Annotated in this window: 97 protein-coding genes, 2 pseudogenes and 1 riboswitch (1 of these 100 cut by a window edge); of the genes and pseudogenes, 72 read left to right on the top strand and 27 right to left on the bottom strand. The window is 71.8% G+C overall.

The features are described 5' to 3' along the window. Positions 1 to 53: 53 nt before the first annotated feature. Positions 54 to 557 carry a transcriptional regulator BldD gene (bldD, locus tag ACFWXC_RS33790; RefSeq protein WP_020938842.1) on the bottom strand — a complete coding sequence of 168 codons (504 nt, stop codon included), beginning with the start codon at positions 555 to 557 and terminating at the stop codon, positions 54 to 56. A gap of 252 nt (positions 558 to 809) precedes the next feature. Between bldD and pyrR the strand changes: the two genes are divergently transcribed. The 14 genes from pyrR (at position 810) to ACFWXC_RS33860 (ending at position 17,761) form a co-directional block, all read left to right on the top strand. Continuing rightward, the gene (gene pyrR / locus ACFWXC_RS33795; RefSeq protein WP_351707155.1) at positions 810 to 1,385 is read left to right on the top strand and encodes a bifunctional pyr operon transcriptional regulator/uracil phosphoribosyltransferase PyrR; all 576 of its coding nucleotides are present in this window, start codon (positions 810 to 812) and stop codon (positions 1,383 to 1,385) included. 85 nt (positions 1,386 to 1,470) lie between these two features. After that, positions 1,471 to 2,451: an aspartate carbamoyltransferase catalytic subunit gene (locus tag ACFWXC_RS33800; RefSeq protein WP_384484602.1), complete on the top strand. Its 981-nt coding sequence runs from the start codon at positions 1,471 to 1,473 to the stop codon at positions 2,449 to 2,451. A gap of 5 nt (positions 2,452 to 2,456) precedes the next feature. Beyond that, positions 2,457 to 3,743: a dihydroorotase gene (locus tag ACFWXC_RS33805; protein WP_384484604.1), complete on the top strand. Its 1,287-nt coding sequence runs from the start codon at positions 2,457 to 2,459 to the stop codon at positions 3,741 to 3,743. Beyond that, positions 3,740 to 4,309 carry a hypothetical protein gene (locus tag ACFWXC_RS33810; RefSeq protein ID WP_384484606.1) on the top strand — a complete coding sequence of 190 codons (570 nt, stop codon included), beginning with the start codon at positions 3,740 to 3,742 and terminating at the stop codon, positions 4,307 to 4,309. The genes ACFWXC_RS33805 and ACFWXC_RS33810 overlap by 4 nt, the downstream gene beginning before the upstream one ends. Then, positions 4,306 to 5,463, top strand: a complete 1,158-nt coding sequence (gene carA / locus ACFWXC_RS33815) for a glutamine-hydrolyzing carbamoyl-phosphate synthase small subunit (protein ID WP_384484608.1) — start codon at positions 4,306 to 4,308, stop codon at positions 5,461 to 5,463. The genes ACFWXC_RS33810 and carA overlap by 4 nt, the downstream gene beginning before the upstream one ends. Next, positions 5,456 to 8,764 carry a carbamoyl-phosphate synthase large subunit gene (gene carB, locus ACFWXC_RS33820; RefSeq protein WP_384484610.1) on the top strand — a complete coding sequence of 1,103 codons (3,309 nt, stop codon included), beginning with the start codon at positions 5,456 to 5,458 and terminating at the stop codon, positions 8,762 to 8,764. The genes carA and carB overlap by 8 nt, the downstream gene beginning before the upstream one ends. Before the next feature lie 119 nt (positions 8,765 to 8,883). Further along, positions 8,884 to 9,990: a quinone-dependent dihydroorotate dehydrogenase gene (locus ACFWXC_RS33825; protein ID WP_384484612.1), complete on the top strand. Its 1,107-nt coding sequence runs from the start codon at positions 8,884 to 8,886 to the stop codon at positions 9,988 to 9,990. Further along, complete coding sequence (pyrF, locus tag ACFWXC_RS33830) at positions 9,987 to 10,832, top strand: orotidine-5'-phosphate decarboxylase (protein WP_384484614.1); 846 nt, start codon at positions 9,987 to 9,989, stop codon at positions 10,830 to 10,832. The genes ACFWXC_RS33825 and pyrF overlap by 4 nt, the downstream gene beginning before the upstream one ends. Positions 10,833 to 11,110: 278 nt before the next feature. Further along, entirely contained in the window at positions 11,111 to 11,434 is a 324-nt protein-coding gene (locus ACFWXC_RS33835) for an integration host factor (protein WP_003977346.1), read from the top strand. Between the two features lie 60 nt (positions 11,435 to 11,494). Next, positions 11,495 to 12,088, top strand: a complete 594-nt coding sequence (gene gmk / locus ACFWXC_RS33840; RefSeq protein ID WP_384484616.1) for a guanylate kinase — start codon at positions 11,495 to 11,497, stop codon at positions 12,086 to 12,088. 51 nt (positions 12,089 to 12,139) lie between these two features. Continuing rightward, a complete protein-coding gene (gene rpoZ / locus ACFWXC_RS33845) occupies positions 12,140 to 12,412 on the top strand; it encodes a DNA-directed RNA polymerase subunit omega (protein ID WP_003982715.1) in 273 nt (90 codons plus the stop codon). A gap of 139 nt (positions 12,413 to 12,551) precedes the next feature. After that, positions 12,552 to 13,757, top strand: coding sequence for a bifunctional phosphopantothenoylcysteine decarboxylase/phosphopantothenate--cysteine ligase CoaBC (gene coaBC, locus ACFWXC_RS33850; RefSeq protein WP_384484618.1), 1,206 nt, complete (start codon positions 12,552 to 12,554; stop codon positions 13,755 to 13,757). A gap of 239 nt (positions 13,758 to 13,996) precedes the next feature. Continuing rightward, on the top strand, positions 13,997 to 15,205 hold the full coding sequence (gene metK, locus ACFWXC_RS33855) for a methionine adenosyltransferase (RefSeq protein WP_384484620.1): 1,209 nt from the start codon (positions 13,997 to 13,999) through the stop codon (positions 15,203 to 15,205). A 408-nt stretch (positions 15,206 to 15,613) separates the two neighbouring features. Continuing rightward, entirely contained in the window at positions 15,614 to 17,761 is a 2,148-nt protein-coding gene (locus ACFWXC_RS33860) for a primosomal protein N' (protein ID WP_384484622.1), read from the top strand. A gap of 150 nt (positions 17,762 to 17,911) precedes the next feature. Here the strand turns inward: ACFWXC_RS33860 and ACFWXC_RS33865 are convergent, their stop codons facing one another. Continuing rightward, entirely contained in the window at positions 17,912 to 18,460 is a 549-nt protein-coding gene (locus tag ACFWXC_RS33865; protein ID WP_384484624.1) for a hypothetical protein, read from the bottom strand. 473 nt (positions 18,461 to 18,933) lie between these two features. On the opposite strand from ACFWXC_RS33865, the gene fmt reads away from it, so the two are divergent. The 4 genes from fmt to ACFWXC_RS33885 all read left to right on the top strand — a co-directional run bounded on the left by fmt (position 18,934) and on the right by ACFWXC_RS33885 (position 23,294). After that, on the top strand, positions 18,934 to 19,866 hold the full coding sequence (gene fmt, locus ACFWXC_RS33870) for a methionyl-tRNA formyltransferase (RefSeq protein ID WP_384484626.1): 933 nt from the start codon (positions 18,934 to 18,936) through the stop codon (positions 19,864 to 19,866). An 84-nt stretch (positions 19,867 to 19,950) separates the two neighbouring features. Next, on the top strand, positions 19,951 to 21,369 hold the full coding sequence (locus ACFWXC_RS33875; RefSeq protein ID WP_384484628.1) for an RsmB/NOP family class I SAM-dependent RNA methyltransferase: 1,419 nt from the start codon (positions 19,951 to 19,953) through the stop codon (positions 21,367 to 21,369). 116 nt (positions 21,370 to 21,485) lie between these two features. Further along, complete coding sequence (gene rpe, locus ACFWXC_RS33880; RefSeq protein WP_384484630.1) at positions 21,486 to 22,172, top strand: ribulose-phosphate 3-epimerase; 687 nt, start codon at positions 21,486 to 21,488, stop codon at positions 22,170 to 22,172. A 78-nt stretch (positions 22,173 to 22,250) separates the two neighbouring features. Further along, positions 22,251 to 23,294 carry a sugar-binding transcriptional regulator gene (locus tag ACFWXC_RS33885; protein ID WP_384484632.1) on the top strand — a complete coding sequence of 348 codons (1,044 nt, stop codon included), beginning with the start codon at positions 22,251 to 22,253 and terminating at the stop codon, positions 23,292 to 23,294. Between the two features lie 111 nt (positions 23,295 to 23,405). On the opposite strand, the pseudogene ACFWXC_RS33890 reads toward ACFWXC_RS33885, so the two are convergent. The 3 genes and pseudogenes from ACFWXC_RS33890 to ACFWXC_RS33900 form a co-directional block, all read right to left on the bottom strand. Beyond that, positions 23,406 to 24,184: pseudogene (locus tag ACFWXC_RS33890) on the bottom strand (zinc-binding dehydrogenase); the annotation flags it as partial. 18 nt (positions 24,185 to 24,202) lie between these two features. Then, on the bottom strand, positions 24,203 to 24,805 hold the full coding sequence (locus tag ACFWXC_RS33895; protein WP_384484634.1) for a TetR/AcrR family transcriptional regulator: 603 nt from the start codon (positions 24,803 to 24,805) through the stop codon (positions 24,203 to 24,205). Between the two features lie 62 nt (positions 24,806 to 24,867). Further along, on the bottom strand, positions 24,868 to 26,163 hold the full coding sequence (locus tag ACFWXC_RS33900) for an MFS transporter (protein WP_384484636.1): 1,296 nt from the start codon (positions 26,161 to 26,163) through the stop codon (positions 24,868 to 24,870). A 386-nt stretch (positions 26,164 to 26,549) separates the two neighbouring features. Here ACFWXC_RS33900 and ACFWXC_RS33905 point away from each other — a divergent pair, with 386 nt between their 5' ends. The 5 genes and pseudogenes from ACFWXC_RS33905 to ACFWXC_RS33925 all read left to right on the top strand — a co-directional run bounded on the left by ACFWXC_RS33905 (position 26,550) and on the right by ACFWXC_RS33925 (position 30,766). Next, complete coding sequence (locus ACFWXC_RS33905; protein ID WP_384484638.1) at positions 26,550 to 27,503, top strand: Dyp-type peroxidase; 954 nt, start codon at positions 26,550 to 26,552, stop codon at positions 27,501 to 27,503. A gap of 82 nt (positions 27,504 to 27,585) precedes the next feature. Beyond that, a complete protein-coding gene (locus tag ACFWXC_RS33910; RefSeq protein WP_384484640.1) occupies positions 27,586 to 27,897 on the top strand; it encodes a barstar family protein in 312 nt (103 codons plus the stop codon). A gap of 171 nt (positions 27,898 to 28,068) precedes the next feature. After that, entirely contained in the window at positions 28,069 to 29,511 is a 1,443-nt protein-coding gene (locus ACFWXC_RS33915; protein ID WP_384484642.1) for a GuaB1 family IMP dehydrogenase-related protein, read from the top strand. Positions 29,512 to 30,005: 494 nt separating this feature from the next. After that, positions 30,006 to 30,305: pseudogene (locus ACFWXC_RS33920) on the top strand (amino acid permease C-terminal domain-containing protein); the annotation flags it as partial. Positions 30,306 to 30,313: 8 nt separating this feature from the next. Beyond that, positions 30,314 to 30,766, top strand: a complete 453-nt coding sequence (locus tag ACFWXC_RS33925; RefSeq protein WP_046726552.1) for an Lrp/AsnC family transcriptional regulator — start codon at positions 30,314 to 30,316, stop codon at positions 30,764 to 30,766. Positions 30,767 to 30,944: 178 nt separating this feature from the next. Here the strand turns inward: ACFWXC_RS33925 and ACFWXC_RS33930 are convergent, their stop codons facing one another. Continuing rightward, positions 30,945 to 31,685: a GntR family transcriptional regulator gene (locus ACFWXC_RS33930; protein ID WP_384484644.1), complete on the bottom strand. Its 741-nt coding sequence runs from the start codon at positions 31,683 to 31,685 to the stop codon at positions 30,945 to 30,947. Positions 31,686 to 31,910: 225 nt separating this feature from the next. Here ACFWXC_RS33930 and ACFWXC_RS33935 point away from each other — a divergent pair, with 225 nt between their 5' ends. From ACFWXC_RS33935 to ACFWXC_RS33980, 10 genes are all read left to right on the top strand, one after another. Then, complete coding sequence (locus ACFWXC_RS33935) at positions 31,911 to 33,071, top strand: ABC transporter substrate-binding protein (protein WP_384484646.1); 1,161 nt, start codon at positions 31,911 to 31,913, stop codon at positions 33,069 to 33,071. After that, complete coding sequence (locus tag ACFWXC_RS33940) at positions 33,068 to 33,967, top strand: ABC transporter permease (protein WP_384484648.1); 900 nt, start codon at positions 33,068 to 33,070, stop codon at positions 33,965 to 33,967. Before ACFWXC_RS33935 ends, ACFWXC_RS33940 begins: the two co-directional genes overlap by 4 nt. Further along, entirely contained in the window at positions 33,952 to 34,770 is an 819-nt protein-coding gene (locus tag ACFWXC_RS33945) for an ABC transporter permease (RefSeq protein WP_384484650.1), read from the top strand. Before ACFWXC_RS33940 ends, ACFWXC_RS33945 begins: the two co-directional genes overlap by 16 nt. 3 nt (positions 34,771 to 34,773) lie before the next feature. After that, on the top strand, positions 34,774 to 35,850 hold the full coding sequence (locus tag ACFWXC_RS33950; RefSeq protein WP_384484652.1) for an ABC transporter ATP-binding protein: 1,077 nt from the start codon (positions 34,774 to 34,776) through the stop codon (positions 35,848 to 35,850). A 55-nt stretch (positions 35,851 to 35,905) separates the two neighbouring features. Next, positions 35,906 to 37,357, top strand: coding sequence for an HAD-IA family hydrolase (locus tag ACFWXC_RS33955; protein WP_384484654.1), 1,452 nt, complete (start codon positions 35,906 to 35,908; stop codon positions 37,355 to 37,357). 178 nt (positions 37,358 to 37,535) lie between these two features. Next, positions 37,536 to 40,043, top strand: coding sequence for a nitrate- and nitrite sensing domain-containing protein (locus tag ACFWXC_RS33960; RefSeq protein ID WP_384484656.1), 2,508 nt, complete (start codon positions 37,536 to 37,538; stop codon positions 40,041 to 40,043). Continuing rightward, positions 40,033 to 40,500 (top strand): roadblock/LC7 domain-containing protein, encoded by a 468-nt coding sequence (locus tag ACFWXC_RS33965; protein WP_384484658.1) that lies wholly within the window; start codon positions 40,033 to 40,035, stop codon positions 40,498 to 40,500. The genes ACFWXC_RS33960 and ACFWXC_RS33965 overlap by 11 nt, the downstream gene beginning before the upstream one ends. Positions 40,501 to 40,507: 7 nt before the next feature. Next, positions 40,508 to 40,888, top strand: a complete 381-nt coding sequence (locus tag ACFWXC_RS33970) for a DUF742 domain-containing protein (RefSeq protein ID WP_384484660.1) — start codon at positions 40,508 to 40,510, stop codon at positions 40,886 to 40,888. Between the two features lie 151 nt (positions 40,889 to 41,039). Beyond that, the gene (locus ACFWXC_RS33975) at positions 41,040 to 41,828 is read left to right on the top strand and encodes a carbon-nitrogen hydrolase family protein (protein WP_384484662.1); all 789 of its coding nucleotides are present in this window, start codon (positions 41,040 to 41,042) and stop codon (positions 41,826 to 41,828) included. A 60-nt stretch (positions 41,829 to 41,888) separates the two neighbouring features. Beyond that, positions 41,889 to 43,601 (top strand): flavin monoamine oxidase family protein, encoded by a 1,713-nt coding sequence (locus ACFWXC_RS33980; protein ID WP_384484664.1) that lies wholly within the window; start codon positions 41,889 to 41,891, stop codon positions 43,599 to 43,601. Here the strand turns inward: ACFWXC_RS33980 and ACFWXC_RS33985 are convergent. Next, the gene (locus ACFWXC_RS33985; RefSeq protein ID WP_384484666.1) at positions 43,598 to 44,527 is read right to left on the bottom strand and encodes an LLM class F420-dependent oxidoreductase; all 930 of its coding nucleotides are present in this window, start codon (positions 44,525 to 44,527) and stop codon (positions 43,598 to 43,600) included. The two genes, ACFWXC_RS33980 and ACFWXC_RS33985, sit on opposite strands and share 4 nt — an antisense overlap. Before the next feature lie 95 nt (positions 44,528 to 44,622). Further along, positions 44,623 to 45,309, bottom strand: coding sequence for a DUF5995 family protein (locus ACFWXC_RS33990; protein ID WP_382544703.1), 687 nt, complete (start codon positions 45,307 to 45,309; stop codon positions 44,623 to 44,625). Between the two features lie 147 nt (positions 45,310 to 45,456). On the opposite strand from ACFWXC_RS33990, the gene ACFWXC_RS33995 reads away from it, so the two are divergent. Continuing rightward, positions 45,457 to 46,602 (top strand): glycoside hydrolase family 6 protein, encoded by a 1,146-nt coding sequence (locus tag ACFWXC_RS33995; protein WP_384484793.1) that lies wholly within the window; start codon positions 45,457 to 45,459, stop codon positions 46,600 to 46,602. Here the strand turns inward: ACFWXC_RS33995 and ACFWXC_RS34000 are convergent. Beyond that, complete coding sequence (locus tag ACFWXC_RS34000; protein WP_384484668.1) at positions 46,581 to 47,960, bottom strand: uracil-xanthine permease family protein; 1,380 nt, start codon at positions 47,958 to 47,960, stop codon at positions 46,581 to 46,583. The two genes, ACFWXC_RS33995 and ACFWXC_RS34000, sit on opposite strands and share 22 nt — an antisense overlap. A gap of 166 nt (positions 47,961 to 48,126) precedes the next feature. On the opposite strand from ACFWXC_RS34000, the gene ACFWXC_RS34005 reads away from it, so the two are divergent. Together ACFWXC_RS34005 and ACFWXC_RS34010 are read left to right on the top strand one after the other, a co-directional pair. Then, the gene (locus tag ACFWXC_RS34005) at positions 48,127 to 49,395 is read left to right on the top strand and encodes an alginate lyase family protein (protein WP_384484670.1); all 1,269 of its coding nucleotides are present in this window, start codon (positions 48,127 to 48,129) and stop codon (positions 49,393 to 49,395) included. 87 nt (positions 49,396 to 49,482) lie between these two features. Next, the gene (locus ACFWXC_RS34010) at positions 49,483 to 49,941 is read left to right on the top strand and encodes an acyl-CoA thioesterase (protein ID WP_384484672.1); all 459 of its coding nucleotides are present in this window, start codon (positions 49,483 to 49,485) and stop codon (positions 49,939 to 49,941) included. Here ACFWXC_RS34010 and ACFWXC_RS34015 read toward each other — a convergent pair. Then, positions 49,901 to 51,115 (bottom strand): MFS transporter, encoded by a 1,215-nt coding sequence (locus ACFWXC_RS34015; RefSeq protein ID WP_384484795.1) that lies wholly within the window; start codon positions 51,113 to 51,115, stop codon positions 49,901 to 49,903. The genes ACFWXC_RS34010 and ACFWXC_RS34015 overlap by 41 nt on opposite strands. Before the next feature lie 133 nt (positions 51,116 to 51,248). Here ACFWXC_RS34015 and ACFWXC_RS34020 point away from each other — a divergent pair, with 133 nt between their 5' ends. The 10 genes from ACFWXC_RS34020 to ACFWXC_RS34065 all read left to right on the top strand — a co-directional run bounded on the left by ACFWXC_RS34020 (position 51,249) and on the right by ACFWXC_RS34065 (position 60,550). Further along, positions 51,249 to 52,613, top strand: coding sequence for an ROK family transcriptional regulator (locus ACFWXC_RS34020; protein WP_384484674.1), 1,365 nt, complete (start codon positions 51,249 to 51,251; stop codon positions 52,611 to 52,613). Positions 52,614 to 52,876: 263 nt separating this feature from the next. Continuing rightward, positions 52,877 to 53,007, top strand: a riboswitch (FMN riboswitch). Positions 53,008 to 53,163: 156 nt separating this feature from the next. Beyond that, positions 53,164 to 53,769 (top strand): riboflavin synthase, encoded by a 606-nt coding sequence (locus ACFWXC_RS34025; protein WP_384484676.1) that lies wholly within the window; start codon positions 53,164 to 53,166, stop codon positions 53,767 to 53,769. Continuing rightward, positions 53,766 to 54,416, top strand: coding sequence for a nicotinamide riboside transporter PnuC (gene pnuC / locus ACFWXC_RS34030; RefSeq protein WP_384484678.1), 651 nt, complete (start codon positions 53,766 to 53,768; stop codon positions 54,414 to 54,416). Before ACFWXC_RS34025 ends, pnuC begins: the two co-directional genes overlap by 4 nt. Next, positions 54,413 to 55,702 carry a bifunctional 3,4-dihydroxy-2-butanone-4-phosphate synthase/GTP cyclohydrolase II gene (locus tag ACFWXC_RS34035; RefSeq protein ID WP_384484680.1) on the top strand — a complete coding sequence of 430 codons (1,290 nt, stop codon included), beginning with the start codon at positions 54,413 to 54,415 and terminating at the stop codon, positions 55,700 to 55,702. The genes pnuC and ACFWXC_RS34035 overlap by 4 nt, the downstream gene beginning before the upstream one ends. Before the next feature lie 22 nt (positions 55,703 to 55,724). Further along, entirely contained in the window at positions 55,725 to 56,210 is a 486-nt protein-coding gene (ribH, locus tag ACFWXC_RS34040; RefSeq protein ID WP_384484682.1) for a 6,7-dimethyl-8-ribityllumazine synthase, read from the top strand. A gap of 34 nt (positions 56,211 to 56,244) precedes the next feature. After that, the gene (locus tag ACFWXC_RS34045) at positions 56,245 to 56,517 is read left to right on the top strand and encodes a phosphoribosyl-ATP diphosphatase (protein ID WP_030946750.1); all 273 of its coding nucleotides are present in this window, start codon (positions 56,245 to 56,247) and stop codon (positions 56,515 to 56,517) included. A 47-nt stretch (positions 56,518 to 56,564) separates the two neighbouring features. Continuing rightward, positions 56,565 to 57,413, top strand: coding sequence for an ATP phosphoribosyltransferase (gene hisG / locus ACFWXC_RS34050; protein WP_384484684.1), 849 nt, complete (start codon positions 56,565 to 56,567; stop codon positions 57,411 to 57,413). 14 nt (positions 57,414 to 57,427) lie between these two features. Further along, positions 57,428 to 57,883: a PH domain-containing protein gene (locus ACFWXC_RS34055; protein ID WP_384484686.1), complete on the top strand. Its 456-nt coding sequence runs from the start codon at positions 57,428 to 57,430 to the stop codon at positions 57,881 to 57,883. Between the two features lie 256 nt (positions 57,884 to 58,139). Beyond that, complete coding sequence (locus ACFWXC_RS34060) at positions 58,140 to 59,468, top strand: hemolysin family protein (RefSeq protein ID WP_384484688.1); 1,329 nt, start codon at positions 58,140 to 58,142, stop codon at positions 59,466 to 59,468. Beyond that, entirely contained in the window at positions 59,465 to 60,550 is a 1,086-nt protein-coding gene (locus ACFWXC_RS34065; RefSeq protein ID WP_384484690.1) for a hemolysin family protein, read from the top strand. The genes ACFWXC_RS34060 and ACFWXC_RS34065 overlap by 4 nt, the downstream gene beginning before the upstream one ends. Before the next feature lie 248 nt (positions 60,551 to 60,798). On the opposite strand, the gene ACFWXC_RS34070 is transcribed toward ACFWXC_RS34065, so the two are convergent. The 3 genes from ACFWXC_RS34070 to ACFWXC_RS34080 form a co-directional block, all read right to left on the bottom strand. Next, complete coding sequence (locus ACFWXC_RS34070) at positions 60,799 to 61,368, bottom strand: hypothetical protein (RefSeq protein WP_384484692.1); 570 nt, start codon at positions 61,366 to 61,368, stop codon at positions 60,799 to 60,801. Between the two features lie 290 nt (positions 61,369 to 61,658). Then, on the bottom strand, positions 61,659 to 63,518 hold the full coding sequence (locus tag ACFWXC_RS34075; protein WP_384484695.1) for an AAA family ATPase: 1,860 nt from the start codon (positions 63,516 to 63,518) through the stop codon (positions 61,659 to 61,661). Between the two features lie 430 nt (positions 63,519 to 63,948). After that, positions 63,949 to 64,569: a uridine kinase gene (locus ACFWXC_RS34080; protein ID WP_384484797.1), complete on the bottom strand. Its 621-nt coding sequence runs from the start codon at positions 64,567 to 64,569 to the stop codon at positions 63,949 to 63,951. 271 nt (positions 64,570 to 64,840) lie between these two features. On the opposite strand from ACFWXC_RS34080, the gene ACFWXC_RS34085 reads away from it, so the two are divergent. The 5 genes from ACFWXC_RS34085 to ACFWXC_RS34105 all read left to right on the top strand — a co-directional run bounded on the left by ACFWXC_RS34085 (position 64,841) and on the right by ACFWXC_RS34105 (position 69,854). After that, a complete protein-coding gene (locus tag ACFWXC_RS34085; RefSeq protein ID WP_384484697.1) occupies positions 64,841 to 65,791 on the top strand; it encodes a hypothetical protein in 951 nt (316 codons plus the stop codon). Between the two features lie 90 nt (positions 65,792 to 65,881). Then, the gene (locus ACFWXC_RS34090) at positions 65,882 to 67,336 is read left to right on the top strand and encodes an amino acid permease (protein ID WP_384484799.1); all 1,455 of its coding nucleotides are present in this window, start codon (positions 65,882 to 65,884) and stop codon (positions 67,334 to 67,336) included. Between the two features lie 175 nt (positions 67,337 to 67,511). Beyond that, positions 67,512 to 68,891: a peptidase C39 family protein gene (locus tag ACFWXC_RS34095; RefSeq protein WP_384484699.1), complete on the top strand. Its 1,380-nt coding sequence runs from the start codon at positions 67,512 to 67,514 to the stop codon at positions 68,889 to 68,891. A 97-nt stretch (positions 68,892 to 68,988) separates the two neighbouring features. Further along, complete coding sequence (locus ACFWXC_RS34100; protein WP_384484701.1) at positions 68,989 to 69,129, top strand: SCO1431 family membrane protein; 141 nt, start codon at positions 68,989 to 68,991, stop codon at positions 69,127 to 69,129. Between the two features lie 65 nt (positions 69,130 to 69,194). Continuing rightward, the gene (locus ACFWXC_RS34105; RefSeq protein ID WP_384484703.1) at positions 69,195 to 69,854 is read left to right on the top strand and encodes a TetR/AcrR family transcriptional regulator; all 660 of its coding nucleotides are present in this window, start codon (positions 69,195 to 69,197) and stop codon (positions 69,852 to 69,854) included. A 58-nt stretch (positions 69,855 to 69,912) separates the two neighbouring features. On the opposite strand, the gene ACFWXC_RS34110 is transcribed toward ACFWXC_RS34105, so the two are convergent. Then, the gene (locus ACFWXC_RS34110; RefSeq protein WP_384484705.1) at positions 69,913 to 71,154 is read right to left on the bottom strand and encodes a glycoside hydrolase family 18 protein; all 1,242 of its coding nucleotides are present in this window, start codon (positions 71,152 to 71,154) and stop codon (positions 69,913 to 69,915) included. A 330-nt stretch (positions 71,155 to 71,484) separates the two neighbouring features. Here ACFWXC_RS34110 and ACFWXC_RS34115 point away from each other — a divergent pair, with 330 nt between their 5' ends. From ACFWXC_RS34115 to ACFWXC_RS34125, 3 genes are all read left to right on the top strand, one after another. After that, positions 71,485 to 72,657 carry an acyl-CoA dehydrogenase family protein gene (locus tag ACFWXC_RS34115; protein ID WP_384484707.1) on the top strand — a complete coding sequence of 391 codons (1,173 nt, stop codon included), beginning with the start codon at positions 71,485 to 71,487 and terminating at the stop codon, positions 72,655 to 72,657. Positions 72,658 to 73,008: 351 nt separating this feature from the next. Beyond that, the gene (locus ACFWXC_RS34120) at positions 73,009 to 74,109 is read left to right on the top strand and encodes a hypothetical protein (protein WP_384484709.1); all 1,101 of its coding nucleotides are present in this window, start codon (positions 73,009 to 73,011) and stop codon (positions 74,107 to 74,109) included. A gap of 14 nt (positions 74,110 to 74,123) precedes the next feature. Then, complete coding sequence (locus tag ACFWXC_RS34125) at positions 74,124 to 75,227, top strand: phosphotransferase family protein (protein WP_384484711.1); 1,104 nt, start codon at positions 74,124 to 74,126, stop codon at positions 75,225 to 75,227. Position 75,228: 1 nt separating this feature from the next. Here ACFWXC_RS34125 and ACFWXC_RS34130 read toward each other — a convergent pair whose 3' ends face one another. Beyond that, positions 75,229 to 75,690, bottom strand: a complete 462-nt coding sequence (locus ACFWXC_RS34130) for a hypothetical protein (RefSeq protein WP_384484713.1) — start codon at positions 75,688 to 75,690, stop codon at positions 75,229 to 75,231. A 267-nt stretch (positions 75,691 to 75,957) separates the two neighbouring features. Between ACFWXC_RS34130 and ACFWXC_RS34135 the strand changes: the two genes are divergently transcribed. From ACFWXC_RS34135 to fxsA, 4 genes are all read left to right on the top strand, one after another. Next, positions 75,958 to 76,398 (top strand): Lrp/AsnC family transcriptional regulator, encoded by a 441-nt coding sequence (locus tag ACFWXC_RS34135; RefSeq protein ID WP_053759891.1) that lies wholly within the window; start codon positions 75,958 to 75,960, stop codon positions 76,396 to 76,398. A 149-nt stretch (positions 76,399 to 76,547) separates the two neighbouring features. Further along, complete coding sequence (locus ACFWXC_RS34140) at positions 76,548 to 78,164, top strand: amidohydrolase (protein ID WP_384484716.1); 1,617 nt, start codon at positions 76,548 to 76,550, stop codon at positions 78,162 to 78,164. 588 nt (positions 78,165 to 78,752) lie between these two features. Continuing rightward, positions 78,753 to 79,547: a polyprenol monophosphomannose synthase gene (locus tag ACFWXC_RS34145; RefSeq protein ID WP_384484718.1), complete on the top strand. Its 795-nt coding sequence runs from the start codon at positions 78,753 to 78,755 to the stop codon at positions 79,545 to 79,547. 105 nt (positions 79,548 to 79,652) lie between these two features. Further along, on the top strand, positions 79,653 to 80,219 hold the full coding sequence (gene fxsA, locus ACFWXC_RS34150; RefSeq protein WP_384484719.1) for an FxsA family membrane protein: 567 nt from the start codon (positions 79,653 to 79,655) through the stop codon (positions 80,217 to 80,219). 108 nt (positions 80,220 to 80,327) lie between these two features. Here the strand turns inward: fxsA and ACFWXC_RS34155 are convergent, their stop codons facing one another. The 4 genes from ACFWXC_RS34155 to ACFWXC_RS34170 all read right to left on the bottom strand — a co-directional run bounded on the left by ACFWXC_RS34155 (position 80,328) and on the right by ACFWXC_RS34170 (position 83,787). After that, complete coding sequence (locus ACFWXC_RS34155; protein ID WP_010046329.1) at positions 80,328 to 80,702, bottom strand: RNA polymerase-binding protein RbpA; 375 nt, start codon at positions 80,700 to 80,702, stop codon at positions 80,328 to 80,330. 280 nt (positions 80,703 to 80,982) lie between these two features. Next, positions 80,983 to 82,329, bottom strand: a complete 1,347-nt coding sequence (locus tag ACFWXC_RS34160; RefSeq protein WP_384484720.1) for an MFS transporter — start codon at positions 82,327 to 82,329, stop codon at positions 80,983 to 80,985. Between the two features lie 40 nt (positions 82,330 to 82,369). Then, positions 82,370 to 83,137 carry a glycerophosphodiester phosphodiesterase gene (locus tag ACFWXC_RS34165; protein WP_384484722.1) on the bottom strand — a complete coding sequence of 256 codons (768 nt, stop codon included), beginning with the start codon at positions 83,135 to 83,137 and terminating at the stop codon, positions 82,370 to 82,372. Beyond that, entirely contained in the window at positions 83,134 to 83,787 is a 654-nt protein-coding gene (locus ACFWXC_RS34170; protein WP_384484724.1) for a YitT family protein, read from the bottom strand. Before ACFWXC_RS34170 ends, ACFWXC_RS34165 begins: the two co-directional genes overlap by 4 nt. Positions 83,788 to 83,887: 100 nt before the next feature. Here ACFWXC_RS34170 and ACFWXC_RS34175 point away from each other — a divergent pair, with 100 nt between their 5' ends. Continuing rightward, positions 83,888 to 85,387, top strand: coding sequence for a PLP-dependent aminotransferase family protein (locus tag ACFWXC_RS34175; RefSeq protein ID WP_384484726.1), 1,500 nt, complete (start codon positions 83,888 to 83,890; stop codon positions 85,385 to 85,387). Positions 85,388 to 85,515: 128 nt separating this feature from the next. On the opposite strand, the gene ACFWXC_RS34180 is transcribed toward ACFWXC_RS34175, so the two are convergent. Both ACFWXC_RS34180 and ACFWXC_RS34185 read right to left on the bottom strand, forming a co-directional pair. Continuing rightward, positions 85,516 to 87,072, bottom strand: coding sequence for an ATP-binding protein (locus ACFWXC_RS34180; RefSeq protein WP_384484728.1), 1,557 nt, complete (start codon positions 87,070 to 87,072; stop codon positions 85,516 to 85,518). Positions 87,073 to 87,109: 37 nt separating this feature from the next. Continuing rightward, the gene (locus ACFWXC_RS34185) at positions 87,110 to 87,304 is read right to left on the bottom strand and encodes a hypothetical protein (RefSeq protein ID WP_046731976.1); all 195 of its coding nucleotides are present in this window, start codon (positions 87,302 to 87,304) and stop codon (positions 87,110 to 87,112) included. Positions 87,305 to 87,646: 342 nt separating this feature from the next. Between ACFWXC_RS34185 and ACFWXC_RS34190 the strand changes: the two genes are divergently transcribed. From ACFWXC_RS34190 to ACFWXC_RS34210, 5 genes are all read left to right on the top strand, one after another. Next, positions 87,647 to 88,039 (top strand): ankyrin repeat domain-containing protein, encoded by a 393-nt coding sequence (locus tag ACFWXC_RS34190; RefSeq protein ID WP_384484731.1) that lies wholly within the window; start codon positions 87,647 to 87,649, stop codon positions 88,037 to 88,039. 300 nt (positions 88,040 to 88,339) lie between these two features. Next, the gene (locus tag ACFWXC_RS34195) at positions 88,340 to 89,758 is read left to right on the top strand and encodes a HEAT repeat domain-containing protein (RefSeq protein WP_384484733.1); all 1,419 of its coding nucleotides are present in this window, start codon (positions 88,340 to 88,342) and stop codon (positions 89,756 to 89,758) included. Positions 89,759 to 89,986: 228 nt separating this feature from the next. Continuing rightward, positions 89,987 to 91,117: a glycosyltransferase family 4 protein gene (locus ACFWXC_RS34200; protein ID WP_384484735.1), complete on the top strand. Its 1,131-nt coding sequence runs from the start codon at positions 89,987 to 89,989 to the stop codon at positions 91,115 to 91,117. Next, positions 91,114 to 92,319, top strand: coding sequence for a glycosyltransferase (locus tag ACFWXC_RS34205; protein ID WP_384484737.1), 1,206 nt, complete (start codon positions 91,114 to 91,116; stop codon positions 92,317 to 92,319). Before ACFWXC_RS34200 ends, ACFWXC_RS34205 begins: the two co-directional genes overlap by 4 nt. Next, the gene (locus ACFWXC_RS34210) at positions 92,316 to 93,167 is read left to right on the top strand and encodes an SGNH/GDSL hydrolase family protein (RefSeq protein WP_384484739.1); all 852 of its coding nucleotides are present in this window, start codon (positions 92,316 to 92,318) and stop codon (positions 93,165 to 93,167) included. Before ACFWXC_RS34205 ends, ACFWXC_RS34210 begins: the two co-directional genes overlap by 4 nt. A 73-nt stretch (positions 93,168 to 93,240) precedes the next feature. On the opposite strand, the gene ACFWXC_RS34215 is transcribed toward ACFWXC_RS34210, so the two are convergent. The 5 genes from ACFWXC_RS34215 to ACFWXC_RS34235 form a co-directional block, all read right to left on the bottom strand. Next, entirely contained in the window at positions 93,241 to 94,110 is an 870-nt protein-coding gene (locus ACFWXC_RS34215) for a biotin-dependent carboxyltransferase family protein (protein WP_384484741.1), read from the bottom strand. Next, the gene (locus ACFWXC_RS34220; protein WP_384484801.1) at positions 94,107 to 94,724 is read right to left on the bottom strand and encodes an allophanate hydrolase subunit 1; all 618 of its coding nucleotides are present in this window, start codon (positions 94,722 to 94,724) and stop codon (positions 94,107 to 94,109) included. Before ACFWXC_RS34220 ends, ACFWXC_RS34215 begins: the two co-directional genes overlap by 4 nt. Positions 94,725 to 94,858: 134 nt before the next feature. Beyond that, positions 94,859 to 95,617 carry a LamB/YcsF family protein gene (locus ACFWXC_RS34225; RefSeq protein WP_384484743.1) on the bottom strand — a complete coding sequence of 253 codons (759 nt, stop codon included), beginning with the start codon at positions 95,615 to 95,617 and terminating at the stop codon, positions 94,859 to 94,861. A 19-nt stretch (positions 95,618 to 95,636) separates the two neighbouring features. After that, positions 95,637 to 96,458, bottom strand: a complete 822-nt coding sequence (locus tag ACFWXC_RS34230; protein ID WP_384484745.1) for a putative hydro-lyase — start codon at positions 96,456 to 96,458, stop codon at positions 95,637 to 95,639. After that, on the bottom strand, positions 96,455 to 97,774 hold the full coding sequence (locus tag ACFWXC_RS34235; protein ID WP_384484747.1) for an MFS transporter: 1,320 nt from the start codon (positions 97,772 to 97,774) through the stop codon (positions 96,455 to 96,457). The genes ACFWXC_RS34230 and ACFWXC_RS34235 overlap by 4 nt, the downstream gene beginning before the upstream one ends. Positions 97,775 to 97,937: 163 nt before the next feature. Here ACFWXC_RS34235 and ACFWXC_RS34240 point away from each other — a divergent pair, with 163 nt between their 5' ends. From ACFWXC_RS34240 to ACFWXC_RS34255, 4 genes are all read left to right on the top strand, one after another. Continuing rightward, positions 97,938 to 98,639 carry a GntR family transcriptional regulator gene (locus tag ACFWXC_RS34240; protein ID WP_384484749.1) on the top strand — a complete coding sequence of 234 codons (702 nt, stop codon included), beginning with the start codon at positions 97,938 to 97,940 and terminating at the stop codon, positions 98,637 to 98,639. 159 nt (positions 98,640 to 98,798) lie between these two features. Then, positions 98,799 to 100,328: a hypothetical protein gene (locus tag ACFWXC_RS34245; protein ID WP_384484751.1), complete on the top strand. Its 1,530-nt coding sequence runs from the start codon at positions 98,799 to 98,801 to the stop codon at positions 100,326 to 100,328. A 133-nt stretch (positions 100,329 to 100,461) separates the two neighbouring features. Beyond that, entirely contained in the window at positions 100,462 to 101,325 is an 864-nt protein-coding gene (locus ACFWXC_RS34250) for a hypothetical protein (RefSeq protein ID WP_384484753.1), read from the top strand. A 46-nt stretch (positions 101,326 to 101,371) separates the two neighbouring features. Next, positions 101,372 to 105,967, top strand: coding sequence for a hypothetical protein (locus ACFWXC_RS34255; protein ID WP_384484755.1), 4,596 nt, complete (start codon positions 101,372 to 101,374; stop codon positions 105,965 to 105,967). Between the two features lie 52 nt (positions 105,968 to 106,019). On the opposite strand, the gene ACFWXC_RS34260 is transcribed toward ACFWXC_RS34255, so the two are convergent. Next, on the bottom strand, positions 106,020 to 106,568 hold the full coding sequence (locus ACFWXC_RS34260; RefSeq protein ID WP_384484757.1) for a hypothetical protein: 549 nt from the start codon (positions 106,566 to 106,568) through the stop codon (positions 106,020 to 106,022). A 436-nt stretch (positions 106,569 to 107,004) separates the two neighbouring features. On the opposite strand from ACFWXC_RS34260, the gene ACFWXC_RS34265 reads away from it, so the two are divergent. The 4 genes in view from ACFWXC_RS34265 to ACFWXC_RS34280 are tightly spaced (at most 24 nt apart) and all read left to right on the top strand, a layout consistent with a single transcriptional unit that may run on beyond the window. Continuing rightward, the gene (locus ACFWXC_RS34265) at positions 107,005 to 109,839 is read left to right on the top strand and encodes a nitrate- and nitrite sensing domain-containing protein (protein ID WP_384484759.1); all 2,835 of its coding nucleotides are present in this window, start codon (positions 107,005 to 107,007) and stop codon (positions 109,837 to 109,839) included. After that, the gene (locus ACFWXC_RS34270; protein ID WP_384484761.1) at positions 109,836 to 110,270 is read left to right on the top strand and encodes a roadblock/LC7 domain-containing protein; all 435 of its coding nucleotides are present in this window, start codon (positions 109,836 to 109,838) and stop codon (positions 110,268 to 110,270) included. The genes ACFWXC_RS34265 and ACFWXC_RS34270 overlap by 4 nt, the downstream gene beginning before the upstream one ends. Positions 110,271 to 110,279: 9 nt before the next feature. Continuing rightward, complete coding sequence (locus ACFWXC_RS34275; protein WP_351706908.1) at positions 110,280 to 110,675, top strand: DUF742 domain-containing protein; 396 nt, start codon at positions 110,280 to 110,282, stop codon at positions 110,673 to 110,675. A gap of 24 nt (positions 110,676 to 110,699) precedes the next feature. After that, positions 110,700 to 113,926, top strand: the 5' portion of a protein-coding gene (locus tag ACFWXC_RS34280; protein ID WP_384484763.1) for a hydantoinase B/oxoprolinase family protein. Its footprint extends 442 nt past the window's final position; 3,227 of the gene's 3,669 nt are visible here — the first part of the coding sequence; it begins with the start codon at positions 110,700 to 110,702; its stop codon lies beyond the right edge, outside the window.

A 113,926-nucleotide genomic window follows, 5' to 3' on the forward strand; every position in this document is an offset into this window, starting at 1 on the left:
CAGATCGGGTTCCGGCCGCCCCGGCGGCACGTTTCTGCTCAGGCGTCGTGGGGTCAGGCGTCCTCGTGGGTGGCGACCGCGCGGCGGGCGTCCGCGTCCAGGACGCCCCAGCTGATCAGCTGCTCGGTGAGGACCGAGGGGGACTGGTCGTAGATGACGGCAAGTGTGCGCAGGTCGTCCTGGCGGATCGACAGCACCTTGCCGTTGTAGTCACCGCGCTGGGACTGGATCGTCGCCGCGTAGCGCTGCAGCGGGCCCGCCTTCTCGGCCGGCACGGTGGCCAGCCGCTCCAGGTCCAGGACCAGCTTCGGCGGCGGCTCGGCGGCTCCGCCCGGGGTGGTGCCCGGCAGCAGCTCCTGCACCGGAACGCCGTAGAAATCCGCCAGCTCGGCAAGGCGCTGCACGGTCACGGCACGGTCGCCGCGCTCGTACGAACCGACCACCACGGCCTTCCAGCGCCCCTGGGACTTCTCCTCGACACCGTGGAGGGAAAGGCCCTGCTGGGTGCGGATGGCCCGGAGCTTGGCCCCGAGCTGTTTGGCGTATTCGCTGGACATATGGCTCCCCGGACACTGTGTCGACGCGGCCGGCCTTGGTCCCGCCGCGCGGCTGGTAACTCACTGTGAGGTTACGCAGCGTTACTCTCTCGCGTCAAGCCGAATGGTCCGCACCGACTCTTCCGTGGCGGTGACGACCGATTACGCCAAGGGGGTGATCTGGGGCCTCTCCGGCACCTGATACGGTGGATGGCGCAAATCCGACGTCCTTTAAGGTCCGTCCCGTGAGGCGGAGAAGGGGGTCCGTTTCGTATGGACAAGCAGGTAAAGCCCGACCTTCAGGCATCCGATGCCCGGCCCGTTCTCGAAGGGCCCGACATCGCGCGGGTCCTGACCCGCATCGCCCACGAGATCGTCGAGCGCGCCAAGGGCGCCGACGACGTGGTGCTCCTCGGCATTCCGACCCGCGGTGTCTTCCTCGCCCGGCGGCTCGCCGCCAAGCTGGAGGAGATCACCGACCGCAAGATGCCGGTCGGTTCGCTCGACATCACCATGTACCGCGACGACCTGCGCATGCACCCGCCGCGTGCGCTGGCCCGCACCGAGATCCCCGGTGACGGCATCGACGGCAGACTGGTCGTCCTCGTCGACGACGTGCTCTTCTCCGGCCGCACCATCCGCGCCGCCCTCGACGCCCTGAACGACATCGGGCGCCCGCGCGCGGTGCAGCTCGCGGTCCTCGTCGACCGCGGTCACCGTGAACTGCCCATCCGTGCCGACTACGTCGGCAAGAACCTCCCCACGTCGCTGCGGGAGACGGTCAAGGTCCTGCTCACCGAGGAGGACGGTCGCGACACCGTGCTGCTCGGTGTGAAGCCGACCCCGTAGCAAGCGCAGGAGCCCGCACCGCACCGGTGCGCCCACGCTTGCCCGCAATCTCCCGATATGTGAACTGTCTTACGGAGCCTGACAGATGCAGCGTCATCTCATCTCGGCCGCCGACCTCACCCGCGACGACGCCGTCCTGATCCTCGACACCGCCGAGGAGATGGCCCGGGTCGCCGACCGGCCGATCAAGAAACTGCCGACCCTGCGCGGCCGCACCGTGGTCAACCTCTTCTTCGAGGACTCGACCCGGACCCGGATCTCCTTCGAAGCCGCCGAGAAGCGGCTGTCGGCGGACGTCATCAACTTCTCCGCCAAGGGGTCGAGCGTCTCCAAGGGCGAGTCCCTGAAGGACACCGCCCAGACCCTGGAGGCGATGGGCGTCGACGCCGTCGTCATCCGGCACGGCGCCTCCGGAGCCCCCTACCGCCTCGCCAACTCCGGCTGGATCGATGCCGCCGTCATCAACGCCGGTGACGGCACCCACCAGCACCCCACGCAGGCCCTCCTCGACGCCTTCACCATGCGCCGCCGGCTCGTCGGCCGGGACGCCGGGATAGGGCAGGACCTGGCCGGCAAGCGCATCACGATCGTCGGCGACATCCTGCACAGCCGGGTCGCCCGCTCCAACGTCGATCTGCTGCACACCCTGGGCGCCGAGGTCACCCTGGTCGCCCCGCCCACCCTGGTGCCGGTCGGCGTCGGGAACTGGCCCTGCGAGGTGTCGTACGACCTCGACGCAGTCCTCCCCAAGTCCGACGCGGTGATGATGCTGCGCGTCCAGCGCGAGCGCATGAACGCCGCGTTCTTCCCGACCGAGCGCGAGTACTCGCGGCGCTACGGCCTCGACGGCGACCGCATGGCGCGGATGCCCGAACACGCCATCGTGATGCACCCCGGCCCGATGGTCCGCGGGATGGAGATCACCGCCGAGGTCGCCGACTCCGACCGCTGCACCGTCGTCGAGCAGGTCGCAAACGGAGTCTCCATCCGGATGGCCGTTCTCTACCTCCTGCTCGGCGGCAACGAACCCGCCGTCAGCCACGCCCGCACCATCGAGGAGAAGTAACACCCATGAGCAAGATCCTGATCCGTGGTGCGAAGGTGCTCGGTGGTGAACCGCAGGACGTCCTGATCGACGGCGAGGTCATCGAGGCGGTGGGCAGCGGGCTGTCCGCCGAGGGCGCCGAGGTCGTGGAGGCCGCCGGCCAGGTGCTGCTGCCGGGCCTGGTCGACCTGCACACGCATCTGCGCGAGCCCGGCCGCGAGGACTCCGAGACCGTGCTCACCGGCACCCGCGCGGCCGCCTCCGGCGGCTACACGGCCGTGTTCGCCATGGCCAACACCTTCCCGGTCGCCGACACCGCCGGTGTGGTCGAGCAGGTCTACCGGCTCGGCCAGGAGCACGGCTACTGCGACGTGCAGCCCATCGGCGCCGTCACCGTCGGCCTGGAGGGCAGGAAGCTCGCCGAGCTGGGGGCCATGCACGAGTCGGCCGCCGGGGTCACCGTCTTCTCCGACGACGGCAAGTGCGTCGACGACGCCGTGATCATGCGCCGTGCGCTGGAGTACGTGAAGGCCTTCGGCGGGGTCGTCGCCCAGCACGCGCAGGAGCCGCGGCTGACCGAGGGCGCCGAGATGAACGAGGGCGTCGTCTCCGCCGAGCTGGGCCTGGGCGGCTGGCCGGCGGTGGCCGAGGAGTCGATCATCGCCCGGGACGTCCTGCTCGCCGAGCACGTCGGCTCCCGCGTCCACATCTGCCACCTCTCGACCGCCGGGTCCGTGGAGATCGTGCGCTGGGCCAAGTCCCGGGGCATCGACGTCACCGCCGAGGTCACCCCGCACCACCTGCTCCTCACCGACGAGCTGGTGCGGTCGTACAACCCGGTCTACAAGGTCAACCCGCCGCTGCGCACCGAGCGGGACGTCATGGCCCTGCGCGAGGCGCTGGCCGACGGCACGATCGACATCGTCGCCACCGACCACGCCCCGCACCCGCACGAGGACAAGGACTGCGAGTGGGCCGCGGCCGCCATGGGCATGGTGGGCCTGGAGACCGCGTTGTCGGTGGTCCAGGAGACCATGGTGGACACGGGCCTGCTGACCTGGGCCGGCGTCGCCGACCGGATGTCCGTCAAGCCCGCGCGGATCGGACAGGCCACCGGCCACGGCCGTCCCGTCTCGGCAGGTGAGCCCGCCAACCTCGTCCTCGTCGACACGGAATACCGTGGCCTGGTGGACCCCGCGGGCTTCGCCTCGCGCAGCCGCAACACCCCCTACGAGGGGCGTGAGCTGCCGGGCCGTGTCACCCACACATGGCTGCGGGGCAAGGCGACGCTCGTGGACGGGAAGCTGACGTGACACCTCTGATCCTGCTGGCCGACGACAAGAAGTCGGCCGCGGTCACCGACTGGTCCGCTCGCATCGGGTGGCTCGTCGGCCTCGCCCTCTTCGTCGCGCTCGTCTACTGGCTGATGCGCGAGGGCTGGAAATGGCGCGGCACCCTCCAGGGTGACCTGCCCGAGCTGCCCAGCGCGCCGGACGACCTCGGCGCGGCCAGACTGACGATGAGCGGCCGCTACCACGGCTCCACCACCGCCGGGCAGTGGCTGGACCGCATCGTGGCCCGCGGCCTCGGCTCCCGCAGCCGGGTCGAGCTCACCCTGACCGACGCGGGCCTGGACGTCGTACGCCCCGGGGCGACCGACTTCTTCATCCCCGCCGCCGCGCTTCGCGAGGCCCTGCTCGGCAAGGGCATCGCGGGCAAGGTCCTCACCGAGGGCGGACTGCTCGTGGTGACCTGGCAGCACGGCGACCGCCTGATCGACTCCGGATTCCGCTCCGACCACGCGGCCGAGCACACCGAGTGGGTCGACACCCTCAATTCCATGATCAAGACACCCAGCACGGAAGGCGCCGAACGATGACGACCTCCACAAGGGGAGCCGCCAAGGCTCCCGCGGTACTCGTCCTGGAGGACGGCCGGATCTTCCGCGGCCGCGCCTACGGGGCCGTGGGGGAGACCTTCGGCGAGGCCGTGTTCTCCACCGGCATGACCGGCTACCAGGAGACCCTCACCGACCCGTCGTACGACCGCCAGATCGTGGTCGCCACCGCCCCGCAGATCGGCAACACGGGGTGGAACGACGAGGACGACGAGTCCAGCCGCATCTGGGTCTCCGGCTACGTCGTGCGCGACCCCGCGCGCGTGCCCTCCAACTGGCGTGCCAAGCGGTCCCTGGACGACGAGCTGGTCGCGCAGGGCGTGGTCGGCATCTCCGGGATCGACACCCGCGCCCTCACCCGCCACCTCCGTGAGCGCGGCTCGATGCGCTCCGGCATTTTCTCGGGCGAGGCGATCGCCGCCGATTCCGAGCTCCTCGCGCGCGTGCAGGCCCAGCCGCACATGAAGGGCGCCTCGCTGTACGAGGAGGTCGCCACCAAGGAGGCGTACGTCGTCCCGGCGGTCGGGGAGAAGCGATTCACCGTCGCCGCGATCGACCTCGGCATCAAGGGCATGACCCCGCAGCGGATGGCCGAGCGCGGCATCGAGGTGCACGTGCTGCCCGCGACCGCCACCGAGGAGGACGTGTACGCCGTCCGCCCCGACGGGGTGTTCTTCTCCAACGGTCCCGGCGACCCGGCCACGGCCGACGGCCCGGTCGCCCTCATGACCTCCGTCCTGGCGCGGAAGACCCCGCTCTTCGGCATCTGCTTCGGCAACCAGATCCTCGGCCGCGCGCTCGGCTTCGGCACCTACAAGCTGAAGTACGGCCACCGGGGCATCAACCAGCCGGTCCAGGACCGTACGACCGGCAAGGTCGAGGTCACCGCGCACAACCACGGCTTCGCCGTGGACGCCCCGCTCGACCGGGTCAGCGAGACGAAGTTCGGCCGCGTCGAGGTCTCGCACGTCTGCCTGAACGACAACGTCGTGGAGGGGCTGCAACTGCTCGACCAGCCGGCCTTCTCCGTCCAGTACCACCCCGAAGCAGCAGCCGGCCCGCACGACGCCGCCTACCTGTTCGACCGCTTCACGTCTTTGATGGACACAGTCCTGATGGAGGGCCAGCGTGCCTAAGCGCACCGATATCCAGTCCGTCCTGGTCATCGGCTCCGGCCCGATCGTCATCGGCCAGGCCGCCGAGTTCGACTACTCCGGCACCCAGGCGTGCCGCGTCCTGCGGGCCGAGGGCCTGCGCGTCATCCTGGTCAACTCCAACCCGGCGACGATCATGACCGACCCGGAGATCGCCGACGCGACCTACGTCGAGCCGATCACCCCCGAGTTCGTCGAGAAGATCATCGCCAAGGAGCGCCCCGACGCCCTGCTGCCCACCCTGGGCGGCCAGACCGCGCTCAACACCGCGATCTCGCTGGACGAGAACGGCGTCCTCGCCAAGTACGGCGTCGAGCTGATCGGCGCCAACGTCGAAGCCATCAACAAGGGCGAGGACCGCGACCTCTTCAAGGACGTCGTGGCGGCCGTGCGCGCCAAGATCGGGCACGGTGAGTCCGCCCGGTCGGTGATCTGCCACTCCATGGACGATGTGCTCGCGGGAGTGGACGAGCTGGGCGGCTACCCCGTCGTCGTCCGCCCCTCCTTCACCATGGGCGGCGCCGGCTCCGGCTTCGCGCACGACGAGGAGGAGCTGCGCCGGATCGCCGGCCAGGGCCTGACCCTCTCGCCCACCACCGAGGTGCTCCTGGAGGAGTCCATCCTCGGCTGGAAGGAGTACGAGCTGGAGCTGATGCGCGACAAGCACGACAACGTCGTGGTCGTCTGCTCCATCGAGAACTTCGACCCCATGGGCGTGCACACCGGTGACTCGATCACCGTCGCCCCGTCGATGACGCTGACCGACCGCGAGTACCAGATCCTGCGGGACATCGGCATCGCCGTGATCCGCGAGGTCGGTGTCGACACCGGCGGCTGCAACATCCAGTTCGCGGTCAACCCCGAGGACGGCCGGGTCATCGTCATCGAGATGAACCCGCGCGTGTCGCGGTCCTCGGCGCTCGCCTCCAAGGCGACCGGTTTCCCGATCGCGAAGATCGCAGCCAAGCTGGCGGTCGGCTACACCCTCGACGAGATTCCGAACGACATCACCCAGGAGACCCCGGCCTCCTTCGAGCCCACGCTCGACTATGTGGTCGTCAAGGCCCCGCGCTTCGCGTTCGAGAAGTTCCCACAGGCCGACTCCACGCTGACCACGACCATGAAGTCGGTCGGCGAGGCCATGGCCATCGGCCGCAACTTCCCCGAGGCCTTCCAGAAGGCGCTGCGCTCCCTGGAGAAGAAGGGCAGCCAGTTCACGTTCGTCGGCGAGCCCGGCGACAAGGAGGCGCTGCTGCGGGAGGCGGTGCGGCCCACCGACGGCCGTATCAACGCCGTCATGCAGGCCATCCGCGCGGGCGCCACGCCCGAGGAGGTCTTCGAGTTCACGAAGATCGACCCGTGGTTCGTCGACCAGCTGTTCCTGATCAAGGAGATCGCCGACGAGCTGGCGGCCGCCGCCGAACTCACCCCCGGCCTGCTCGCCGAGGCCAAGCGGCACGGCTTCTCCGACCAGCAGATCGGCGAGATCCGCGGCCTGCGCGAGGACGTCGTCCGCGAGGTCCGGCACGCGCTCGGCGTCCGCCCGGTCTACAAGACGGTCGACACCTGCGCGGCCGAGTTCGCCGCGAAGACGCCGTACTTCTACTCCTCCTACGACGAGGAGACCGAGGTCGCCCGGCGCGAGAAGCCGGCCGTCATCATCCTGGGCTCCGGTCCCAACCGCATCGGCCAGGGCATCGAGTTCGACTACTCCTGCGTGCACGCGTCCTTCGCGCTGTCGGACGCCGGGTACGAGACCGTGATGGTCAACTGCAACCCGGAGACCGTCTCCACCGACTACGACACCTCCGACCGGCTGTACTTCGAGCCGCTCACCCTGGAGGACGTCCTGGAGATCGTCCACGCCGAGCAGCAGGCCGGTCCGGTCGCCGGTGTGGTGGTGCAGCTCGGCGGGCAGACGCCGCTGGGCCTGTCGCAGGCGCTGAAGGACAACGGCGTGCCGATCGTCGGCACGCCCCCCGAGGCCATCCACGCGGCCGAGGACCGGGGTGCCTTCGGGCGGGTCCTCGCGGAGGCGGGCCTGCCGGCCCCCAAGCACGGCACCGCCACCAAGTTCGCCGAGGCAAAGGCCATCGCCGACGAGATCGGCTACCCGGTGCTCGTGCGGCCGTCGTACGTCCTCGGCGGCCGGGGCATGGAGATCGTCTACGACGAGACCCGCCTCGCCTCCTACATCGCCGAGTCCACCGAGATCAGCCCCTCCCGGCCGGTGCTCGTCGACCGGTTCCTGGACGACGCGATCGAGATCGACGTCGACGCGCTCTACGACGGTCAGGAGCTGTACCTCGGCGGCGTCATGGAGCACATCGAGGAAGCCGGTATCCACTCCGGCGACTCGGCGTGCGCCCTGCCGCCGATCACGCTGGGCGGCTTCGACATCAAGCGCCTGCGGGCCTCGACGGAGGCCATCGCCAAGGGCGTCGGCGTGCGCGGTCTGATCAACATCCAGTTCGCGATGGCCGGGGACATCCTCTACGTCCTCGAAGCCAACCCGCGCGCGTCCCGTACGGTCCCCTTCACCTCGAAGGCGACCGCGGTGCCGCTGGCCAAGGCCGCCGCCCGGATCTCGCTGGGCGCGACCGTCGCCGAGCTGCGCGCCGAGGGGCTGCTGCCGGCCCGTGGCGACGGCGGTGAGCTGCCGTTCGACGCGCCGATCTCCGTCAAGGAGGCGGTCATGCCGTGGTCGCGGTTCCGTGACATCCACGGCCGGGGCGTCGACACGGTCCTGGGCCCGGAGATGCGCTCCACCGGCGAGGTCATGGGCATCGACTCCGTCTTCGGCACGGCGTACGCCAAGTCGCAGGCGGGGGCGTACGGGCCGCTGCCGACCAAGGGCCGCGCGTTCATCTCGGTCGCCAACCGCGACAAGCGCTCGATGATCTTCCCGGCCCGTGAGCTGGTCGCCCACGGCTTCGAGCTGCTCGCCACGTCCGGCACGGCCGAGGTGCTCAAGCGCAACGGCATCAACGCGACCGTTGTGCGCAAGCAGTCGGACGGCGTCGGTCCGCAGGGCGAGAAGACGATCGTCCAGCTGATTCACGACGGCGAGGTCGACCTCATCGTCAACACCCCTTACGGCACGGGGGGTCGCCTGGACGGGTACGAGATCCGGACGGCCGCGGTGGCGCGGTCGGTGCCGTGCCTGACGACGGTGCAGGCGCTGGCGGCGGCTGTGCAGGGCATTGACGCGCTCAATCACGGGGATGTGGGTGTGCGGTCGCTCCAGGAGCACGCGGAACACTTGACCGCGGCTCGGGACTGAAAGGTCGTACTGAGGCTGCGGGCCGGTTGTGGCCGGTCGCGCAGTTCCCCGCGCCCCTCCGGGGCGCTCGACTGAGGGGGGACTCCGGATACGGCGTCCCCCCTTCGCATGAGGACGCCATGTACAAGATCTTCTTCAATCTCGTTTTCAAGCGGATGGACCCGGAGCAGGCTCATCACCTGGCCTTCCGGTGGATCCGGCTTGCTGTCCGGATCCCGGTGCTGCGCACCTTCGTCGCCGCCGCGCTCGCGCCGCGGTACAGGGAACTGCGCACCGAGGCCTTCGGACTGCGGATGCACGGCCCCTTCGGGCTGGCCGCCGGGTTCGACAAGAACGCCGTCGCGATCGACGGGATGTCGATGCTCGGGTTCGACCATGTCGAGATCGGCACCGTGACCGGCGAGGCGCAGCCCGGCAATCCCAAAAAGCGGCTGTTCCGGCTGGTCGCCGACCGGGCGCTGATCAACCGCATGGGGTTCAACAACGACGGATCGCTCGCCGTCGCCGCCCGGCTGGCCGCCCGTGAGCCCGTCTTCAAGACCGTCGTGGGCGTCAACATCGGCAAGACCAAGGTCGTACCGGAGGCCGAGGCGGTCCGCGACTACGTGAAGTCCGCCGAGCGGCTCGCGCCGTACGCCGACTACCTGGTCGTGAATGTGTCGTCCCCGAACACGCCCGGGCTGCGGAACCTCCAGGCCACCGAGGCGCTGCGCCCCTTGCTGAGCGCGGTGCGCGAGGCCGCCGACCTGACCGTCACCGACCGCCGGGTGCCGCTGCTGGTGAAGATCGCGCCGGACCTCGCCGACGAGGACGTCGACGCCGTCGCCGACCTGGCCGTCGAGCTGGGTCTCGACGGGATCATCGCGACGAACACCACCATCGCGCGCGAGGGCCTCGGACTGAGCTCCGGCTCCGAGCTGGTGAAGGAGACCGGGGGGCTCTCCGGGGCGCCGCTGAAGGCGCGGTCCCTGGAAGTGCTGCGGCGGCTGTACGCGCGCGTGGGCGACCGGATCACCCTGGTCGGTGTCGGCGGCGTCGAGAACGCCGAGGACGCCTGGCAGCGCATCCTGGCCGGTGCCACGCTGGTCCAGGGCTACAGCGCCTTCCTCTACGAGGGGCCCTTCTGGGGCCGCGCCGTCCACAAGGGGCTCGCGGCGCGTCTGCGCACCAGCCCGTACGCCACGCTCGCCGACGCGGTCGGCGCCGATGTGAGGAAGGCCGTATGAGCCCGTTGGAGCCCTTCGGCGCGCGTCTGCGCCGTGTGATGGACGAGCGCGGTCCGCTGTGCGTCGGTATCGACCCGCATGCCTCGCTGCTCTCCGAGTGGGGTCTGAACGACGACGTGGCAGGGCTTGAGCGGTTCAGCCGTGCCGTGGTGGAGGCGGTGGCCGACCGGGTCGCGGTGATGAAGCCGCAGAGCGCGTTCTTCGAGCGGTTCGGCTCGCGCGGGGTGGCCGTCCTCGAGCGGGTGGTGCGGGAGGCGCGGGAGGCCGGGACGCTGGTCGTCATGGACGCCAAGCGCGGCGACATCGGCTCCACCATGGCCGGGTACGCGGAGGCCTACCTGAGCAAGGACGCGCCGCTGTTCTCGGACGCCCTGACCGTCTCGCCCTATCTCGGCTACGGCTCGCTCAGCCCGGCCGTGGCGCTGGCCCGGGAGAGCGGGGCCGGCCTGTTCGTGCTGGCCCTGACCTCGAACCCGGAGGGCCCCGAGGTGCAGCACGCGGTGCGTGGCGACGGCCGGACGGTCGGCGCGACCATGCTGGCCCACCTGGCCGCCGAGAACGCGGGGGAGGAGCCGCTGGGCTCCTTCGGCGCCGTCGTGGGTGCCACGGTCGGCGACCTGTCGTCCTACGACCTCGACATCAACGGCCCGCTGCTCGCGCCGGGCGTCGGGGCGCAGGGGGCGACGGCCGCCGATCTGCCCACGGTCTTCGGGGCGGCGGTGCGCAACGTGGTTCCAAACGTGAGCCGAGGTGTTTTGCGTCACGGTCCCGATGTCGGGGCTCTGCGGGCGGCCGCGGAGCGGTTCGCGGACGAGATCCGGGACGTCGTCGCAGGTCGGTGAGGACTCAGATGAGTGATCCGGGAGCGCTTCGGCGGGCGCTCGGGCGACGGGTTCAGCGTGAATACATCCTCAAATCCTGGGCAGTATGTCTGAAATGTCTGGCCTGGCGGAGGCTGACCAGGACTTTTCCGCTGTTCTCGCTGACTCTGGCGGACTTGCCCGCTAGTCTCCGAGCAGGGTGAACGGGCAAGCGTGTTGCTCGTGGCTCCCCAGGTGTGGGGCGACTAGGTTCCTCACCGGTCCGTATCCGACAGTTCGACATCCGAGGTGACGTAGGCGTGGCTCTTCCGCCCCTTACCCCTGAACAGCGCGCAGCCGCGCTCGAAAAGGCCGCCGCGGCTCGCCGGGAGCGGGCCGAGGTCAAGAATCGACTCAAGCACTCCGGCGCCTCTCTCCACGAGGTCATCAAGCAGGGCCAGGAAAACGACGTCATCGGCAAGATGAAGGTCTCCGCCCTGCTCGAGTCCCTGCCGGGCGTGGGCAAGGTCCGCGCCAAGCAGATCATGGAGCGACTCGGGATCTCCGAGAGCCGCCGAGTACGTGGCCTCGGTTCCAATCAGATCGCGTCCCTGGAGCGCGAGTTCGGCAGCACCGGCTCCTGATCACCGGGCCGTCCGGGACAGGCGTCCCGGGCAACCTGCGATTGCTGGAATAATCGCTGCATGGCTGCAACATTCCGGGGGACGACCCCCGAGCCCCCGGACGTACGTCCGCGGCTGACCGTGCTCTCCGGCCCCTCCGGGGTCGGTAAGAGCACGGTCGTCGCGCATATGCGCAAGGAGCACCCCGAGGTCTGGCTCTCGGTGTCGGCGACCACCCGCAGGCCCCGCCCGGGCGAGAAGCACGGAGTGCATTACTTCTTCGTCTCCGACGAGGAGATGGACAAGCTCATCGCCAACGGTGAGCTCCTCGAGTGGGCCGAATTCGCGGGCAACCGCTACGGCACCCCCCGACAGGCGGTGCTGGAGCACCTGGAGTCCGGCGTGCCGGTGCTGCTGGAGATCGACCTCCAGGGCGCCCGGCAGGTCCGCGAGTCCATGCCGGAGGGCCGGCTGGTGTTCCTGGCTCCTCCGTCGTGGGAGGAACTGGTCCGCAGGCTCACCGGACGGGGCACCGAGTCGCCCGAGGTGATCGAGCGCCGTCTGGACGCGGCCAAGATCGAGCTGGCGGCCGAGCCGGAGTTCGACGAGACACTGGTCAACACCTCCGTCGAGGACGTGGCGCGCGAGCTGCTAGCCTTGATGGACGTTGTGTGATCGTCGCTGATCATTCATACTGAATCTTTCCCATCCATCGGAAGGCAGAGCGTGTCCTCTTCCATCACCGCGCCCGAGGGCATCATCAACCCTCCGATCGACGAGCTCCTCGAGGCCACCGACTCGAAGTACAGCCTCGTGATCTACGCGGCCAAGCGTGCCCGCCAGATCAACGCGTACTACTCGCAGCTCGGCGAGGGTCTCCTGGAGTACGTCGGTCCGCTCGTCGACACCCACGTCCACGAGAAGCCGCTCTCCATCGCCCTGCGTGAGATCAACGCGGGTCTGCTGACGTCCGAGGCCGTCGAAGGCCCGGCGCAGTAGCAGAGCAGTAGTTCTGCAGTAGTACTTTCGTATTGCAGTTGACTTATCCACAGGCCCGGCAGCCGACTGTCGGGCCTGTGGTGTGTGATGGAGTCGTGCGCCGGAGCCGGGGCACGGGAGCCGAGTGCGGGGAGAGACGGTGGACAAGCCGAAGGTCGTGCTGGGGGTCAGCGGTGGCATCGCCGCGTACAAGGCCTGCGAGCTGCTGAGAAGGTTCACGGAGTCGGGCCACGACGTCCGGGTCGTGCCCACCGCCTCCGCGCTGCACTTCGTCGGCGCCGCCACCTGGTCCGCCCTCTCCGGCAACCCGGTCTCCACCGAGGTCTGGGACCACGTCGAGGAGGTCCCGCACGTCCGGATCGGCCAGCACGCCGACCTGGTCGTGGTCGCCCCCGCCACCGCCGACATGCTCGCCAAGGCGGCCCACGGCCTCGCCGACGACCTGCTCACCAACACCCTCCTCACGGCCCGCTGCCCGGTCGTCTTCGCCCCCGCGATGCACACCGAGATGTGGGAGCACCCGGCCACCCAGGAGAACGTGGCGACGCTGCGCCGCCGCGGCGCCGTCGTCATCGAACCGGCGGTCGGCCGCCTCACCGGGGTCGACACCGGCAAGGGCCGCTTCCCCGACCCGGCGGAGATCTTCGAGGACTGCCGTCGCATCCTGGCGCGCGGAGCGCGGGAGCCCGACCTGACGGGCCGCCATGTCGTCGTCTCCGCCGGCGGCACCCGCGAGCCCCTCGACCCCGTCCGCTTCCTCGGCAACCGCTCCTCCGGCAAGCAGGGCTACGCCCTCGCCCGCACGGCCGCCGCGCGGGGCGCCCGGGTGACACTGGTCGCGGCCAACACCACCGGCCTGCCCGTCCCGGCCGGCGTGGACGTCGTCCCGGTCGGGACGGCCGTACAGCTGCGGGAGGCGGTGCTGAAGGCGGCCGCCGACGCCGACGCCGTGGTCATGGCCGCTGCCGTCGCCGACTTCCGCCCCGCGGTCTACGCGGCCGGGAAGATCAAGAAGAAGGACGGCCAGGATCCCGAGCCGATCGTCCTGGTGCGGAATCCGGACATCCTCGCGGAGATCTCGGCCGACCGGGCGCGGCCCGGACAGGTGATCGTCGGCTTCGCCGCCGAGACCGACGATGTCCTCGCCAACGGCCGGACCAAGCTGGCGCGCAAGGGCTGCGACCTGCTCGTGGTGAACGAGGTGGGGGAGCGCAAGACCTTCGGCTCCGAGGAGAACGAGGCCGTGGTGCTCGGTGCCGACGGCAGCGAGACGCCGGTGCCGCACGGGCCCAAGGAGGCTCTCGCCGACACCGTGTGGGATCTGGTGGCGGCCCGATTGGGTTAACTTTGTCCAACCATTTGTCAACTTTCCCGGACGCCACATTAGGGTGCGGGGGCCCTGTTCAACGCCGCCGCCCATTGGGCAGAATGCCCGTGCCGCAGGTCACAGCACTCCCGAGTGTCGAGACAGGTGGGCCTGCGGCAGAGTACGACCGATAAACTGTTCTCGGACGATGCCGGGCGCAGCTCCCCGTGTCGTCCGCCAATGATCAGCCAGCAGCCGCTGCAACCCCAGGGAGCGTTGTGTCCCGTCGCCTGTTCACCTCGGAGTCCGTGACCGAGGGTCACCCCGACAAGATCGCTGACCAGATCAGCGACACCATTCTCGACGCGCTTCTGCGCGAAGACCCGACCTCCCGGGTCGCCGTCGAGACGCTGATCACCACCGGCCTGGTGCATGTGGCCGGCGAGGTCACGACCAAGACGTACGCGGACATCGCGACGCTGGTCCGCAACAAGATCCTCGAGATCGGCTACGACTCCTCGAAGAAGGGCTTCGACGGCGCCTCCTGTGGCGTCTCGGTGTCGATCGGCGCACAGTCCCCGGACATCGCCCAGGGCGTGGACACCGCGTACGAGTCCCGGGTCGAGGGCGACGAGGACGAGCTCGACAAGCAGGGCGCCGGCGACCAGGGCCTGATGTTCGGGTACGCGACGGACGAGACGCCGACCCTGATGCCGCTGCCGATCTTCCTGGCGCACCGCCTGTCGAAGCGCCTGTCCGAGGTCCGCAAGAACGGCACCATCCCCTACCTGCGTCCGGACGGCAAGACGCAGGTGACCATCGAGTACGACGGCGACAAGGCCGTCCGCCTCGACACGGTCGTCGTCTCCAGCCAGCACGCCTCGGACATCGACCTGGAGTCGCTGCTCGCCCCCGACATCCGCGAGTTCGTCGTGGAGCCGGAGCTGAAGGCCCTGCTGGACGAGGGCATCAAGCTCGACACCGAGGGCTACCGCCTCCTGGTCAACCCGACCGGCCGCTTCGAGATCGGCGGCCCGATGGGTGACGCCGGCCTGACCGGCCGCAAGATCATCATCGACACCTACGGCGGTATGGCCCGCCACGGTGGCGGTGCCTTCTCCGGCAAGGACCCGTCCAAGGTCGACCGTTCCGCCGCCTACGCCATGCGCTGGGTCGCCAAGAACGTCGTCGCGGCCGGCCTGGCCTCCCGCTGCGAGGTCCAGGTGGCCTACGCGATCGGCAAGGCCGAGCCCGTCGGTCTCTTCGTGGAGACCTTCGGCACCGCCAAGGTCGACACCGAGAAGATCGAGAAGGCGATCGACGAGGTCTTCGACCTGCGTCCGGCCGCGATCATCCGCGACCTCGACCTGCTCCGCCCGATCTACGCCCAGACCGCCGCGTACGGTCACTTCGGCCGCGAGCTCCCCGAGTTCACCTGGGAGAAGACGGACCGCGTGGACGCCCTGCGCAAGGCCGTGGGCCTGTAACCCCGGATCCACCTCGACGAAGGCCCGGTTTCCCTTCGGGGGAGCCGGGCCTTCGCCATGTCCCGGGGGTGCGGAAACCGGCTGGCCGCAGAGACCGGGTGATCAGTAGGCTGGCGCCGTCCCGGTGCGATGGCTGCGGTTACTTCCGTGGAGTGTGCCTCTGGGTGCGCGGTGAAGCTGGTGTGTTTCGACCGTGGCCGGGCTGATCTCGGGACACCGGCGCCGCTCGGTGTGCAGGCCTCGGATACTTTCTTCCGGGTGATCCCCCCCGCAGGTTCGAATCCTGCTGCCGGTTTCCGGACCGGTATGGCCGAGTGGCCCAAGGCAGAGGAGCGCCGTGTGGCGGTCCGCGGTCGGAATGATCTCGGGCGGCGTCGGTTGTCAGTGGCGTTTGGTAAGAATGCAAGCGTGAGCAGCGAGAACGGGCAGGGGGGCGGGGGCGCCGAAGGGGCGCCGCCGGAGCAGCTCGCGCTCATTCGGGAGAGCGTGCGGGGGGCCAAGGTGCCCCGGGCCAAGCCACGGACCTGGCGGGGCGCCGAGCTGGCCGAGCGGCTTCCGGTGGCCCGGGTGCTCGTGGACAAGGGCGTGCTGCATCTCGACCGGTACTTCGACTACGCCGTCCCGGCCGAGCTGGACGCCGACGCCCAGCCGGGGGTGCGGGTGCGGGTGCGGTTCGGAGCCGGCCGGCACCGGGTGCGGGACGGGCGCCGGGAGGGCGGGGGGCTCATCGACGGGTTCCTCGTGGAGCGGCTCGCCGAGTCCGAGTACTCGGGACCGCTGGCCGCGCTGGCCCAGGTGGTGTCGCCCGAGCCGGTGCTGAGCGAGGAACTGCTGCGGCTCGCGCGGGCCGTCGCCGACCGGTACGCGGGGAGCCTCGCGGACGTGTTGCAGCTGGCCGTGCCGCCGCGCAGCGCGCGGGCCGAGAAGCGGACCTCGCCCGATCCGCTGCCGCCCCCGCCGGTGCCCGACGCCGGATCCTGGACGCGGTACGAGCGCGGGGCAGCTTTCATCGAGTCGCTGGCCTCCGGCGGCGCGCCGCGTGCCGTGTGGAACGCCCTGCCGGGGCCCGAGTGGAGCGAGGAGATCGCCCGGACCGTCGCCGCCACGCTCGCCTCGGGACGCGGCGCGCTCGTCGTCGTACCGGACGGCCGGGCCGCCGCGCGGGTCGATGCCGCGCTGACCGATGTGCTGGGCGAAGGGCGGCATGCGCTGCTCACGGCCGACGCCGGGCCCGAGAAGCGGTACGCGCAGTGGCTCGCCGTCAGCCGCGGCTCGGTGCGGGCGGTGGTGGGGACGCGGGCTGCCATGTTCGCGCCGGTACGGGACCTCGGACTTGTCGCGATCTGGGACGACGGCGACGACAGCCACAGCGAGCAGCACGCCCCGCAGCCGCATGCCCGGGATGTGCTGCTGCTGCGTGCCGCGCTGGACAAGTGCGCCTTCCTACTGGGGAGTTGGAGCTGCACGGTGGAGGCCGCACAGCTCGTGGAGAACGGCTGGGCGCGGCCCCTGGTGGCGGGGAGGGAACAGGTGCGGCGGGCCGCGCCGCTGGTGCGGACCGTTGGGGACGGGGACCTCGCGCGGGACGAGGCCGCGCGGGCCGCACGGCTGCCCACGCTTGCCTGGCAGGCGGTACGGGACGGTCTGCGGCACGGGCCGGTGCTCGTGCAGGTGCCCCGGCGGGGGTATGTGCCGCGGATGGCCTGCGCCCAGTGCCGGGCGCCGGCGCGCTGCCGGCACTGTGCCGGTCCGCTGGAGGCGCGGGACGCCGGGGCGTTGGGGTGCGGGTGGTGCGGGCGGGCGGAGAGCGACTGGCACTGCCCCGAGTGCGGCGGCTTCCGGCTGCGCGCCCAGGTGGTCGGAGCCCGGCGGACCGCCGAGGAGCTGGGGCGGGCGTTTCCCGCCGTACCCGTACGGACCTCGGGACGCGAGCACGTGCTGGACACCGTCCCGGGGGCGCCCGCGCTGGTCGTGAGCACACCCGGCGCCGAGCCGGTCGCCGAGGGCGGCTATGCGGCGGCGCTGCTGCTGGACGGCTGGGCGATGCTCGGGCGGCCCGACCTGCGCGCCGGTGAGGATGCGCTGCGCCGGTGGATCGCGGCCGGGGCGCTGGTGCGGCCGCAGGAGGAGGGCGGCACCGTGGTCGTCGTCGCGGAGCCTACGCTGCGGCCCGTGCAGGCGCTGGTGCGCTGGGATCCCGTCGGGCACGCGGTGCGGGAACTCGCCGAGCGGGCCGAGCTGGGGTTTCCGCCGGTGTCGCGGATGGCGGCGGTGTCGGGGCCGGCGGAGGCGGTCGCGGAGTTCCTCGCCGCGGCCGAACTGCCGCCGGACGCGGAGGTGTTGGGGCCGGTTCCGGTGCCCGTGGTGCGTACCGGGGCGCCTCGGCGGGCGGGGGCGCCGCCGCCCGGGGAGCACTGGGAGCGGGCGTTGGTACGGGTGCCGCCGGGGAGCGGTGCCGCGCTGGCGGCCGCGCTGAAGACGGCTCAGGCCGCGCGGATGGCACGGGGGAGCGGGGAGGCCGTACGGGTGCGGGTCGATCCGCCGGACATCGGCTAGCGGGGGAGACGGCTGCCCTCCCGGGTGTTTGCCGGGAGGGCAGAGGGCGGGCGGGTCAGCCCCTTGAGGTCAGCCGTTGTGCTGGTTCAGCCGCTGTCCGGGTCATGTGTTGTCCGGGTCATGTGTCGTCTGAGTCAGGTGTCGTCTGAATCAGCCGTTGCGCGGGCCGGGGAAGGCTGTTGGCCTCGCCTCGTCGCGGAGGGTGGGGCTGCCCGCGGTCGGCTGGGTCGGCATGGAACGGGCGGCCGGGACCGTGGGTACCGTGGGCAGGCCGACGCCCATGTTGAGCGTGCGGGTGCCGACCGATTCGGTCGGCCGTTCGGTCTCGGCGGCCGGTGTCGGCTGGGCCGTGGCGCGTCGGGCGCCGTAACGGCGGTGCACCGCCTGCTTGGTGACCCCGAGGGCGGAGCCCACCGCGTCCCACGAGAAGCCGAGTGAGCGGTCGAAGTCCACGGCGGCCGTGACCAGGGTTTCGACACTGTCCCGGAGTTCCTGGGCGAGGCGGACCGTTGGGGCGGGGGCGCGTCCGTAGACGACGAAGCCCGTGGACGGGCCGGAGCGGCGCGGGCGGTAGACGTTGCCCAACTGGGCGGTGAGCGTGCGCAGTGCGTCCACCTGGCGGCGGACCCGCTCGATGTCCCGCACCAACAAGTGCAGGCTGGCCCGGGCCTGGGCGTCGTGGGTTGCGTGGTCGGCCATGAACAAGCCTCTCGAACCGGCGTTGAAAGGAATGGGCCGCGTATGCGGCCCGTTGTGGTCAACTCTTTCTTGACCAACGCGTGGGCGCGCCGCTGGTCACGGTGTGGGGGCGTATGGGCATATGCGTACGCCGGGTTTTCCCGCCCGCGCACCGCCCGTTCGGTTGGCAGAGAGGCTGAGCGACCTGTGGGGGTGTTCGCCGTCGGCGGATTGCGGTTCGTGGATCGCGGTTCGTAGTTCTCGGTTCGGGGTGCGTAGTCCGTGCTCCGCGTTTCGCGGTTCGTAGTCCGCGGTTTGGGGTTCGCGCTTCGAGCTTCGCGGTTCGTAGTCCGCCGTTCGAGGTTCGCGCTTGGGGGTCTGGTGTGTGCGGGCCGCGGGGCGTCCGGCTGTGGTTTGGGGGTGGTGGATTTGGGTTGCGGCATAGACTTGTGTGTTGCCCGTGTTCGTCGTGTCCGAGAGGCCCTCAGTCGCCCATGAAGCTTGTCTTCGCCGGTACCCCCGAAGTCGCCGTTCCCGCTCTGGACGCTCTCATCGCCTCCGGGCGGCATGAGGTGGCCGCCGTGGTCACGCGGCCCGACGCGCCGGCCGGGCGGGGTCGCAGGCTGATCGCTTCGCCTGTGGCCGAGCGGGCGATGGAGGCCGGGATCGAGGTGCTGAGGCCGCAGAAGCCGCGCGATCCGGAGTTTCTGGAGCGGCTGAAGGAGATCGGGCCGGACTGCTGTCCGGTGGTCGCGTACGGCGCGCTGCTGCCGCGGGTCGCGCTCGACGTGCCGGTCCACGGGTGGGTCAACCTGCATTTCTCGCTGCTTCCCGCCTGGCGCGGGGCGGCTCCCGTGCAGCACTCCATCATGGCGGGCGACGAGATCACGGGCGCCTCCACCTTCCTCATCGAGGAGGGGCTCGACTCCGGACCCGTCTACGGGACCGTCACCGAGGAGATCCGGCCCACCGACACCAGCGGTGATCTGCTGACCCGGCTCGCGTTCGCCGGGTCCGGGCTGCTCGCCGCGACCATGGACGGCATCGAGGACGGCACCCTCAAGGCCGTACCGCAGCCGGCCGAGGGCATCACCCTCGCCCCGAAGATCACCGTCGAGGACGCGAAGGTCGACTGGTCGGCGCCCGCGCTGCGGGTCGACCGGGTGGTACGCGGCTGCACTCCCGCCCCCGGTGCCTGGACCACCTTCCGCGGTGAGCGGCTCAAGCTGATCCAGGTCACCCCGGTGCCCGAGCGGACCGATCTCGCCCCGGCCCAGATCGCCGTCGGGAAGAACAGCGCGCACGTGGGGACGGGGTCGTACGCCGTGGAACTGCTCTGGGTCCAGGCCCAGGGCAAGAAGCCGATGCGGGCGGCCGACTGGGCGCGTGGCGTGCGCATCGGCGCCGGGGAGACCCTCGGCGTCTGAGCCTGCCCTTCTCAACAGCGGCTTTCCGGTGCGCGCGGCGTACGCTGGGAGTCGCATCACTCCCATACCCGGAGCACCTTTTTCGTGAGCCAGCAGTCCCGGGGGCCGCGTCGGCCCGCCAAGCCCTACCGTCGTCCCCAGAAGGACCCGGTCCGCCTCCTCGCCTTCGAGGCGCTGCGCGCCGTGGACGAGCGGGACGCGTACGCCAACCTCGTCCTGCCGCCGTTGCTGCGCAAGGCGCGGGAGAAAGGCGACTTCGACGGGCGGGACGCGGCCCTCGCGACCGAGCTGGTGTACGGGACGCTGCGCCGGCAGGGGACGTACGACGCGATCATCGCCCAGTGCGTCGACCGGCCGCTGCGCGAGGTCGACCCGCCGGTCCTGGACGTGCTGAGCCTGGGCGCGCACCAGCTGCTCGGCACCAGGATCCCGTCGCACGCCGCCGTGTCCGCCTCCGTCGAGCTGGCCCGGGTGGTGCTGGGCGACGGACGGGCCAAGTTCGTCAACGCCGTGCTGCGCAAGGTCGCGCAGGACGATCTCGACGGCTGGCTCGCCAAGGTCGCGCCGCCCTACGACCAGGACCCCGAGGACCATCTCGCCGTCGTGCACTCGCACCCGCGGTGGGTCGTCTCCGCGCTCTGGGACTCGCTGGGCGGGGGCCGCGCGGGGATCGAGGAACTGCTGGCCGCCGACAACGAACGGCCCGAGGTGACGCTGGTCGCCCGGCCGGGGCGGTCCACCGCCGAGGAACTGCTCGACGAGGACGCGGCCGTGCCGGGGCGCTGGTCGCCGTACGCGGTGCGGCTCAGCGAGGGCGGGGAGCCCGGTGCCATCGAGGCCGTGCAGGAGGGCCGGGCCGGGGTCCAGGACGAGGGCAGCCAGCTGGTGGCCCTCGCGCTCGCCAACGTGCCGCTCGACGGCCCGGACCGGACCTGGCTGGACGGCTGCGCCGGGCCCGGCGGCAAGGCCGCGCTGCTCGCCGCGCTCGCCGCGGAGCGCGGGGCCGTGCTGCTCGCTTCGGAGAAGCAGCCGCACCGGGCCGGCCTGGTGGAGAAGGCGCTGCACGGCAATCCGGGGCCGTACCAGGTCATCACCGCCGACGGCACGCGGCCGCCGTGGCGTCCCGGCACCTTCGACCGGGTGCTGATGGACGTGCCGTGCACCGGTCTCGGCGCCCTTCGCAGGCGTCCGGAGGCGCGCTGGCGCCGGCGGCCCGAGGACCTCGACAATTTCGCCCCGCTGCAGCGTGCGCTGCTGCGTACGGCGATCGACTCGGTGCGGGTGGGCGGGGTCGTCGGGTACGCCACGTGCTCGCCGCATCTCGCGGAGACGCGGGCGGTGGTCCAGGACGTGCTGAAGCAGCGGCCGGAGACGGAGTTGCTGGACGCGCGTCCGCTGCTGCCGGGTGTGCCGGCTCTGGGCGAGGGCCCGGACGTCCAGCTGTGGCCGCATCTGCACGGCACGGACGCGATGTATTTGGCGCTGATCAGAAGAACCGGTTGATGTGGGCAGGGGTGGGGACGCTCACCGGCGCTTGCAGGGTGCACGGCCGACGCTCACCCGCAACCACCTCCGAACCCCACGCGGCTCTCCCCGTCAGGGCATGGCACGCTTGACGCATGGCCGCGCAGATCAACCCCAGCATCCTGTCCGCCGACTTCGCCCGCCTCGCGGACGAGGCCAAGGCGGTCGAGGGCGCCGACTGGCTCCACGTCGACGTCATGGACAACCACTTCGTCCCGAACCTCACGCTCGGCGTGCCGGTCGTAGAGTCCCTGGCCCGGGCCACGGACACCCCGCTGGACTGCCATCTGATGATCGAGGCCCCCGACCGCTGGGCACCCCAGTACGTCGAAGCGGGTGCCTCCTCCGTCACCTTCCACGTGGAGGCGGCGGCCGCCCCGGTGCGGCTGGCGCGCGAGATCCGCGCGCAGGGCGCCCGCGCCTCCATGGCGCTCAAGCCCGCGACGCCCATCGAGCCGTACGAGGACCTGCTGCCCGAGCTGGACATGCTGCTCATCATGACGGTGGAGCCCGGCTTCGGCGGCCAGGCGTTTCTCGACATCATGCTGCCGAAGATCCGCCGCACCCGGGAGTTGATCAGCAAGCACGGACTGGAGCTGTGGCTCCAGGTGGACGGTGGAGTTTCGGCGTCGACGATCGAGCGGTGCGCGGACGCCGGAGCCGACGTTTTTGTGGCAGGTTCGGCGGTGTACGGGGCAAACGACCCGGCAGCGGCGGTACGTGCACTACGCACCCAGGCCGAGGCGGCCACGGCCGCCGCGTCCTGGGCGTGCGACCACTGAGGTACGGGAACGTGAACGGCTCCGATCAGGGCTGATCGACTGCGCCGGATCTGCAAGGATGAACGGCGTATCCAGAGTGTGAACAGCAGTGAGGAGATGACCGTGTCGGGTATGTCGGCGGGCCGGTCAGCCATGCGGATGGGACCCGCTGAGCTGGTGCAGGCGGCGGCCATGGCCCGCCGCTTCTACCTTGAGGGCAAGTCCAAGATCCAGATCGCTGAGGAGTTCGGCGTCAGCCGCTTCAAAGTGGCCCGGGTACTGGAGACTGCCCTGGAAAGGGATCTCGTACGCATCGAGATCCGTGTGCCGGCCGAGCTGGACGCCGAGCGCTCCGACGCGCTCCGTGCCCGCTACGGCCTGCGGCATGCCGTCGTGGTCGAGTCCCCGGCCGAGGCGGAGGAGACCCCCGATCCCGAGAACCTCGGTGAGGTCGCCGCCGACCTGCTCGGCGAGCTCGTCAACGAGGGCGATGTGCTCGGTCTCGCCTGGGGCCGGTCCACCATCCACATGGCGGCGGCGCTCGACCGGCTGCCCCCGTGCACGGTGGTGCAGCTGACGGGCGTGTACGACGCCGGGACCTCCGAGCGCGGTTCGGTCGAGGCGGTCCGGCGTGCCGCCCAGGTGTCGGGTGGCGACGCCCACCCCATCTACGCGCCGATGCTGCTGCCGGACGCGGCCACCGCGGCCGCGCTGCGCAACCAGACCGGTATCGCCCGGGCCTTCGAGTACTTCGACAAGGTCACGGTCGCCTGTGTGTCCATCGGCTCCTGGGAGCGCGGCATCTCGACGGTGCACGACATGCTCAGCGACGAGGAGCGTGCGCACTACGCCACGCTCGGCGTCGCCGCCGAGATGGCAGCGCACCTCTTCGACGCCGACGGCCGCCGGGTCGGACGCGACCTGGGGGAACGATGCATCACGGTCAAGGCCGACCAACTGCGCCGCATCCCCGAGGTCGTCGCGATCGCGGGCGGGCAGCGCAAGGCGGCCGCGATCGACGCGGTGCTGAGGTCGGGGCTGGTCACCAGCCTCGTCACCGACACCTCGGCCGCCGACTACCTGATGACGGCGGGGCCGACGCCCAAGTCGACGCTGAACCGTTCCGACCCCGACGGTTCCTGACGGGGATCACGGCAACGCCGCGGCGGCGTCGATGACAACGCTGCCGCGGCGCTTCTGCCTGTCCGTGTCAGGGCTGCCGGTGGCGGGGGTGGCGGGCGGCCCGTGCCCGTGTCAGGCGCCGGTCGTGAGCACCATCCGGAAGCGGGCCTCGTTGCGCATCATGCGGTCGTACGCGGCGGCGGCCTCCTCCAGCGGGGCCTCCTCGACCCAGGCGCGGATCCCGTGCAGCGCGGCGAAGGCGAGGGTGTCCTCGACGTCCATGGCGTCGCCGCTCGGATGGCCGTGCACGGCACGGGAGTTGGCGATGAGCTGGAGCGGGGACAGCTGCATGGGGGCCGCGTCGATGCCCACCACGAGCAGTTCGCCGTTGGCCTTCAGCCCGTCCACCGCGACGGCCATGGCGTCGGCGTTGGCCGCGGTCGCCAGGACGGCACTCGCGCCGCCGAGCGCGGTCAGCTCGCCCGCCACGTCCTGCCGGGTCGAGTCGATGTAGTGGCGGGCCCCAACTCCCGAGCCGGAGAGGCCTTTTCCTCCCCTCGCGCGATGACCGCCGTGTCGTAGCCCATCCTGGCGGCGAACTGCACCCCCAGGTGGCCGAGGCCGCCCAGGCCCAGAACGGCGACCAGGTCTCCGGGGCGGGCCTGGCTGCGGCGCAGCGCGGCGAAGGCGGTGACCCCCGCACAGGCCAGCGGCGCGGCCTCCACGGCCGTCAGCTCGTCCGGGATACGGGCGAGCGCGCTGGCCGGGACGGTGACGGAGTCGGCGTAGCCGCCGGGGTAGGCGAGGCCGGGTACCTGGGCCCGCTCGCAGTGCACGAAGTCACCGCGCCGGCAGGGGTCGCAGTAGGTGCAGTGGCCACCGAACCAGCCGACGGCCACCCGGTCGCCGACCGCCTCAGAAGTCGGGTGTCAGGAGGCGGGCTCTGCCGGGCGGGTGGCCAGCGCCGCGTCGATCAGGACCGCGGCCGCCTGCCGGGCGACCGCACCCGCCGACGGGTCGCGGTCCATCCGCGCGGACACGCCGCCCCCGTCGTACAGCAGGTGGAGCTGGCGGGCGAGGCCCTCGGGATCCGGGGCGCCGGCCTCCCCGGCGAGGTCGGTGAACAGGGCCCGGACCCAGGCACGGTAGGTGTCGGAGACCTCTTCGATGGCGCTGCCCTGCTTGGCCTCCGCGCTGGCCGCCACGAAGGCGCACCCGTGGTAGCCCTGCTCGGCGAAGAGCGTCGCCTGCGCGTCGAAGACGGCCAGCAGACGCTCCCGCGGATCGTCGGTGCCGTCGACGGCGCGCAGCAGCCGGGCGGACACCCGGGCGTACCGGGAGTCGAGGTAGGCGCGGATGAGCTGTTCCTTGCCGCCGAAGGTGTTGTACAGCGAGGCCTTGGCGACCCCGGCGCGCTCGATGATCCGGTCGATCCCGACCGTCTGCACGCCCTCCGCGTAGAACAGCTCGTTCGCGGCCGAGAGCAGCCGCTCCCGGGCCGTGGGAGCCTTGGCACTCAACGTCTTCGTCATGCCACTCACCACTCGCCTTCTCGACTCCTGCAGTCTACGGCTGCCCAGACCGGTCTACTCAGTCACCGGGACGCCACGTCGGCGCGCTCGGCTTCCCTGGCCTCGACGGCGGGCGAGCCTCCCGAGGCCACCAGCACTCCGGGCGCGGTCTGCGGCCCGCCGCGCAGCAGCAGGGCGGCGAGGGCCAGCAGCGCCAGGGCGATGACCACCGCGCCGTACTCCTCGGAGGTCGGGACCAGTCCGCCGCCGTGCACCACCAGCGTTCCGGCGATGACGGAGGGGACGCCCATGCCGAGGTAAGCGACGACGAACAGCAGGGACAGTACGCCCGAGCTCTCGTGCGGCTTGGTCAGCGGCAGCACGGTGCGGATGCCGCCCTGGAAGCCGCTGCCGAAGCCGAAGCCGGCGATGGCCGTGCCGACGAAGAACAGCGCCGGTGCGCTCCGGTCGACGGCCAGCAGCGTGACGGCGACGCCGGCGACCAGTGCGCCGATGCCGGTGTACATCACGGTCGTCGCCCGGGCGTTGCGCAGCACGAGGACGGAGGCGGCCGCGACGAACGCGAGGACGAAGAGGCCGAGGCCGCCGTAGACGGCGGAGTCGGAGCCGACCAGGGTACGGACCAGGGCGGGGCCGAGGGAGCCGTAGAACCCGGCGAGTGCCCAGACGGCGAAGATGACCGGGGCCGCGGCGAGGGCGGCGCCGCGGACCGTGCGCGGGAGCCTGATCTCGGGCACCAGGGTGGCCAGGGCGCCGGGCTCACGGGTGACGGTCTCGTCGATCAGGGCGATGGCGACGGCCTGGGCCACGAACACGCCGAGCAGGCCGAGGTAGATCGTGTGGGTCGGGGCGGGCAGGTACTGCACGACGAAACCGCTGACCAGAGCGCCTGTCGCGGTGCCCAGGCCGGGGGCGAAGGCGTTCGCCACGGTGCCCCGGGAGCGGTTGATGTCCATCATCGCGGCGCCGACCGCACCGAGCGCGGCGCCGGTGGAGAGGCCCTGCACGACCCGGGCGACGAGCAGTTCGCCGACGCCTCCGGCGGTGGAGAACAGCACCATCGCGACGGCCTGGGCGGCGATCGCGGAGATCAGGACGGGGCGGCGGCCGACGTGGTCGGACAGCTTGCCGAGGACCAGCAGGCCGGAGAGCACCGCGATCGCGTAGATGCCGAAGACGACCGTGGTGGTGATCGGGCTGAAGCCCCATTCGGCCTGGTAGGACGCGTAGAGCGGGGTGGGCGCGCTGGAGGCGGCGAGGAAGGAGACGACGATGGAGGCGAGCACGTAGAACGCCGCGCGCGGCGGGATCGGGTTGCTCGACGGCTTGGTTCGCTCGTGCGGTGCGAGGTGGTTCATCGGGGAGATCCTTCGCGGGGGCGGGGCCGGAGAGCGTCGGTTCGCAGACACTTGAGTGAGTAGACCGGTCTGTCTACATGACCTGGCAACCTCATAGACAGGTCTGTCTATTCCGGCGGAGCGAAAAAATCTTCGAGCAATTCGAGCAAGCGGAGCGGCGGCCCTCACCGAGCTGGACGGGGCCGGCCGTCTCTCCCCGCTGGAGTCGCCCCGACCGGGGCGCCCGGCGCATCGCGGACTTCCTCGGCACGCGGTGAGCGCACGCCAGGGGCCGATCCGGACGCCGGCGCATGGAGCGTCTGCACCGACCGGGCGCCGCCGACCCCGATTATGTGTACGACATACGTGAACGACAGGCCGAGCACCGATCGCATCGGGAGGACGCGGTGAGCAGTGAACCCCAGCCCGCAGGGGAAGCCGAACCACAGCCCGTGCTGGGCTCGTTGACCACCGCAGCGATCTTCCTGGTGGTCACCGTCCGCCCCGGGCACGAGGAGCGGGTACGGGAGGTGCTGGGCGATCTGAGCTCGCTGCGGCGCAGTTTCGGGTTCGGCGCCCCGGAGGCCGCCCTGAGCTGTGTCGCGGGGATCGGCTCCGATGCCTGGGACCGGCTGTTCGACCACCCGCGTCCGGCCGGACTGCATCCCTTCCGGCCCCTGGAAGGCTCCCGGCACACTGCGGTCGCCACTCCCGGCGACGTCCTCTTCCACATCCGGGCCGGCCGCTTCGACCTCTGCTTCGGGCTCGCCGCCGAGATCATGCACCGGCTACGGGACGCGGTCACCGTCGAGGACGAGGTACAGGGCTTCAAGTACCTTGACGCCCGCGATCTGCTGGGCTTCGTCGACGGCACCGAGAACCCGGCCGGCGCCGCCGCCCGCAGGGCCGTCCTGATCGGCGCGGAGGACCCCGCGCACGCCGGCGGCAGCTATGTGATCGTGCAGAAGTACCTGCACGACCTGGACGCCTGGAACGCGCTGCCGGTCGAGACGCAGGAGCGGATCATCGGCCGTACCAAGGCCACCAACATCGAGCTGGAGGAGCCGGGCTCGCACGTCGACCTGAACACCGTCACCGGACCGGACGGCGAGGAGCAGGACATCCTGCGCGACAACATGCCCTTCGGCCGCCCCGGCCAGGGTGAGTTCGGCACCTACTTCATCGGGTACGCCCGTACTCCGGACGTCATCGAGCACATGCTGCGCAACATGTTCCTCGGCACTCCGGACGCGGCTCACGACCGGATCCTCGACTTCTCCACGGCGGTCACCGGCACGCTCTTCCACGTGCCCTCCGGGGACTTCCTCGACGACCTGCCCCCGGCTCCCGGGAAGGCGTGATGCCGGTGCGCATTGTCACCCGGCGCACCGGTGGGATCTACTACACCGGTGATCCCTACAACCCCTCACGGGCGGTGCTGAGATGACGACGAGTCCGCATCTGGTGACCCTCGACCTCGCCGGGGTCGCGGACAAGGCCGGTCTCATGGACCGCGCCGTCGCGGCCCTGAGCCTGCCCGACTGGTTCGGCCGCAACTGGGACGCCCTCGCGGACAGCCTCCGCGACCCCTCGGTCTGGCCGCCGGAGGCGGTCGACCGCGGGCTCCTCCTCGTCGTCACCGGCTGGCAGGGCTACGCCGGGACCCGGCCGGACGAGTGGAAGACGGCCCAGGACGTGTTCGCCCAGGCGTCGGACGGCGAACCGAGACTGACGGTGGCGCTCGCCCTCGGCTGAGGCGAGAAGCCGTGCGCACTGCCCTTGGAGGTTCCTCCCAAGCGCCTCTGACCTGCCTGGATGTTCGTCCCGGGCACCGCATACCGGTCGCCATGGGACAATGAAGTACGTGCTCTTCCCCTTGGCCGGCCGGTCCGGGGGTCACCTCTGATCGACCGGGATGTGCGGCACGTGCGTTTCCTCAATGACATCCAGCCCGCGTACGACCTGACGTACGACGACGTCTTCATGGTGCCCAGCCGCTCCGCGGTCGGCTCGCGTCAGGGCGTGGACCTCGACTCGCCGGACGGCACGGGCACCACCATCCCGCTGGTCGTCGCGAACATGACCGCGATCGCGGGCCGGCGGATGGCCGAGACGGTGGCCCGGCGCGGCGGACTCGTCGTGATCCCGCAGGACATCCCGATCGACGTGGTCACCGACGTCATCACCTGGGTGAAGAGCCGCCACCTGGTGCTGGACACCCCGATCGTGCTCGCCCCGCACCAGACGGTCGCCGACGCGCTGGCCCTGCTGCCCAAGCGCGCGCACAACGCGGGGGTCGTCGTCGACGAGGACGGCCGTCCCGTCGGTGTCGTCACCGACCGCGACCTCAACGGCGTCGACCGCTTCACCCAGCTTGCCGAGGTCATGTCCCGCGACCTGCTGCTGCTCGACGCGGACATCGACCCGCGCGAGGCGTTCAACAAGCTGGACGCGGCCAACCGCCGCTACGCCCCGGCCGTCGACCGGGACGGCAAGCTCGCCGGCATCCTCACCCGCAAGGGCGCCCTGCGGGCCACCCTGTACACCCCGGCCACCGACGCGCGGGGCAGGCTGCGGATCGCCGCCGCCGTCGGGATCAACGGCGACTTCGCGGACAAGGCCAAGCAGCTGCTCGACGCGGGCGTCGACACGATCGTCATCGACACCGCGCACGGCCACCAGGAGTCGATGATCAGCGCGATCAAGCTGGTCCGCGGTCTCGATCCGCAGGTCCCGATCGCGGCCGGCAACATCGTCTCCGCCGAGGGCGTCAAGGACCTCGTCGACGCGGGCGCGGACATCATCAAGGTCGGTGTGGGCCCCGGCGCCATGTGCACCACCCGCATGATGACCGGCGTCGGCCGGCCGCAGTTCTCGGCGGTCCTGGAGTGCGCCGCGGAGGCGAAGAAGTACGGCAAGCACGTCTGGGCCGACGGGGGCGTCCGGCACCCGCGGGACGTCGCCATGGCGCTGGCCGCGGGCGCGTCCAACGTGATGGTCGGTTCCTGGTTCGCCGGCACGTACGAATCGCCGGGCGACCTCCAGCAGGCCGCCGACGGCCGGCTGTACAAGGAGTCCTTCGGCATGGCCTCGGCACGCGCGGTGCGCAACCGTACGTCCGACGAGTCGGCCTACGACCGGGCCCGCAAGGCGCTCTTCGAGGAGGGCATCTCGACGTCCCGGATGTTCCTCGACCCGGCCCGGCCGGGTGTGGAGGACCTGATCGACGCGATCATCGCGGGCGTGCGGTCGTCGTGCACCTATGCCGGTGCGGGGTCCCTGGAGGAGTTCGCCGAGAAGGCGATCGTGGGGATCCAGAGCGCGGCGGGCTACGCGGAGGGCAAGCCGCTGCACGCCAGCTGGAGCTAGGCGCTTCGCCGGGGGCGGCGTTTTCGGGTGCGGGTGCGTGGGGGCTGGTCGCGCCCACGCGGCGGAGCCGCATATCGATACCGCCCAGCGCCCCTGACGGGGCGCTCAGAAGTGGGCGTGCAACAAATACGCGCGTCCGTGCCCTGAACGCAATGATCTTGCGTGTACGAGCAAGGTTGCCGCATTACGCCCGTGAAGGGCCGGCTCATAGGGTCATGCGCTGTACGTGGCGTGGCCGGGACCCCGCTCGGTGGGGCCCTGCGGGATGGGCGCCGTCGGTTCCGGCCGCCCTCAACCGCAGCGACGAAGGAGCCGCGCGTGCTCGACCAAGGCGCACCCCCACCCATCGACGTCCCCCCGTCCCTCGGCGCCCGGCGTCGACGGCGGTGTCTTCAACCTGCCCGCCCTGATCGTCGTGCTCCTCGCGATGGTGTTCCTGCTCGGCGGCGCCAAGGAGTCGGCGCGCGCCAACACGATCATGGTGTGTGTGAAGATCCGCCGCGATCCCGCTGGGGCAGCTGGCCGACGCCACCAGCATCGGCACGTTGTTCGCCTTCGGCCTGGTGAACATCGCGGTGGTGGTGCTGCGCCGGACGCGTCCCGCGATGCCGCGCACCTTCCGCGTGCCGCTGTCCCCGCTGCTGCCCGCGCTGGGCTTCGGATTCTGCGTCTGGATGATGGGCAGCCTCTCGGCCGTCACCTGGGTGGTCTTCGGTGCCTGGCTGGCGGTCGGGCTCGTGTTCTACTTCCTGTACGGCTATCGCCGGTCCCGTCTTGCAACACCTGAAAGCTGAACGACCCCTTGCTGAACGATCTCGACGAACGCATCGTGCACGCCCTCGCCGAGGACGCCCGCCGCTCCTACGCGGACATCGGGCAGCTGGTCGGCCTGTCCGCGCCCGCCGTCAAACGGCGGGTGGACCGGCTGCGCGCCACCGGGGCGATCACGGGTTTCACCGTGCGGGTCGATCCGGCGGCCCTCGGCTGGGAGACGGAGGGGTTCGTCGAGATCTACTGCCGGCGCAACACCTCCCCGGAGACGATCCAGCGGGGGCTGGAGCGGTACCAGGAGGTGGTGGCCGCGTCCACGGTCACCGGTGAGGCCGATGCGGTCGTGCAGGTCTTCGCGTCGGACATGCGGCACTTCGAGAGGGTGCTGGAGCGGATCGCGGGGGAGCCGTTCGTGGAGCGCACGAAGTCGGTGCTGGTGCTGTCGCCGTTGCTGAGGAGGTTCTCCTCAGGGGCGCCGGGGTGAGTGCGGGACTGATCTCGGGGGGTGCGGTTGTGTTGCCGGCTGCGGGTGGTTCGTGGCCGATCGCGCAGTTCCCCGCGCCCCTGAAGGTGGGACCAGCTGAGCTGCTTTTAGGGGCGCGGGGAACTGCGCGAGCAACCCCCACTCGCCCGCACCCGGCGTGCAACCGCACCCCCGCCCCCTATTCCGCGGTCATCCGCGCCAGCGCGTTGCTGCCGATGGAGTTGTGCACGCTGAAGCTCACCGCGTCCGACCGGTACCGGTCGTCCGACCACTCCACCGGGCGTCCTTCCCGTGTCGTCGTCACCCGCCGCACCCGCAGCAGCGGGCTCGACCGGCGCACCCCCAGCAGTTCGGCGTCCCGTGCGCCGCAGGCGACCGCGTCGATGACGTGCTCGCCGTACGCGAAGACCAACCCCGTGTCCTCGTACAGGCGTTGAGTCACCGACGGGCACTCCGGCTCTATCGCCGCCACCGCCGGGGAGATCCAGTCCGCGTACACCGTGCGCTCCAGCAACACCGGTTCGCCGTCCAGGTCGCGTACCCGGAGTACGTGCAACACCGGTGTTCCGGCGGCGAGTTGGAGGCGGACGGCGTCCTCCTGGGTGGCGGGGCGGTGTTCCTGGGACACCACGTGTCCGGTCGCCTCGCGGCCCATCGACCTCGCCCACTGGGCGAAACTGCGCAGCTCCGCGAAGCTCTGGCTGCGCCGGCTGGCCAGCACCACCCGGCGGGCGCCCTGGCGGGAGCCGATCAGCCCCTCGGAGGTGAGCGCGGCGACGGCCTGGCGGACGGTGCCGCGGGACACGCCGTACTGCGCCGCCAGCTCCGTCTCCGCGGGCAGCCGGCTGCCGACGGTGTACTCCTCACGGTCGATGGCGCGCCGCAACTCGTCGGCGATCTCCTCGTGTCGCGCCGTCATGCTTCCCCTCTGAGTAGACCGCTGTGCACAGCGTGACCAGCCTAATCGACGTTCTTGGGTGATTCGTACCGGCCGTGAATGTGCAGGGAAACGGGGGTCGGTGTTTCTGCTGTGTTCATGAACGGGTCACTCGCGCCGGGCGTACTGGGGTCAACTTGTTCAGACAAGTTCGCTCGGCGCCAGCCACAGCGCCACCCACCCTCGTGCGTACTCCCTGGAGAGACCGTGACCGTGTCCCTGCCGAGAACCGCCGTCCTTGGCGGCTCCCTCGCCGTCGTTGCCGCGCTCGCCCTGAGCGCCTGCGGCGCCGCCCCCGACAACGCGTCGTCCACCACCTCCGACGGCAAGAACGCCGCCACCGCCACCTCCGCCGCCGACCTCGGCGGCATGGACAAGCTGGTCGCCGCGGCGAAGAAGGAGGGCACGCTGCACATCATCGCCGTGCCCCGCGACTGGGCCAACTACGGCGCCATCATCGACGGCTTCCAGAAGAAGTACGGCATCAAGATCGAGGACGAGAGCCCCGACGGCTCCAGCCAGGACGAGATCACCGCCGTGACCTCGCGCAAGGGCCAGGACCGTGCCCCGGACGTCCTCGACCTCGGTTCCTCCTTCGCGCTCAGCGCGGCCCAGCAGGGCCTGCTCGCGCCGTACAAGGTGACCTCGTACGCCGACATCCCCACCGGTCAGAAGGACCCGCAGGCCCGCTGGTACAACGACTACGGCGGCTACATCTCCATCGGCTGCGACGCCAAGCGCGTCAAGACCTGCCCGACCACCTTCGCCGACCTGCTCAAGCCGCAGTACAAGGGCCAGGTCGCCCTCAACGGCAACCCGACCAAGTCCGGTTCGGCGTTCGGCGGCGTGTACGCGGCCGCGCTCGCCAACAAGGGCTCCTTCGACGACATCCAGCCCGGCCTCGACTTCTTCGCCAAGCTGAAGAAGAACGGCAACTACACGCCCGTCGAGTCCACCCCGGCCACCGTCGAGAAGGGCGAGACGCCCATCTCGATCGACTGGGACTACCTGAACGCCGGGTACGCCGACGAGTTCAAGTCCAAGGGCGTGGACTGGAAGGTCACCATCCCGACCGACGGCCAGTACGCCCAGTACTACTCCCAGGCCATCAACAAGGACGCCCCGCACCCGGCGGCCGCCCGCCTGTGGCAGGAGTACCTGTACAGCACCGAGGGCCAGAACCTGTGGCTCAAGGGCTACGCCCGCCCGGTCCTGATGACCTCCATGGAGTCCGCCGGCTCCCTGGACAAGACCGCCGCCGCCAAGCTGCCCGCGGTCACCGGCACGCCGTCCTTCCCGACCGAGGCCCAGCAGGACAAGGCCAAGACGGCCCTCGCGACGGGCTGGTCGAAGGCCGTCTCCGGATGACGACCACGCTCACGCGGGCCGACGTGGCGTCCGCCGCTTCCCAGAAGCGGCGGCGCCGCGCCCCCGGCTGGCTGGCCGTCGTCCCGCTGCTCGCCTTCACGGCCGTCGCCTTCGGGCTGCCGGCCGTGGCCATGCTGAACGGGGCCTTCACGGTCAAGGACCCGGCCAGCGGGGTGTCCTCGTACACCGGGAAGAACCTCACGGACTCCCTCCAGGGGCCCTACCTCACCGCCCTCGTCGGCAGCGTCAAGCTGTCCGCGCTCTCCGCACTCATCGCGGCCGTGCTCGGACTGCCGCTCGCGCAGGCCGTCGTCAGCTCGCGCTCCCGGGCGCTGCGCGAGGCCGTGCTCACCGCCTCCGGTGTGCTCGCCAACTTCGGCGGCGTGCCGCTGGCCTTCGCGTTCGTGGCGACCCTCGGCAACGCCGGTGTGCTGACCGTGCACCTCGGGCTCGCGGACCACGGCTGGAACCTCTACAGCTTCTGGGGCCTGGTCCTCGTCTACCTCTACTTCCTGATCCCGCTGATGGTCCTCACCATCACCCCGGCCCTGGACGGACTGCGGGCGCAGTGGCGGGAGGCCGCGCTCAACAACGGCGCGACCGGCGTGCAGTACTGGCGGTTCGTGGCCTTGCCGGTGCTCGCGCCCTCGCTGCTCGGCGGACTCGTGCTGCTCTTCGGCAGCGCCTTCGCCGCCTACGCCACCGCCGCCGCGATGGTCGGCAGCGCGGTCCCGCTGGTCACCCTGCAGATCGCCGACGCCATCTCCGGCAACGTCCTGGTCGGCCAGGAGAACGTGGCCCTCGCCCTGAGCCTGGACATGGTGCTGGTGGCGGGCGTGGTGATGGCCCTGTACCTGCCCCTGCAACGACGGAGCGCCCGATGGCTCGACGCCTGACCCCCTGGCGCTGGGCCGTCCTCGGCCTGGCCGCCCTGTACTTCCTGGTCCCGCTGGGCGCCTCGGTCGTCTTCACGGTCGACGTGCCCGGCCAGGGCGTCACCTTCGACGCCTACTCCCAGATCCTGTCCGCCGACGGCTTCCTCTCCAGCCTGGTCCTCTCGCTGGAACTGGCCGTCGCCACCATCGCCGTCGTGCTGCTGCTGATGGTGCCCGCCGTGGTCGCCCTGCGGCTGAGCGCGCCCAAGCTGCGCCCTGTCGTCGAGATCGTCTGCTCGCTGCCGCTGGTGGTGCCGCCGATCGCGTTCGTCGCCGGCATCGCGAGCGTCCTCAAGTGGGGGCCGGACCACCTCTCCAAGACCCCGCTGTTCGAGACGTTCGTCGCCATCCAGAACCCGGACTTCCCGGTCGTCCTGGTCCTCGCGTACGTCGTGATGGCCCTGCCCTTCGTCTACCGGGCGCTGGACGCCGGACTGCGCGCGATCGACGTGCGCACCCTCGTCGAGGCCGCCCGCAGCTGCGGTGCCAACTGGCCGCAGGCCCTCGTCCGGGCCGTGCTGCCCAATCTGCGCGGGGCGCTGCTGAACGCGTCCTTCCTCACCCTGGCGCTGGTGCTCGGCGAGTTCACCGTCGCCCGGCTGCTCGGCTTCCAGCCCTTCGCCGTGTGGATCTACAACGTCGGCGGCTCGCAGGCCCAGATGTCCGTCGCCGTGTCCGTGCTCAGTCTCCTGGTGACCTGGGCCCTGCTCCTCGCGCTCGCCGGTGCCGGCGGCCGTGACCGTACCGCTTCCTCCCGGGGATGAACCATGAGTGTCAGCACGCCTGAGAAGGCCACCACCACCGCCGCCACCGTCGAATTCCGGTCGCTGCGACGGGAGTTCGGCGCCACCGTCGCCCTCGACGGACTCGATCTGACCGTCCGCCCCGGCGAGTTCCTCGCCCTGCTCGGCCCGTCCGGCTGCGGCAAGACCACCGCGCTGCGCATGCTCGCCGGGTTCGAACACCCCGACTCCGGCGCGGTGCTGGTGGACGGCGAGGACGTCACCTCGGTCCCGGCGCACCGCCGTGACGCCGGGATGGTCTTCCAGTCGTACAGCCTCTTCCCGCATCTGAACGCCGTCGACAACGTGGCGTTCGGACTGCGCATGCGCAAGGTGCGCACGAGTGAACGGCGTGCGCGGGCCGCCGAGTTGCTGGACCTGGTCGGGCTCGGTGACAAGGGGGAGCGGTTCCCGCACCAGCTCTCCGGCGGCCAGCAGCAGCGCATCGCGCTCGCCCGCGCCCTCGCCCTGCGGCCCCGGGTGCTCCTCCTCGACGAGCCGCTGTCGGCCCTCGACGCCAAGGTCCGGCTGACGCTCCGCGAGGAGATCCGCCGGCTCCAGCAGGAACTCGGCATCACCACGCTGTTCGTGACGCATGATCAGGAGGAGGCGCTGTCCGTCGCCGACCGGGTCGCCGTGATGCGCGCCGGGCGGCTCGAACAGTGCGCCGAGCCCGCCGAGCTGTACGGCCGTCCGGCCACCGCCTTCGTCGCCGAGTTCGTCGGCACGATGAGCCGGATCCCGGGCACGGTCGAGGACGGCCGGGTCGAGGTGCTCGGTCAGCGGCTGCCGGTCGACGGACAGGCGCCGGACGCGAGCGAGGTCGACGTGCTCGTACGGCCCGAGGCGGTCCAGGTGCGCGCGGACGACACCGGTACGGCCACCGCGGTCGCCACCGCCTTCCTGGGCGCGGTCGTCCGGGTCACCGTACGGCTCGCCGACGGCACCGAGGTCAAGGCCGACCTGCCCGCCCACGAGGCCGCGGGTCTGGGCGCGGGAGCCGCGGTGAGCGTGTCGCTGCCCGAGCGGCCGGTGCTCGTGGCGGACCGTACCCAGAAGTAACGCTTCCGGAAGCCCGGAAGTATCCAGCAGCCCAGACGTAAGGAATGACGACAACGTGACCCCCCACCCCCGACTCCCGCTCCAGGCCGTCCTGTTCGACATGGACGGAACGCTCGTCGACACCGAGCGACTGTGGTGGGAGGCGGTGGAACGCGTTGCCGGGCGGACGCTCGGCGAGGCCGACGAGCCCGATGTGCTGGGCCGGCCGGTCGAGTACACCGCCCAGTGGCTGGCCGGCAGCACCGGCAGGCCCGGCGCCGACCTCGCGGCCGAGCTGCACCGGGAGTTCGCGGACCGCGTCCGCACCGGCATCGTGCCCCGCCCCGGCGCCCTCGACCTGCTGGACGCGCTGGCCGCGGCCGGCGTTCCCACCGCCCTGGTCACCGCGTCCCCACGCGCGGTCGCCGACCTCGTGCTCGACGCGCTCGGCGCCGGCCGGTTCGCCGCCTCCGTCACCGCCGACGACACCGGCCGCACCAAGCCCGCCCCCGACCCGTACCTCGCCGCCTGCCGCGCCCTCGGCGTCGACCCGGCGGCCTGTGTCGCCGTCGAGGACACCGAGACCGGGGTCGCCTCCGCCGAGGCCGCCGGCTGCGCGGTCCTCGCCGTGCCCTCGCTCGCACCGATCGGGGGCGCCCCGGGCCGGACCGTCCGGGACACCCTCGTCGGGGTGACCCCGAAGGAGCTGAGCGACATGGCCGTACCCGAACTCCGGGTCATGTCCTGGAACCTGTGGCTCGGCGGCAGCCGGATCGACGACCACCGGGCCAAGCAGGTCAAGGCCGTCATCGACGCCGGAGCGGACGTCGTCGGCCTCCAGGAGACCGCCGGCACCTCGGCCCGGGAACTCGCCGAGGCCCTCGGCTGGCACCACCACACGGCCGGGGAGAACCTCGGGATCATCAGCCGGTATCCCATCACCGCCCGCCTCGGCGACCCGGAGGTCGGTTTCTACGGAGCCGCCGGGGTGCGGATCGCCGTACGCCCCGGACGCGAGGTCGACATCTGGACCGCGCATCTGCACTACACGCCGTACGGGCCCTACGAGTTCCACTTCGACGGGCTCGGGGCGGCCGAGCTGATCGCCCACGAGGAGGTGCGGCTCGGGCAGTTCCGGGAGGCGCTGCGGCGGATCGGGGACGGGCCGGTGCCGGTGGTGCTCGTGGGGGACTTCAACTGCCCGTCCCACCTGGACTGGACGGACGTCGAGTGGCCGGTGACCAAGGCCGCCGAGGAGGCCGGGTTCCGCGACTCCTACCGGGAGGTCCACCCGGATCCGGTGACGGCGCCGGGGCACACCTGGTCGCCCATCCACCCCGTGCGGGAGGACGGCAGCGGGCGGCCCGAGCCGCAGGACCGGATCGACTACGTGCTGCACAGGGGGCTGCGCGTGCTCGACTCCCGGACCTGTGTCAGCGGCACCCCGGCGCCCTGGCCCGAGGTGGCGGGCAACGACTGGCCCTCCGACCACGCGGCCGTTCTCAGCAGGTTCGCCATCGAGCCCTGACCCGGTGTTACCCGGGGCAACCATTGCGGTCATGGGGGCCATCCCGTAGTTTGTGCCGGGCTACTTACTCGCTGGTAACACCGGTAGGCAATCCATGCGCTGGCCCTCCCCCACCCTCCGGCCGGGGGGACCCCCGTCTCGCTTCGCTCGCCGACCCACCACCGTCCGCGCGCGGATCGTGGCCCTCGCTCTCGCCCCGGCCGTCGCACTGACGGCGCTGTGGAGCTTCGCCATGGTCTCCGTCACCGCCGAACTGCGCGCGCTGATCCGGCTCCAGGGGGTGTACGACGACTTCGGCACCCCCGTCGACACCGCCGTCGGGCAGATCCAGATCGAACGGCGGCTGTCGGCGGCCTACCTGGGCGCCCGGCTCGACACGGCGAACGCCGCCGGCCTGCTCGCCCAGCAGCGGCGCACCGACCGGGCGGTGGACGCCATGCGGGACGCGATCCGGGGCGGTGACCGGGGCCGCCTCAGCGACCGGCAGCGCGAGGCCCTCGACGCGATGGTGAGCGCCACCGGCAGGCTGGAGGGACTGCGCGGACGGGTGCTGTCCCGGAAGATCTCCTGGGACAGCGCCGTCAGCGACTACAGCGCCCTGGTGGAGCCCGGTTTCGACGTCGAGTCCACCCTCACCGCCCTCCAGGCCGGGCAGCTGGCCCGGGAGTCGCAGGTGGTGATCGAGCTGGTGCGGGTGCGGGAGTTCGTCTCGCGCGAGGACGCGCTGGTCGCGGGGGCACGGGCCGCCGGGCGGCTCACCGACGGGCAGTACGACAGCCTCACCGCGACCATCGAGGACCGGCGCGTCTTCGAGCGGACCTATGTCCCCGACCTGCCGTCCGACTCACGGGCGCTGTTCGAGCGGTTCCAGCGCGGCGAACTGCACGGCTCGCTGGTGCGCGGCGAGGACGCGCTGCTGCGGGCGGGCGCGGGCCGGGCCGGTGCGGCCGTCGCCGCGGGCACCTGGCGGTCGACCACCGACCGGGCCGTCAAGCAGTACATGCTGCTGTGCACCGAATCGGCGCGGAACTCCGCCGCACGCGGCCGGACCTTCGCCTACCGGGAGCTGACCAAGGCGGCCGTCGTCGGTGTGGTCGGGCTGGCGGCGGTGGGGCTCTCGCTGTGGTTCGCGGTGCGCGGGGCGCGCCGTATCTCACGCCGTCTGGAGACCCTGCGGGACGCGGCCGACCTGCTCACCGCACACCAACTGCCCGCCCTGATGGACCGGTTGAGCGCCGGTGAGGACGTGGACGCGGTCACCGAGGCACCGCCGCTGGCCGCCCGGGAGGCCGGGGACGACGAGATCGGCGACGTCGGCCGGTCGTTCAACAGGGCGCGGCTGGCCGCGGTCGAGGCGGCGGTGAAGCAGGCCACCCTGCGCAGGGGCCTGTTCGCGGTCCTCCTCAACATCGCGCGCCGCAACCAGGCCCTGGTCCACCGGCAGCTGAAACTCGTCGACACGCTGGAGCGGCGCACCGACGACCCGGCCGTCCTGGGCGAGCTGTTCCGCATCGACCATCTGACCACCCGGATGCGCCGGCACGCGGAGAGCCTGATCATCCTCTCCGGCGCGACCCCCGGGCGGCGCTGGCGGCGGCCCGTGCCGGTCGCCGACGTGGTGTCCTCGGCGGTCGGCGAGATCGAGGACTACACCCGGGTCGTGGTGCCGCCGATGCCCGAGGTCGGGGTCGCCGCGGACGCCGTCGCCGACGTCGTGCACCTGGTCGCCGAGCTGCTGGAGAACGCCACGGTGTTCTCGCCGCCGCACACCCAGGTCACCCTGCGCACCGGCCTGGTCGGCCGGGGCTTCACCCTGGAGATGGACGACCGGGGCCTCGGCCTCGACGCCGAGCAGCTCGCCGAGGCCCACCGCACCCTCACCGACCCCGAGGCCTTCGACCCGACCCGCCACGACCGCCTCGGCCTCTACGTCGTGGGCCGCCTGGCCGCCCGGCACGGCATCGAGGTGACCCTGCGGGACTCGCCGTACGGGGGCACCACCGCGGTGGTGCTGCTGCCGACGGCGGTGCTCGCGGAGGTGCCGGGAGAGCGACGGGCGCCGAAGACGCCGGCCGAGGGACACGTCCCGGGCACGGCGGCCGGCGCCCTGCCTGTGCGCGGTGGTGCCACGGTCCTCGCGGAGAACACGCGCCCGGGCGGGCCGGACGCGCCGACGGAGGCGGATGCCTGGCCGGGCGGGTCGGTGGCGCCGACGGAGGCGGATGCCTGGCCGGATGGGTCCGGCGCGTCGGCGGGGGCGGATGCCTGGCCGGGCGCTTCGGCCGTGGCGGATGTCTGGCCGGGCGGGTCGGATGTGGTGGCGGTGGCGGCGGAAGCCTCGCCGAGCAGGCCGGACAGGGTCGCGGAAGCGGACGCTCGGCCGAGTGGGCCGGACGTCGTGGCGGAAGCCGACGTCCGTTCGGGCGGCACGGCGGAGACCGGTTCCGGCGTGCCCCGCGCACCCGTCGTCCCCGCGCTGCCCACCCGCAGGCGCCAGGCCTCCCTCGCCCCCGAACTGCGCGCCGAGCCGGTGCCGAGCGAAGCACGTGACCTGGACGCCGAGGAGATGAGGGCGGTCTTCGGAGCGCTCCAGCGGGGTCTGGACCGGGGGCGCAAGGGACTGCCCCTCGACACGGACGAGCCGACCCCTACCGAGGAAAGGACGCCCTCCGCCGATGACCAGTGACAACCACCCCGCCCCGGACCCCGGTCCCGGCCCCGGCCGCACCCCCGTCGGCCCGGAGCCCGGCGCCCGGCCCGGCAGTGACCTCGGCTGGCTTCTCGACGACCTGGTCGCCCGGACCGACCACGTCCGGCAGGCCGTGCTGCTCACCGCGGACGGGCTTCCGCTCAGCCACTCCGAGGGGATGCGGCGGCGGGACATCGAGCATCTCGCGGCCGTCTGCTCCGGCTTCCACAGCCTGGCCCGCTCGGCCGGAGACCGGTTCGGCGCCGGAGAGGTGCGGCAGACCATGGTGATGCTCGACGAGGCCTACCTCTTCGTGACCCCGGCCGGGCACGGCAGCCGCCTCGCCGTCCTCAGCGACGTCCGCACCGACGTCGGCCAGCTGGCCCACGAGATGGCGCTGCTCGTCCGCCGCCTCGGCCGCCACCTGGACGCGGCCGCACGCTCGACCCCCTGACCCTGCGGTGAGCGACGAGCACTGGTACGAGGACGAGACCGGCTCGCTGGTCCGCCCCTACACCGTGACCCGAGGCCGTACCGAGCCGTCCGGACGGCACACCATCGACCTCATGTCCCAGGTCACGGCGGTGGACGCGGACCCGGCCGAGCCGGATCTCGACCATGCCCGCGCCACCCTGCTCGCCCTGGTGCGGCGCGGCGCCCGCCCGGTCGTCGAACTCGCCGCGGACGCCGACCTGCCGCTCACCGTCGTACGCGTCCTGCTCGGTGACCTCGCCGAGGCCGGCCTGGTCCGCATCGACCGGCCGCGCCGCGTGGAACCGGCCGGCCCGGGCGCCGACCCCGCGCTCCTGAAGGAGATCGTCGAGCGGCTGAGGGAGCTGTAGGGAGATATCCGGCGCAACGAATCGCCGCCGGACACCTGTATCACGCAACGAACCGCTCGGCCACGCGCAACGGCTCCTCCTTGTCCGGCCCGGCCCGCCGACTTACCGTCTAAAGGGCCCCAGACCCCCTCCGTACCCGGTGAGGACCCGTATGCGCACCGCCCTGCTCCAGAGCTCCGGCCGCCCCGGCTCGACCGTCGAGAACCTCAAGGTGCTCGACGAGGCCGCCGGCCGGGCCGCCGCCGCGGGTGCCGCGCTGCTCGTCGCACCGGAGATGTTCCTGACCGGCTACGCGATCGGCGACGACATCGCCCGCCTCGCCGAGCCCGCCGACGGCGACTGCGCGGACGCGATCGCCGAGCTGGCCCACCGGCACGGCCTGGCGATCGCCTACGGCTACCCGGAGCGCGCCGGCGACCACGTGCACAACTCCGCCCAGCTGATCTCCGCCGACGGCACCCGGCTCGCGAACTACCGCAAGTCCCACCTCTTCGGCGGCTTCGAGCGGGACCACTTCACCCCGGGCGACCAGCCGGTCGTCCAGGCGGAGCTGAACGGCCTCACCGTCGGGATCATGATCTGCTACGACGTGGAGTTCCCGGAGCTCGTCCGCGCCCACGCGCTGGCCGGCACCGACCTGCTGCTCGTCCCGACGGCGAACATGCACCCGTTCGAGCTCGTCGCCGAGTCCCTGGTCCCGGTGCGGGCCTGGGAGAACCAGATGTACGTGGCCTACGCCAACCGCATCGGCCAGGAAGGCGAGTTCGAGTTCTTCGGGCTGTCCGCGCTGGCCGGACCCGACGGGGTCGCCCGCGCCCGGGCCGGCCGCGGTGAGGAACTGGTCCTCGCCGACGTCGACCCCGCCCTCCTCGCCGCCTCCCGCGAGGCGAACCCGTACCTGAAGGACCGCCGCCCCGGCCTCTACGGGTCCCTGGTCTGACCTGCCCCCTCTCGCCCCTCTTCTCGCACCTTTTCGCATGTCGCAAGGAGTCCGTACCCCATGACGTCCACCGTGCCCAACGCCGTCGAGCACGCAGACGAGCAGCAGCCGCCGATCACCATGTTCGGGCCGGACTTCCCGTACGCGTACGACGACTTCCTCGCCCATCCGGCGGGCCTCGGCCAGGTACCGGCGACCGAGCACGGCACCGAGATCGCCGTCATCGGCGGCGGGCTGTCCGGCATCGTGGCCGCCTACGAGCTGATGAAGATGGGCCTGAAGCCGGTCGTGTACGAGGCCGACCGGATCGGCGGCCGGCTGCGGACCGTCGGCTTCGAGGGCTGCGACCCCTCGTTGAGCGCCGAGATGGGCGCGATGCGCTTCCCGCCCTCCTCCACCGCCCTCCAGCACTACATCGACCTGGTGGAACTGGAGACGCGCCCGTTCCCCAACCCCCTCGCGGAGGCGACCCCTTCGACCGTCGTCGACCTCAAGGGCGAGTCGCACTACGCCGAGACGGCCGCCGACCTGCCGCAGGTCTACCGCGACGTCGCCGACGCCTGGAACAAGTGCCTCGAAGACGGCGCCGACTTCTCCGACATGAACCGCGCCCTGCGCGAGCGGGACGTGCCGCGCATCCGCGAGATCTGGTCCCGGCTCGTCGAGAAGCTCGACAACCAGACCTTCTACGGCTTCCTCTGCGACTCCGAGTCCTTCAGGTCCTTCCGGCACCGCGAGATCTTCGGCCAGGTCGGCTTCGGGACGGGCGGCTGGGACACGGACTTCCCGAACTCGATCCTGGAGATCCTGCGCGTCGTCTACACCGAGGCCGACGACCACCACCGCGGCATCGTCGGCGGCAGCCAGCAACTCCCGCTGCGACTCTGGGAGCGCGAGCCGGAGAAGATCGTGCACTGGGCGTATGGGACCTCGCTCGCGCAACTGCACGAGAACGGCGAGCCGCGCCCCGCCGTGACCCGGCTGCACCGCACCACCGGCAACCGGATCACGGTGACGGACGCGAACGGCGACATCCGCACCTACCAGGCGGCGATCTTCACCGCCCAGTCCTGGATGCTGCTGTCGAAGATCGCCTGCGACGACTCGCTCTTCCCGATCGACCACTGGACCGCCATCGAGCGCACCCACTACATGGAGTCCTCGAAGCTGTTCGTGCCCGTCGACCGGCCCTTCTGGCTGGACAAGGCCGTCGACGACAGGGGAAACCCGACGGGCCGGGACGTCATGTCGATGACGCTCACCGACCGGATGACGCGTGGCACCTACCTCCTGGACGACGGCCCGGACAGGCCCGCCGTGATCTGCCTGTCCTACACCTGGTGCGACGACAGCCTGAAGTGGCTGCCGCTGTCCGCGAACGAGCGGATGGAGGTGATGCTGAAGTCGCTCGGCGAGATCTACCCGAACGTCGACATCAGGAAGCACATCATCGGCAACCCGGTGACCGTCTCCTGGGAGAACGAGCCCTACTTCATGGGCGCGTTCAAGGCCAACCTGCCCGGCCACTACCGCTACCAGCGGCGCCTGTTCACGCACTTCATGCAGGAGCGGCTGCCCGCGGACAAGCGGGGCATCTTCCTCGCCGGCGACGACATCTCCTGGACGGCGGGCTGGGCCGAGGGCGCCGTCCAGACCGCGCTGAACGCGGTCTGGGGCGTCATGCACCACTTCGGTGGCGAGACCGACCCGGCCAACCCGGGCCCCGGTGACCTCTACGACGAGATCGCCCCGGTCGAACTCCCCGAGGACTAGACCCCGGCCGCCCGAGCCTTCTCGTACACCTCCGCGGCGACGTCCTTGAGTTCCTGGGCGTCCCGCGGAGTGGTCTGGAGGTCGACCAGGATCTCCTCCAGGCCGACCGCCGCGTGCGCCACCAGGTCCTCGACGATCTGGTCGGCGCTGCCCTGGAAGGGCTGGCGGTCGGGGCCGTCATAGGGCTTGGCCGTGTGCACGGCGTTGACCCGCACGACCGTCTGGATCGGTTCCGTGCGGCCGCGTTCGGCCGCCAGGTCCTGCAACTCCCGCCACTGGGCGGCCAGTTGCTCGGCGCCCATGCCCACCGGCAGCCAGCCGTCGGCGTGGTCGACCAGCCGCCGCCGGGCCTTCTGGTTGCCCGCGGCCAGCAGGATCGGGATCGGCCGGGCGGGCTTGGGACCGACCACGGCGGAGGCGATCTTCGTCAGTTGGCCGTCGTACTTCACCGGGTCCGGGCCCCACACCGCCCGGCACACCTCGATCACCTCGTCGAGCACCTTGCCGCGCTCCTCGAACGGCCGGATTCCGGCGGCCGCGTACTCGTCGAGCGACCAGCCGGTGCCCAGGCCGGCGATCACCCGGCCGCCGCTCGCCGCGTCCAGCGAGGCCAGGGACCTGGCCAGTTGGAAGGGCACGTGCAGCGGCGCCACCAGCACACTGCTGCCCAGCCGCGCCCGCTCGGTGACCGCGGCGGCGAGGGCGAGCGTGACCAGGGGCTCGGCCACGTCCCGGTACGCGTCCGGCCAGGGGAGGCCCTCGACGCCGTAAAGGCCCTGGGTGGCGGGCTCCGGGAAGAGGGCCCGCTCGAAGACCCACAGGCTGTCGTAGCCGATCTCCTCGGCGGTGCGGGCCACGTCGGCAACGTCCGTGCCGAGGGAGTACTGCCGCATCTGGGGGAGGCTGAGGCCTAGCCGCGTCGTCATTCCGGTGCTCCTTCGCGATCGGGTGAGTGGCGTCAACGTAAGGCGATCACAAGGGGATGCCGAAGCGGCTCGCGCGTCGATCGGATCAGGCCACGTCAGCCGCGCAGCGGGGTGAGCAGCATCCGGCCCGCCAGCCCCACGGCCGCGTCCAGCCGTTCGGTGAACTCCTCCGCCAGGTCCCCGAATCGGCGCAGCGCCCACAGCGCCCGCGCCGCCGACCACGTCGCGTCCCGGGCCCGCTCCAGACTCCAGGAACCGAGCAGATGGGTCAGCGGGTCGGCGATCTGGAGCAGGTCGGGACCGGGCATCAGATCCTCGCGGATGCGCTCCTCCAGCGAGACGAGGAGTTCGCCCACGCGGTCGAACTCGTCCTCCAGGTCGGCCGGTTCGCAGCCGAGCGTACGACAGCTGTCCACCACGGCCAGCGCCAGGTCGTGCCCGATGTGCGCGTTGATGCCCGCGAGCGCGAACTGCAGCGGACGTACACCGGGATGGCGGCGGAACTGGAACAGCGGCCGCCAGCAGGCCGGCGGACGGCGGTCGCCGGCGGCCGCGTCCACGGCGGCCAGGTACCGCTCCGCGAACCGTACGTCCAGCGTCGCGGCGGCTCTGGGGTCCCCGAACCGGCCCGCGTCCAGCCGCCGTTCGACCTCCTCCGTGACGGAGAGGTAGACACGGTTGAAGACCGCGATCCCGTCCCGCTCGGGCAGGGCCGCGTCCAGGGCGCGCATCCGGGAGACGACGGTGTCGACCGGAGCGGTGAGGTGTTCCGAGTGCGCCATGGGGGAAGGGTCCCAGCCCTAGGCTGGCGGGCGTGCCGACGGGCCCGGCGCATCCCCGGAACGGGGGACGGACCCGTGGCGCGGGAGGGGGAGCACAGCGTGCCTGGCTCACATGCCCGGCGGAGCGGCGAGGGCAGGCGGGCGGTCATGCTCGCGGTCGCCTCGGTCGTGGCCGCCGTGGGCACCGCGACCGGGATGCTCTCGGCGCTCGGCGACGAGGGCGGCGGGGGAGCGGGTCAGGCCCGGCCGGCGGTGGTGCGCACGACCGCGGTGACCACGTCCGGGGCGACGGCGGTGCGTACGACGGCTCCGGCGTCGCGGCAGACGACACGGTCCGGTACGCCGCCCGGCTCCGCGGTACCCGCCCCGAAGCCCGCACCGACTCTCCGGCGGGCCACGCCGAGCCCGGCTGCTCCCACGGTCCGAAAGCAGCAGGCGCCCCGCCTCTACCGCCACCCCGACTCCCAGGTCGCCGACTGGGTCCGCGCCCACCCGGACGATCCGCGCGCCGCCGTCATCGCGAACCGCATCGCCGACCGGCCGGCCGCCGTGTGGTTCGCCGACTTCGCCCCGGCGGCCATCACCTCCCGCGTCCGCTCCGTCACCTCGTCGGCCTTGGCGCAGGGCCGGGTCCCGGTGCTGGTGCCGTACGCGATCCCGGACCGGGACTGCGGCGGGGCCTCGCAGGGCGGGGCGCCGGATCTGCGTGCGTACGACGGCTGGATCGACGCCTTCGCGCGGGGGCTGGGCTCCGGCGAGGTGATCGTGATCCTGGAGCCGGACTCCGTCGCCCAGTCCGGGTGCCTCTCCGCCGCCCGCCGTGCCGCCCGGTTCGCCTCGCTGGCCCGCGCCGGCCGGGTGCTGAAGGCGGCCGGCCCGAAGACCCGGGTCTACTACGACGCCGGGCACTCCGGCTGGAACCCGCCCGCCCGGCAGGCGGCCCTGCTCGGGCAGGCCGGAGCCAGGTCGGGTGACGGCATCTTCAGCAACGTCTCCAACTTCCGTACCACCGCCGACGAGATCGCCTACGACCGTCAGGTCCTCGACGCCCTCGGCGGTCCGGCCTCGCTCGGCGCGGTGATCGACACCAGCCGCAACGGCAACGGCCCCCCGGCGAACGGCGCCTGGTGCGACCCGGCGGGGCGGCGGATCGGGCAGGCGCCCACGCTTCACACCGGGCAGGCGCGGATCGACGCCTATCTGTGGATCAAACTGCCGGGGGAGTCCGACGGCTGCAAGGGCGCCGCTGGGACCTTCACGCCGTCGTACGCCTACGACTTGGCGTCGTCGTAGGAGCTGGTGCCCTCGTCGAGCAGCGGTTCCCGGCCCTTGAGGTGGGCGGGGGCGAAGGCGCGCAGGACGTGGTAGCCGACGATGACGACCAGCGTGCCGAGGGCGATGCCGCTGAGGGAGAAGGTGTCGGTGAACTTCATGCTGACGTTGCCGACGCCGATGATGATGCCCGCGGCCGCCGGGACCAGGTTCAGCGGGTTGCGCAGATCGACCTTGGCGTGCAGCCAGATCTGGGCGCCGAGCAGGCCGATCATGCCGTACAGGATGACGGTGATGCCGCCGAGCACCCCGCCCGGGACCGCGGCCACGACCGCGCCGAACTTGGGGCAGACGCCGAAGAGCAGCGCGAAGCCGGCGGCGGCCCAGTAGGCGGCGGTGGAGTAGACCCGGGTCGCGGCCATCACGCCGATGTTCTCGGAGTAGGTGGTGTTGGGCGGGCCGCCCACGGCGGTGGAGAGCATGGAGGCGACCCCGTCGGCCGAGATCGCCGTGCCGAGCCGGTCGTCGAGGGACTCGCCGGTCATCTCGCCGACGGCCTTGACGTGTCCGGCGTTCTCCGCGACCAGGGCGATCACGACCGGGAGGGCGACGAGGATCGCCGACCACTGGAAGGACGGTCCGTGGAAGGACGGCAGCCCGATCCAGTCCGCCTTGCCGACGCCGGAGAGGTCGAGGCGCCAGTGGTCGGTGACCTTGCCGCCCGGGCCCGTGGAGTGGATCCTGCCGAAGATCCGGTCGAGGGCCCAGGACAGGACGTACCCGAAGACCAGGCCCAGGAAGATCGCGATACGTGACCAGAAACCACGCAGACAGACGACGGCCAGACCGGTGAAGGACATCACCAGCAGCGCGGTCCACTGGTCCTGCGGCCAGTAGGTGGAGGCGGTCACCGGGGCCAGGTTGAAGCCGATCAGCATCACGACCGCGCCGGTGACGATCGGCGGCATCGCGGCGTGGATGATCCGGGCGCCGAAGCGCTGGACGGCCAGGCCGATCAGGAAGAGCACGGCGCCGACCACGAAGACCGCGCCGGTCACGGTGGCGCTGGTGCCGCCCTGGGCGCGGATGACGGCCGCGACCCCGACGAAGGACAGGGAGCAGCCCAGGTAGCTGGGGACCCGGCCGCGGGTCGCGAGCAGGAAGATCACGGTCGCGACGCCGGACATCATGATCGCGAGGTTGGGGTCCAGACCCATCAGAACCGGGGCGACGAAGGACGCACCGAACATCGCGACCACGTGCTGGGCGCCGAGCCCGACCGTGCGGGGCCAGGACAGCCGTTCGTCGGGGCGTACCACCGCTCCGGGCGCGGGCGTGCGCCCGTCGCCGTGCAGTTTCCAGCGCACGCCGAGATCCATGGTGGGGGTTCGCTTTCTTCGAAGTGCTGTGAAGACGGCTTCGTACGTGAAGACGGTCCGAACCATTGTCATGGCTACCTGGTGGTCCTACGCTCGCACGGTCCCACTCGTGAACCACGTTCACATATCTGATTATAGGTTGCTTCCTGTCTGATCGGAGTGCTCGATGAGTGGAAGATCCCGCACGGCCGTCGTCCTGACGGCACTGGCGGCCATTGGGGCCGTCGTCGTCCCCTCCGCCCATGCGACCGCGAGGGCCCCGAAGGCGCCCGACACCGCCGTCCTCGACGGCGCCCGGCTGCAGCGGACCAAGGCCGACCTCGACCGCGGCGACCCCCGGCTGCGCCGGGCCGTCAAGGACCTGACGACCCGTGCCGACGCCTGGCTGGGCCAGGGCCCCTGGACGGTCGTCGACAAACCGAAGCCCGCGCCCGGCGGCGACGTCCACGACTACCTGAGCCAGGCCCCCTACTGGTGGCCCACCACCACGCCCACCGCCGACAACCCCTGGGGCTGCCCCTACGTCCAGCGTGACGGCCAGCGCAATCCCGAAGTCGACACCGGCACCGACCGCCAGGACGTGGAGAAGGTCTTCGACTCGACCTACGACCTCTCCCTGGCCTGGTACTACACGGGCAAGCGGCAGTACGCCGAGAAGGCCGGACAGGTCCTGCGCACCTGGTTCCTCGACCCGGCGACCCGGATGAACCCGAACCTCGACCACGCCCAGTTCATCCCGTGCAAGTACGACGGCCGGGCCATCGGCATCATCGACTTCTCCCAGTCGTACACGAGCGTGGTCGACGCCCTCGCGATCCTCGCCACCGGCGCACCCGGCTGGAGCGCCGACGACCGCGCCGGGATGCGCGGTTGGAACACGGACTTCCGTGACTGGCTGAAGAACAGCGCCTTCGGCAAGGAGGAGGGCGCCGCCGCCAACAACCACGGCACCTTCTACGACATGCAGCTCGCCGCCCTCGCCTACGCGACCGGCGACAAGGCACTGGCGAAGAAGACCGTGCTGGACGCGCGGGCCAGGCGCATCGACCCGCAGATCGCGGCCGACGGGAGCCAGCCGCAGGAGCTGACCCGGACCAGGAGCTGGCACTACTCGACCTTCGACCTGGTCGCCTACACCCGGCTCGCGGCCATCGGCCGGCATGTCGGGGTGGACCTCTGGGCCTACCGGGGGCCGGACGGGCAGAGCCTGTTCAAGGCCGTGGACTATCTGCTGCCCGCCGCGACCGGGGCCGCCGCCTGGACCTATCCGGAGCTGGAGTTCCACCGCTACGCGGCGGCGGACGTCGTCCACGCGGCGGCCGACGCCGGCGACAAGGCGGCCCAGCGGGCGGTACGACAGCTGGAGGCCCCGCCCGGCGGCGACCTCTGGGCGCTGCGGCCGGCCGCCGAGCAGCTGGACTCGATCGCGGGCTGAGGCCGCCGGTGGGGTTCCTGAGCGCTCGCTTAGACTGGCGTCAGCTGAAGGTCAGCGAAATATCAGCAACGCTCAGGAGCCCCACCCGTGACCGCCGAAGCCCCGACCGCCCCCGCCCTGTCCTACGGCCGGCTGATCCCCGTCACCGTCCACTTCGACGACCTGGACGCGCTCGGGCTGCTCCACAACGCCCGCTACCCGGTGATGGTCGAGCGGGCCTGGGCCGAGCTCTGGCAGGGGCACGGCTTCGTCTTCGAGGGCGACTGGGCCGCGGCCGAGGACGCCTGCAACGCGGTCAAGGAACTCCGGATCAGTTACGAGGCGCCGGTCACCCGGCCGGGCACCTACGCCGTCCATCTCTGGCTGGAACGGCTCGGCAACACCGGCCTGACCTACGGCTTCCGGTTCTGCTCCGCGGACGGGGCGACCACCTACGCGCACGGTACCCGGGTCCTGGTCCGGCTGGACGCGGCCACCCTGCGCCCCGCCCCCTGGAGCGAGCGCTTCAGGGCCGCGGGCCGGGAACTGCTGCGGCCTGCGGGCTGACCTCCGCCCGCGCTGCGCGCTCCCCGGGCCGCAGCACACCGGCGAACACCACCAGGCCGCAGGTGAGCACCGTGACCACGCCGAAGGACACCACCAGGCTGGTCGCCTGGGCCACCCCGCCGATCAGACTGGGCGCGATCAGCCCCGAGGTGTAGGTGATCGTCGCCACGCCGGCGATGGCCTGACTGGGGTTCGGCCCGGCATGCCCGGCCGCCGCGAAGCACAGCGGTACGACGACCGCGATGCCGAGGCCCATCAGCGCGAACCCGGTCATCGCCACCGCCGGATGCCCGGCGAGGACGATCAGCAGCCCGCCGAGCGCGGCCAGCACACCCCCGGCGCGCACGGTGCGGACCGTGCCGAAGCGGTTCACCACCGCGTCCCCGCTGATCCGGGCGATCGCCATGGTCAGCATGAACCCCGTGGTGGTGGCCGCCGCGAGCCCGGCCGAACTGTCCATCCGGTCCCGCAGGAACACCGCCGACCAGTCCAGGCTCGCCCCCTCCGCGAACACCGCGCAGAAGCCGACCGTGCCGATCAGCAGCGCCGACCGGGGCGGCAGCGCGAACCGCGGTGGCGGCTCCTCGTCCTCGCCGGGCTGCACGTCCAGCACCCGGCCGGCCGCCAGGACACCGAGCACGGTGAGGACGGCGGCGGCCAGCGCGAAGTGCAGCCGGGCGTCCGAGCCGAGGTGTGCGGCGAGGGTGCCCGCCGCCGAGCCGATCAGGGCGCCCGCGCTCCACATGCCGTGCAGTCCCGACATGATCGACCTGCCGAGCAGCCGCTCGACCTCCACGCCGAGCGCGTTCATCGCGACGTCGGCCATGCCCGCGCTGGCGCCGTACGCGAACATCGCCAGGCAGAGCGTGTACAGGTTCGGCGCGAGGGACGGCAGGACCAGCGACAGCGTCCACATCGCGATCAGTCCGCGCAGCGCCGTACGGCTGCCGAAGCGGTGGCTGATCCGGCCCGCCAGCGGCATCGAGCACGAGGCGCCGAACGCGGTGAAGGCGAGCGCGAAGCCGAGCTGGCCCGCGCTCAGGCCGGCATGGTCCTGGATCCAGGGCACCCGGGTCGCGAACGAGCCGGTGACGGCACCGTGCACGGTGAACACGGCCGCGACGGCGTACCGCGCGCGCTTCACCTCGTGCTGCTCGTAGTCCGCGTCTTTCATGGCTTCCATGGTCCTGCCCCTCCCCGGGTGGGCGCCGCCCCGCTGTCGCGCCGTAAACTATCAGGGACCCTGCCTGATAGATAGGGAGCGATGTGGCCGTCCTGAGCCGCGGAGATCTGGGAGGATGCCCGTCATGCCCGCATCACCGAGCACCGCCCGGGCCATCAACGACCGGCTCGCGCTGACCCTGCTCCAGCAGCAAGGCCCGCTCACGGCAGGGCAGTTGAAACAGCTGACCGGGCTGTCCCGGCCGACCGTCGCCGACCTCGTGGAACGGCTCACCGCGTCCGGCCTGATCACCGTGGTCGGCGAGTCCGGCGAACAGCGCCGGGGGCCGAACGCCCGGCTGTACGGCATCGTCGCCGACCGCGCCTGCCTGGCCGCCGTGGACGTCCGCACCGAGAGCGTCTCGGTGCTGGTGTCCGACCTGGTGGGGCGGGTGCTGGCCGAAGGGTCGGTGCCGGTCGGGCCGGAGGCGGGGCAGGCGGCCGCGGGGGAGGCGGCGGCCGTCGAGCAGGCGGTGGAGCTGGTCGAGCGGACGGCCAAGGAGGCAGGGGCCGCCGGCGGCGGGCGGTTGCACACCGTCGGCATCGGGGCGCCCGGACTCATCGACCCGGCGAGCGGCGAACTCCGCGACTCGGCGGGCCTGCCGGCCTGGCACCGCCGGCTGGTCGCCGCCCTCCAGGAGCGGTTCCCGGAGGCCCGGGTCAGCGTCGAGAACGAGACCAACCTGGCCGCCCTCGCCGAGCAGCAGGAGGGCGTCGCCCGCGACCGCGACACCTTCGTGCTGCTCTGGCTGGGGCACAGCTGCGGCGCCGCCGTCGTCCTGGACGGCAGCCTGCGCCGGGGCGCCTCCGGCGGCACGGGCGAGATCGGCTTCCTGCCGGTACCGGGCACGCACGCACTGCCGTCGGCGACGGACTGCGCGGGCGGCTACCACTCGCTGGTGGGGGCGGCCGCGATCGCCGAACTGGCCGCGGAACACGGGCTGGAACCGGCCGGGTCGACGGGTCCCGAGCCCGCGGCGGCATCCCTGGTCAGGGAGGCGGTCCGGCGCATGGATGAAGGCACCGAGGCGTTCCCAGAGCGCCGTGAAGCCGACGGCGACCCGTCAGCGCCCCAAAGGGGCGCGGGGCCGTATTCGATGTGCGACTACCGCCGCGTGGGCGCGACCGGCCACGACGCTCGCGCAGACGGCTGCCGACCCGGCCCGGCAGCCCCTGCCCTCTTCCTCGACGCCCTCGCCGACCGCATCGCCGTAGGCGTCGCCGCCGTCGTCGCCATCCTGGACCCCGGCTGCGTGGTCCTCGGCGGCGAGATCGGCTCGGCCGGCGCCGCCACGCTCGCCGCCCGCGTCGAGGAGCGGCTGCGCCGGATGTCGCCGTTGGCCACGGAGGTACGGGCGAGTGCCCTCGGCGGCGGGGCGGTGCTGCGCGGAGCGCTGCTGACGGCACGGGAGCGCGCGCAGGACGAACTGTTCGCGCCGCGGGACCGCTGACCCGACCGACCTGGTGGGTGACCCGGCGACGGGCAAGGGCCGTCGTCACCGCCGCCGGGCTCGCTCGAACGATAAATGGACTAGACCAGTAGGGTCAAGAGCTGCGGATCGAGTCAAGATGCCTGGTCCGAGGGCCCGTTGGGCGTCGCTCACGCGCATGACATCCCGTCAGGGAAGTCCAGCGACACGGTCTGTGAGGCAGCCCACACGGTTGCCTTGTATGGACCACCCTCGGGCGTGGCACACTGGCCGTGTACCAGAAGCAGCGCACTCCGGGGTCGGTGAAAGTCCGAACCGGCGGTTACAGTCCGCGACCCGTCCGCTTCCAGCGGCCGGTTGACCAGGTGAAATTCCTGGACCGACGGTTAAAGTCCGGATGGGAGGCAGTGCGCGGCGGGCGAGCATGTATCTGTGCGCGCCGCCGTATCTGGTCTCGTCCGTCACGGGCGGGACCTTGTCGGCGTCGCTCCCGGTGTGCTCTTCCGTCCTTTCTGTCGTTCGTCGACAGGCCCCGGAGTCCGTGCCCCGTTGAGGCAGGAGGACCCGGGAAGTGTTCACCGGAATCGTCGAAGAGCTGGGTGAGATCACCGCCGTCGAGAATCTCGGCGACGCCTCTCGTTTCCGGCTCCGTGGCCCCGTAGTGACCGAGGGCGCACAGCACGGCGACTCCATCGCCGTGAACGGGGTCTGTCTGACCGTCGTGGAGCACGAGGGCGACGAGTTCACCGCAGACGTCATGCAGGAGACCCTCAAGCGTTCCTCCCTCGGCGCGCTGGACGTCGGCTCCCGCGTCAACCTGGAGCGCCCCACCGCCGTCGGCTCCCGGCTCGGCGGCCACATCGTGCAGGGCCATGTCGACGGCACCGGTCAGGTGCTGTCCCGGACCCCGTCCGAGAACTGGGAGATCGTCAAGGTCTCGCTCCCCGCCGACCTCGCCCGCTATGTCGTCGAGAAGGGCTCCATCACCGTCGACGGCATCAGCCTCACCGTCGTCGAGGCCGGCCCCGACTACTTCACCGTCAGCCTCATCCCGACCACCCTCGACCTGACCACGCTCGGCCGCAAGCAGCCCGGCGACCCGGTCAACCTCGAGGTCGACATCGTCGCCAAGTACGTGGAGCGCCTGCTCGCGAACACGCGGGGAGCAGGCCGGTGAACTGGCTGAACTCCGAGGCCTTCGTCCTGTTCGGCCAGCACATCCTCTGGTCGGACATGATCGGCAACATCCTCGGCCTGGCCGCTCTCGCCCTCGGCTGGCGCCGCAACCTGTGGAGCTGGCCGGTCCAGTTCGCCTCCGGCCTCATCCTCTTCGGCGCCTTCTACGGCCATCTCACCGGCAGCGCCGGCAAGCAGGCCGTCGTCATGGTCGTCGCGCTGTACGGCTGGTGGCAGTGGAACCGCAACAGGGGTCGGGCCGAAGACGGCGGTGACGGTCATATCACCCCCCGGTTCGCCACCTGGCGCGAACGCGGCGCGATGGTCGCCGCCGCGGCCGTCGGCACCGTCGCCGTCGCCGTGTTCTTCAAGGCCTACCCGTCCCTGTCCTGGGACCCCTGGCCGGACGCCTACATCTTCGTCGGCACCGTCGTGGCCATGTACGCCCAGGCCCGCGGCATGGTCGAGTTCTGGATCGCCTGGCTCCTGGTCGACCTGGTCGGCGTCCCCCTCAACTTCGCCAACGGCTACGCCTTCTCCGGCTTCGTCTACGTCATCTACGGCGCGCTCGTCCTGTGGGGCATGCGCGACTGGTGGCTGCGCTCCCGCCAGGGCTCGCGGCCCGCTCTGGAAGGGGCACCCGCATGACCGCGGCACCGATCCTGTACAGCACCGACGGCGTCGAGGACCTCACCCTCGACCCGGTCGAGCAGGCCATCGCCGACATCGCGGCCGGCCGGCCGATCGTGGTCGTCGACGACGAGGACCGCGAGAACGAGGGCGACCTCGTCATCGCCGCCGAGAAGATCACCCCCGAGATCGTCGCCTTCATGATGAGCGAGTGCCGCGGCCTGATCTGCGCCCCCATGGAGGGCGAGGAGCTGGACCGGCTCGACCTGCCGCAGATGGTCGGTGACAACACCGAGTCGATGAAGACCGCGTTCACCGTCTCCGTGGACGCCTCCGGCGCGCACGGCGTCACCACCGGCATCTCGGCCGCCGACCGCGCCACCACGCTCCGGCTGCTGGCGAGCGGCCAGGCCGAGCCGACGGACCTGGTCCGCCCCGGCCACGTCTTCCCGCTGCGCGCCCGGCCCGGTGGCGTCCTGGTCCGCAATGGCCACACCGAGGCCGCCGTCGACCTCGCCCGCCTCGCGGGCCTGCGCCCGGCCGGCGCCATCGTGGAGATCGCCGGCGAGGACGGCCGGATGCTCCGCCTCCCCGAGCTGATCCCGTTCGCCCGCAAGCACGGCCTGACGATCATCTCCATCGCGGACCTGATCACCTACCGGCGCTCCGCCGAGCCCACCGTCCGTCGCGAGGCCGAGGTCAACCTGCCCACCAAGCACGGGACGTTCACGGCGTACGGCTACCGCTCCACCACCGACGGCGTCGAGCATGTCGCCCTCGTCCACGGCGAGATCGGCGACGGCGAGGACGTCCTGGTCCGGGTCCACTCCGAGTGCCTCACCGGAGACATCTTCGGCTCCGCCCGCTGCGACTGCGGCCCCCAGCTCGACGCCGCCCTGGAGCGCATCCAGGACGAGGGCCGGGGTGTCGTCGTCTACCTGCGCGGACACGAGGGACGCGGCATCGGGCTGCTGTCCAAGCTGCGCGCGTACGAACTCCAGGAGCGCGGCCGGGACACCCTCGACGCCAACCTGGAACTCGGCCTGCCGGCCGACGCCCGCGACTACGCCGCCGGCGCCCAGATCCTCACCGACCTCGGCGTCCGCGGAGTCCGGCTGATGACCAACAACCCCGACAAGACCGACGCGCTGCTCAGCCATGGCCTCAAGGTCACCGGCCGGGAGCCGATGCCCGTACAGGCGGGCGAGCACAACCTCCGCTACCTGCGCACCAAGCGGGACCGGATGGGCCACGACCTGCCCTGGCTGGACACCCCTGCGGTGTCCGGTTGCGGCAACCAGTAAAGAAACAGCACTGAGGAGAGACGTGAGCGGCAAGGGTGCACCGGAGTTGTCCGTACGCAATGTCAGCGACCTGCGGGTCGCCGTCATCGCGGCCCAGTGGCACGTGAAGGTGATGGACGGTCTGGTGGACGGCGCCCTGCGCGCCCTGCGTGACCTGGGGATCGACGAGCCGACCCTGCTGCGGGTCCCCGGCAGCTGGGAGCTCCCGGTCGCCGCCAAGGCCCTCGCCGGCCGCGGCTACGACGCGGTGGTCGCCCTCGGCGTCGTCATCCGCGGCGGGACCCCCCACTTCGAGTACGTGTGCCAGGGCGTCACCCAGGGCCTCACCCAGGTCTCCGTCGAGACCGGCGTCCCGGTCGGCTTCGGCCTGCTCACCTGCGACAACGAGGAGCAGGCCCTGGACCGGGCCGGCCTGGAGGGCTCCAACGAGGACAAGGGCCACGAGGCGGTGACGGCGGCGGTGGCGACGGCGGCCACCCTCCGCTCAGTATCTGAACCCTGGCACTGAGCGACGCGGCAGTTGGCGTAGTCTGGCGCTCACCATGTCCAACAAGACTTTCGAGGAGCTCTTCACCGAGCTCCAGCACAAGGCCGCCCACGGCGACCCCGCCACGTCCCGCACCGCCGAGCTGGTCGGGAAGGGGGTCCATGCCATCGGCAAGAAGGTCGTCGAAGAGGCCGCCGAGGTCTGGATGGCCGCCGAGTACGAGGGCAAGGAAGCGGCCGCCGAGGAGATCTCGCAGCTGCTCTACCACGTCCAGGTGATGATGGTCGCCCGCGGAATCTCGCTGGACGACGTCTACGCCCACCTGTAGAACTTTTTCCGACAAACCTCCCCTTTCGAGCAAAGGAAGCCGACCTCATGCTGCGCATCGCCGTCCCCAACAAGGGTTCCCTCTCAGGACCTGCGGCGGACATGCTGCATGAGGCCGGCTACCGGCAGCGCCGGGAGTCCAAGGAACTCCGCATCGTCGACCCGGTCAACGACGTCGAGCTCTTCTACCTGCGCCCCCGGGACATCGCGATCTACGTCTCCTCCGGCCGCCTCGACATCGGCATCACCGGCCGTGACCTGCTCGTGGACTCCGGCGCCCACGCCGAGGAGATCCTCGCGCTCGGCTTCGCCCGCTCCACCTTCCGCTTCGCCTCCAGGCCCGGCGCGGCCGACGGTCTGGCGGACCTGAAGGGCAAGACGGTCGCCACCTCCTACGAGGGCATCGTCGCCAAGCACCTCGCCGACAGCGGCGTCGACGCCTCCGTCGTCCACCTGGACGGCGCCGTCGAGACCGCCATCGAACTCGGTGTCGCCGAGGTCATCGCCGACGTCGTCGAGACCGGCACCTCGCTGCGCAACGCCGGCCTGGAGGTCTTCGGCGAGCCGATCATGACCTCCGAGGCGATCGTGATCCGCCGGGCCGGCGCCGACATCGAGGAACCCAAGGTCCAGCAGTTCCTGCGCCGCCTCCAGGGCGTCCTGGTCGCCCGGACGTACGTGATGATGGACTACGACTGCCGGGTCGAGCAGCTGGAGAAGGCCGTCGCGCTCACCCCGGGCCTGGAGTCCCCGACCGTCTCCCCGCTGCACAACGAGGGCTGGGTCGCCGTCCGCGCCATGGTCCCCACCAAGGACGCGCAGCGGATCATGGACGACCTGTACGACATCGGCGCCCGCGCCATCCTGACCACGGCCATCCACGCCTGCCGCCTCTGAAACGCCCGCGAGAGATGTCCGAACTTCCTTCCCTTCCCGTCACCTTCCGGCCGGGCCACACCCGCGTGATCCTGCTCACCGCGGGCGTCGCCATCTTCGCCACCATCTCCGGGGTCGCGCTGCTCCTGGAGCAGCTCGGCCCGGGGGAGCAGCTCAGCTTCGTCATCACCGGCGCGCTGATCTTCTGGGTGCTGGCCCAGCTGGCCCGGGTCAAGGTGGTCGCCGACGAGTCCGGGGTCACCGTCGTCAACATCGCCAGCAAGCGGCGTCTGGACTGGGCGGAGATCCTCCAGGTGAACCTCCGACCGGGTGACCCGTGGGTGTTCCTGAACCTCAGCGACGGCACCAGCCTGCCCGCGCTCGGCATCCAGCCGGGCATCGCCAAGCAGCGCGCCATCGCCGACGCCAAGGCCCTGCGGGCCCTCGCCGAGGCCCACGCGATCCACGACCCCGATCAGCACCAGGGCTGAAATCACGCAACTTCGGGGCCACCTCGGGGTCGTCCACCCTGCCGTAGTGGGCCCTGTCTTGATTAATCTGTTGGCGGAGGCTTTTCACGTCCCGCCTCCGCCCCTGTCGCGCGCCCGGCGCACAGGGGTTCCTGCTACCCGAGGAGTGACCCTCTCCGGCGATGGACGGATCGTCCTGTAGTACCTGCGCCGCCCCCTCCCGACATACCGCGGACTCCCGATTCGGGGTCCGTGACGAATCGGAGGCGGCGGCATCATGACCACCCCCCTGCTGCTCCTGGCAGCCGCGTTCCTGCTCATCCTCGCCAACGGCTTCTTCGTGGCCGCCGAGTTCGGCCTGGTGACCGTGGAGCGACCCGAGGCCGAGAAGGCCGCCGCCGACGGCGACAAACGCGCCGGCACGGTCGTCGAATCGCTGAAGGAACTGTCCTTCCAGCTCTCCGGCACCCAGCTCGGCATCACCATCACCTCCCTGGTCGTCGGCATGCTCGCCGAACCGGCACTGGCCGAGCTGCTGCGTGGCCCGTTCACCGCGATCGGCCTCCCCGAGGGCGCCGTCTCCGGTATCTCGGTCGTCGTCGGCATGCTGCTCGCCTCGGCGATCCAGATGGTGATCGGCGAACTCGTGCCCAAGAACTGGGCGGTCTCCAAGCCGCTCCAGGTCGCGCGCTTCGTCGCCGGCCCGCAAGCCCGCTTCTCGCGCCTGTTCCGCCCGGTCATCGCCGCGCTGAACACGGTCGCCAACCGGCTCGTCCGCGCCTTGGGCGTCGAACCCGCCGAGGAGCTGGCCTCCGCCCGCACCCCGGGCGAGCTGGTCTCGCTGGCCCGGCACTCCGCGCAGGCCGGCGCGCTGGAGCAGGACACGGCCGACCTGTTCGTCCGCACCCTGTCCCTGGGCGAGCTGACCGCGCAGCACGTCATGACCCCCCGAGTGAAGGTCAGCGCGCTCCAGGACTCGGCGACCGCCGAGGACGTGGTCAACCTCACCCGGGCCACCGGCCTGTCCCGCTTCCCGGTCTACCGGGAGAAGATCGACGAGATCGTCGGCATGGCCCACCTCAAGGACGCCCTGGCGGTCTCGGTCCACGACCGGCTGCGCACCCCCGTCGGCCGCATCGCCCGCAAGGCGCTGCTGGTCCCCGAGACCCTCCCGGTCCAGCCGCTGCTCGCCCGGCTCCGCTCCGAGCAGCCCATCGCGGTCGTCGTCGACGAGTACGGCGGTACGGCCGGGGTGGTCACCCTGGAGGACATCGTCGAGGAGCTCGTCGGCGAGGTCCGCGACGAGCACGACAGCCCGGACGCACCGGAACTCGCGGCGGCCCCGTCGCAGGACGGCAAGCCCGCCTGGGACGTCGACGGCAGTGTCCGCGTCGACATCCTCCAGCGGATAGGCCTCGACGTGCCCGAGGGCCCGTACGAGACGGTCGCCGGCCTGGTCGCCGACCTCCTCGGCCGGATCCCGGCGCCCGGCGACCGGGCCGAGCTGCCCGGCTGGCGGCTGTCGGTCCGCCGGGTCGGTCACTACCGCGCCGAGCGGGTCCGCCTGGTCCGCACCGCCCCCGCCGTCGCGGAGGCCGTCCGATGAGCGTCCTCCAACTGGTCTTCGCCGCCCTGCTGGTGCTCACCAACGGCTTCTTCGTGGGCGCGGAGTTCGCGCTGGTCTCGGTCCGCCGCAGCCAGATCGAACCGCTGGGCACGGCCAGGGCACGCCAGGTCCTCTACGGCCTGGAACGCCTCCCGCAGATGATGGCCGCGGCCCAGTTCGGCATCACCGTCTGCTCGCTGACGCTGGGCGCGGTGGCCGAGCCGACCGTGGCGCATCTGCTGGAGCCGGTGTTCGAGGCGGTACACCTGCCCGAGGGCGTGATCCACCCGCTGGGCTATGTGATCGCGCTGGCCGGAGTCGTCTTCTTCCACCTCGTCATCGGCGAGATGGTGCCGAAGAACCTGGCGATGGCGGCCCCCGAGAAGGCGGCGCTGTGGCTGAGCCCCGGCCTGGTGGCGTTCGCCCGCGTGTGCCGGCCGATCACGGTCGCCCTGGGTGCCTGTGCCCAGGCCATCCTGAAACTGTTCCGGGTGGAGCCGAAGGACGAGGTCGAGGCCGTCGTCACCAGCGAGCAGCTCAACCGGCTGCTCGAGGACTCCGGCCAGGCGGGCCTCCTCGACCCCGAGGAGCGGGAGCGGCTGGAGGACGCGCTGGAACTGGGCTCCCGCCCGGTGACGGACGTACTCCTGCGACGCGAGTCCCTGATCACGGTCCCCCCATCGGTCACCCCGGGCCAGATCGTGGAACTCACCGCCCGCACCGGGTACTCCCGCTTCCCGGTCGCCGCCGAGTCCGGTGCGTTCATGGGCTACGTGCATGTGAAGGACGTGCTCGACCTGGAGGACTCGGACCGGGCGGTGCCGCAGCAGATATGGCGCCCGATGACGACGCTACGGGCCGAGCTGCCCCTGGACGACGCGCTGACGGTGATGCGCCGAGCGGCGACGCACCTCGCCCAGGTGGCCGACGCCCATGGCAGGGTCCTGGGGCTGGCGGCACTGGAGGACGTGCTGGAACTGCTGGTGGGCGAGGTGACGGACCCGGCACACCGGGAGGAACGGCCGACCATGCCGCCCGAGCCCCGGGCCAGCGACGAGCCGGAGGAAGTGGCGGTGGGCTGAGCATCACGGGGAACTGCGTCCCGGCGACGGCCGGCCACGCGGTTCCCCGCGGTTCCCGCGTCCCACCGGGGGCACCGCACCTCGCCGTCCCCCGGAGGCACCGATGGCGGGCCGCGGGCTGCCGTCAGGTGCCGACGCCCCACCGCCGACGACCGCTCCCGCTTCGTACCCGGTGACAGCGGACGGGAGCGGCCGGGATCCCGGCCCGCTCGGGCAGGTATGCCCCGGCCGCGGCGGCGGGGCCCGGCTCACATCGGCGTGGCGTTGTCGCCCGGAGGCCGGCGGAGCAGGTGCAGACAGACGACCGAGCTGACGAGGGTTCGCCGATCGGAGGCGTCCAGGCGGGGGTCCGCTTCGACCACGTACTGCTGCAACCCGATCCACGAGTCGACGGTGCTCGCCGTGACCCGGCCGAGGATCTCCGGCGCCGGGCCCCCTTCCGGATCGGTCTCGGTGAGATGCCATTCGGAGTACAGGAGACCCGGCCGGGTGAGGAGGAGCCGGCGTCCCCGCTCCGTCCGGAGGTCCAGTCGGCGGGCCTTGACGAGTCCACGGGCATCATCGACGGTGCCGACCTCCCGGTCCGCGGCGTCGATGAAGCGGAACGACCCCGGTCCGAACTGCTCGATACGGACGATGAACTCGCCGGACGTCGCGGTGAGGACGAAGTGCGTGTCGTCGGTGTACGTGACCTGGCCGAGCGGGGTCCCCGTCATGGTGGACAGGACCAGATCGGGCCCCGTGTATCTGCGCCACCATGACCGCTTCGGCTGCCCCACCACGACGGTTTCCAGCTCGAACAGACCGGGCTCCGGCACCGGTCCTTCTTCCGCCACCACGGCATCCCCCTAGACCGAGTACGTCCACTGTGACCGAAGACCTGTCCGATGCCCATCCCGCGGGCGCTCGCCGACGGTTCCGTCGAGCACGGGTTCAGGCCGGTCCGGGAAACCGATGCCGTTCCAGGGGTGTTGTGGCGGCCGCCGTCACAAGCGAAGCGAGCGCGTCCCCGGCCCGCTGCCGGCCACGGAGTACCAGGACCCGGCAGCGCACGCCGGGCGGGCGGTGCGTGGGCGGTGGCGGTCGCGGTGGCGGACGAAACCCGCACCTACATACCGGCCGGATCCTGCGGTCCCCGCCCCGACAGCACCTCCCCGTACGCCTGCATCAGGTCCGGCAGCCGTAACGTGGCCAGGTCGTCCCGCGACAGCGCCCCGGGATACACCGACAACCGCAGATCCCGGTAGGCGCAGCTCTTCTCGTACAGCGTCCGCAGGAACCGTCCGTTGCCCAGCTCGTCGATCCATCCCTGGTCGACCACGTGCCCGGCGATCGACCGCAGCTCCTCCAGCGCCTCCTCGTCCCAGGCGTCACCGTTCTCCGTGGCCAGCACCTCGCCGATCGAGGTCAGCTCAAGGGGGCGGTAGGAGGGAAAGTCCACGCGGGTCGTGAAGCGGGAGGAGAGCCCGGGGTTGGCGGCCAGCAGCCGGTCCATGCCCTCCGGGTAGCCGGCCAGGATCACCACCAGGTGGTCGCGGTTGTCCTCGGCCCGCTTCAGCAGCACCTGCAACGCCTCGTCGCCGTAGGCGTCCCCCTTGCCGTAGCCGGAGTTGGACAGCGAGTACGCCTCGTCCACGAACAGCACCCCGCCGATCGCGGAGTCGATCAGCTCGTTCGCCTTCACGGCGGTCTGGCCGAGGTACTCGCCCACCAGATCGGCCCGCTGGGCCTCCACCAGGTGGTCCCCGCCCAACAGGCCGAGTGCGTAGAACACCCGCCCGAGAATCCGGGCGACCGTGGTCTTCCCGGTGCCCGACGGGCCGGAGAAGACGAAGTGGCGTTTCGGCGGCTGCACCGGCAGCCCCTGCCCGGCCCGCAGCCGGGCCATGTTCAGCTGCGCGGACAGCGCCTTGACCTGCCGCTTCACGGGCTCAAGCCCGACCATGCGCTCCAGCTCGGCGAGCGCCTCCTCGAGCAGCGCGGGGTCGGTCGGCCCGGCCGGCAGCGGAGGCGAGGGTACGACCTTCTCGCGCACCGCCGGATCGACCACCGAGGGCATCGCCCCGGCCGGCGGCTCGGACTCCCCGAACCGCAGATCGCGGCCCTCCGTGCCGAAGAGCGGGTCGAGCAGGTCCGGCCCGTCCACGACGTCCTGCCCGGCGCCGATGAGCGTGATCGCCGCGAGGTCGGCGCTGTCGTCGTATCCGTCGCCCTCGGCGATCGCGGCCAGCCGTGCCGAGGTGTCCATGAACGCGGGGTCGACCCGGTGCACGGCCCGGTAGAGGGGGAGCGCGGCGGCGCTGCGCCCGGTGCCCTCGTGTGCCCGCGCCAGCCAGTAGCGCAGCTCCTTGCGCTGCGGCTGCTCGCTGCGGCAGCGCATCAGCGCCGCCGAGAGCAGCGGTTCGGCCTGGCCGTACATCTCGAGGCGGACCCGGGCCATGCCGCCGAAGAGCCCTGCCTCGATGCCGAGCATGGCATCGTCGAGGAGCGGGTCGGTGTGCCGGACCAGCTGCTCCCAGTCCTTGACCAGGTAGGCCCGGCAGGCGTGCAGGAAGCGGACCTGGGGGTCGGCGTCCACGGGCGGCAGTCCGGCGAGGGCCCGGTCGAGTTCCGGGACGTGCCGGCCGTCCAGCCAGTGCGAGGCGTGGGCGAGCAGGAGATCGCGCGGGTTCTCCAGCACCGGCTGCACCCACCAGCCCAGCCAGTACCAGGAGTTGAGCGCCCGGCGGTGCCGGGCGCGCTGTTCGCCGAAGCGGTCCCGGTGCCGGAACATTCTCAGCAGCGCGGTCGTCGTGTCGACGCGCAGCGCGTGCAGCCCGAGCCAGCCGTCGGCCATCCCGGGATCCATCCGTACCGCGGCGCGGAACTCCTCCTCCGCCTGCGGATAGGCGCCCATCGTGTAGGCGTCCACGCCTCGCAGCCAGGCGAGGTCGGCCGGGGCCTCTAGGCCCTGCGTGCCGAAATCCATCACGTCCCCCACAAACCGTGCCCCCGTGGTTGGCCCCCGGGCTCCCCCCGATGGCCGCCGTTGGTCGAACCGCTGTGCCGCGGACCGGAGTTGCAGATGCGCGAAGCAGCCGTTCGATGGTCGCACCGAGGGCATCGTACCTGCGGTTCCACTGCCCGCCGAAGGGTGCCGCACAGGCCGTTTGGCGAGGTGGGAGCAGATCGGGCGGGCGCCGCTCGGTGACCGAGGGTGAGCAAGGAAGCGCACGCGGCGCACACAAAAGGGGTAAAGGGCAGAACGAAGCCCCCGATCACGGGGGAACAACCGGGGGCTTCGCGTCTGTGGGGCGGCTCCCAGGGGCCGCACATTCAGAACGTAAGTCCTGTACGGCCCTTGGGTCAAGCCGAGTTGAGGTACTGAGGCAACTTCTTACGGGCGCCTCTTCACGAGTTCAGCACACTGCCGACGGTCCCTCACGGTGGGTGACCGTCTGGTCCGGTCCAACGGTTTTCACCGGCCCCGGGAGCACCTCGTACCCCTTCTGCGACTGTGTTACCAGAAGGTCGGAGTACGGCCTTGAGGGGTCCTCGGCGAAGTGTGCCCGTTCCGACCGGACCCATTCGACCCAGAACTCCCGCTGTTCCGTGCCGTCCCGCAGTCTGCCCCGGGTCCAGGACTCCTCCCGTGGCACCTCCATCCACAGCAGCCGCGCCAGGAACGGGCGCAGCGCCCGCCGGCCGGCGCCGACGCCCTCGACGAGGATCACCGGGGCGGGCGGCAGCGGGCGGGGCGGGCCGAAGGTGCGGGCGCGCCAGTCGTAGGGCGCGTAGTGGGCGGTCTCGCCGCGGCCGAGTGGCTCGATCACCTGGGTCAGCAGCCGGCCGGTCCAGGCGAACAGCTCCTCGTGGCTGGCGATGTCGTCGAGGTGGAGCACCGGCGCCCCGCCCAGCGCGGTGGCCAAGCGCCCGGCGAAGGTGGTCTTTCCGGAGCCGGCGTGCCCGTCGACGCCGACGAGACGGACCGGGCCGCAGGAGGGCGGCAGGCCCTGGAGCGCGGAGGCGAGACGGTGAATGACGATTCCCGAGGTGTGCTGAGGTGTGGTGTGGTGTCGCGTGGTGTGGGGTGTTTTCCCGAAACATTCTAGTAGTGCGGCGCATAGCGGGCGTTTACGGCCTCGGAAAAGTAGCGGCTTGAACAAATTTCGAGCCGTTCTCCAGCGACCCCGCCAATATTTCCGACCCGCTGACCGATATGTCGAAATCGGACGTTCACGGTGCGCCCGCCGCTGAGTAGGGTGCTTTGTGCGCGACTGCAATGCGTCGAACGGGGACGGACAGGGGAAGATGGCCGCGGAGTTATTCGAGGGGCAGTACGTATGGCATCCGGCGGCCGATGACCGCTTGCTCGCGAGCGTGTGCGTGGATGTGCGCGCCGGGAGATATCGCAGCGCCCGCGAGGCCCTGGCCGAGACACGCACCGACTTCGCCCTGCGCGCCCACCGCTCCCTGGTCCTGGCCTCCGAGGCGGCCGGCACCGATCTGGTGGAGCGCTGGCTGGCCGAGGAGCCGAGCCCCGAGTCCGCGCTGATGTGGGCCCGGGTGGCCGTGCAGCGGGCGATCCGGGCGGCCGACGCCCGTGACGAGCGCACCGAGGCGCTGGAGCGGATCGCCCTCGCCGCCTGCGACCGGGCCTCCGTCACCGACCCCGCTGACCCCACCCCCTGGGCGGCCAAGCTGGCCATGGCCCGGCTGCACCGCCCGCACGACCGCGCCCCGAGCGGTCTGCTGACCTCGCCGCCCGGCCCCTGGCGGCTGTTCGCGCACACCCTCGCCCTCGACCCCTGGCACCGTGAGGCCCACCACCGCTTCCTGTCCTTCTTCTTCACCCGCCACGGGGGCTCGGTCAACGCCGCCTGGGACGTCGCCGCCTTCCTCGCCCAGCGGGCCCCCGCGGACTCGGCGATACGGCTGTTGCCCCTGGTCGCGCTGGTGGAGAGCCACAACCCCACCCAGCTGCTCGCCGAGCGGGTCTGGGAGCAGCCGCAGTGGCGCGCAACGGCGCTGTCGATCTACCACAACTGGCTGCCCGCGGTGGCCGGATACCGCTTCACCCCGGTGCTCGACCTGGCCTACCTCGCGCACGCGCTGGTCATGGCCCAGCGTGAGTTCGAGGCCCGGGCGGTCTTCACGGCCATGGGGCGGTACGCCTCACGGATGCCCTGGAGCGTCTTCGGCGAGCCCGTCGAGCAGCTCTCCCGGGCCCGCCGCGCCTGCGGCCTGCCCATCCCCTCGTAGAGAGACCCTCATAGAGAGAAAGGCCGGCAAGTGTCAGAACGCACAGCGGACCCCGTCACCCGCGACGACGACGACGCGACCCTGCACGCGATGGGTTATCCGCGGAAACTCACCCGCCGATTCCAGGCGTTCGACAATTTCGCGATCTCCTTCACCATCATCAATATCCTCTCGGGTATTTTCTCGTCCTTCGGATTCGGTATGAACGCGGGCGGCCCTCGCATTCTCGTGTTCGGCTGGATCGGTGTCTGCGTGATGGTGCTGTGCATCGGCGCCGCCATGGCGGAAGTCGCCTCCGCCTATCCGACGAGCGGCGCGCTGTATTTCTCCGCCGGTAAGCTCGCCAAGCGGCACAAGGGCGCCTGGTCCTGGTACACGGGCTGGCTGAACTTCGTGGGCCAGATCGGCGGCACGGCGGCCACCGGATACGCGGCCGCCACCTTCATCCAGGCCTTCATCGCCCTGCAGTGGCCCTCGTACACCCCGACCGCCCACCAGACCGTTCTGATCACGGCCGTGATCATCGTGGTCCAGGGGCTCGCCAACACCTACACCGTGCAGCTCGTCGCCCTGCTGAACCGGATTTCCGTGTGGTGGCTGCTGATCGGACTCGTGGTGATCGTGAGCACACTGATCGTGATGCCGGACCACCATCAGTCGGCGTCCTTCGTGACGCATTTCGTGAACAACACCGGCTTCACCAACGGCCTTTACGGCGGCATGCTCGGCCTGCTGGTCACCAGCTGGACCTTCACCGGCTTCGACGGCAGCTTCCACATGTCCGAGGAAACGGTCCGGGCGACCGTGAACGCCCCCAGGGGGATCATCCGCTCGATCGGCTATTCGGCGATCACGGGCCTCGTCCTGATGCTCGCGCTGGTGTACAGCATCGGTGACTACGACAAGGTGGCGAGCTCTTCCGCGCCGCCCGTCCAGATTCTCATCGACGGACTCGGCATGGGCTGGGCCAAGGCGATGCTGCTCGTCGTCATCGGCGCCATGCTCTTCTGCGGCCTCGCCAACCTCACCAGCAACACCCGGCAGATCTTCGCCTTCTCCCGTGACGGCGCCATGCCCGGCTCCCGCCTGTGGCACTCGGTCTCGCCGCGCACCCGTACCCCCGTCAAGGCCGTGTGGCTGGCGGTGGCCTGTTCCCTCGCCCTGGTCGTGCCGGGCTGGTGGTCGCACACGGCGTTCACCGCGATCGTGAGCGTCAACGTCGTCGGACTCTTCCTCGCCTACGCCGTGCCGGTGTTCCTGCGGCTGCGCCTCGGCGACGAGTTCCAGCCGGGGCCGTGGAACCTGGGCCGGTGGAGCAGGCCGGTCGGCTGGCTGGCGGTGACCTGGATCCTGCTGAGCAGCGTCCTGTTCATGCTGCCGCAGGCCTCACCGATCACCGTCGACACCTTCAACTACGCGCCGATCGCCCTGGCCGTCGTCCTGGTCGTGGCCACGGTCTGGTGGTTCGCCACCGCCCGCCGCCGCTTCCAGGGCCCGGTCAGCTACGGCCGCCCCGACGAGGTGGCCGCGATGGACCTCGTCTGACGGCGGTGAAGGAGGCCCCGGCGAAGGGCGCCGGGGTCCTTTCAGTGGACAAGACCAATATTGGTGGGCGTGGCATGGGCGGAAGTGCTGGCAGGGGCATGCAGCCTGCTCCATAGTTGGCGCACAGTCCCGCACCGGACCAGCAGTTCCGTGCCCACCTGGGGGTCTTCCACCCATGAGCAGAGCCGAACAGCCGTCCCGCAGAACAGTCCTGGCCGTCGCCGCCTCCGTCGCGGCGGCCGCCGTGGCCCAGGGAGTGGTCCCGGCGGTCCCCGCGGCCGCGGCGCCGGAGACCGACACCGAGGACGCCGGCCGGGCCCGGACCCGTCCCGTCGACTACTGCTCGTGGACCACCTACGGCGACTGGGAGACCGGCACCTCCCAGGGCGTCGGGGCGGTCGCCGGGAGCCGCCCCGGCGTGGTGATCGGCACCCCCGCCGGCACCACCTCCTACACCGACCCCCACACCGGCACCACCGCCCGCTGGGAGTACGGCACCTGGACCGGGCCGGTGCACCAGCTCACCGTGCCCGCCACCGAGACCATCGCCTCCTGGAACGCGGACACCCCGGCCGGCACCTGGATCCAGGTCGAACTGCACGGCACCTACTCCGACGGCACCGCGACCCCCTGGTACGTGATGGGCCGCTGGGCGGCCGGCGACCAGGACATCCGACGGACCTCGGTGGACGGCCAGACGGACGGCAGGAGCAGCATCTGGACGGACACCTTCGCCATCGACGACGCCACCACCGGCCTGCGTCTGGCCTCGTACCAGCTGCGCCTGACCCTCTACCGCAAGCCCGGCACCAAGCTCACCCCGACCGTCTGGCGGATCGGCGCCATGGGCTCGGACATCCCGGACCGCTTCACCGTCCCGGCCTCCACTCCGGGCCCGGCCCGGGAGCTCAAGGTCCCGCGCTACTCGCAGGAGATCCACAAGGGCCAGTACCCCGAGTACGACAACGGCGGCGAGGCCTGGTGCAGCCCGACCTCCTCGCAGATGATCGTCGAGTACTGGGGTGGCCGGCCCACCCCCGCGCAACTGGCCTGGGTCGACCCGGCGTACACCGACCCCCAGGTCTGCCTCGCGGCCCGCCACACCTACGACTACCAGTACGCGGGCTGCGGCAACTGGCCGTTCAACGCCGCCTACGCGGCCACCTACAAGGACCTCCAGGGCGTGATAACGCGACTCGGCTCGCTCACCGACCTGGAGACGCTGATCGCGGCCGGCATCCCGGCCATAACGTCCCAGTCGTTCCTGGAGAGCGAGCTGACGGGCGCCGGTTACGGCACCTCGGGGCACCTCATGACGGTGATCGGCTTCACCGCGGACGGCGACGTGATCGCCAACGACCCGTTCTCGGCCGACGACGCCGCGGTCCGCCGGGTCTATCGGCGGCGGGAGTTCGAGAACATCTGGCTGCGCACCAAGCGGTACAACGCCAGTGGCAAGGTCGCCTCCGGCACCGGAGGCGTCTGCTACCTGTACTTCCCCGCCTGCCCGACCGCGAGCCAGCTCAAGGCGCTCGCGGCGGTCGGCGTGCGCTGACCGGGCACGACGGCGGCCCCCGTACGGACCCGGGGGCCGCTCTGCTGTGACCAAGCTCTCCGCCGCAAAAGCCGCAATCGGTGGCATGGTGGACGACATGACCACGCACACCACCACCGCCGCCCGCGCTCGCACCGGCGGCCCCAAGGACGACGGCCCGAAGGTCCTGGAACACGTCATGGGATGGGCCCTTGTCGTGGTCATCGCCATGCTGGTGACCCAACTCGGGCTGCTGTGACCTGACCCACTATCCGACCTGGCATACTGCGGATGTCCCGCAGCCCGCTGAGACCAGGGTCTAAATTGAATATTAGTCAACAACGTGCCGCCGCCCGTCCCCGGGCGCGCGGCACCGAGCGCTCCGTGGCCCGCCGTGCCGAACTCATCGCCATCGGCCGGAAGTTGTTCGCCGACACTTCGTACGACGCGCTCTCCATGGACGACATCGCCAGGCAGGCGCATGTCGCCAAAGGGCTGATCTACTACTACTTCCAGTCCAAGCGCGGCTACTACCTGGCGATCATCCAGGACTCCGTCGCCGACCTGGTCACCTACGCGGCGAGCGGCCTGGACCTGCCTCAGGTGGACCGCGTCCACCGCACCATCGACAGCTATCTGCGCTACGCCGAGCACCACCAGGCCGCGTACCGCACGATCGTCAGCGGCGGCGTCGGCTTCGACACCGAGGTGCACTCCATCCGGGACGGGGTGCGCGAGGCGATGGTCGCGACCATCGCCGAAGGCGCCTACGGCCGCACCGACATCGCCCCGCTCGCCAGGATGGGCCTGCTCTCCTGGCTGTGCAGCGTGGAGGGTGCCACCCTCGACTGGATCGCCCACTCCGAACTCTCCCGTGACACCATGCGCGACCTGCTGGTCAAGACGCTCGGCGGCACCATGCGCGCGATCGAGGAACTGGACCCCGCCTACCGCGCCCCCGTCCCGGCCCGCCGGGACGCCTGACACGTACAAGGGGCGGAGGTCTCGTGGAACCCCCGCCCCAAGCCCCCCGTGACCGGGGTCAGTTGATGGCCTTGATCAGCTCACCGCCCGAGGTGTCGCCGCTCAGCTCCCAGAAGAACGTGCCGCCCAGGCCCTGCTGGTTCTTGTAGGTCATCTTGGTCGCGATGGTCGCCGGAGTGTCGTAACTCCACCAGTTGCTCCCGCACTTGGCGTACGCCGTGCCGGCCACGGTGCCGGTCGCCGGGCACTTGGTCTTGAGCACCTTGTAGTCGTCGATGCCCTGCTCGTACGTCCCCGCCGCCGGGCCGGTCGCCGTGCCGCCGGGGGCCGCCTGGGTGACGCCGGTCCAGCCGCGGCCGTAGAAGCCGATGCCGAGCAGCAGCTTGGCCGCCGGGATGCCGAGGCCCCTGAGCTTGGCGATGGTCGCCGAGGTGTAGTAGTTCGCCGTCGGGATGCCGGAGTAGGAGTTCAGCGGTGAGTGCGGGGCCGTCGGACCGGTCGTGGCCCAGGCGCCGAAGTAGTCGTACGTCATCGGGTTGTACCAGTCGACGTACTGTGCCGCGCCCGCGTAGTCCGCCGCGTCGATCTTGCCGCCGCTGGTCGCGTCGGCGGTGATCGCGGCCGTGACCAGCGCACTGCTCCCGAACTTCGAGCGCAGGGCCGCCATCACGTTCTTGAACGCGTCCCGGCCGCTGGTGTCACAGGTGTTGCCGCAGGCGTTCGGGTACTCCCAGTCGATGTCGATGCCGTCGAAGACACCGGACCACTTGGAGTTCTTCACCAGGTCGTAGCAGGACTGGGCGAAGGCGGCCGGGTTCCTGGCGGCCTCGCCGAAGCCGCTCGACCAGGTCCAGCCGCCGAAGGACCAGAGGATCTTGAGGTTCGGGTGCTTCTTCTTCAGCTTCAGCAGCTGGTTGAAGTTGCCGCGCAGCGGCTGGTCCCAGGTGTCGGCGACGCCGTCCACGGACTCGGCGGCGGTGTAGGTACGGTCGGTGGCCGCGTAGGAGTCGCCCACGGCGCACTTGCCGCCGGTGACATTGCCGAAGGCGTAGTTGATGTGGGTGAGCTTCGCGGCCGAGCCGGAGGTCTCGACGTTCTTGACCAGGTACTTGCGGTCGTAGGTACCCCATTCCGTGAAGTAGCCGACGACCTTGGAGCCGGCCTTCACCTGGGGAGCGGACGGGGCGGACGGGGCCGCTGCGGACGCCGTGCCCGCGCCGGCCAGCAGCCCGGCGCCTAGGACGGCACAACAGACCGCGGAGAGCAGCGCCCGGAACCGGGAGCGGTGAGAGGTGTGCATCGGGTGTCTCCTCCTGGGGGAGAGGGGAACGCGCGCCGATTGGCATGAACGCGGTAAAGCGTTGGTCATGAACCTTAGGAGGACTAGACCAGTCGGGTCAATGGTTCGGACCAATTTGGGGGCGGCCGGATGTTGTCCTGGAATTCGAGAAGTAAGCGGTCGTTAACTGGTGACGGAAGGTCCCGGATCGGGCATACTCACTGCGCAGCCGCTGGTCAGCAGCTTCCGTGACCCGGAACGCCGACCGCGGCCGCACTCGAACGACAGGCGGAGCCGCCCCTACCCGACGGGCGGTGACCGCCGGTGCCCGACAGGGAGGAGACCGACGCCATGTCCGACCGCGACCCGCAGCCGGTGGAGCGTCAGCTGCCCACGGAAGAGGCGAGGGACCTGATCTCGCTCGTCCGGGAGATCGCCCAGCGCGAGATCGCGCCCCAGGCGGCCGAGGAGGAGGACGCCGGACGCTTCCCGCGCGAGGTCTTCACCCTGCTCTCCGCATCAGGCCTGCTCGGCCTGCCGTACGACTCCGAGTACGGCGGCGGCGACCAGCCCTACGAGGTCTACCTCCAGGTCCTGGAGGAGCTGGCCGCGGCCCGTCTCACCGTCGGCCTCGGCGTCAGCGTGCACACCCTGGCGAGCTACGCGCTCGCCGCCTACGGCACCAAGCAGCAGCAGGTCGAGCACCTGTCCGCGCTACTCGGCGGCGGTCTGCTCGGCGCCTACTGCCTGTCCGAACCGGCCTCCGGCTCGGACGCGGCCTCCCTGCGCACGAAGGCGGTCAGGGACGGTGACGGCTGGGTGATCAACGGCACCAAGGCCTGGATCACGCACGGCGGCATCGCCGACTTCTACACCGTCATGGCCCGCACGGGCGGGGAGGGCTCGCACGGGATCACCGCCTTCCTGGTCCCCGGTGACGCCGAGGGCCTGAGCGGCGCGGTGCCCGAGAAGAAGATGGGCATGAAGGGCTCGCCCACCGCCCAGGTCCACTTCGACGACGTCCGGGTCCCGGACGAGCGGCGGCTCGGCGAGGAGGGCCAGGGCTTCGCCATCGCCCTGTCCGCACTGGACTCCGGCCGGCTCGGCATCGCCGCCTGCGCCATCGGCCTCGCCCAGGCGGCCCTGGACGAAGCGGTCGCCTATGCCACCGGACGGCGGCAGTTCGGCCACCCCATCTCCGACTTCCAGGGCCTGCGCTTCATGATCGCCGACATGGCCACCCAGATCGAGGCCGGCCGGGCCCTCTACCTCGCGGCGGCCCGGCTGCGCGACGCGGGCCGGCCGTTCGCCAAGCAGGCCGCCATGGCCAAGCTGCACTGCACCGACACCGCGATGAAGGTGACCACCGACGCCGTCCAGATACTCGGCGGCTACGGCTACACCGCGGACTTCCCGGTCGAGCGCTATATGCGCGAGGCCAAGGTCCTGCAGATCGTCGAGGGCACCAACCAGATCCAGCGGATGGTCATCGCCCGTCATGTGGCGGGACCGGAAAGTCGCTGAACTGTCCGCGTGAGACCGTCGGGGCCGCCAGCCTGACCCACTCCGGGTCATGGCGGCCCGGCAGGGTGCGGCCCCGGTCGGCCCAGGTCCGCATCAGATCGCGGTAGATCGGCGGATCCTGCGGCGCGGGAGGCGGAGCCGATGCCGCGGGCGGGGGCACGAAGATACGGCGCTGACGGCCGAGGGCGGTGTAGGTGGTCGTCATGCCCGGCCAACGCGGGGGCGGCCGCCCTGGTCACCGATGCCCCGAATCGCGCGTGAGTTCGTGGACGTCCGCTCCCGGATCTGGCCTCTCCCTGTTTTCTGACGTACCGTCAGCCGGACCGTCTCCAGCCTCCGGGGAGGCCCGCCATGGCCGACGACCGTCCCGTACCGCTCGACGAGTATCCGGTGCACCAGGTCCCGCTCTCCATGAAGCACGTCGCCACCGGGGACCGGAACGCCTACGACCGCTGCATCTTCCACGTCTTCGACCACAACGGCCGCGCCCTGCTCATCCTCGGCCTCGGCGTCTACCCGAACGTCGGAGTGATCGACGCCTACGCCACCCTGCGCGCCGGCGACACCCTGCACGCGGTACGCGCCTCGGACGTCCTCGGCGAGGACCGGATGCGGCTGGCGGTCGGCCCGCTGCGCATCGAGGTCGAGGAGCCGCTCCGGCGCTTCCGCCTCACCTGCGACGACGACGCGCTCTCCTGCGACCTCACCTGGACCGCCGGCTTCCCGGCCCTGTGGGAGCCGCACCACCTGCAACGCCGGGGCGACCGGCTGACCTTGGAGGGCCGCAGGTTCGTGCAGGCCGGGGGAGTGTCCGGGGTGATCCGGGCCGGCGGCGAGGAGTTCCGCGTCGACCCCGCCGGCTGGACCGGCACCCGGGACCGCAGCTGGGGCGTCCGCCCGATACCGGGGGAGGAGGGCGGGCGGCTCGCCGAGGAGAACCCGACCGAGGGCTTCCACTGGATCTGGTGCCCGGTCCGCTTCGAGGACCGCTTCCTGATGGTCGTCCTCCAGGAGGACGCCGACGGTTACCGCACCCTGAACGACGCCACCCTGGTCCGCCCCGGCCGCCGCGACCGTCAACTCGGCTGGCCCCGGGCCGAGATCGGCTACCGCTCCGGCACCCGCCACCCGCAGCACGCCGTCGTCCACCTAGGCGACCCGCGCAAACCCCAGGAGCTGGAGGTGGAGATCCTCGCCTCCTCACCGCTCGCGATCGGCGCCGGCTACCCACCGTCGGACGACTGGCAGCACGGCACCTGGCAGGGCCGCGCCTGGGTGGACCGCCGTACCTACGACATGACCGCGCCCCACCCCCGCGCGGCCTACGGCGTCACCGACCACTCCGCCCGCTTCCGGCTGGACGGCCGGGTCGGCCACGGCATCTTCGAGCACGGCTCGTTCGGCAGACACGATCCGAGCGGCTTCACCGGCTTCGACTCGGTGGCGCCCTGAGGGAGGAGGCCGGGATGACGACGACACCGCGCCCACGCACCACCACCCGCGACCCGGAGGACCTCACTCGCCGGCTGACCGCCTGGCTGGACGCCCGGCTCCCCGGCGCCAAGGCCGTCGGCGTCACGGTCCCCGCTACCAACGGCATGTCCAGCGAGACCCTGCTGTTCGAGGTCGAGCACCCCCACCCGCCGCTGCGCGCCTGCGCGTTGCGACTGGCGGCGGACCCGTCGGCGTACACCGTCTTCCCGTCGTACGACCTCACCCGGCAGTACCGCACCATGCGGCTGGTCGCCGAACACACGGATGTGCCGGTGCCCCGCGTCCTGTGGCTGGAGGAGGACCCCGGACCGCTCGGCGCGCCCTTCTTCGTCATGGAACGGGCCGAGGGCCGCGTCCCGCCCGACGTCATGCCCTATACGTACGAGGGGAATTGGCTGCACTCGGCGAGCGATGCCGAACGTGAGCGGCTCGAAGCGGCGTCCGTCGGCCTGTTGGCCCGGCTGCACGACCAGGTCCCGCTCACCGAGACGGAGTTCCTCGCCCTTCCCGGGGAGGGCGACACCCTGCGCCGGCATGTCGAGTCCCAACGCGCCTACTACGACTGGGTGGTGGACGGACTCGCCCGCTCACCCCTGATCGAGGCCGCGTTCGACCGGCTTGCGGAGCTGTGGCCGGGCGAGCCCGGCACACCGGTCCTCAACTGGGGCGACGCACGCATCGGGAACGTCGTCTACGACGGCTTCGACCCCGTCGCCGTCCTCGACTGGGAGATGGCGGCACCGGCCCCGCGCGAGGTGGACCTCGGCTGGACCGTCTATCTGCACCGCTTCTTCCAGGACCTCACGGCCGCCTCCGGACAGCCGGGACTGCCCGGGTTCCTGCGCCGCGACCGCGTCGAGGCCCGCTACGCCCGGCTGACCGGCCACACCCCTCGGGACATGGACTTCTACACCCTGTACGCCGCCCTGCGGCACGCGATCGTCATGCTGCGCATCGCCTACCGGCAGGTGTACTTCGGTGAGGTCGCCGTCCCGGCGGATCCGGACACACTGATCCTGCACCACGGCAGTCTGCGCGCCATGGTGCAGGGCGGCTACTGGGAAGCGGTGCGGTGACTCAGGCGGCCTGACGGCCGAGGTCACTGCCGCCGAGGCGGCGCATCGTCGGTACGCGCATCGGGCGCGAGCCCGGGCCGCCGACGTGCGAGAAGGGCTGCGTCCGCCAGTCCAGACCCTGCGGGAGGGTGAGCAGGAGGGCGGTGTCCTGCTCCTGCGGCTCGACCGACTCGTCCGCGGACGGGGCCTCGGCCGCCGCACGGCCCGTACCGGCACAGACCGTCAGACCGAACGGGTTCCACGGCGAGGCGCACAGCGCGTGCTCCGGCAGGAACTCCTCGTCCGCCAGCAGGGCGATGGGCTGCGCGCAGTCCGGGCAGACCACCCGGTACATCTCGAAAGTGTCGTACGCGTCCAGTTCCTCGGCCTCGTAGAGGTCGGGTTCGACGCCCTCCGGCTCGGGCTCGACAACCAACTGAGGGCGCTTGGACGTGGTACGACCAGGGCGCTTAAGACTCTGCATGGGTAACTCCCCCTCGGGCTGGGCCGTGACGGCACTGCGGCCTCGACCACAGCAAGCACTTCCCGTCCGGTCTCGGCGGTAATCACGAGAGCATCACGGACCCTGCCCGGGGGCTGTGGCGTTCGTCACATGCCGCCCGCAGGTGCCCGGTGCGGTGGTTTTGTCCCTCAGCAGGCTCACAACCTGCGCCCCGTGACATCACGAACCGGCCATGACCTGCGTCGCCGAGGTATCCCAGGAGATCAGCCGCACTGTAGCTTTTGCGCCATGGAGGAGCTGGACCGTCAAATCGTGCAGCTGCTCGTCAAGGACGGGCGGATGAGCTACACCGACCTGGGCAAGGCCACGGGCCTTTCCACGTCGGCCGTGCACCAGCGGGTGCGTCGGCTGGAACAGCGCGGCGTCATCCGCGGCTATGCCGCGGTCGTCGACCCGGAGGCCGTCGGGCTGCCCATGACGGCGTTCATCTCGGTCAAACCGTTCGACCCCAGCGCCCCCGACGACATCGCGGACCGGCTGGCCGGCGTCCCCGAGATCGAGGCGTGCCACAGCGTGGCGGGCGACGAGAACTACATCCTCAAGGTACGGGTGGCGACCCCGCACGAGCTGGAGGAGCTGCTGGCCCGGCTGCGCGGCCTGGCGGGGGTGTCGACGCGGACGACGGTGGTGCTGTCCACGCCGTACGAGGCGCGGCCGCCGAGGATTTGAGCGCGGCGGACGGTGCGTCGTAGGGCTGGCGGTCGGTTGTCGACTGCGGGTGGGTGGGGGCTGGTCGCGCAGTTCCCCGCGCCCCTGGCGGGGCGCGTTTCGGGCGCCCCTGTCCAGAGGCGTAGGTGACAGGGGTGAAACTGTCCTTCATGAGTGAGCGCGCATCCGAGCCCAAGACCGTCCTCCTCCGCCGAGGCGAGGTCCACAGTCCCGCCGATCCGTTCGCGACCGCGATGGTCGTGGAGCGAGGACAGGTCGCCTGGGTCGGGTCCGAGGGGGCCGCCGACGCCTTCGCGGACGGGGTCGACGAGGTCGTGGACCTGGACGGCGCCCTGGTGACCCCCGCCTTCACCGACGCCCATGTCCACACCACCTCGACGGGTCTCGCCCTGACCGGCCTCGACCTGTCCGGGGCCGTTTCCCTGGACGCGGCCCTCGCGCGGGTACGGGACTTCGCCGCCGCCCGGCCGGACGACCAGGTGCTGCTCGGGCACGGCTGGGACGCCTCCCGCTGGTCCGGCGGCCGCCCGCCGACCCGCGCCGAGCTGGACGCGGCCACCGGTGGACGCCCGCTCTACCTCTCCCGTATCGACGTCCACTCGGCGGTCGTCACCACGGCCCTGCTGGACCTGGTCCCCGGTGCGGTCTCCCGGGAGGACGCCCCGCTCACCAGCGACGCCCACCACGCCGTACGCGCCGCCGCGTTCGCGGCCGTGACGCCCGCACAGCGCGCCGAGGCCCAGCGCACCGCCTTGGCCCACGCGGCCTCCCTGGGCATCGGCACCGTCCACGAGTGCGGCGGGCCGAAGATCTCCTCCGAGGACGACTTCACCGGCCTGTTGCGGCTCGCCGCGGAGGTGCGTGGACCCCGGGTCGTCGGTTACTGGGCGGAGGCGGCCGACGAAGGCGTCGACAAGGCGCGGGAGCTGGGCGCGCTCGGCGCCGCCGGTGACCTCTTCGTGGACGGCGCCCTCGGCTCGCACACCGCCTGCCTGCACGAGCCCTACGCCGACGCCGGCCACACCACCGGCTCCGCCTACCTGGACGCGGCCGCCGTCGCCGCCCATGTCACCTCCTGCACCGAGGCCGGCCTCCAGGCGGGCTTCCACGCCATCGGCGACGCCGCCGTGAGCGCCGTCGTCGAGGGCGTGCGTGCCGCCGCCGAGAAGGTCGGCCCGGCCCGCGTCCGCGCCGCCCGGCACCGCGTCGAGCACGCCGAGATGCTCACGCCCGAGTACATCGCCGCCTTCGCCGAGTTCGGTCTGATCGCCTCCGTGCAGCCCGCCTTCGACGCGCTGTGGGGCGGCACGGAGGGCATGTACGCCCAGCGGCTCGGTGCCGAGCGGGCCCGCACCCTCAACCCCTACGCGGCCCTCCTCAAGGCCGGGGTCCCGCTCGCCTTCGGTTCGGACAGCCCGGTCACCCCGCTCGACCCCTGGGGGACCGTCCGCGCCGCCGCCTTCCACCACACGCCCGAACACCGGGTCTCCGTACGCGCCGCCTTCACCGCGCACACGCGGGGCGGCTGGCGGGCCATCGGCCGCGACGACGCGGGCGTCCTGGTACCGGGCGCGCCCGCCGACTACGCGGTCTGGCGCACCGAGGAACTGGTGGTCCAGGCCCCGGACGACCGGGTCGCCCGCTGGTCCACCGACCCGCGCTCGGGCACTCCCGGCCTGCCCGATCTGACCCCCGGCCGCGAGCTGCCGGTCTGTCTGCGCACCGTGGTGGGCGGCCGGACCGTGTTCGTACGACCGGGCGAGTGACCCGGCCGCATTCGTACGGCCGGGCGAGTGATCTCCCGGGGTGGCGCGGTCGTGATCGACGGCCGCCGCCCCGTCGCGCGACCTGCGCATCCTCCGCGCTGACCAGCGGTTTGAGGTCGTTTGTGCAGGTCAAACGGCTGTTGACAGCCAGCGGCAGCGGGCCGGTAGGTTCGGCGGAGTCCACCACCGGACACCCGACCGGGGAGCAGTTCGCGCACTCGTCGCAGCGCCGCTGGGTCAGGGACGGTGTGCCGCACCGGGGCACCGTCACTGGGAGCCAGGCTCAGCGCCCGCGCCGACGAGGGAACGTTCCGGCCGGTCGGGAGGTGTGACCCGGGTGGGGCCCGGACGCTCAGTAGACAACGGCTTTCGGTCGACCCGCAGCCAGCGGGTCCCAGGTCGGCCCGAAGGGCGCCGGGCCCCCATCCGTAGTCGAACGGGCGGGCGAAACCACGGATGAACGCCACCCGAAACGGGCATCCTTACCCCGTTCTTTCGGAATCGACACCACCACACGAACGAGCTGTCACGTCAGTGCAGGCCGTGGCCACTATGGTGGTCCCCTGCGTACGACATGAAGGGGCAGCAGTGAACGACGGCGACGGGACCCGCGCGGCACAGGCCCAGGAGAGGCGGTTCGGTCCGCTCGGCACGGCCTTGGTGATCATTCCCACCTACAACGAGGCGGAGAACATCAAGTCCATCGTCGGCCGGGTACGCCAGGCCGTCCCCGAGGCGCACGTTCTGGTGGCGGACGACAACAGCCCCGACGGCACCGGCAAGCTCGCCGACGAACTGGCCGCCGAGGACGACCACGTCCAGGTGCTGCACCGCAAGGGCAAGGAGGGCCTGGGCGCCGCCTACCTCGCGGGCTTCCGCTGGGGCATGGACAACGGCTACGGCGTGCTCATCGAGATGGACGCCGACGGCTCCCACCAGCCGGAGGAGCTGCCCCGCCTGCTGACCGCGCTGAAGGGCGCCGACCTGGTGCTCGGCTCCCGCTGGGTGCCCGGCGGCCGGGTGGTGAACTGGCCCAAGTCCCGCGAGTTCATCTCCCGGGGCGGTTCTCTCTACTCCCGCCTCGCACTCGACCTCCCGCTGCGGGACATCACCGGCGGCTACCGCGCCTTCCGCCGCGAGACCCTGGAGGGCCTGGGGCTCGACGAGGTGGCCTCGCAGGGCTACTGCTTCCAGGTCGACCTGGCCCGCCGGGCGATCAAAGCCGGCTTCCATGTCGTCGAGGTGCCCATCACCTTCGTCGAGCGTGAGTTGGGCGACTCCAAGATGAGCCGCGACATCATGGTGGAGGCCCTGTGGCGGGTCACGTCGTGGGGCGTCACCGAGCGGGTGGGCAAGATCACCGGCAAGGGCAGGCCGTCCTAGCCGGTACAGCGGGCACCGCTGTCACAGCGGGGGCCCGGAAACCTCACAGTTCCGGTTGATCGTCCCCTTATCCCGCACTGAGCCGGGCCCAGGCACACTGGGAGCATGACGACTGGCGCGCAGACCCCTCCGCAGACCACCCGGCCCCGGCGTTCCCGGCTCGGCAGATACCTGCCGCTGGGCATCGCCGCGTGGCTGGTGCTGGAGATCTGGCTGCTGACGGTGGTCGCGGGCGCGGCGGGCGGCATGACCGTGTTCCTGCTGCTGGTGGCGGGCTTCGTCGCCGGGGCCGTGGTCATCAAGCGGGCCGGGCGCCGTGCCTTCCAGAGCCTCAACGAGGCGATCCAGCGCGGCGGCTCACCGGAGCGCGGCGGTGGCAACGGCCTGATGATGCTGGGCGGCCTGCTCCTCATGATCCCCGGTCTGGTCTCCGACGCCCTCGGCCTGCTGCTCCTGCTGCCGCCGGTCCAGAAGGCGGTCTCCCGCCTCACGGAGCGCACCCTCGACCGCAAACTCCGCGCGTCCGCCCCCGGCACCCTGGGCGACGCCTTCCAGCAGGCCCGCATGCACCGCCCGGACGGCAAGGTGGTCCAGGGCGAGGTGATCATCCGGCACGACGGTCCGGAGCCGGGCGACCGGCCGACGGGGGAGCGGCCGCCGCTGACGAGCTGACGGCACTCCTAGAGGGGCCGGTCACCTCATCCAGAACCGAGGGCGCCGTACGTTCAGTGAACGTACGGCGCCCTCGGCTTGGTTATGTCGGCTTCCCGTTATACGGAACTATGCGGACTTACGGCTGTCCCTGGGATGAATCGCGATGTTCATCGCGCCGGAGCGCAGAACCGCCAGACGCTCCTCGAGGACCTCTTCGAGTTCCTCACGGGTGCGTCGCTCCATCAGCATGTCCCAGTGGGTACGCGCGGGCTTGGCCTTCTTCTCTTCAGGGCCGTCGCCGTCCACGAGGAGTGCCTGGGCCCCGCAGACCTTGCACTCCCACTCCGGCGGGATCTCCGCCTCGACCGAGAAGGGCATCTCGAACCGGTGCCCCTTCTCGCATGCGTACTCCACGGCCTGGCGCGGAGCCAGGTCGATACCGCGGTCCGTCTCGTAGCTGGTCACTACGAGGCGCGTACCGCGAAGAGCTCGCTCACTCATGAATCGTGCCTCCCGGGCTTGTCGCCCACAGGACAGGTGTCGCTGTCGTCGTCATCCGGTCAACGTCCGGTCGGCGGTAAAGATTCCCGTTCCGGGTCATGCGTCGCCGTCGTAGCCGCCCCTTGTTGTACCCACCAGCGCCCGGTTTGTCACATCTGCTAACAGATGTCACCCACCGTTTCTGTATCTTTGACGCGCAGTAACGGTACGCCTGGCAGGCCAAACGCGTACACTACCGCCCTTTCGCGTTGAACGCTAAATCTTCCCGCTGGATCTTCTGCTAGATCTTCTGTGGAACCGGGTTGCCGGCCTCACCGATGGCCCGCCGCACCGGAACCCGCGCCAGCAGCGCGAACCCGATGACGAAGAAGGCCACCAGCGAGATGATCGCCGAGCGGTAGCTTCCGGTCAGCTGGAAGGTGATCCCGAACAACAGAGGTCCCAGCCAGCTCATCCCCCGATCGCTCATCTCGTACGCCGCGAAGTACTCGGCTTCTTTGCCGGGCGGTACGAGATGCGAGAACAGGGAGCGGGACAGCGCCTGGCTGCCGCCGAGGACGAGGCCGATGCCGGCCGCCAGGACGAAGAACCACACCGGCGCCTTGGCCGGCAGGAAGTACCCGGCCGCCAGCGTCACCGTCCACGCCACCAGCGACCCGAGGATCGTGCGCTTGGCCCCGTACGTCCGCGCCAGCCGCCCCATCGTCAGGGCGCCGGCCACCGCCAGCACCTGGACCAGCAGGACGGCCACGATGAGCGTCGACTGGCCGAGGCCGAGCTCCTCGGAGCCGTAGACGGACGCCTGGGAGATCACGGTCTGGATGCCGTCGTTGTAGACGAGGTACGCCAGCAGGAAGGACAGCGTCAGCGGATGACGGCGCATGTCCCGGACGGTCGCCGTGAGTTGACGCAGCCCGGGCGCCGTCGCCTCGGCGGCCCTGCCACCCCGGTCGCGCAGCCGTCGTAGCGGTACGAGGGTGAAGGCCCCCCACCACAGACCCGCCGCGGCCAGGCAGATGCGGACCGCCTCCGTCTCGGAGAGACCGAAGGAGTCGTGCGCGGTGTACAGGACCAGGTCGGCTATCAGCACCAGCGAACCGGCCGCGTAGCCGAAGGCCCAGCCCCGGGAGGAGATCGTGTCGCGTTCCTCGGGCGGGGCGATCTGGGGGAGGTAGGAGTTGTAGAGCATCAGGGCGACGGACTGGGCCGCGTTCGCCACGATCAGCAGCAGCCCGCCGAGCAGATAGCGGTCGCCGTCGAGGAAGAACATGCCCGTGGTCGCCACGGCCCCGGTGTACGCGGCCGCGCCGAGCAGCTGCTTCTTGCGGCCCGTGCGGTCGGCCAGGCTGCCCACCAGGGGCATCAGCACGACCGCCAGGATCACCGACAGGGAGACCGAGTAGGCGAAGAAGGAGCCCGACCGGACCGGGATGCCGAGCGGGTGCACATAGCCGTCCGCGTCGGCCGCGTGGTCGGCGACCGACGTGAGGTACGGGCCGAGGAACACGGTGAGCACACTCGTCGAGTAGACCGAGCACGCCCAGTCGTAGAAGTACCAGCCGCGCTGTTCGCGCCGCAGCTCGGTGACCTCGTCCGAGGCCCCCGCCCGCACGGTTTCGGTGCCCACCCGTGCCCTCGCCTTTCCCGCAGCAGTGCCGTCGCGCGCCTCAGACCCAGACGCCGCGGTCCTGCATGACCTCACGCAACGTGTCGATGTGATCGGTCATGATGCCATCGACTCCCAGGTCCAGGAGCCGGTGCATCCGCTCGGGTTCGTTGATGGTCCACACGTGGACGTGCAGCCCGCGCGCGTGGGCGGCGCGGACGAAGCGCCGGTCGACGACCGGGACACCCGACTGCGACTCGGGCACCTGTGCGGCCACCGCCGACCGGCGCACCGAGGCGGGCAGCCCCCAGGAGCGCAGCCGCAGCCCGACCACACCGCGGGTACCGAACGAGGTGGCCAGCCGCGGCCCCGCGATGCGCTGCGCCCGCAGCACCCGCGCCTCCGAGAACGAGCCGACGCACACCCGGTCGTAGGAGTCCGTCCGGTCGATCAGGTCCAGCAGCGGCCGCAGCGCCGGCTCCGCCTTGGCGTCCACGTTCCAGCGGACGTCCGGGAATTCCTCGAGGAGTTCCTCGAAGAGGGGGAGCGGCTCGCGGCCCGCCACGCGCGCGTGCCGTACGTCCTCCCACGGCAGGTCGCCGATCCGGCCCGCCCCGTCGGTGACCCGGTCCAGGGTGTCGTCGTGGAAGGCGACGAGCCGGCCGTCCGCCGTGGCGTGCACATCGGTCTCGATGTACCGGTAGCCGAGTTCGACCGCGCGCCGGAACTGCGCCACGGTGTTCTCCAGGCCGTCCGCGGCCCCGCCGCGGTGGGCGAAGGGGATGGGGCCCGGGTGGTCCAGGTACGGGTGGCGTATCAACGTGCTCACGGGCGAAGTATGGCCTGTTCCGATGACCCCTTGGCAACGACCGTGCTGCCTCGGGATGCCACCGGAACGGCGAACACCTTGAGGAACGACTGGGCGAGGGGCCCGATGGAGACGGCGTAGAGCAGGGTCCCGACGCCGATGGTCCCGCCGAGCGCGAACCCCGTGACGACCACCGCGACCTCGATCGCCGTGCGGATCAGCCGGATCGACCGTCCGGTACGCCGGTGCAGCCCCGTCATCAGACCGTCCCGGGGACCCGGTCCGAAGCTCGCCGCGATGTACAGCCCGGTCGCCGCGCCATTGAGGACGATCCCCGCCGCCATCAGCGGTATCCGCACGGCGAACGCGTGTGCGCCGGGGACGACGGCGAGCGTGGCGTTCATGGCGAGGCCGATGACGAACACGTTGGAGACCGTGCCGAGGCCAGGGCGCTGGCGCAGCGGGATCCACAGGAGCAGCACGGCCGCGCCCACGATGATCGACACCGTGCCGATACTCAGCCCGATGTGCTCGGCCAGACCCTGGTGGAGCACACCCCAGGGCTCCAGGCCGAGGCCCGCCTCGACGAGAAGCCCGGAACTCACGCCGTACAACGTGAGCCCCGCGTAGAGCTGGATCAGCCGTCGCCCGAGCCGGCCTCGCGTGGACAAGAGGTACCCCCTGCTGGTGATGGTGGACTGCTTCGTGTCACTCTGTGGCTTGGGAGGAAATGCCATCCATGGCCAATTCGGGGAAGGTGGACTGATTCTCATGGCGCAGTGGACCTCGGCGGTGGGTGCCGCACAGCTCGGCCGGCTGCTCAACTCGCAGCAGGACCGCCCGGCCGGCCCCGGCACCCGGCGTCCGCCCGCCTACCGCGCGCTCGCCGACGGGATCCGGCTGCTGGTCCTCGAAGGGCGCGTCCCGGTCGCCGCCCGGCTGCCCGCCGAACGCGAACTGGCCCTCGCCCTGTCCGTCAGCCGTACGACCGTGGCGGCGGCGTACGAGGCGCTGCGCGCGGAGGGATTCCTGGAGTCCCGGCGGGGCGCCGGCAGCTGGACCGCCGTCCCGGCGGGCAACCCGCTGCCCGCCCGCGGTCTCGAACCGCTGCCGCCGGAGGCCCTCGGCTCGCTGATCGACCTGGGCTGCGCCGCCCTGCCCGCGCCCGAACCGTGGCTGACCCGCGCGGTCCAGGGCGCCCTTGAGGAACTCCCGCCCTACGCCCACACGCACGGCGACTACCCGGCCGGACTCCCGGTGCTCCGCGCGATGATCGCGGAGCGCTACACCGCGCGCGGGATCCCCACGATGCCCGAGCAGATCATGGTCACCACCGGTGCGATGGGCGCCATCGACGCGATCTGCCATCTCTTCGGCGGGCGGGGCGAGCGCATCGCCGTCGAGTCACCCTCGTACGCCAACATCCTCCAGCTGATGCGGGAGGCGGGCGCCCGGCTGGTCCCCGTGGCCATGGCGGAGGGCCTCACGGGCTGGGACATGGACCGCTGGCGCCAGGTCCTGCGGGAGGCGGCACCCCGGATCGCGTACGTCGTCGCCGACTTCCACAACCCCACCGGTGCACTCGCCGACGAGGACCAGCGCCGCCGGCTGGTCGACGCGGCCCGCTCGGCGGGCACGGTGCTGGTCGCCGACGAGACGATGAGCGAGCTGTGGCTGGACGAGGGGGTGGAGATGCCCCGGCCGGTCTGCGGCTTCGACCCGGCGGGCTCGACCGTCGTCACGGTCGGCTCCGCCAGCAAGGCGTTCTGGGCGGGCATGCGCATCGGCTGGGTGCGGGCGGCCCCCGACGTCATCCGCAGCCTGGTCGCCGCGCGGGCCTACGCCGACCTGGGGACGCCGGTGCTGGAGCAGCTGGCGGTGAACTGGCTGTTCGGCACGGGGGGCTGGGAGCAGGCGGTCGAGCTGCGCCGCGCCCAGGCCCGCCAGAACCGGGACGACCTGCTGACGGCGCTACGGCGGGAGCTGCCGACCTGGGAGTTCGAGGTGCCGCAGGGCGGACTGACGCTGTGGGTCCGGGCGGGCGGACTGTCCGGCTCGCGGCTGGCGGAGGCGGGGGAGCGGGTGGGGGTGCGGGTCCCTTCGGGGCCGCGCTTCGGGGTCGACGGAGCCTTCGAGGGGTATGTGCGGCTGCCGTTCACGGTGGGGGGAGCGGTGGCCGACGAGGCGGCGGGGCGGCTGGCCGCGGCGGCGCGGTTGGTGGAGGCCGGCGCGTCCGGCGGGGGCGAGGCGCCGAGGACGTTCGTGGCGTAGGCGCCGGGTCGCCTACCGGCACGGGGCCGCAGCTGTCTGGCTGACGCGACTGCAGCGTCCCCTTGAGGGGCGCGGGGAACTGCGCGGCCAGCCCCCGCCCACCCGCAGCCGAACGACCACCGGCTGCCTCAGCCCTCGGCGACCGCCGCCTCCATCGGCACCGGCTGCTCCGTCGGCTCGCTCCGTGGCGGCAGCAGCTCCAGTACCGCCTGCCGGTCCGCGTCGCTCGTCGCGTCGTCGTACGGGTCCGGCGTGGCCGGCACCTGGAGCCGCAGCACCGGGCCGTCGCCCAGCCGGGCATAGCCCCGGCCGGGCGGCATGTGCGCCAACGGCGTCGTGTGCGGCGGCGCCCCCAGTGCCGCCTCCAGCTCGTCCGGCAGCGCCGGCCCGAGCACGACACGCGCGCGCGTGTGCCGCCGTAGCGCCTCGCTCACCGCATCCGTGCTGTCGAGGTGCTCGGCGACCACCACGGTGACGTTCGCCGCGCGGCCGTGCCGGAGGGGGGTCTGGAGGAGGGTCCCCGGGTCCTTGTGGCCGTTCGCCGAGGCCAGATGGACGAAGGAGCCGGGACGGTCCAGCAGGATCCACAGCGGGCGCCGGCAGTCGTCCGGCGGCGGATGGCCGGCCTGCCGTGCACGGTTGAGGGCGACGAGCCGCCGTTCCGTCTCGTGCGCGGCCCATTCGAGGCCGGCCAGCGCCCCGGCGAGACCGCACTCCACGGCGAGGACCCCGTCCCGGCCGGAGAGGCACGCGTACTCGCCGGTGCCGCCGCCCTCGAGGATGAGCAGGTCGCCGTACTGGAGGGCCTGCAGCGCGACGGAGCGCAGCAGGGTCGAGGTGCCGCTGCCGGGGCGGCCCATGACCAGCAGATGGGGTTCGGTGGAGCGGGCGCCGGTGCGCCAGACGACCGGCGGGACGTCCCGCTGCTCCTCGCCGTAGGCGAGCGGGAGCGTGCGCTGGACCTCGGTGGGGTCGGTGAAGCCCAGGACCGTCTCGCCCGGCGCGGTGACGAAGCGCTGGGCGGCGATGTCGGTGGGCAGCGGAGCGAGGACCGTCACCGTGAGCCGGTTGCCCTCCTCGTCCCAGGCGAAGTGGTACTCGCGGCCGCGCCCGGACTTCGCGGTGAGCAGGTACTCGATTCGGGCGCGGGCCTCGGGCTCGCCGTCCGGGAAGTACGCGGGGTAGCGGATCATGAGCTGGCTGACGCGGCCGGCGTCGTCGAACTCGTGGGTGAGGAAGGCCTTCTCCCACTCCCCGCCGTGCGCGTACAGCGGCGCCGGGTCCTCGGCGGCCGAGAAGTACGGCACCAGGGCCTCGTACAGGGACTGGAGCCGCTGGGTCTGCGACTCGTCGGGGCCCTCCGGCGGGGGCGGGGTGCCGTCGCGGCCGTGCCAGGCGCTCGCCGCCATCAGGGTGATGACGGCGAGCAGGGGTCCGTACGGCACCAGGGCCACGACCAGGACGACCGAGGCCACCAGGAACAGCAGCGACCCACGCTTGTCCTTCGGTGTCTCCGTCCACCTGTGCCGCCCGGCCGAGGCCAGCCGGCGCAGTCCGCGCGTGACGGTGATGAGCGGATGGAGGACGTCGGTGGCGCTGTCGGCAGCCGTCCGGGCCAGCTCCCGGCTCCGGGCGAGCTGCGCGGTGCCGTTGCTCAGAATGCGGGGGAGAGGGCGCCGGGCCACTGCTGTCTCCTCGAGGTGCGTAGGGACGGGAGGGGCGTCAGAACTTGATGCCGCCGAGCAGGCTCGCGAGGCTCTCGCCGCCGGCCTTGATGCTCGGTGCGATGGCCGTGCTGGCGAGATAGAAGCCGAAGAGCGCCGAGACCGTGGCGTGCGACGGCTTCAGTCCGTCCTTGCGGAAGAAGAGGAAGACGATGATGCCGAGCACGATGACGCCTGAGATGGAGAGGATCATTTGAGATCTCCTGGTGTCGAGGGGGGACAGTCACCATGAGTTCTTCCAGCATCACAGCAGGTATCCATACTATTAAAGGTGCAAATGAGTGAATTTCGGTTGATTTCACTCGATCGGCGGATCGTTCTTGACCGTTGCCGACCAGGTCGGGCGGTGTCCGGTGGGGTCCGGGTGACCGTCCGGCGGAACTGCGGGGATCTTTACCTCGGACAGTTCCGGTCATGTGCACCCTGAAGCCAGTACGCTGGCGATTCACTCGTACGGCCGCGCGGCCCGCCCGTTGCCGTACGCTCCCCCCGTCCCCGGAAGTCCCCGCAGTACACAGGAGAGGCGGTCCGTTCGATGAGCGAAGCCCCCGACCCCGAGGTCGTGGAGCTGGCGACCAAGATCTTCGATCTGGCCCGGCAGGGGCGGACCGATGCGCTCGTGGCGTACCTCGACGCGGGCGTTCCGGCCAACCTCACCAACGACCGCGGTGACTCCCTCGTGATGCTCGCGGCCTACCACGGACACGCCGACGCGGTGCGCGAGCTGCTCGCCCGGGGTGCCGAGGCGGACCGGATCAACGACAGAGGTCAGACCCCGCTCGCCGGAGCGGTCTTCAAGGGCGAGACAGAGGTCATCAAGGCGCTCGTGGAGGCCGGCGCGGATCCCGCGGCGGGCACTCCGTCGGCCGTCGACACCGCGCGGATGTTCGGCAAGGCGGAACTTCTCGAATTGTTCGGCATCCACTGAACCATCCCTTCCGACCAGCGAAAACACACAAAACGGGGGAGGCGGTACAGGGCCGCCGAAATTTCGGTCGCGGCAGGTCGAAGTGCCGAGTCATCATGACGTCGTGATTCACGGACGCGATGGCTGGGCAGGTGTTGCCGCACCGCGCGGGCCGTGATCGGCCCGCATGGGCCACTGACGAGAGGCAGAGAGAAATGGTCTACAGCAAGCAAGAGACGGCGGGCGCTCCGACGTTGTGTCACGCGGCCAGGTAGTGCGTGTTCTCCGGTTGCGTCGACGCTTGATGTGAGGCTGTTTCCCATGTTCGATCCGGTCATAGCGCCCAGCGGTACGCTGCTCGGCCTGCTCCAGCGGGGCCGTGGCGACGGCACGCTGCACGCGCTCACCGCCCCGCGCGCCGAAGCGCTCGCGGCACTGAACCACTGCGTGCTCCGCGACCCCCGCCACGACTGGCAGGTGGAGAACCGCTCCCTCTACTACGCCCGCCTCTATCTCGACCTGAACGGCGAGCTGGACGCCATCGAGGCGCATCTCTTCGACCCCGACGACGTCCTCGACTCCGAGGAGTCCCGCACCGGCCTCGCGCTGGCCGTGCTCGGGCACCTCGCCTCCTACGGCAGGCGGGACGCGCTCGAACTGCTGCGCAGGTACGCCGCCATCGGCACCAACTGGGCCTGGGCCCTGGACGAGCTGGCGCTGCGCGACGACGACGCCGGCCTGTGCGCCCTCGCCGCCCCGGTGCTCGCGCGCTTCACCACGGACGCCGAGGGCGAGGCCGAGCTGGCCGCCGCCGTACGGGACGCCTTCGAACCACGGCCCTGGCGGCTGTGGGCCGATGATCCCCGCGAATCGATCGCCACGCGCGTGCGTGCCGCACAGGAAACCGGCTGTTTCGACCGCTGGCAGCGCCAGATGCGACCTACCGGGCCCCGTCCGGGGTGGAGCGTGCGTGCGGTCTTCGAGTGGGCCCAGCAGGGCGTCGAGCGGGGTGCGGCCCTCCATGTGCCGGCCGCCCGCTGCCTGGTCGCCGTGGCCGGGCCCGAGGACCGGCCGGAGATCGTCCAGGCGGCCAAGGACGGCACCGACGGGGCCCGCTGCACCGCGTTGCGCTACCTCGCCGACAGCAACGACCCCGACGCGCTGAGCCTGATCGAGGTCGCGGTGATCGACGGCACCGCCGCCGTCGTGGAGGCCGCGGTCGACGCCTTCGAACGCATGCGCAGTATCGCCGCCGTCGACCGCGCCCGCGGCTGGGCCCGCCGGCCCGACGCCCTAGGCGCCGCCGCCGGACGGATGCTCGCCTGCCGGGGCGGCGCCCAGGACAGCGAACTGGTCCTCGCCGCCCTGCGGGAAGCCGTACGCGGCGAAGGCCCCGACGCACCGACCCTGTGGACCCTCGTCGACGGCACCGGACGCCTCGGCATCGCCTGCGCCGCGCCCGTCCTGCGGCACGTCTACCGCGAGACCGCCTCGTCCCATCTCCGCGGCCGCGCCGCCCGCGCCCTGGCCGCCACCGATCCCTCCTTCGCCACCGGCTTCGCCGTCGAATGCCTGTGGGACTGCGAGGAGACCACCCGCGAGATCGCCGCCCGGCACGCCGAGACCGGTGACGCCCGGGTCGTCGAACAACTCCGCCGGCTCGCCGCCGACCCCGCCGAGGAGGACGAGGTCCAGACCGCCGTCCGCAGCCGTATCGGACCGGACACCCCCGCCGTGTGAGACATCGCCACGGGGGACCACGGCGTCAACTCGGGAACCACGGGGGATCCCGCATACGTTCCATTCGCGGAAGTCTGCCCGCTGAGTGAACAACCGGTGACCGGCAGACCAGCCGGATATGGACGCCGGCTGGCCCGCTCGGGTGTGCAGGGCAACGCTCATGGGACGTTTAACATTCGGAAAGATCCACTTTGACGCGGCCACGTCCAGCGCGGCGACAACACGGGTATGCGTGTCGTCATCGTGACCGAATCCTTTCCCCCCGATGTGAACGGCGTGGCCCACTGCGCGCTCCAGACCGCCCGACACCTCGTCGACCGCGGTCACGCTCCCCTCGTCGTCGCTCCGGCTCCCGCCCCCGGAAACAGGCTCGCCGCGGCCGCCGCGCCGTGCCCTGTCGTCCACGTCCCCTCCCTTCCGCTCCCGGGCTATCCCCAGGTCCGCGTGGCTCTCCCCAGCCGCAAGCTCGCCGCCGCACTGATCGAGCACCGCACGGACGTCGTCCACCTGGCCAGCCCCTTCATCCTCGGCGTCCGCGGCATGGCCGCCGCCGCCCGGCTCGGTATCCCCGCCGTCGCCGTCTACCAGACCGACCTGGCCGGATATGCCCGGACCTACGTGGGCGCCGGCGAGGCGGCCGCCTGGCGGCGGATACGGTCCGTCCATGGCGCCGCCGACCGCACCCTCGCTCCGTCCACCGCATCGATCAGCGACCTGGAGTCGCACGGGGTTCCCCGGATCCAGCTGTGGCAGCGTGGCGTGGACACCGTCCGCTTCCGTCCCGAGTTCCGCGACGAGGCACTGCGCCGCGAGATCGCCCCGAACGGCGAGGTCATCGTCGGCTACGTCGGCCGCCTCGCCCCCGAGAAGCAGGTCGAACTCCTCGCCGGGGTCTGCGGCCTGGAAGGCGTCAAGGTCGTGATCGTGGGCGACGGGCCGAGCCAGGCCCACCTCGCCGAGGCGCTGCCCGGCGCGGTCTTCCTCGGCCGCCGCACCGGCACCGACCTCGCCCGGATCTTCGCCTCGTTCGACGTCTTCGCCCACACCGGCCCCTTCGAGACGTTCTGCCAGACCGTCCAGGAGGCCATGGCCAGCGGTGTCCCGGTCGTCGCGCCCGCCGCCGGCGGTCCGATCGACCTGGTCGACCACGGCCGCACCGGGTTCCTGGTCCCGCCGCGCGACGCGGGCGCCGTCCGCGAGGCCGTGGCCTCCCTGGTGGCCGACCCCGCGATGCGGGCCGGCTTCGGCGCCGCCGCCCGCGCGACCGTCGAGGGCCGCACCTGGGCCGCGGTCGGCGACCAGCTGATCCAGCACTACGAGGACGTGCTCGCGGCACGCCGGCCGGTGGTGGCGGCATGAGCGTCTCGTCGTCAGCACCCCTGCGCATCGTCCGGCTGGCCAACTTCGTCGCGCCCTCCTCCGGCGGCCTGCGCACCGCCCTGCGCGAACTCGGGAAGGGCTTCGTGGCCGCCGGCCACGAATCGGTCCTGATCGTGCCCGGCGAGCGCTACTCGGACCGGGTCGAGGAGCAGGGCCGGGTCATCACCCTGCCCGGCCCGGTGCTGCCCGGCACCGGCGGCTACCGCGTCCTCGTCGACAAGACACGTGTGCAGACCCTCCTGGAGCACCTCGCCCCGGACCGCCTGGAGGTGTCGGACCGCACCACCCTGCGCTGGACCGGCCGCTGGGCCCGGCGCGCCCGGATACCCGCCGTGATGGTCTCCCACGAGACCGCCGACGGTGTCCTGCGCACCTGGGGCATGTCGGAGAACATGTCCCGGCGCACCGCCGACGCCCTCAACATCCGTACGGCGCACACCTACGCGCGCGTGGTGTGCACCACCGAGTTCGCCGAGCGCGAGTTCATCCGCATCGGCGCGCGCAACGTCGTACGCGCCCCCCTGGGCGTCGACCTGACGGGCCGCCACCCCTCGATGCGCGACCTCGACCTGCGGGCGCGGTACGCCGGCGAGGACGAGGCACTGCTTGTCATGTGCTCGCGGCTGTCCGTGGAGAAGCGGCCCGGCACCGCCCTCGACGCCGTGGAGGCGCTGGTCCGGCGCGGCCGCCGGGTGATCCTGGTCGTCGCCGGCGACGGGCCGCTGCGGGCGCGGCTGGAACAGCGCGCGCGGGAGCGCAGGCTGCCGGTGACCTTCCTGGGGCACGTCTCCGACCGGGACACCCTGGGCGCGCTGCAGGCGTCCGCCGACGTGGCCATGGCGCCCGGCCCCGCCGAGACCTTCGGGCTCGCCGCCCTGGAGGCCATGGCCTGCGGGACGCCCGTGGTCGCCAGCGCATCCTCCGCGCTGCCCGAGGTGATCGGCTCCGCGGGGGCCACCGCCGCCGACCGCGGCGAGGCCTTCGCCGACGCCGTGGAGATGCTCCTGGAGCGGCCCGGTCCCGAGCGCAGGGACGCGGCACGCGCGCGGGCGGAGTGCTTCGGCTGGGGAACGGCCGTGGAGGCCTTCCTCGCCGCGCACGACGCGCCGGTGCTGTGCCGTCGCGACGAGAACGGAACGACGGAACCGATCCGTCGTGTCGTGCCGGAGGGCGTGGCATGAGAGCAGTTCGGTTCGTGGCGCTGGGGGACTCGCTGACCGAGGGCGTGGGCGACCCCGCCGGCGACGGGTGGCGCGGCTGGGCCGCGCTGCTGGCCGGCGGACTCGCCGCGAAGGACGTGGACTTCACCAACCTCGCGGTCAGCGGGGCGCAGACCCGGGACGTGCTGGAACGCCAGACCCCGGCCGCACTGGACCTGCGCCCCGACATCGTCGCCGTCGTCATCGGTGTCAACGACACCCTGCGCTGCACGTTCGACATCCACGCGGTGGCCGAACGGCTCGACAAGGTCTACGCGTCCCTGACCGCGCAGGGCGCGACCCTGCTCACTGCGTGCCTGCCCGACCCCGGCTCGATGTGGGGGCTCCCGGGCGCCCTGTCCCGCCCGCTGGCCCGCCGGGGGCGTGCGGTCAACATGGTGGTGCACGCCCTGTCCGAGCGGTACGGGGCCGTCCATCTGCACGCGGCGGAGGGTGCCTGGCTCACCGACCGCGAGATGTGGAGCGCGGACCGGCTGCACCCGGGGGAGCGTGGGCACCGGCAGCTCGCCGTCCGCTTCCACGCCCTGCTCGCGCCGCTGGGTATGGCGACGGGTACGGCGCCGTCCTCCGAGCCCGAGTTCCCGCCGCCGACCAAGAAGGCGAGCCTGTTCTGGCTGGCCACCGCCGGCACCGCATGGGTGATCAGGCGCTGCCGTGACCTGTTGCCCCAGCTGATGCGGCTGGCCATCGACGAGATGCGGCACCGCCGGAAGGGCACCAGCGCCCGCCTGGACCTGAGCGCGTCGGCCGCCGTCTCCGCCGCGCTGGCCGCCCTCCAGTCGCCGGAGCGGCCCGCCGACGCCGCGTGAGGACGATGACGTCACGCGCGGACGACGGCGCCGGAGGTGGCGCGGCGGTGCCGGACGAGGCCGGCACGGCGGTTCAGCGACGGCGTACGGCCACGAAGCGGACCGGGATGCCCGGGACCGCCTGGGCCGCCGCCGGGAGGTCGGCGGCGCGGACCACCGCGATCACCGGATAGCCGCCGGTGGTCGGATGGTCGGCCAGGAACACCACCGGACACCCGTCCGGCGGCACCTGGACGGCGCCGAGGACCATGCCCTCGCTGGGGAGTTCACCGGGACGGGCCCGCTCCAGGGCGGGCCCTTCCGTGCGCAGCCCGATGCGGTTGCTCGCCGACGACACGCGGTACGCGCGCGAGGTGAACGCCCGGACGGCCGCGGGCGTGAACCAGCCGGCGCGCGGGCCGAGCGTCACCCGCAGCACGAGCTCCGTGGGCGGGGACGGCTGCGGTACGACGTCCACGCGCGCGTGCGGGCCCACCGGAGTGCCCAGTGGCAGCACCGTGCCGTCCGCCAGCGGGGCCGGCCCGAGCCCGGAGAGCAGATCCGTGGCCCGGCTGCCCAGCACCGGCTCGACGGCGATCCCACCGCAGACGGCCACATAACTCCGTACGCCGGACCGGGCCGCTCCCACTTCCAGCAGCTCCCCGGCCGGAACCACCACGGGCGCGCCCCACGCGGCCGGGCGCCCGCCCACCGCGACCGGACCCGGCGCACCCCCGACCGCGACCACCACCGTCGAACGCGGCCGCACGGCACACCCGTTGAGGGTCGTCTCCAGGACGGCCGCATCGGGGGAGTTGCCGACCAGCCGGTTGACGAGCTCCGCGGCGGGCGCGTCCAGCGCCCCCGAGCGGGGTACCCCGAGATGCGCGAACCCCGGACGTCCGCGGTCCTGCACGGTGGTCAGCGCCCCGGCCCGTACGACGACGAGCGCACGGTCGGTCATACGCCCCCCACCGGCACGAACCGCACGCGCGCACCCGGCGTCAGCAGCGCGGCCGGCACCCGCGCGTGGTCCCACAGCACCGCCTCCGTCGTCCCGATCAACTGCCAGCCGCCCGGCGAGGAGCGCGGGTACACGCCCGTGTACGGCCCGGCCAGTGCCACCGCGCCCGCGGGCACCGCCGTGCGCGGAGTGGCGCGGCGCGGCACGTCGTAGCGGGCGGGCAGTCCGGTGAGGTAGCCGAAGCCGGGCGCGAAACCGCAGAAGGCGACCGTGAACTCGGTTCCCGCGTGGATGCGGGCCACCTCCCGCTCGGGCACCCCCCAGTGTGCGGCGACCTCGGCCAGGTCCGGGCCGTCGTAGCGCACGGGCAGCTCGATCGCCGCACGCGCGCGTGGCGGAGTGGGCGGGATCTCCGCGGCGGCCAGTTCGGCGGCCCAGCGGGCCGGGTCGTCGAGACCGTCGAGCAGGACCGTGCGGGCGGCCGGCACGATCTCGCGGACCCTCAGCGAGCCCTCCGCGCGCCGCCGCGACAACTCGGCGTGCAGGGCCTGGGCCGCCGCGCCGGAGCCGACCTCGACCAGGAGGGCGTCGTCACCGACGAGATGGGTGGTCATGGGCGCGGCGGCCTCGGTCTCCGGGCTCGTGTTCATGGTGGGGCTTGTGTCCGTGCGTGTGCGCGTGTTCGTGCGCGTGTTCGTGCGCGTGCTCGTGCTCGTGCTTGTGTTCATGCTCGCGTTCATGTCGGTGCTCATGCGAAGGCCGCTACGGTCACGCCCGCCTCCGTGAGCCGCGTGCGCACCCTGCGCGCCAGCTCCACGGCGCCCGGGGTGTCGCCGTGCAGGCAGAGTGAGCGGGCGCGCACGGCGATGCGCGCGCCGGAGTGTGCGGTGACCGCGCCGGAGCGCGCCAGCTCCACCGAGCGCGCCACGACCGCCTCCGGATCGCTCACCACCGCACCCTCACGCCCGCGCGGGACGAGCGTGCCTTCGTCAGTGTACGCGCGGTCCGCGAACGCCTCCGTGACGGCCGGCAGCCCCGCCTTCCGGGCCAGCTCCAGCAGCCGTGAACCGGGCAGCCCGAGGACGGGCAGCGAGGCGTCCGCGAGGAGCACGCCGTCGACCACCGCGGCGGCCTGCTCCTCGTCGTGCACGACCCGGTTGTAGAGCGCGCCGTGCGGCTTCACGTACGCCACACGCGCGCCCGCCGCGCGAGCGAAGACCTCAAGGGCACCGATCTGGTAGGCCACTTCGGCCGCCAGTTCGCCGGACGGCACGTCCATCGCGCGCCGTCCGAACCCCGCCAGGTCCCGGTAGGACACCTGGGCGCCGATCGTCACCCTGCGCCCGGCCGCCAGCTCGCACACCCGCCGCATGGTGGCCGCGTCCCCCGCGTGGAAGCCGCAGGCCACGTTGGCGCTGGTGACGACGGACAGCAACTGCTCGTCATCGGTGAGCCGCCAGCGGCCGAAGCCCTCGCCGAGGTCGGCGTTCAGGTCGATCGAGGTCATGGATCCGGTGTCTCTCGTGTCAGGCGACGCGGTACTGCTCGTCGCGGGCGTCGGTGATGAACATCTGGCCCGGTGCGTGCGTGATGGCGAACGGAGGCCGGGAGGCCGTCACCACCGCCTGCGGGGTCACCCCGCAGGCCCAGAACACCGGGATGTCGTCGGGGCCGGCGTCCACCGGGTCGCCGAAGTCGGGGCGGCCGAGATCGGCGATGCCGAGCGCCGAGGGATCGCCGCAGTGCACGGGGCCGCCGTGCACCGCCGGGAGCCGACTGCTCTCCTGGATCGCGGCCGACAGACGCTCCGGCGGGACCGGGCGCATCGAGACCACCAGCGGTCCGCTCAGCCGCCCCGCCGGACGGCACGGGCGGCTGGTCACGTACATCGGCACGTTCCGGCCCTGCTCGACATGGCGGATGGGCACACCCGCCTCGGCCAGCGCCCACTCGAAGGTGAAGCTGCACCCGAGCAGGAACGACACCAGATCGTCCCGCCAGTAGTCTCTCGCGTCCGTCGGCTCGTCCACCAACTCCCCGTCCCGCCAGACCCGGTAGCGCGGCAGGTCGGTGCGCAGGTCCGCGCCGTCCGCGAGCACGGTGTCCGTGGCGCCGGCGTCGGTGACGTCGAGCACCGGGCAGGGCTTGGGGTTGCGCTGGCAGAACAGCAGCATCTCGTACGCCCAGTCGGCGGGCACCGAGACCAGGTTGGCCTGGGTGTGGCCGGCCGCGACCCCGGCCGTGGCGCCCGTGAGGCCCTCCCGGAAGCGGGCCCGGGCGGTTTTCGGGCTCCACGCGTGCGCGTGCTCGTCGGTCAGGGCGACAGGGCGGTCTTCGGTACGGTTCACGCCAGTTCCTTCCCGCGCGTCTCCGGCAGCCCGAACAGGGCCAGGGCGGCGAGCCCGTACCCGGCCGCGCCGAAGACCAGCGCGCCGCCCACGCCCCAGCTGTCGGCCAGGAAGCCCACCAGGGTCGGGAAGACCGCGCCCACCGCGCGGCCCGCGTTGTACGTGAAGCCCTGCCCGGTGCCGCGCACCGCCGTCGGATACAGCTCGCTCAGATACGAACCGAAGCCGCTGAAGATCGCCGACATGCAGAAGCCGAGGGGGAAACCGAGCACCAGGAGCGTGGTGTTGGCGCCGTCCGGGATGTTCGCGTACGCCAGCACACAGACCGCCGACAGCAGCGCGAACAGCCAGATGTTGCGGCGCCGGCCCAGCCGGTCGGTGAGATAACCGCCGGTCAGATACCCGAGGAAGGCCCCCGAGATCAGGAAGGTCAGATAACCGCCGGTGCCGACGACCGACAGTCCGCGCTCGGACTTCAGATACGTGGGGATCCAGGTGGCCAGCGTGTAGTAGCCGCCCTGGACACCCGTGGAGAGCAGGCCCGCGAAGACCGTGGTGCGCAGCAGACCCGGCGCTTCGGCCGTACCCGGACGGAAGATCGCGGCGAACGAGCCGCGCCCCGGGCTCTGTTCACGTACCGCGACCGCCTGCGGAGCGTCGTGCACCCGGCGGCGCAGCCACACCACGAGCAGCGCGGGCAGGGCGCCGGTCCAGAACATGACCCGCCAGGCCAGGTCGTCGCCGACGTACGAGAAGACCAGCGTGTAGACGATCACGGCGAGTGCCCAGCCGACGGCCCAGGAGCTCTGGATCGCGCCGAGCGTGCGGCCGCGGTGCCGGGCGCTCGTGTACTCGGCGACCAGGATCGCGCCGACCGCCCACTCGCCGCCGAAGCCGAGGCCCTGGAGGGCGCGGAACACCAGCAGCGTCTCGTAGTTGGGTGCGAAGCCGCAGGCCACCGTGAAGACGGCGTAGGTGAGGACCGTGATCATCAGGGCGCGGACCCGGCCGACCCGGTCCGCGACCACGCCCGCGGCGGCGCCGCCGACCGCGGAGACCACCAGCGTGACGGTGGTGAACAGGCCGGTCTGGCCGCTGTCCAGGCCGAAGTACGCCGCGAGCGCGACCATGCTCAGCGGCAGGGTGAAGTAGTCGTAGGAATCCAGCGCGTATCCACCGAAAGCACCGGCGAACGCGTGCCGGCCGCGCGGACCGAGGGCGCGCAGCCAGCCGAACGCGCCGTCCTCGACGGTGCGTTCACCCTTGCCCGGGTGCGCGTCGGAGGTCAGGGCCTGCGGTGGAGGAGTCGTGCTCATGGGCACCTCGCAGAAGCATGAAGGGGGGACGGAGGGTGCGGGGACTGAGCGGTGCGGTGCCGTGCCGTGCCAGGGTGAGCGTGCTGAGCACCGTAGAGGATCGTTCAACGATCCTTCAATACCCATGTTGTTTCGTTCCTGTGTCTGCGGTTGAATTCCGGGCATGGCAGAGCAGCTGACGGGACTGGCCGACGACCGTTCCCTCCTCGGGCGCACCAGCACCGCCGAACGGGTCTCGGACATCCTCAGGAGCCGGATCGCCGACGGGTACTTCCCGCCAGGCACCCGCCTGTCGGAGGACGGCATCGGCGGTGCGCTGGGCGTCTCCCGCAACACCCTGCGCGAGGCGTTCCGGCTGCTCACCCACGAACGCCTGCTGGTCCACGAACTCAACCGGGGCGTCTTCGTCCGGGTCCTGACCGTCGAGGACGTCGAGGACATCTACCGCACCCGGTCCCTGGTCGAATGCGCCGTCGTACGCGGCCTCGGCGAGCCCCCGTACGCCCTGGACGCACTGTCGGCGGCGGTCACGGAAGGCCGGCAGGCGGCGGCCGGAAATGACTGGAAAGCAGTGGGTACGGCCAATATCCACTTCCACCGGGAGCTGGTCGCCCTGGCCGGCAGCGAACGCACCGACGAACTGATGCGCAGCGTCTTCGCCGAACTCCGCCTCGCGTTCCACATCGTCGACGACCCGCACGCCCTGCACGAGCCGTACCTGGCCCGGAACCAGGAGCTCCTGCAGTCGCTGCAGGGCGGCGACAGGCGCGGGGCGGAACGGCTGCTGGAGACGTACCTCACTGATTCACTGGAGCGAGTGGTGGAGGTCTACCGCCGCAGGGTCGGCGAGGACAGCGCCCCCTAGGGGCGCGGGGCTGTGTCAATTTGCGGCTCCGCCGCGCGGGCGCGATCAACCTCCACCGGCCCGCACCTGAAGAACCGGCCTGAGGTCACCCCGGCCCCACCGGCGGAGCCACCCGCGTCGTTTGGGTCGTTGTCAGACCAAGGACCTAGTCTGTGCACCGTGACTTCGCCTGCGACGACGGACAGCGTTCCGCCCCAGCTCAGCGCGGGGCCGCGCCCCGCACCGGGCCCGGCCGCCGACGAGGGGCTGGCGCGGCGGCTGCGCGCGCTCGCCTGCACCGCGCCGCTGCACGACCTGGACACGCGCAAGGCGAACCTCGCGGGCGAGTACTCGGTGTACGGCATGGCCGAGGTGGCGCTCTCCGCCATCGACCTGGTCACCCTGAACATGGACTTCGACACCGGCGCCGACCACGAGCAGATCGTCGCCCGGCTGATCCCGCGCATCTCCGCCCAGACGCCGCACCGCCCCGTCGCCGAGCACGAGCGGGTGGCCCGCTGGGTCCTGGAGAACCTGATCAACGTCGGCAGCGTCGACCGCGGCTTCCGCGCGGTGTACGGCACCTTCGCGCCCGACGGGTCCTACGTCCGCCGGGACTACGACTTCAAGCTGATCGAGGAGGTGCCGGGCCCCGGCGGCACGGTGTACCTCCGGACCACCGACGAGGCGGTCAACGTCCTGGTCGGCGCCCTCGACACGGACGTCACCAGCGCCCAGATCGCGGCCGAGGTCAAGCTGGAGGTGCTGATCAACCGCGGTCGCCTCGCCGACGCCCAGCTCGCCGCCGAGCAGGCCCGCTACCGAACCGTGCAGTACTCGGAGACCCTGCGCCGCGCCCTGGACGCCACCCGGCGCAATGTCCGCGCGGTGGACTGGCTCAACGCCGTCCCCGACATGATCGCCGAGGCCCTGGACCACGTCGCCGACCGCTACCGGCACGAGAACGCGATCCTCACCAACATCCGCAAGGCCCGCGACGAGACCGAGGAGCCGGAGAACAAGCGGCGCGCCGCCGAGCTCGTAGACATCGTCAAGGACTGCATCCGGCGCCACACGCAGTTGCAGTCGCGTCTGCTGGAGGCCGGCCCGCTGTTCCGCGCGGAGCAGGACCGGCAGGCGTTCGCGACGCCCATGACGACGTCGGGGACGGACCTGTACGGGCACCTCCTCGCGCCGCTGCTGCCGTTGCCGCTGGAGCAGGCGAGCCGGGTCACGGGGGCGTTCTTCGCGCGCGGGACCGGGCTGCGGACGCCGGTGTCGGTGCGGGTGGGCGACCTCGTCGACATACTGCTGACGCCGCCGGTGGAGCGGGAGCACCTGGGCGCGGAGATGCCGGAGCCGGACCTCATCGCCACGCCGGACGACAGCCGGTTCAGCGAGGAGCAGCTGGCGGACGCCATGCGGTTGCTGGACCTGCCGGCCGACGCGCCTCGCCGGTTGTCGGGGCTGCTGGTGGAGGCGCGGCGGGTAGGGGGCGAGGACCTGGCCTACCTCGTTGCCCTGCTGGCGGTGCACGCAGCCAGCCCGGCTGTCGGTACCGCCTATCGGCAGGGTGAGGGGAAGTTGCTGTTCGCGGTGGACGACGGCACGGAGCTGGACGACCCCGGCTTCGGCGGGGCCGATCTGATCGTCGGGACTGCCTTGCTGGATGCGGTGGGGATGGCTGCGGACCGGACCGAGGCCGCGTGATGTCGTGTGCCGGGTGCGGCGCCGTTGTGGCTGGTCGCGCCCACGCGGTGGTAGCCGCACATTCAACACAGCCCCGCACCCCTTTCGGGGCGCTTGCCCTCCCCTATGGTGCGAAGATCGAGGAGTTGCCGTCGTGAGCGAGTACGTCGAGGCCGAGGTGTCTGCCGGGACGGCGCATGCTGCCGTCACCCCGGCCGATGCCGCCGATGCCGCGCGGCTCGTCGCCTTCGGGCTGCAGCCCAAGCTGCAGCCCGCGCGTGATCAGGAGTACACCGAGCTGCTGCGGCGCTACCGGGAAGACCCGGCGTTCGCGCGACTCGCGGATGCCGTGGCCGCCGGGCTCGGGCTGGTGGTGCTGGAGGTGTCGCCCCGAGCCGGGATGGCCGTGACCGCCGCCGAGGACTCGGTGTTCGCCGTTCGCATGGGCGACTACGCGCGACGTACCTCCGCGGACGGCAGCGACCGGTTCCTGCACGGGCTCGCGCATCTCGCCGTCGCCGCGCTGGCGTTCCCGCGTCCCGAGGACCTGGCCGACGACGGCTACATCGGGCGGATCACGGTCAACGGTGTCGACGCCTTCGTCCGGCAGGCCTGCCGCCGCCTGGAGGAGCAGGCCGACGAGGTGGGGGAGAACACCGACCCGGCCACCGACGCGCCGGGCCTGGAGGCCGCCTGGCGGATCTGGGCCAGACGCAGCGCGACCGGCGCCACCAAGGACGCCCGCCGACTGGCCGGATCCACCACCGGCATCATCGGCAAGGCGGTCGTCTTCCTCACCGACTCGGGGTTCCTCCAGCGCACCGGCGACGACCAGGGCGGCACCTACCGCACGACGGCCCGCTACCAGCTCCAGGTGCGGGACATGGCCGGCAGCGCCGCCATGGCCGAACTGCTGGAACTCGGCGTCGTCCCGGTCACCGACGGCACGGCCAGCCTGCTGCCCGCCGACGACAGCGACGACCTGGTCGCCGACGCCGGACTGCCGTTCCACTCCTGACCGTCCAGAACCCCCGCACATATCCCCAGACTTACGAGAGTCCGCCATGTACGAGCTGTCCCGGGTCCGCCTCTACTCCATCGGGCCCGCCGGTGCGCGCTACGCCGACACCGTGCTGGACCTGCGGGGTGTCGGCCTGCCCGTGCCCGACCCGGCCCCCACCCAGGCGGAGTTCTTCGAGGAGGAGCCGGTCGGTCCGCCGCGCCGCCCCGCGCCTGCCGGCGTGCTCTTCCTGGAGAACGGCGGCGGCAAGTCGGTGCTGCTCAAGCTGATCTTCTCGGTGATGCTGCCGGGTCACCGCAACACCCTCGGCGGCGCCAGCTCGGGCGTACTGCGCAAGTTCCTGCTCGCCGACGACTGCGGGCATGTCGCCCTGGAGTGGCAGCACACGCTCACCGGTGAGTGCGTGGTCGTGGGCAAGGTGAGCGAGTGGCGGGGACGGCAGGTCTCCAACGACCCGCGGAAGTTCGCCGAGGCCTGGTACTCGTTCCGCCCCGGGCCCGGGCTCTCCCTGGACAATCTGCCGGTCGCCGAGTCCACCGCCGTACGGCCGCCCGTGGAGGGCGCCTCCGGGGCACAGGGGCGGCGGCGCACCATGAAGGGCTTCCGGGACGCCCTCACCGAGGCGGGCAAGGCGTATCCGCATCTGGAGGTGCACTGGGAGGAGATCCACGACCGCTGGATCGAGCACCTCGGCGACCTCGGCCTGGACCCCGAACTCTTCCGCTACCAGCGGGAGATGAACGCCGACGAGGGCGAGGCCGCAGGTCTGTTCGCGGTCAAGAAGGACTCCGACTTCACCGACCTGCTGCTGCGGGCCGTGACCGACACCCGCGACACCGACGGGCTCGCCGACCTGGTCGGCGGCTTCGGCAACAAGCTGGGGCGGCGTGCCGAGCTGATCGCCGAACGTGACTTCACCGCCGGGTCGGTGGATCTGCTGGGGCGGATCGTCGAGGCGGCCGAGGCACGGGCACGCGCGCGTGACATCCACGCCGGCGCAGAGCGGCGCACCCGCGCGCTCGCGCGGCGGTTGTCCGCGCGGGGCGCGCAGGAGCGGGTGCGCGCCGCCGACCTCGCCCAGCGCGTCACGGCCGCCGCGTACGCCGTCACGCACTCCGAGGGCGCCCGCGAGCGCAGCGCGCTGATCGCCGCCGAACTCGCCTACCGGCACGCCTCGCTGGCACTGGCCGTCGGTGAGAAATCCGCCGCCGGGCAGAAGCGCGAGCTGGCCGACGCCCGCACCCTGCACGCGGCCTGGCAGGCCGCCGAAGCCGTGCTGCGCCACCGCGCCGCCGCCGACCGCGTCGCGCGCGTGGCCGCCGCCATCCAGGACGCCGAGCGGGACGCGGCTCCCGCGCTCGCCGCCCGCGCCAAGGCCGCCGTCGATCTCGTACGGGCCCTGCACACGGCCGCCGGGAGCGCGGAGCACCTCGCCAACGAGGGGGAGGAGCGCTCCGCAGCCCTCCTGGAGGTCAGCGACTCCGCCCACCGGGACTCGACCTCCGCCGCCACCGAGGCGCAGCGCGCCCGCAGCGAGGCCGGGCATCTGCGCCAGCGCCTCAGCGAGGTCGAGCAGGAGACCGCCGAGGCCGTCCGCGCCGGCTGGCTCGACGACAGCGCCCGGGACGCCGACCCGGCCCGCGCCGCCCTCGCGGCCAGCGATGCGGAGAAGACCGCCGTGGCCGCCTGGGACACCGCGCGCGAGGCCTCCCGCAAGGCGTCCGAGCACGCGCGCGAGGCGGCCTCCGCCGAGTCCCGCGCCGAACTCACGGCCGCCCGCGCGGCAGACGCGGCGACCGCCGCCGAGCGGACCTACGACGCCGAGAAGCGCCTGGCGGAGGCCCTGGCGGCGGAGGAACGGCTCACCGAGCTGCTGGGTCTCACCGGTTCGCGTACGACCATCCCCCGGCCCCGGGGCGAGAGCACGGAGGACGCCCTCGGCGCCGAGGAACTCGACCGGTTCGCCGACGAGTTGCGCGAGCTGCTCGACGACGCCGTCGGCTCCGCCGAACGGCACCTGTTCGAACTGCGCACCGCGGCCGCCGACGACTCCCGGATCCTCGGCGCCCTGGGCGACGGCGGGCTGCTGCCGCCCGGCCCCGACGTACTGGCCACCGTCGAGTACCTCGGCGAGCACGGCATCCCGGCGCTGCCCGGCTGGCGCTATCTCGCCCAGGCCGTCGACCCGACGGACCACGCGCGCGTGCTCGCCGCCCGCCCCGAACTCGTCGACGGCGTCATCATCACCGACCCGGACACCCACGCGCGGGCCCGTGAGGCGCTCGGCGAGGCCGCCCTGCTGCCGCGCTCGGCCGTCGCCGTCGGCACGGCCGCCGCGCTGCTCGCGCCGACCCCGGCCGCCGACGCCACCCCGGGCGACGTGTTCCTCGTACCGCCGAACCCGGCCATGCACGACGAACACGCCGCCGACGAGGAGCGGCAGGCGCTGCGCGCCCGGGCCACCGAGCGGGACGAGGAGATCCGCAACCTCGCCGCCCGGCTCGGCAAGGACCGGGAGCTGGCCGCGCGACTCGCCTCCTGGCGCACCGGCTGCCCGGCCGGGCGGCTCGTGGAGCTGGCGCAGACCGCGCGGGAGGCGCGCGCGTTCGCCGAGGAGTCCGAGGCCGAACTGGCCGAGGCGCGGACGGTGCGGGCCGAGACCGAGGAGACGGCCGCCGAGACCGCCCAGATGCGCGACGAACGGCAGGAGGCCGCACAGAAGGCCCGGCGCGCCGCCGACGCCCTCGCCGGCCTCGCGTTCCGGCTGCGCGAGCGGGCCGGCTGGCAGGTCAAGCTGCGTGAACTCGCCGACGAGGCCGCCGAGTCGGAGGCCCGCGCCCAGACCTGCCTGGAGCGTGCCCGCGCCGCCGACGAGGACCGGCGCGGCGCCCAGCGCGCCGCCGACGACGCCCGCCGCACCGCCCGGGCGCTGCGCGCCGAGCGCGCCGAGATCGCCGGCGCCCCCGACGACGTACCGGAAGCCGACGACAACGCCCCCAAGTCCTCGCTGCCCGCCCTGCGCGAGGCCTACCGGGCCGCCTCACAGGTGTACGAGAAGGTCGGCGTCGACGCCGACCTCCGTGCCGAGCAGGCCCGTTCGGAGAGCGACGAGAGCGCCGCGCTCGCGGAGCTGGAACGGCTGACCAACAAGGTCCGCACCCGCGCGGAGCAGCTGCTCCAGTCGCCCGACGGCTCCGACGGACCCTCCCGGCAGGCCGCCGCCGCCCGCGCGGAGGAGCTGGTGCAGCTCCTGGAGACCCGGATGTCCACCGCGAGCGAGCAACTCGGCCGGCTGCGCGGCGAGGCCGAGCGGCACGCCCCCGGGGACGGCGAGGCACACACCGAGCTGCCCGAGGAGCTCCAGCCGCGCGACGCCGAACACGCGCAGGCCCTGCTGCGGACCGCGACCGCCGAACTCGCCGCCCGCACCGAGGCCCTGACCCAGGCCCGCGAGGCACACGCCGAGCTGCTGGACGCCCACCGCGCGGCCGAGGACGCGGCCGGCGGTTTCGACGAGATCGCCGCGATGCTCCGCGACCTGCTGCGCGAACACACGACCGAGGAGGAGCAGGAGGAGCCCGAGCCCTACCCCGGCACCCTGGAGGAGGCCCGGCAGTCCGCCGCCGAGGCCCGCCGGTCGCTGCGCGGCTGCGCCGGTGATCTCTCCGCCGCCGAGTCCGCCGTACGCGAGGCGAGCGATGTGCTCGTACGACACGCCAACGCCACACGGTACGAAGCGGTCCGGACGCCCGCACGGCAGCAGATCCGTGAACTGCCCGCCTCCGCACTGCCCGAGCACGCCCAGAAGTGGGCGGACGCCTTCGCGCCCCGACTGCGGGTGCTGACCGACGAGCTGGCCCAGCTGGAGCGCAACCGCGATTCGATCGTGGACCGGCTGCGCGGGCTCGTCGAGTCGGCCCTCGCGACCCTGCGGTCCGCCCAGCGGCTGTCCCGGCTGCCCGAGGGGCTCGGCGAGTGGTCCGGGCAGGAGTTCCTCCGGATCCGCTTCGAGGAACCCGACCAGGCCACGCTCACCGAACGGCTCGGCGAGGTCGTCGACGAGGCGACCCGGGCCGCCGTCAAGAAGAACTCCGACCTGCGACGGGACGGAATGTCCCTGCTGCTGAGGGGAGTCGGGGCGGCCCTGCAGCCGAAGGGGGTCGCCGTCGAGATCCTCAAGCCGGACGCCGTGCTGCGCGCGGAGCGGGTGCCGGTGGGACAGATGGGCGACGTGTTCTCCGGTGGGCAGCTGCTCACCGCGGCCATCGCCCTGTACTGCACCATGGCCGCGCTCAGGTCCAACGACCGAGGGCGCGACAAGCACCGGCACGCCGGGACGCTGTTCCTCGACAACCCCATCGGACGGGCCAACGCGACCTATCTGCTGGAGCTCCAGCGGGCCGTGTCGGACGCGTTGGGCGTGCAACTGCTGTACACGACCGGACTGTTCGACACCACCGCGCTGGCCGAGTTCCCGCTGGTCATCCGGTTGCGGAACGACGCCGACCTCAGGGCCGGGCTGAAGTACATCAGCGTGGAGGAGCACCTGCGGCCCGGGCTGCCGCAGCAGCCGCAGGCGGGGGAGGCCGGGCACAGCGAGATCACGGCGACCCGCATGTTCAAGAGGCCGTCGGCCTGAAGTGTCCCAGAGGCCCTGGGCCTGGCCCCCGTCCGCAAGGGCGGTGCCGGCCTCAGGGGTGGGACAGCTGCCCGGTGCTGCCGCCTCGCCGTCGTATCCGCTCCTGTTCGCGCTCGGCGGCCCGCTGCTGCCGCCGGGTCGCGCGCCGCTCGCGGCGGAGCGAGCGTGCCGTGCTGCTCGGCTCCGAGATCACGCCGTTGCGCTGGTTCCACACCTGACGGGTCACCAGGACGTCGACCGCGCCCCAGGTGGCCACCACCGTGCTCGCCACGCTGCTGATCACCATCGGGAACGCCAGCCAGGACTCCGTCATCGTGCAGAAGAACGCCACCATGGCCTGGATCAGCGTGACGGCGATGATGATGAGCGCCCGCACCGCCGACGTACGCACCGGATCCGGCATCCGGTACCGCTTGGCGGGCTCCTCCACCCACAACGGCCGGTACTGCGCCTGCCGTTGCGTGCGCGCCCGCGCACCGGAGAGCTCCTCGTCGCCGCCGCGCGGCGTAAGGCGGCCGTCCGGCGCCGCCGGCCCCGGACGCACCGTCGAGCGTGCCGCCGTGCCGTCCTCGGGCGCCAAGCGCCGCTGAGCCGTCCCCATCAACGTGTCACTCCCCACCGCCGACAGACCCCCTCGCACCGGTGTCCGATGACCCCGGCTCCCCAGTGGCTGCCCGGCTTGCGCTGTTTTACACCGCCCGGAGGTGAGATGCGGCTCCTGTGGCCGATTTCGCACCCCTCGCCCATCAACAAGGACGAACGAACTCGCCCGAAGATTCCCCACCAGTGAAAATTTCCGGCCAACTGATCCTTCGTGTCGTTCCCGCCCTCACACACGCGAAGTCGGCGCGATCGCGGTGGCAATCTCCTGCAATGCCCGGACATCTCTCCCTGTCCGTTCCCCATGTCCCGGCCCTGAGGCGGAGGTTCGTCGTCCGGACGCGTCTTCGAGTTATCCATGTGGCGGTAGTAGGCTCGCGCCGTTTGTTGACGTACATGTGTACCCCCGGCCGGCGGGGGTCGAGCTGGGGGAGGCCATGCGCTTTCGCGGGAAGTCGATCCGCCGGAAGATCGTGGCGCTGCTTCTCGTGCCGCTGGTGTCCCTGACGGCCGTCTGGGGCTTCGCGGCCGTGCTCACGGGGCGCGAGGTCACCCAGCTGTTCCAGGTGTCGCACATCGTCGAGGACATCGGCTACCCCGCCGAGGACACCGCCCGCGTCCTCCAGCAGGAACGCCGGCAGACCCTCGTCTATCTCGCCGACCCGCGCGCCGCCGACGCACTCGCCGCCCTGCACCGCACCCGCGCCGCCACCGACTCCGCTGTCGCCGAACTGCGGAAGAACGCCGGTAGGCAGGACGCCCGCGACGGCATGAGCGCCGACGACGCCGAACGCCTCACCGCCGTGCTCGACGCGTTCGAGGGCATCGACGCCCTGCGCCACAGCGTCGAAGAGGGCACCGTCAGCCGCGCCCAGGCCCTCGACCTCTACAACCGCGTGGTCGACCCCTGCTACACACTGCTCGCCTCCCTCGGCGGGCTCGACGACGTCGAGATGGACAAGCAGGCCCGGGCCCTCATCAACATCACCCGCGCCCGCGAATTCCTCTCCCGCGAGGACGCCCTGCTCGGCTCCGCCCTCGTGGTCGGGAAGATCTCCCGCGACGAGACCCGGGAGATCTCCGACCTCGTCGCCCAGCGCACCCTCCTGTACGACATCAGCCTGCCCGCACTGCCCTCGTCGGAACGCGACCGCTTCGACCGCTTCTGGAAGAACGCCACGACCGCCCCGCTGCGGTCCGCGGAGCAGTCCGTGATCGACGCCGGATCCGGTGTGCCGAACGAGGTCAGCGCCAAGAGCTGGGACACCGCCGCCGCCAATGTGCTCGACGAACTGCGCACCCTGGACGACCAGGTCGGTGACCGCTACCAGGACCGCATCCGGCCCGTCGTCGTCTCCGTGATCGTCCAGGCGGCCGTTGTCGGTGTCCTCGGCATGGTCGCCGTGATGTTCTCGCTGGTCGTGTCCGTCCGGGTCGGCCGTAGCCTCATCCGAGACCTGCGGCTGCTGCGCCAGGAGGCGCACGAGGCCTCCGGAGTCCGGCTGCCGAGCGTGATGCGCCGGCTGTCCGTGGGCGAACAGGTCGACGTGGAGACCGAGGTCCCGCGCCTGGAGTACGACAGGAACGAGATCGGCGAGGTCGGCCAGGCACTCAACACCTTGCAGCGCGCCGCCGTGGAGGCCGCCGTCAAGCAGGCCGAACTGCGCTCCGGTGTCTCCGAGGTCTTCGTCAACCTCGCCCGCCGCAGCCAGGTCCTGCTGCACAAGCAGCTCACCCTGCTCGACACCATGGAACGCCGGACCGAGGACACCGACGAACTCGCCGACCTCTTCCGCCTCGACCACCTCACCACCCGTATGCGCCGGCACGCCGAGGGTCTGGTGATCCTCTCCGGCGCCGCCCCCTCGCGGCAGTGGCGCCGCCCCGTCCAGCTGATGGACGTGGTGCGTGCCGCCGTGGCCGAGGTCGAGGACTACGAGCGCATCGAGGTCCGCCGGCTGCCCCGCGTTGCCGTCACCGGCCCCGCCGTCGCCGACCTCACCCACCTCGTGGCCGAACTCCTGGAGAACTCCACGGTGTTCTCGCCGCCGCACACCGCCGTCCAGGTCCTCGGCGAGCGGGTCGCCAACGGCTTCACCCTGGAGATCCACGACCGGGGTCTCGGCATGGCGGCCGAGGCACTCCTCGACGCCAACCTGCGGCTCGCCGAGACCCCCGAGTTCGAGCTCTCCGACACCGACCGGCTCGGCCTGTTCGTGGTCAGCCGCCTCGCCCAGCGCCAGAACGTCCGCGTCTCCCTCCAGCCGTCCCCCTACGGAGGCACCACCGCCGTCGTCTTCATCCCCGACGTTCTGCTGACCGACGACGTCCCCGACACCAACGGGGTCGGCTTCCGCCTCGACCGCCCTCGGACCGCCTCGGAGACCGAACCCGGGGAGAGCCGCGGCACCACCCTCACCCAGGTGTCGGCGCAGCGCCCCGGGCTGCCGACCGCACTCCTGGGCGGACCGGTCGAGCTGGAGGCACCCGTCGACCTGGACGCGCTGGACGATTTCCCGGGCGCTCTCACCGATGAGGACAGCGAGCGCGGCGGTCTGTTCCGCCCCCGCCGCTCCCTCGCCCGCGCCGACGACGACCCCGAGCCCGTCGTGAGCGAGCTGCACCAGCCCGCCCCCGGCACCGCGGACGGCTTCCGCGACGAGCGCTCCAGCGGCCCCGTGCCGCTGCCCCGACGGAGTACGCCCAAGCTGGTCAGCTCGCACGGCAGGCCCGTCACCGAGCAGCGCTCCCGCCGCGCCGAACCGGACGACCGGGACCCGGCGGACGCGGGCCGGACCGAACCGGGCGGACTGGCCCCGCTGCCCTCCCGCCGCCGCACCGAGCCGTCTCCGCAGCGCACCGGCGGCCCGGCCGACCGCGTCGAGGAAGGCACGGCGCCCCCGGCCGGCGGCCCGGACGAACCCTCCGGACCCCCCGCCCTGCCCCGGCGCACCCGCCGCTCCGCGATTACCTCCGGCAGCGGCACCGACGACTCCGTCCCGTCCCTCGGCAGCACACCCCCGGAGGCCGCATCCGGCAGCCGGCCGCTGCCCCGGCGGGTACGGCAGGCCAACCTGGCCCCACAGCTGCGACAGGACCCCGCCCGACCCGCCGGGCACGAGCCCGATCCCGTCGAGCGCGACGCCGACGAGGTCCGCAGCCGCATGGCCTCGCTCCAGCGCGGCTGGCAGCGCGGCCGGGCGGAGAACACCGCGGGCGACGGGTCCCGGGACGGCACAGCACAAGGAACGACTAAGGGGGACGGTCGATGACCGATCCGAAGGCGACCGGCCACACGGCGACGAACAAGGTCGAGCTGAACTGGCTCCTGGACGACCTGGTGGACCGGGTGGCCAGTATCCGCAAGGCCGTGGTGCTCTCCGGCGACGGCCTGGCCACCGGCGTCTCCAAGGACCTCACCAGAGAGGACGGCGAGCACCTGGCGGCCGTGGCCTCCGGCTTCCACAGCCTTGCCAAGGGCGTGGGCCGGCACTTCGAGGCGGGCAGCGTCCGGCAGACCGTCGTCGAGCTCGACGACGCCTTCCTGTTCGTCACCGCCGCCGGTGACGGCAGCTGTCTGGCCGTCCTCTCCGACGCCGACTCCGACGTCGGCCAGGTCGCATACGAGATGACACTCCTGGTCAAGCGGGTCGGCGTACATCTGGGGTCCGCTCCACGCACCGATCTGCCCTCGGGCGGGTAGTGGGATGACATGAGCGGAGACGGTCAGGGAAGAAGTCACTGGTTCGACGACGAGGCCGGACCGGTCGTCCGTCCGTACGCCATGACGCGGGGCCGCACCACCAGTGCGGCCCAGCACCGCCTCGATCTGATCGCGGTGGTCGTCACGGAGGCCCACGCGGACGACCCGGAGGACGACCGGACGCTGTCCCCGGAGCACGTGGACATCGTCGAGCTGTGCCGTGACACCCCGCAGTCGGTCGCCGAACTGGCTTCCGGACTCGATCTGCCCGTCGGAGTGGTCCGGGTCCTCGTCGGCGACCTCGTCGACGGGGAACTCGTCCATGTCAACCGCCCGGTCCCCCCGGCCGAGCTGGTGGACGAGAGTATTCTGCGCGACGTGATCAACGGCCTCCGGGCGCTGTGACCGGCGCGGATGCGGAGAAGTGACGTGACAGGCTGGCAGTTCTGGGTCGACCGCGGCGGTACGTTCACCGACGTCGTCGCGCGGCGCCCGGACGGTCGGCTGCTCACCCACAAACTGCTCTCCGACAACCCCGCGCGGTACGCCGACGCCGCGGTGGCAGGCGTGCGTGAGCTGCTCGACGGCTCCGGCGACCAGGTCGACGCCGTCCGCATGGGCACCACGGTCGCCACCAACGCGCTGCTGGAACGCAAGGGCGAGCGCACGCTGCTCGTCATCACCCGCGGCTTCCGCGACGCCCTGCGCATCGCCTACCAGAACCGCCCCCGCATCTTCGCCCGCCGCATCGACCTGCCCGAGCTGCTGTACGAACGGGTCGTCGAGGCCGACGAGCGCATCGCCGCCGACGGCACCGTCCTGCGCGCCCCCGACCTGGACGCCCTGGCGGGCCCGCTCCGGGAGGCGTACGACGACGGGATCCGGGCCGTCGCCGTCGTCTGTATGCACAGCCATCTGCACCCCGCCCACGAGCGGGCGATCGGCGAGTTGGCCGCCCGCACCGGCTTCCCGCAGATCTCGCTGTCCAGCGAGGTCAGCCCACTGATGAAGCTCGTCCCGCGCGGCGACACCGCCGTCGTCGACGCCTACCTGTCGCCCGTACTGCGCCGCTACGTCCGCCGTGTCGCCGACGAACTCGAAGGCGTGCGGCTGATGTTCATGCAGTCCAACGGCGGGCTCGCCGAGGCCGGGCAGTTCCGCGGCAAGGACGCCATCCTCTCCGGACCGGCCGGAGGGATCGTCGGCATGGCCCGGATGTCGCAGCTCGCCGGCTTCGACCGGGTCATCGGCTTCGACATGGGCGGCACCTCCACCGACGTCTCCCACTTCGCCGGCGAGTACGAACGGGTCTTCACCACCCAGATCGCGGGCGTCCGGCTCCGCGCCCCGATGCTGGACATCCACACCGTCGCCGCGGGCGGCGGCTCGGTGCTGCACTTCGACGGCTCCCGCTACCGCGTCGGCCCCGACTCGGCCGGCGCCGACCCCGGCCCGGCCTGCTACCGGGGCGGCGGCCCGCTCACGGTGACCGACGCCAACGTCATGCTCGGCCGGATCCAGCCCGCCCACTTCCCCCACGTCTTCGGACCCGACGGCGACCAGCCCCTCGACGCCGACCTCGTCCGCGACCGCTTCACCGGCCTCGCGCGGGAGATCCGCGAACAGAGCGGCGACGACCGCACCCCGGAACAGGTCGCCGAGGGCTACCTGAGCGTCGCCGTGGCCAACATCGCGGGCGCCGTGAAGCGGATCTCCGTCCAGAAGGGCCACGACGTCACCCGCTACGCCCTCACCACCTTCGGCGGGGCCGGCGGCCAGCACGCGTGCATGGTCGCCGACTCGCTCGGTATCCGCACCGTCCTGGTGCCGCCCATGGCGGGCGTCCTGTCCGCGCTCGGCATCGGCCTCGCCGACACCACCGCCATGCGCGAACAGTCCGTCGAGGCTCCCCTGGAGCCCGCCGCCATGCCCGGCGTCCGCAAGACCGCCGACGACCTGGAGGCCGCGGCCCGCTCCGAACTCCTCGCCGAGGACGTCCCGGAGGACCGCATCGAAGTCACCCGCCGCGCCCAGCTCCGCTACGACGGCACCGACACCACCCTCACCGTCGAGCTCACCGAGCCCGACGCGATGAAACACGCCTTCGAAGAACGTCATCGCGCCACGTACTCCTTCACGCTGGACCGCCCGGTCGTCGTCGAAGCCCTCTCCGTGGAAGCCACCGGCATCACCCAACCCCCCGATCTCTCCGCCCTCGCCCCGTACGAAGGCCGTCCCGCCGACCCGGACGCCGTCCGCCTCCACACCGGCGGCGCCTGGCGCGACGTCCCCCTCCACCGCCGCGAGGACCTTCCCCCCGGCGGATCGGTCACCGGCCCGGCGATCATCACCGAGGCCGGCGCCACGACCGTCGTCGACGAGGGCTGGCGGGCCGCGGCGACCGACGACGGGCATCTGGTCATGGAACGCGCGGCGATTACGCAGAGTTCCGATCTCGACACAGAAGCGGATCCGGTTCTGCTGGAGGTCTTCAACAACCTCTTCATGTCGATCGCCGAACAGATGGGTGCCCGGCTGGAGTCGACGGCACAGTCCGTCAACATCAAGGAACGCCTGGACTTCTCCTGCGCCCTGTTCGACCCGGACGGGAACCTGGTGGCCAACGCCCCGCACATCCCCGTCCACCTGGGCTCCATGGGGACCAGCGTGAAAGAGGTCATCCACCGCCGCGGCACCTCGATGCGTCCCGGCGACACCTACGCCGTGAACGACCCGTACCACGGCGGCACCCATCTGCCCGACGTCACCGTGATCACACCGGTCTTCAGCGCTGACAGCCCTGACGGCACCGACGGCGCGGCGGACACGGAGGGTGACCCCGGCACGGCACCCGAGATCCTCTTCTACGTCGCCTCCCGCGGCCACCACGCCGAGATCGGCGGCATCGCCCCCGGTTCGATGCCCGCCGACAGCCGCACCATCGACGAGGAGGGCGTCCTCTTCGACAACTGGCTCCTCGCCGAGAGCGGCCGGTTCCGCGAGGCCGAGACCCGGCGGCTGCTCGCCGAGGCCCGCTACCCCTCCCGCAACATCCCCACCAACCTCGCCGACCTGCGCGCCCAGATCGCCGCCAACCGCAAGGGTGTCGACGAAGTCGGCCGCATGATCGAGGAGTTCGGCCTCGACGTCGTCCAGGCCTACATGCGGCACGTCCAGGACAACGCGGAGGAAGCGGTCCGCCGCGTCATCGACGCCCTGGACGACGGCGAGTACGCCTACGAGACCGACTCCGGCGCCGTCATCCGCGTACGCGTGCGCGTGGACCGCGAAGACCGGCGCGCGACCATCGACTTCACGGGCACCTCCGCACAGCTGGACACCAACTTCAACGCCCCGTTCGCCGTCGTCAACGCGGCCGTGCTGTATGTCTTCCGCACCCTGGTCGCCGACGACATCCCGCTCAACGACGGCTGCCTGCGCCCCCTGGACATCGTCGTACCGCCCGGATCGATGCTCGCCCCCGAGCCGCCGGCCGCCGTCGTCGCGGGCAACGTCGAGACCTCCCAGGCCATCACCGGCGCCCTCTACGCGGCGCTCGGCGTCCAGGCCGAGGGCTCCGGCACCATGAACAACGTCACCTTCGGCAACGAACGCCACCAGTACTACGAGACCGTCGCCTCCGGATCCGGAGCCGG

This window comes from Streptomyces sp. NPDC058683 (genome assembly GCF_042716195.1).
GTDB lineage: Bacteria > Actinomycetota > Actinomycetes > Streptomycetales > Streptomycetaceae > Streptomyces.

What these genes read in the sequence shown, in the direction of transcription:
- ACFWXC_RS33995 (WP_384484793.1), top strand. Translation starts at nt 45,457, where the DNA reads ATGCTCGCGGTCGCCTCGGTCGTGGCCGCCGTGGGCACCGCGACCGGG.
- ACFWXC_RS34140 (WP_384484716.1), top strand. Translation starts at nt 76,548, where the DNA reads ATGAGTGAGCGCGCATCCGAGCCCAAGACCGTCCTCCTCCGCCGAGGC.
- ACFWXC_RS34260 (WP_384484757.1), bottom strand. Translation starts at nt 106,568, where the DNA reads ATGGGGACGGCTCAGCGGCGCTTGGCGCCCGAGGACGGCACGGCGGCA.
- ACFWXC_RS34255 (WP_384484755.1), top strand. Translation starts at nt 101,372, where the DNA reads ATGTACGAGCTGTCCCGGGTCCGCCTCTACTCCATCGGGCCCGCCGGT.
- ACFWXC_RS34235 (WP_384484747.1), bottom strand. Translation starts at nt 97,774, where the DNA reads ATGAGCACGACTCCTCCACCGCAGGCCCTGACCTCCGACGCGCACCCG.
- ACFWXC_RS34275 (WP_351706908.1), top strand. Translation starts at nt 110,280, where the DNA reads ATGAGCGGAGACGGTCAGGGAAGAAGTCACTGGTTCGACGACGAGGCC.
- bldD (WP_020938842.1), bottom strand. Translation starts at nt 557, where the DNA reads ATGTCCAGCGAATACGCCAAACAGCTCGGGGCCAAGCTCCGGGCCATC.
- ACFWXC_RS34135 (WP_053759891.1), top strand. Translation starts at nt 75,958, where the DNA reads ATGGAGGAGCTGGACCGTCAAATCGTGCAGCTGCTCGTCAAGGACGGG.
- carA (WP_384484608.1), top strand. Translation starts at nt 4,306, where the DNA reads ATGACGACCTCCACAAGGGGAGCCGCCAAGGCTCCCGCGGTACTCGTC.
- ACFWXC_RS33900 (WP_384484636.1), bottom strand. Translation starts at nt 26,163, where the DNA reads ATGAACCACCTCGCACCGCACGAGCGAACCAAGCCGTCGAGCAACCCG.
- ACFWXC_RS33805 (WP_384484604.1), top strand. Translation starts at nt 2,457, where the DNA reads ATGAGCAAGATCCTGATCCGTGGTGCGAAGGTGCTCGGTGGTGAACCG.
- ACFWXC_RS34075 (WP_384484695.1), bottom strand. Translation starts at nt 63,518, where the DNA reads ATGGATTTCGGCACGCAGGGCCTAGAGGCCCCGGCCGACCTCGCCTGG.
- ACFWXC_RS34240 (WP_384484749.1), top strand. Translation starts at nt 97,938, where the DNA reads ATGGCAGAGCAGCTGACGGGACTGGCCGACGACCGTTCCCTCCTCGGG.
- ACFWXC_RS33930 (WP_384484644.1), bottom strand. Translation starts at nt 31,685, where the DNA reads ATGACGGCGCGACACGAGGAGATCGCCGACGAGTTGCGGCGCGCCATC.
- ACFWXC_RS34095 (WP_384484699.1), top strand. Translation starts at nt 67,512, where the DNA reads ATGAGCAGAGCCGAACAGCCGTCCCGCAGAACAGTCCTGGCCGTCGCC.
- ACFWXC_RS34110 (WP_384484705.1), bottom strand. Translation starts at nt 71,154, where the DNA reads ATGCACACCTCTCACCGCTCCCGGTTCCGGGCGCTGCTCTCCGCGGTC.
- fxsA (WP_384484719.1), top strand. Translation starts at nt 79,653, where the DNA reads ATGACGACTGGCGCGCAGACCCCTCCGCAGACCACCCGGCCCCGGCGT.
- ACFWXC_RS33865 (WP_384484624.1), bottom strand. Translation starts at nt 18,460, where the DNA reads ATGGCCGACCACGCAACCCACGACGCCCAGGCCCGGGCCAGCCTGCAC.
- ACFWXC_RS34125 (WP_384484711.1), top strand. Translation starts at nt 74,124, where the DNA reads ATGACGACGACACCGCGCCCACGCACCACCACCCGCGACCCGGAGGAC.
- ACFWXC_RS34265 (WP_384484759.1), top strand. Translation starts at nt 107,005, where the DNA reads ATGCGCTTTCGCGGGAAGTCGATCCGCCGGAAGATCGTGGCGCTGCTT.
- ACFWXC_RS34020 (WP_384484674.1), top strand. Translation starts at nt 51,249, where the DNA reads ATGCCCGCATCACCGAGCACCGCCCGGGCCATCAACGACCGGCTCGCG.
- gmk (WP_384484616.1), top strand. Translation starts at nt 11,495, where the DNA reads ATGGCTGCAACATTCCGGGGGACGACCCCCGAGCCCCCGGACGTACGT.
- ACFWXC_RS34100 (WP_384484701.1), top strand. Translation starts at nt 68,989, where the DNA reads ATGACCACGCACACCACCACCGCCGCCCGCGCTCGCACCGGCGGCCCC.
- ACFWXC_RS34000 (WP_384484668.1), bottom strand. Translation starts at nt 47,960, where the DNA reads ATGGATCTCGGCGTGCGCTGGAAACTGCACGGCGACGGGCGCACGCCC.
- rpe (WP_384484630.1), top strand. Translation starts at nt 21,486, where the DNA reads ATGGCCGCGCAGATCAACCCCAGCATCCTGTCCGCCGACTTCGCCCGC.
- ACFWXC_RS33950 (WP_384484652.1), top strand. Translation starts at nt 34,774, where the DNA reads ATGAGTGTCAGCACGCCTGAGAAGGCCACCACCACCGCCGCCACCGTC.
- ACFWXC_RS34055 (WP_384484686.1), top strand. Translation starts at nt 57,428, where the DNA reads ATGTCCGAACTTCCTTCCCTTCCCGTCACCTTCCGGCCGGGCCACACC.
- ACFWXC_RS34215 (WP_384484741.1), bottom strand. Translation starts at nt 94,110, where the DNA reads ATGACCGACCGTGCGCTCGTCGTCGTACGGGCCGGGGCGCTGACCACC.
- ACFWXC_RS33990 (WP_382544703.1), bottom strand. Translation starts at nt 45,309, where the DNA reads ATGGCGCACTCGGAACACCTCACCGCTCCGGTCGACACCGTCGTCTCC.
- ACFWXC_RS34190 (WP_384484731.1), top strand. Translation starts at nt 87,647, where the DNA reads ATGAGCGAAGCCCCCGACCCCGAGGTCGTGGAGCTGGCGACCAAGATC.
- ACFWXC_RS33985 (WP_384484666.1), bottom strand. Translation starts at nt 44,527, where the DNA reads ATGACGACGCGGCTAGGCCTCAGCCTCCCCCAGATGCGGCAGTACTCC.
- ACFWXC_RS34205 (WP_384484737.1), top strand. Translation starts at nt 91,114, where the DNA reads ATGAGCGTCTCGTCGTCAGCACCCCTGCGCATCGTCCGGCTGGCCAAC.
- fmt (WP_384484626.1), top strand. Translation starts at nt 18,934, where the DNA reads ATGAAGCTTGTCTTCGCCGGTACCCCCGAAGTCGCCGTTCCCGCTCTG.
- ACFWXC_RS34155 (WP_010046329.1), bottom strand. Translation starts at nt 80,702, where the DNA reads ATGAGTGAGCGAGCTCTTCGCGGTACGCGCCTCGTAGTGACCAGCTAC.
- ACFWXC_RS33980 (WP_384484664.1), top strand. Translation starts at nt 41,889, where the DNA reads ATGACGTCCACCGTGCCCAACGCCGTCGAGCACGCAGACGAGCAGCAG.
- ACFWXC_RS34270 (WP_384484761.1), top strand. Translation starts at nt 109,836, where the DNA reads ATGACCGATCCGAAGGCGACCGGCCACACGGCGACGAACAAGGTCGAG.
- ACFWXC_RS33895 (WP_384484634.1), bottom strand. Translation starts at nt 24,805, where the DNA reads ATGACGAAGACGTTGAGTGCCAAGGCTCCCACGGCCCGGGAGCGGCTG.
- ACFWXC_RS34085 (WP_384484697.1), top strand. Translation starts at nt 64,841, where the DNA reads ATGGCCGCGGAGTTATTCGAGGGGCAGTACGTATGGCATCCGGCGGCC.
- ACFWXC_RS34175 (WP_384484726.1), top strand. Translation starts at nt 83,888, where the DNA reads ATGGCGCAGTGGACCTCGGCGGTGGGTGCCGCACAGCTCGGCCGGCTG.
- ACFWXC_RS34060 (WP_384484688.1), top strand. Translation starts at nt 58,140, where the DNA reads ATGACCACCCCCCTGCTGCTCCTGGCAGCCGCGTTCCTGCTCATCCTC.
- ACFWXC_RS34185 (WP_046731976.1), bottom strand. Translation starts at nt 87,304, where the DNA reads ATGATCCTCTCCATCTCAGGCGTCATCGTGCTCGGCATCATCGTCTTC.
- ACFWXC_RS34130 (WP_384484713.1), bottom strand. Translation starts at nt 75,690, where the DNA reads ATGCAGAGTCTTAAGCGCCCTGGTCGTACCACGTCCAAGCGCCCTCAG.
- ACFWXC_RS34035 (WP_384484680.1), top strand. Translation starts at nt 54,413, where the DNA reads ATGACCGCGGCACCGATCCTGTACAGCACCGACGGCGTCGAGGACCTC.
- ACFWXC_RS34045 (WP_030946750.1), top strand. Translation starts at nt 56,245, where the DNA reads ATGTCCAACAAGACTTTCGAGGAGCTCTTCACCGAGCTCCAGCACAAG.
- hisG (WP_384484684.1), top strand. Translation starts at nt 56,565, where the DNA reads ATGCTGCGCATCGCCGTCCCCAACAAGGGTTCCCTCTCAGGACCTGCG.
- ACFWXC_RS34210 (WP_384484739.1), top strand. Translation starts at nt 92,316, where the DNA reads ATGAGAGCAGTTCGGTTCGTGGCGCTGGGGGACTCGCTGACCGAGGGC.
- ACFWXC_RS33940 (WP_384484648.1), top strand. Translation starts at nt 33,068, where the DNA reads ATGACGACCACGCTCACGCGGGCCGACGTGGCGTCCGCCGCTTCCCAG.
- ACFWXC_RS33945 (WP_384484650.1), top strand. Translation starts at nt 33,952, where the DNA reads ATGGCTCGACGCCTGACCCCCTGGCGCTGGGCCGTCCTCGGCCTGGCC.
- ACFWXC_RS33965 (WP_384484658.1), top strand. Translation starts at nt 40,033, where the DNA reads ATGACCAGTGACAACCACCCCGCCCCGGACCCCGGTCCCGGCCCCGGC.
- ACFWXC_RS33975 (WP_384484662.1), top strand. Translation starts at nt 41,040, where the DNA reads ATGCGCACCGCCCTGCTCCAGAGCTCCGGCCGCCCCGGCTCGACCGTC.
- ACFWXC_RS34090 (WP_384484799.1), top strand. Translation starts at nt 65,882, where the DNA reads ATGGGTTATCCGCGGAAACTCACCCGCCGATTCCAGGCGTTCGACAAT.
- pyrF (WP_384484614.1), top strand. Translation starts at nt 9,987, where the DNA reads ATGAGCCCGTTGGAGCCCTTCGGCGCGCGTCTGCGCCGTGTGATGGAC.
- ACFWXC_RS34220 (WP_384484801.1), bottom strand. Translation starts at nt 94,724, where the DNA reads ATGACCACCCATCTCGTCGGTGACGACGCCCTCCTGGTCGAGGTCGGC.
- ACFWXC_RS34115 (WP_384484707.1), top strand. Translation starts at nt 71,485, where the DNA reads ATGTCCGACCGCGACCCGCAGCCGGTGGAGCGTCAGCTGCCCACGGAA.
- ACFWXC_RS34120 (WP_384484709.1), top strand. Translation starts at nt 73,009, where the DNA reads ATGGCCGACGACCGTCCCGTACCGCTCGACGAGTATCCGGTGCACCAG.
- ACFWXC_RS34195 (WP_384484733.1), top strand. Translation starts at nt 88,340, where the DNA reads ATGTTCGATCCGGTCATAGCGCCCAGCGGTACGCTGCTCGGCCTGCTC.
- ACFWXC_RS33800 (WP_384484602.1), top strand. Translation starts at nt 1,471, where the DNA reads ATGCAGCGTCATCTCATCTCGGCCGCCGACCTCACCCGCGACGACGCC.
- ACFWXC_RS33910 (WP_384484640.1), top strand. Translation starts at nt 27,586, where the DNA reads ATGACGACGAGTCCGCATCTGGTGACCCTCGACCTCGCCGGGGTCGCG.
- ACFWXC_RS34005 (WP_384484670.1), top strand. Translation starts at nt 48,127, where the DNA reads ATGAGTGGAAGATCCCGCACGGCCGTCGTCCTGACGGCACTGGCGGCC.
- ACFWXC_RS34015 (WP_384484795.1), bottom strand. Translation starts at nt 51,115, where the DNA reads ATGAAAGACGCGGACTACGAGCAGCACGAGGTGAAGCGCGCGCGGTAC.
- ACFWXC_RS34065 (WP_384484690.1), top strand. Translation starts at nt 59,465, where the DNA reads ATGAGCGTCCTCCAACTGGTCTTCGCCGCCCTGCTGGTGCTCACCAAC.
- ACFWXC_RS34225 (WP_384484743.1), bottom strand. Translation starts at nt 95,617, where the DNA reads ATGACCTCGATCGACCTGAACGCCGACCTCGGCGAGGGCTTCGGCCGC.
- ACFWXC_RS33825 (WP_384484612.1), top strand. Translation starts at nt 8,884, where the DNA reads ATGTACAAGATCTTCTTCAATCTCGTTTTCAAGCGGATGGACCCGGAG.
- pyrR (WP_351707155.1), top strand. Translation starts at nt 810, where the DNA reads ATGGACAAGCAGGTAAAGCCCGACCTTCAGGCATCCGATGCCCGGCCC.
- ACFWXC_RS34200 (WP_384484735.1), top strand. Translation starts at nt 89,987, where the DNA reads ATGCGTGTCGTCATCGTGACCGAATCCTTTCCCCCCGATGTGAACGGC.